The organism is Micromonospora sp. WMMC264 (assembly GCF_027497275.1).
GTDB lineage: Bacteria > Actinomycetota > Actinomycetes > Mycobacteriales > Micromonosporaceae > Micromonospora > Micromonospora chalcea.
In genome coordinates this window covers 5,407,522-5,521,435 of the sequence record NZ_CP114907.1, presented here as the reverse complement: position 1 = coordinate 5,521,435, position 113,914 = coordinate 5,407,522, and the positions used below count along the sequence as shown (strand labels likewise).

Genomic DNA, 113,914 nt, shown 5'->3' with positions numbered 1-113,914 from the left:
TCGAGGCGTCGTCCGGCTCGACGGCGGTCTCCGAGGCGTACTTCGCGCGGATGCTCGGGCTGCCGTTCATCGCGGTCATGCCCGCCTCCACCTCGCCGGAGAAGATCGCCCAGATCGAGTTCCAGGGCGGGCGCTGCCACCTCGTCCAGGACCCGGCGAAGGTGGTGGTGGAGGCGCGCTGGCTCGCCGAGGACACCGGCGGCCGGTTCATGGACCAGTTCACGTACGCCGAGCGGGCCACCGACTGGCGGGGCAACAACAACATCGCCGAGTCGATCTACGCCCAGCTCGCGCTGGAACGGCACCCGGTGCCCGCCTGGATCGTCGTCGGCGCCGGCACCGGCGGCACCAGCGCCACCATCGGCCGCTACGCCCGCTACCGGCGGCTGCCCACCAAGCTCTGCGTGGTGGACCCGGAGAACTCCGCGTTCTACCCCGCCTGGCAGGCCGGCGACTGGTCGGTGTGCACCGGCCGCGGCTCCCGGATCGAAGGCATCGGGCGGCCCACCGTCGAGGCGTCCTTCCTGCCCAGCGTGGTGGACCGGATGGTGCAGGTGCCGGACGCCGCGTCGCTCGCCGCCATGCGGGCCGGCTCGGCGGTGCTCGGCCGCCGAGTGGGCGGCTCCACCGGCACCAACCTGTGGGGCGCGTTCGGGCTGATCGCCCAGATGCTGGCGGACGGACGTACCGGCTCGGTGGTCACGCTCATCTGCGACCCGGGCGACCGGTACGGCGACACCTACTACTCCGACGAGTGGGTGGCCGGGCAGGGCCTCGACCTCGCCCCGCACCTGGCCACCATCGACCGGTTCCTGACCGACGGCGCCTGGCCAGCTTGACCGGCGCCCCGGCTTTGGCGGCGGCGGACGTCAGCGCGGGTCGACCCGCTCGGCCAGCCCCGGATAGCGCACCACGAAACCCTCCGGGTCGACCTCCAGGTCGGCCGTGAACGTGCCGCTGGCGTACCGGACCCGGCCCGGGCCGAGCGAGGTGTAGACCTGCTCGGCCGGGATCACGGCCAGGCCGGGCAGCAGCACCCAGGCCACGGTCACCGCCGTCGCCATGTCGGCGGGCAGCCGCCCCAACCCGATCCGGCGGATCGGCATCGTGTTCGTCAGCGGGGACCCGCCCAGGTCGACGTCGAGCGCGTCGTCCAGCCGGCCCGGGTCGTCGGTGCCCGGCAACCCCGCCGGTGGGTGGCCCGCCGCGCTCAGCGCCGCGTCCAGGTCACCCTCCTCGCCGGTACGCACGCGCCACCCGTCCCGGCCCCGTTCCAGGCGTACGCTTCGCGACCAGCCCGCGCCCTCTGCCTCGACCTCCAGCTGGTCGGTCGACCAGTCGGGCGCGAGCGCCAGGCGGTAACGGCAGGTGTACGGGATCGGGTCCACGGCGAGTGCCACGCCCTGCGCGGTCAGCCCCTGCCCGCCGTCGAGCACGACGTGCTCGCAGCCGGCGGTGTCGGTCCGGGCCCAGAAGAGCGACTTCGGCATGGTCCGGACGTTACGCGACCCGGCGGCCAGCGGCAGCGGATGCGCGAACGCCGCCGCCGGCCGGATGGCCACTGACTACCCCTGCTCGTCGCCCTCAGTGGGGCGCGACGGCCGGTTGTGGCGGGCCCACTCGTCGACCTCGTCCGCGTCCCAGACGTTCATGCCGATCAGCCGGGCGAGCGGCTCGGGGAACCCGGGGCGGCGGGTGATCTGCAGGACCCGCTGACGCGATACGCCGAACAGGGCGGCCAGCTCACCGGGCCCGTACAGGCGTGGTCGTCTCACCCGACGAAGGTAGTCATGGTCGTGCCTCTTCGGGCTACTCGTCGTCGTCCGCCGGCCGGGGCGGCCGGTGCTCCCGGATGTACCGCTCCACGTCCCGCTTCAGCCAGACGGCGCCGACCGACAGCTCTTGATACGGCGCGGGGAATGCGGGATGCCGCCGGATCTCGCGGAATCTCGATCTGCCCACGCCGAGCATCTTCAAGATCTCACCGGCCGCGACGAGTTCGCCCGGTCCCGTCTCCTTGGTCACGACTTCGAAGGTAGGGAACGAGCCGACCTGGCGACATCCCGTCCTCACGCCGCGCACCTAGAACGGGAGCCGAAATCACCACAGACGCACTGCCGCCGCCGAGCGGGTGCTCGGCGGCGGCTGTGGCTGCGCTCAGATCAGTGGGTACGCGCCGGCGGTCGCCCGCCGAAGCCGCGCCGGTCGTCCCGGCCCCGCCCCTCGGCCCGGAAACCGCCGCTCCGGCGCTCGGCCGGGCGCGCGTCGCCCCGGTCACCGAAACGCCGCTCGGCGTGCGGGCGGTCCTCCTGGCGACGGTCACCGAAGCCACCCGGCCGGTCGTCGTACCGCCGCTCGTCGCGGTCGTACCCGCGCCCGGCCGCCGGCCGGTGCCGGTCCCCGAACGGGCGGTCGGCGCGCTCGCCGAAACGCCTGTCGTCGCGCTGGCCGCCGAAGCGGTCGCTGCGCTGGCCACGGTCGTCGGACCGCTGCTCGCCGAAGCTCCGGCCGTCGGACCGCCGGTCGCCGAAGCTCCGGTCGTCGCGACGCTCCGGCCGCCCGAAGCGGCGCTCGCCGCCACCGGCCCGCTCGCCCGAGTAGCGCTCGCCCGCCGGCCGGTCGCCGAACCGGCGGTCACCGCCACGGTCCGCGAACCGGTCGCCGGACCGCTCGCCCGCGGGCCGGTCGCCGTAGCGGCGCTCGCCCCGGCCGTCGCGGTCGCCGAACCGGCGCTCGCCACGGTCGGAGAAGCCGCTCCGGCCACCCCGGTCGAAGCCCCGGCCGTCCCGGTCGCCGAAGCGGCGCGGGCCGCCGCGCCGCGGCTCCGGCTCGTCCCGGACGGGTACGCCGCTGGGCTCGCGCGCGCCGGTCAGCTCGGCCAGTGCCTCGTCGCCCGCCCGGACCCGGGTCTCGGCCGGCTCGACGCCCGCCTTCTCCATCATGGCCAGCGTGGTGCGGCGCTGCTTGGGCAGCACGAGCGTCGCCACCGCGCCCGACTCGCCGGCCCGAGCCGTGCGGCCGGCCCGGTGCAGGTAGTCCTTCGGGTCCTTCGGCGGGTCCACGTGCAGCACCAGCGACACGCCGTCGACGTGGATGCCGCGGGCCGCCACGTCGGTAGCGACCAGCACGGGCGTGCGGCCCTCGCGGAACTCGGCGAGCGTCTTGGTACGCATTCGCTGGGTCTTGCCGCCGTGCAGCCCACCGGCCCGCACGCCGACGGCCGCGAGCTGCTCGACCAGCCGGTCCACGCCGAGCTGCGTACGGGCGAACAGCATGGTGCGGCCCTCGCGGGCGGCGATGGACGCCGCGACCGCGAACTTGTCGTGCGGCGGGATCAGCAGCAGGTGGTGGTCCATGGTGGACACGGCAGCGGTGGCCGGCGCGGTCGAGTGGGTGACCGGGTCGGTCATGAACCGCTTGACGAGCGTGTCGACGTCGTTGTCCAGGGTGGCCGAGAACAGCAGCCGCTGCGCGTCCGCCGGGGTCTTCGACAGAAGCTGGGTGACCTCGGGCAGGAAGCCCATGTCGGCCATCTGGTCGGCCTCGTCCAGCACGGTGATCTCGACGTCGTCGAGCCGGCATACGCCGCGCTCGATCAGGTCGCCGAGCCGGCCCGGGGTGGCCACGACGATCTCCACGCCGCGGCGCAGCGCGTCGATCTGCCGGTCGTACGGCACGCCGCCGACGGCGGTCTTCAGGAAGACGCCCACCGACTTGCCGAGCGGCACGAGGGCGTCGTTCACCTGCATGGCGAGTTCACGGGTGGGGACCAGGACGAGCGCGCGGGGGTGCAGCGGCCGGGCCCGGTTGCGGTCGGCGACCCGGGCGATCACCGGCAGGCCGAAGGCGAGCGTCTTGCCCGAGCCGGTCTGGCCCCGGCCGAGTACGTCGCGGCCCGCGAGCGAGTCGGGCAGGGTGGCCCGCTGGATCTCGAACGGGGTGGTGATGCCCTGGCGGGCGAGCGCCTCGACGAGCTGCCGGGGCAGGCCGAGCGACGCGAAGTCGACGGCGTCGGAGTTCGGGTCGACGGACGGGGACGTGCTGGATTCAGCGAACGTGGTCAAGAAATGCCTCTCGAGCGGGGCGCATCTTCGCGATGGCCCGCCGCGGCCTGTCACGCCGCCGAATCGCCCGCAAGATCGCCCATGAGCGCGCAATCGGGGCGCGCCAGGTCAGTAATCGGAGACAAGTGTACGGCGCTTCGCCCACTCCGCCACGGCAGCGCGAGGCGGTAGTGGGCGGGCTCACCCCCGTCACTCGACCGGCATGGCTCCGGTCAGGCCGCTGAGCGCGTCGTTGGCCAGGAAGACCACGAGCAGGCTGATCGCGATGAGCATGGTGAGCGCGACCGCCAGCACGATGATCACCTTGGCGTTGCCGCCCCGGGCCGCCGGGCTCTCCTCGGACCAGCCCTGGGCCAGGATGTGCCCGGTCAGCGAGCCGGAGTTCTCCAGCGGATTGCCCTGCGGGAACGACACGGTGGCGAAACCGGGTCCGTCCGTCCCGCCGCCGTAGACGGCGCCGGCGAGGTCCGTGCTGCCGGACTGCTGACGTACCGGACGGGTCGCGTCGACGTCGCGGGCCGGCGTGGCCGGCGGCGGCCAGGTCGGCAGCGCCGGCGCCGGGACCGCGGGCGGCGGCGGGGCGGAGACGGGCGCGGCGGCCCACGCCGGAGGCGACTCGGCGGAGGACGCCGGAGTGCCGGTCGTGGCCGGCGGCGCGGACGGGAAGGGCGTGGTGGCCGGCGCGGGCGGCACTGCCGAGCCGGCCGACGGCGTGGCGAACGACGGCGGGCCCGCGGTGACCGGTGGCGTGACGAACGACGGCGCGCCTGGGGTGGCCGACGGCGTGCCGAACGACGGGCCTGCGGTGGCCGGTGGCGCGGGGAACAGCGGCGCGGGCAGCGGGTTCGCCGCGGCCGTCATCGCCGGTGGTGGCGGGAACGGGGGCGCGGGCATCGGACCCGGTGGGGGCGGCGGCGGGGGCACCGCGGGTCCGGGCGGCGGCACCGGCGGCCCCGGTACGGGCGGAACCGGCCCCGGTGGGGTGGGCGCCGGCGCGGGCGGCGCGGGCGGCGCGGGCGCGGGCGGCGTGGGCCGGAACGGCGGCTCCGGCTCCGGCACCGGCGGCGCGGGCGACGGCGGGGTCGGACCCGGTACCGGGGTCGGCGCCGGCTCGGGCTCCGGACCGTGCGGGGCCGGGGGCTGCGCGGGCTCCGGCGGCTGGGCGGGCTCGGGCGGCTCCGGGTTCACCGGACCCGCCCGGTAGACGGTCGCGGCGGCGGGAGCGGTCACCACCGAGGCGGCGATCTCGTCGGCGGACACCCGGCTCAGGCCGGGTACCGCGGCGCTGGCCCGGGCGTGCGCCGTCCCGCCTTGCCCGGCCGGCTTCGCGGACAGCGCGGCATTGAGCCCGGCGGGCTTCGCGGACGGCGCCGCATCGAGGTCGGCGGGCTTCGCGGAGGGCACCGCACCCGGCCCGGCCGGTTGCTCGGCGAGGGCGGGGGACGCGGTGCCGGAGTCGGCGGACCCGGCTGCCGGGGCGCCGTCCCGGGGATCGGTGGCGGTGCTTCCGGCCGCGTTCTCCGGCCCGCCCGGCGCGGCGTCGCGGTCCGGTCGATCGTCGGTCGCGACCGCATCCGCGCCGGCGGCGTCCTCACCCGGCGTCTCGCCGCCCGCCGAAGTCGACGCGCCCGCCGGAGTGGACACGCCAGCCGGAGCGGCCGGTATGGACGAGTCGGCGGGAGCGGACACGGCGGGAGCGGACACGGCAGGCGGAACGGCCGGGGCAGCCGAGTCGGTGAGGGCCGTCGTCGTGGGCACGGGGACCCGGGCGGAACCGGAGACACGGGGAGCCGGGATACCGGCCGCCGGGCCGTCCGGCGTGGCCGGGGAGGGCGTACCCGCAGCGGGTGTGCTGATGGGGGCCTCGGGCGTCGCCGGGCGTTCGGCCACGGCGAAGGCGGACCAGGTCGACGGGGGAACTGTCGCGCCGGGCTGACGCCGGTCCAGCGGCGGGGCGTCCGCCGGGGTGCCCGCGCGGTACGTGGTGGGGCTCGACGGCGCCGCCGGCGGCTCGTCGCCGGCGGGAGGCGGTACGGCTGCCCCGGCGACGGTCACCCGTGCCCGCGCGACGGCCACCGGCCCGGGGCGGGCCGCTGCCGGGCTGTCGTCGGCAGGGTCGGCGGCGTCGGGCGTCGGTCCGGGGTGGACCTTCTCCGCCGGAACCTCGTGCTCGCCCATCTCGCCCCTCCGCACCTACGCTCGCCCCCGACCGTGGCGCCGGCCGAAAGTGCCTGGATCTCACCGTGCCATATTCCGGCCCGGGCGCACAGCCGGAGTGCGGGTTGGGTCAGTCGGCGCTGCCGCTGGCGCTGGCAGAGGCGCTGGCGGACGGGCTGCGCGACGGGGCGACGCTGCTGCTGCTCGGGGCGGCGCTGGTGCTCGGCGCGGCGCTCTTGCTCTCGCTCGGCGTCGGCGTCGGCTCCTCGGGCGGGCTGGGCGGCGTGCTGGGCGTCGGGCTGGAGGTCGTCGGGTCCGGCGTGGGCGTGGTCGGCCTCGGGGTGGTCGGCGTCGGCCTGGGGGTCGTCGGCGTCGGCTTCGGCGTGGTGGGCGTCGGCTTCGGCGTCGGGGACGACGGCGGCGGGGTGGTCGGCACGGGCGGCGGGGGAGCCGGGGTGGCCGGGGCGGCGACGGCTCCGATCACCCGGGTCGCGGCGTAGAGCCGGGACCAGCGGACCACCGAGATCTTGACGACGTCGCCGGTCCGGGGCGCCTCCACCATCTTGCCGTTGCCGATGTACATGGCGACGTGGTGGATGCTCGTCCAGCTGCTGCTGGAGGCGAAGAAGAGCAGGTCGCCGGGGAGCAGCGCGTTCGGTGAGACGGTGCGGGAGCGGGTGGCGTAGTACTGGTCCTTGGCGACCCGCGGCAGGCCCTTGTAGCCGGCCGACCGGTAGGAGGCAAGCACCAGGCCGGAGCAGTCGAACCGGTCCGGGCCCTCGGCGGCCCAGAGGTACGGGTCGCCGAGCTGGGCGAGGGCGTAGCGGACCGCGGCGAGCGCCTTGGGGTCCGCCGCCAGACCGTCGATGCTCTGGTTGACGACGTACGAGCTGCCGAGCTGCTGCTCGGCGGCGTCGGCCAGGCGCTCGATCTCGAGCAGCTTGGCGGCGTTCTCCTTGCGCAGCGCGACGAGCGTCGTCTCCTGCTTGCGCAGGTCGGTCTCGGCGCGGGTGAACTCGGCGGCCTTCTCGGTCGCCCGGCGCTGGGCCGAGTCGTGCGCCTCCCGGGCGATCCGCTCGGCGTTCGTGGCCCGGAGGAGTTCGCCGGTCACCGACGTGGTGGCGCCCTCGGCCTTGTCGCCCCGGGTGATGCGCTGGAGGTTGGCGAAGTCACGCAGGCTGGCGCCGAACTCGCCCGGCGGCAGCGCCGCGTCGGCCTTGACCGCGTCGGCGGCGGCGCTCTTCGCGTTCTCCTGGGCCCGGGTGAGCGCGTCCTGGGCCTCCTTGAGCCGGGCGGCGGACTGGGTCAGCTCGGCCTGTGCGGCGTCCCGCTCGCCCTTGATCCGCAGCATTTCCTCGCCCAGCAGCCCGACCTGGGCGTCGAGCTGGTTGATCTGCGCGATCAGCGGGCCGTCGGCGGGGTTGGTGACGCCGGTGGTGCCGCCCGGCAGGCCCGGGACGGTTGCTCCGGGCACGCCCGGAACGCTGCCGGGCAGGCCGGGGACGCTGCCGGGCAGTTGCAGGGGGCCGGTGACCTGGGGGCGGGAGCCGGTGCTGGGCACGGTGTCGGGCAGCGGGTCGGCCCAGGCCGGGGTGGCGAGCGCCGCCGCCGCGACCGCACCGAGGAGGGCGGACCAGAGGGCCGGACGCAGGACCGGTGAGATCACCGGCTGCCGGCCTCGTCGCCGCCGGGCCTTGGTGCTGTCGGACATTCCGCTCCCCGTCCGGTCTGGTGCCCGCCACGCGAGGTGGGGCGTGTCAGGACAGGACGGCACTGGTGTGTGTTCCGCCCCACCCTGTCTTACCTCACCGTCGCAGCGATGTCGATGTGCGGAGAGTGACGGCGGGTGAACTGGCTCGACCACGTCGGCGGCTGGTCGGACCCGCGACGTACGCTCGATCGGGAACCCAGGGGGAAGGACGTGGCTTTCGGATGGACGCCGGACTCAAGCGCGAACTCGAAGCGAAGGTGTACGCCGGGGAGCGGTTGACCCGCGAGGACGGCATCGCCCTCTACGACAGCGACGACCTGACCTGGCTGGGCCGGCTGGCCCACCACAGGCGTACGGAGCTCAACGGCGACCGGGTGATGTTCAACGTCAACCGGCACCTGAACCTGACGAACGTCTGCTCGGCGTCGTGCGCGTACTGCTCGTTCCAGCGCAAGCCGGGCGAGAAGGACGCCTACACGATGCGGATCGACGAGGCGGTCCGTAAGGCCAAGGAGATGGAGGACGAGCAGCTCACCGAGCTGCACATCGTCAACGGCCTGCACCCGACGCTGCCCTGGCGCTACTACCCGAAGGTGCTGCGGGAGCTGAAGGCCGCGCTGCCGAACGTCAACCTCAAGGCGTTCACCGCGACCGAGGTGCAGTGGTTCGAGAAGATCAGCGGGCTCACCGCCGACGCGATCCTCGACGAGCTGATGGACGCCGGCCTGGAGTCGCTGACCGGCGGCGGCGCGGAGATCTTCGACTGGGAGATCCGCCAGCACATCGTCGACCACAACTGCCACTGGGAGGACTGGTCGCGCATCCACCGGCTGGCCCACTCCAAGGGCATGAAGACGCCGTCGACCATGCTCTACGGCCACATCGAGGAGCCCCGGCACCGGGTCGACCACGTGCTGCGGCTGCGCGAGCTGCAGGATGAGACCGGTGGCTTCCAGGTCTTCATCCCGCTGCGCTACCAGCACGACTTCGTCGACTCGGCTGACGGCAAGATCCGTAACCGGATCCAGGCCCGCACCACGATGGCCTCGCCGGCCGAGTCGCTGAAGACGTTCGCGGTCTCCCGGCTGCTGTTCGACAACGTGCCGCACGTCAAGTGCTTCTGGGTCATGCACGGCCTGTCGGTGGCTCAGCTCTCGCTGAACTTCGGCGTCGACGACCTGGACGGCTCGGTCGTGGAATACAAGATCACCCACGACGCCGACTCGTACGGCACGCCGAACACCATGCACCGAGACGACCTGCTGCACATGATCTGGGACGCCGGGTTCCGCCCGGTCGAGCGGAACACCCGCTACGAGATCGTGCGCGAGTACGACGGTCCGCCGTCGCTGGCGGAGCGCCGGTCCGAGCCGCAGCAGGTCTGGGCCTGAGCGGGCGATGAGCGGCGAGGAACAGCAGCGCGCCTTCCCCCGGCGTGACGCCGAGGGGCGCATCCTGACCCTCGGTGACCTGCTCGGCGTGAGCCTCGCCGGCCTGGTCATCGGGGTGCTGGCGCTGCTGGTCTTCGAATGGGCGTTCGCCACCATCGGCGACAGCGGCTTCGGGGGCACGAACGGCTGGCTGGCGGTGATCCTGCCGCTCTGGTTGTTCTGGGACGAGTTCCGGGCCTGGGAGTTCGGCGCCGCCCGGGTGGTGGCGGCGCTGGCCGGCATCGCGCTCGGCGTGCTCGCCGGTCTGCTGGCCGCCGGACTGGCCTCGGGGCTGCCCGCGCTGTTCACGGGAGCGTTGGCCGCGGCGGTGTTCACCGTGGTCTACGCGGTCGTCTGGTTTCATGGCGTGCACTGGCTGGCCCGGCGTACGGGCTGAGGCACGAAGAGAGTGGGAATGCGGGAATGAGCGCGGCGCTCAAGTACACGCTGGGCCGGATCGGGCTGTTCGTCGTCGTGCTGGCGGCCCTCTGGTTCGTCGACATGAACATGTTCCTGCGGCTGATGCTGGCGCTGATCTTCTCCGCCACGCTGTCGTTCTTCCTGCTCAAGGGCCTGCGGGACCAGATGGCCGGGGAGATGGCGGAGGCGGCCGAGCGGCGCCGCGTGGAGAAGGACCGGCTGCGCTCCGCGCTGGCCGGTGAGGACCAGGCCGAGCCGGACGGCGAACGCCGCGACAGCTGAGCGGACCGGCGGGGCCCGGCGCGCGACGTCGCGCCGGGCCCTTCGCCGTTCACCAGCCGGTCGAGCGGTTCACCGGATGGTCGAGCCGCTCACCAGTTGGTCGAGCCCGGGACGACCGGCCACGGCCGGTCGACCGGCTTGATCAGGTACGCGATGCCGCCCGAGCCGGAGGCCACTGTGCCGTTGGCCCGGTAGCGCTTGGTGCGCAGCCAGATCTGCTCGAACTGCTCCCGCTTGTAGACGTTGCGCACCGCCTCGTTCGAGGAGGACGCGGGGTCGTTGACGATCACGTCGCCCTCGGCGGTGAAGCCGACGATCACGAACAGGTGCCCGGCGGTGCCGTAGTTGGCCCCGTCCAATTCGCTGGCGAGGAACGACTGCGAGGTGACCACCGGGATGCCGGCCTTGATGAAGCGTTCCGCCTCGTCCAGCGAGTGCAGCCGGGTGACCCGGCCCTCCAGGCCGGGGAAGCTCGCCGCGTACGCGGTGTTGAACGGCCAGTTGCCCGCGCCGTCGTACTCGTAGTCGTAGGTCATCCGGGCGGCGTGGTCGACGGTCGGGTCGGGGTAGGCGGGGTCGACCCAGGAGGTGTCCTCGGCCGAGGGCTTGCGGCCCCAGTACTCGACCACCATCTCCGTCGAGGTGGGGGAGCACCACGCCTCGCCGCCGCCGTTGTACTCGGGGTACTCGCCGATGTGGACGTTCTGCGAGTAGCGCGGCACGGCCAACTCGGTGCCCCAGGCGATGCCGCCCCGGCTCGGGGTGACGGTGAACCGGTCGGGCACGTTCGACGCCATCGCGCCGACCATCCGCACCTGCGGCGCGGCGGCCTGGCCGGGCGCGCGGTAGAGCGTCAGCCGCAACTGGTACGAGCGCAGCAGCACTCCGGCGTCGGCGTCGTCGATCGAGAACGTGTCGGTCCAGATGCTCGACCAGGGGTCGCCCTGGCCGTCCAGCGTGGACCGCTTGATGTCCTGGTCGCCGGAGGCCCAGCGGCCCATGACGAACCACGGGGTCTGCGCCCCGGTGTTGTACGTGCCGTGCAGCTCGACCTGGATCCAGGTGCCGGCCGGGGTGGCGGCGTTCCAGGACGCGACCATCTCGCTGGCGTCGAAGCCGATCCGCCGCTCGGGCGAGGTCCAGGTGGCGTACTCCCAGGTGCGGGTCGTGCCGGTGTGCTCGTCGGTGAACTCGGTGGTGCCCACCGGGCGGTCGATGGTCAGCGCGGGGTGGCGGCCCGGTACGGCGCGGGTGCCCTGGTGGGAGCCGCTGCGCCAGTCGGGGAAGCGGGAGAACTCCTGGAACGTGATCTGTTCGTCGTGTGTGACGCCCGGCCGCGGGGCTTGTGCCTGGGCCGGTGCGGTGGTGCCGAGGAGGGTGAGCGCGGTGAGGCCGGCGAGGGCGGCCGCGCGCATGGGTCGTCCGAACATGGCAGCTCCACGGGGAGACGGCATCGTTGCCGTTCACTGTCGCGCCTGGCGGGAAGTTTCGCCAGATGTTCAGGCATGGAAAATCATTGCCGAAGTGACGATCAGGTCGGGATGACTAAAGGAAGAGACAGATATTGATATGACCATGTGTCTCCTGGTGGAGTGTGCGGACAACGGGAGCTCTCCCGTACCCCCAGGAGGTTGTCCATGGCCTTCCGCACCTCTCCGTTCCGCCGCCGGCTGGCGCTCGCCGCCGCCGTCGGCCTGACCATCGTCAGCGCGGCCGCCGCGCCCGCCGTCGCCCGGCCCGCGCCGGAAGGCTCCGGCGAGCCGGCCACCGTCGCGTACCGGGTGCTCGGCCCCCGCACCGCCGCGGACCGCACCGCGGTCGCCGGCACCGGCGCCGCCATCGACTACTCCGAACACGGTGTGTTGCACGTCACGGCCACCAAGGCCGAGGCGAACGCGATCACCCGGCTCGGGTTCCGGCTCGAGAAGGACGTCGTGCCGGAGCACGACCACGCCGACGGGGGCATGACCGCCAACGCGTTCCCGCCCGCCGACTCGAACTACCACGACTACGCCGAACTGACCGCGGTGGTGAACAAGGTGGTCGCCGACCACCCGACCATCGCGCGGAAGCTGAGCATCGGCACGTCCTACCAGGGCCGGGACCTGATGGCCGTGAAGATCTCCGACAACGTCGCCACCGACGAGGCGGAGCCGGAGATCCTGTTCAACGCCCAGCAGCACGCGCGTGAGCACCTGACCGTCGAAATGGCGATCTACCTGCTCAACCTCTTCACCGACAACTACGGCAGCGACTCCCGGATCACAAACATCGTCAACACCCGGGAGATCTGGATCGTCCCCACCGTCAACCCCGACGGCAGCGAATACGACATCGCCACCGGCTCCTACCGCTCCTGGCGCAAGAACCGGCAGCCCAACAGCGGCTCCACCGCCGTCGGCACCGACCTGAACCGCAACTGGGGCTACCAGTGGGGCTGCTGCGGCGGCTCGTCCAGCTCGAAGTCGTCGGACACCTACCGGGGCCCGTCCGCCTTCTCCGCGCCGGAGACCGCGGCGCTGCGCAACTTCGTCAACAGCCGGGTCGTCGGCGGGGTGCAGCAGATCAAGGCGAACATCGACTTCCACACCTACTCGCAGCTGGTGCTCTGGCCGTACGGGTACACGTACAACAACACCGCCACCGGGATGAACACCGACCAGTACAACACCTTCGCCACCATCGGACGGCAGATGGCGGCGACCAACAACTACACCCCGGAACAGTCGAGCGACCTCTACATCGCCGACGGCACCAGCATCGACTGGATGTGGGGCGCCCACAAGATCTGGGCGTACACCTTCGAGATGTACCCCGGCTCGGCCTCCGGCGGCGGCTTCTACCCGCCGGACGAGGTGATTCCGGCGCAGACCTCACGCAACCGGGAGGCCGTGCTGATCCTGTCCGAGTACGCCGACTGCCCGTACCGGGCGATCGGCAAGCAGAGCCAGTACTGCTGACCTCACCACCGGGTGGGAACCCCGGTTCCACCCCCGCCGGGGTTCCCACCCACCCCCACCGTCCGGACGATCTCCGCTGGTCGTGCGCTACCGTGGCACCGACCGTGCCACAGCGAAGCCGGTGCGAAACCGGCGCTGTCCCGCAACTGTGATGCCCCGTACGCGCGGCGTCGGCCTCCCGCCGGCGCCGACGGACGTGGGACGAGCCAGGTCGCCTGCGGCCCGGTCGCGACACGCGCTCTCGAGGAAGGGCGCCTCGCGGACGGGCCTCTCTTCCTGTCGGCGAAGCACCACACTCCTCGACCGACAGGAGGCTTCATGTCCCGACGTACCCCCCGGCTCTTCGCCACCGCGCTCGCGGCCGGCGTGCTGCTTCTCGGCGGTTGCGCCGAGAAGACCTCGACCGACACCCCCGCCGCCGGCGCCTCCGGCGGCGCGTTCCCGGCCACCGTCGGCAAGCTGACGCTGGAGAAGCGGCCCGAGAAGATCGTCTCGCTCTCGCCGACCTCCACCGAGATGCTCTTCGCCATCGGCGCCGGCAAGCAGGTCACCGCCGTCGACGACCAGTCGAACTACCCGGCCGACGCGCCCCGCACCGACCTGTCCGGCTACCAGCCGAACGCGGAGGCGGTCGCCTCCCGCAACCCCGACCTGGTGGTGATCTCGGACAACCTCAACAAGATCGCCGACCAGCTCGTCGCGCTGAAGATCCCGGTGCTGCAGATCCCCGCCGCGGCCACGCTCGACGACACGTACCGGCAGCTCACCGACCTGGGCACGCTCACCGGCCACCGGTCCGAGGCCGAGGCCGTGGTGCAGAAGATGAAGGACGACATCACCGCGCTGACCAAGGACCTGCCCAAGCGCACCGAGAAGCTGACCTACTTCCACGAACTGGGTCCGGAGCTGTACACCGCGACCAGCAAGACGTTCATCGGCACCATCTACGCGCTCGCCGGGCTGGAGAACATCGCCGACCCGTCCGACGCCGACGGGAAGAACGGCGGCTACCCGCAGCTCTCCCAGGAGGTCATCGTCAAGGCGAACCCCGACTTCGTCTTCCTGTCCGACACCAAGTGCTGCAAGCAGAACGCCGACACGGTGAAGGCGCGCAGCGGGTGGGCCGGCATCAACGCGGTGAAGAACAACCAGATCGTGGAGCTGGACGACGACATCGCCTCGCGCTGGGGGCCGCGCGTGGTCGACCTTCTCAAGGTCATCGTCGACGCCACCGCCAAGGTTCCGGCCTGACAGTGGCCCTACGACAGGCGGACTCCGCCCCGAACCCGGCCGGAACGCCTCGGGCGTCCCGGCCGGGCATCCGGTCGCTGTCCCGCCCCGGGCGGCGCGGGGCGCCCGGCGCGGGCGGCGCCCCGGTCCGGCCCGCCGGGCTACGCAAGCGCTGGCTGCTCGCCGGAGTCGTGGCCGTGTTCGTCGCGCTGGTGGCCGGCGTCTCACTCGGCCCGGTCAGCCTGCCGCCCGGCAGCGTCGCCGCCGAACTGCTCAACCTGCTACCCGGGGTACGCCTCGACAGCGGGCTCACCGAGCGGGAAATCGCGATCATCACCGAGCTGCGGCTGCCCCGGGTCGTGCTCGGCCTGCTCGTCGGCGCGCTCCTCGCCCTGGCCGGCGGCTGCTACCAGGGCGTCTTCCGCAACCCGCTGGCCGACCCGTACCTGCTCGGCGTGGCGGCCGGCGCCGGCTTCGCGGTCACCACGGCGATCGTGCTCGGCGCCGGAGCCGGCGGGGCGCTGACCGGGTTGCCGATCACCATCCCGCTCGCCGCGTTCGTCGGCTCGCTCGGCGCGGTCGTGCTGACGTACCTGCTCGGCGCGGCCGGCGGACGGGACCGGTCACCGGCCACGCTGATCCTGGCCGGGGTGGCGGTCTCGGCGTTCTTCGGCGCCGGGCAGACGTACCTGCTGCAACAGCACTCCGACAACATCCAGCAGGTCTACTCCTGGCTGCTCGGGCGGCTCGCCACCGCCGGCTGGCACGACGTGTGGCTGGTCCTGCCGTACTTCGTGCTCACCGCCGTGGTGGTGCTGCTGCACCGGCGTGAGCTGGACGTGCTCTCCGTCGGCGACGACGAGGCCACCGGTCTCGGCCTGCACCCGCAGCGCTCCCGCTACCTGCTGATCGCCGCCGCGTCGCTCGGTACCGCCGCCGCGGTCTCCGCGTCCGGGCTGATCGGCTTCGTCGGCATCATCGTGCCGCACACCATGCGGCTGCTCTTCGGCTCCAGCCACCGGATCATCCTGCCGCTGTCCATGCTGTTCGGCGGCGCGTTCCTCGCGCTCACCGACGTGGTCGCCCGTACCGCCGCCGCCCCCGCCGAGATCCCGATCGGCGTGGTCACCGCGCTGCTCGGCGGCCCGTTCTTCGTCCTCGTCCTGCGTACCGCCCGCCGGGTGGCGATGTGAACGCCCCCGCCGTGCGCGTGCACGACCTGCGGGTCGCCCTCGGCGGCAACCCGATCCTGGCCGGCGTCGACCTCACGGTCTCCGCCGGTGAGTGGGTCACCGTGATCGGACCCAACGGCGCCGGCAAGTCGACCCTGTTGCGCGCCGTCGGCGGCCTGCTGACCGGCCCGGGCGAGGTCGCCCTCTTCGGTACGCCGATCGGCGCGCTCCGCCGCCGCGAACGGGCCCGGGTGGTGGCCACGGTGGCCCAGTCCCCGGTGGTGCCGGCCGGCATGTCGGTCTTCGACTACACGCTGCTCGGGCGTACCCCGTACATCCCGGCGCTGGGCCGCGAGTCCGCCGCCGACCTGGCCGCCGTGCACGAGGTGCTGGACCGGCTCGACCTCGGCCCGTTCGCGCACCGTGAGCTGGCCACGCTCTCCGGCGGCGAGCGGCAGCGCGTCTTCCTGGCCCGGGCGCTGGCCCAGGGAGCCACCCTGCTGCTGCTGGACGAGCCGACGAGCGCGCTGGACATCGGGCACCAGCAGGAGGTGCTGGAACTGGTCGACCAGCTCCGCCGCGAGCACGGCCTGACCGTGCTGGCCACCATGCACGACCTCTCGATCGCCGGCGAGTACGCCGACCGTCTGGTGCTGCTGGCCGACGGCCGGGTGGCCGCCGCCGGTCCACCGGACGAGGTGCTCACCGAGGCCCTGCTGGCCCGCCACTACCGAGCCCACATCCGGGTGATCCCCGGCGACCACGGCCCCTTGGTGGTCCCCGTCCGCCCAACCTGACCCCACCCGCCCCGCCTTCGCGCCGTCGATCTTGCACTTCCGGCCCCGACAAAAGGTGCGAATGTAACGCCACGAGGGCCGCAACTGCAAGATCGGCGGACGGGGTGGCGGCTTTGCCGCTGAACAGCCCACCCTCAGGGAGCGCCGTCCCGAATCCTGGGCAGGTGTTCCGATTTCCGGGAGGGCAGATAGATCTTGGTACGAACAGGCCCTCCTGGGGGCCAACCCGTACCAAGATCTCGACCGGACCCGCCTCGCGCGCGGCGGAGGGGGTCAGCGGAGGGTGGAGATGGAGAAGAGGGCGCCGGACGGGTCGCGCAGGGCGGCGCTGCGGCCGGCCGGGTTGTCGCGCGGCGGGACCAGGATGGTGCCGCCCAGCTCGGCGGCCCGCGCGGCGGTGACGTCGGCGTCCTCCACCGCGAAGTAGACGGCCCAGTACGCGGGCAGGTCCTCCGGCATCGGCTCGGCCCGGGGCAGCATCCCGGCGACGATCCGGGCGCCGCAGCGCCACCCGGTGTACGGCACCGGCCCGGCGGGACGTTCCTCCGGGTGCCAGCCGAAGACCAGCGCGTAGAACTCCTTGGCGTTCTCCGGATCGGGGGTGACAAGCTCGTTCCAGCACATCGCGCCGGGTGCGTTGAACAGTTCGGCCCCGCGCATCGCCATCGGCTGCCAGACGCTGAACACCGCGCCCGCCGGGTCGGCGAGCACCGCCATCCGGCCCTGCGTGGCGACGTCGAACGGGGAGACCACCACCTGCCCACCGGCCGCCTCCACCCGGGTCGCGACCAGGTCGGCGTCGTCGGTGGCCACGTACATCGACCAGACCGGCACCTGGTCCGGCGTGGCCGGCGGGCCGGCCCCGGCGACGGCCTTGCCGTCCTTCTGGAAGACGGTGTAGCCGCCCGCTTCCGGCTCGGGGGAGATCTGCCCGGTCCAGCCGAACAGCTCGGGGTAGAACCGTCGCGCGTCCTCCAGCCCCGGCGTGGCCAGGTCGGTCCAGCAGGGTGTGCCGGGCTCGACGCCGTTCACGGTGACCCCTCTCGCCGGGGACGGTCCCGCTGACCCGCCCTGTCGGCATCGTGGCACCGCCGGGTCGGCCACCGGGCCGGAACCGGACAAAAGGTCAGGTGAAGCGGCGTCCCTCGTCCCGCCGGTACGCCCAGCCGGCGGCCGCGGCGAGCACCAGCACCCAGACTCCCAGCATCACCAGCGACAGGGTGCCGGGCCGGAAGTCGGTGACCGCCGCCCAGATCAGTTCCACCGCGCCCCGGGTCGGCAGGTAGGGGGCGATCGCCTTGATGAAGCCGGGCGCGTCGTCCGGCCCGGAGAGCAGGCCGCCGCCGAACGCCAGCGGGAAGAAGATCACCTGCGCCACCACGATCGCCGCCTTGCTCGGCAGCGCGTAGCCGATCGCCAGGCCGAGCAGCGTGAACGGCACCGAGATCACCGCTACCGCGCCGAGCCCGAGCAGGAACTGCAGCGCGCTGACCCGGGCCTCGGTGGCCACCGCGGCGATCACCACCACCGGGATCATCGACACGTACGTCAGCACCAGCCCGGCCAGGATCCGCCCGGTGAGTCGCGGGGCCGGTCCGGTCGGCAGGGTCCGGGTGTACGGGTTCCAGGGCTGGTCGCGGTCCTCGGCGACACCCACGCCGTACTGGAAGATGTTGGCGCTCATCACGGCGAACGTCACCATGGCGGCGGTGGCGTAGGTGGCGCCGGTGGGGTCGTCGCCGGCGAACGGCACCACGAAGAAGAGCATCGCGGCCGCGGGGAAGAAGGCGCTGCCCACCACCGCCACCGGAATCCGGATGATCTCCAGGAGGTGGTAGCGGGCGTGGACGAGGGCGAGCGGCACGACTGTCTCCTAGGCGGGGGTGGGCGCGGGCCGGTCGCCGGCCGTGATGGCGAGGAACGCCTCCTCCAGCGAGGTGGGCCGGACCTCCAGGTCGCGGAACGCCACCCCGGCGGTGACCAGGTCGCGGACGAGCTGGTCGGCGTCGGTGGTGAGCAGGTGCACCCGCCCGTCGGCGCGTTCGGTGGCGACCACCCCGGGCAGCGTCGGCAGGTCGTCGGCGACCAGGCTGACCCGGCGTACGCCGACCATCCCGCGGATCGCCGTCACCGAGTCGTCGGCCAGCACCCGCCCGTGGCCGATCACCACGACGCGCTGCGCGAGCGCCTCCACCTCCTCCAGGTAGTGGCTGCTCAGCAGCACGGCGCCGCCGTCGGCGTGGAAGCCGCGGATCGCGTCCCAGAGCGCGTGCCGCGCCTCCACGTCGAGGCCGGTGGTCGGCTCGTCCAGCACCACCAGCCGGGGACGGCCGACGAACGCCAGCGCCACCGCCAGCCGGCGACGCTGGCCGCCGGAGAGGCCGCCGGTCTGCCGGCGTACCTGGTCGGCGAGGCCGAACCGGTCGAGCAGCTCGCCCCGGGGCACCGGGTCGGGGAAGTGCGCGGAGACGAAGTCGACCACCTCGCCGACCCGCAGCGTGCCGGGCAGGCCGGTCTCCTGCGGAGTGACGCCGAGCTGCCGCCGGCTCGCCGGGTCACGCGGGTCGCCGCCGCACAGCTCGACCCGGCCGCCGCTCGGGCGGCGCAGCCCGACCAGCAGGTTGATCAGGGTGCTCTTGCCGGCGCCGTTCGGGCCGAGCAGGCCGACCAGCTCCCCGGCCCGGACGGTCAGGTCGACCCGGTCCAGGGCCAGCACGTCGCCGTAGCGGCGACTGACCTGTTCGGCGCGGGCCAGGATCATCCGGGGCTCCTCGGGCGGCGGAAGGGTGCTCGTGCACTCCCTGTCTACCGTGCCGGGGCAACCGTCGCCGCCCCCTGTGGAACTGCGCACATCCCCTAGGCTGGTGGCGCCGTCGAGGACGGTGGAAGTTCCGACCGGACACTGGGGAGGGTCCGTGACCAGTCCGAGCAGGAATCTCGCGGTGCAGCCGGAGGCGTTGACGGCGTTCGCCGCCGCCTCCCGGGACCGGGCCGGCCAGTTCCGTGAGCTGCACCGGCTGTTCCGCGACGGCCACGTGGCCCGGCACGCGTTCGGCGTGATGCCCGCGTCGTTCAGTCTCGCCGCCGCGTACGAGCAGCAGTTCGAGGCGTGCCTGGCAGGGCTGGAGGACGGCGCCGAGGTGATGGCGACGATCGCCGAAGGGCTCCGCGACACCGCCGAGGCGTACACCGGCACGGACGTGGCGAACACCGACATGTTCCAGCCGGGCGCCTGAGGGGGCGGGATGAGCACCGAGGCGCTGCAGCGCAACAAGACCTACTTCGAGCAGATCGTGTCGGGCACGCCCGACCCGTTCAAGCCGCTGTCCAACGCCGTGCTGTGGCCGTTCGAGCAGCTGCTGGAACTGGTCGCCGGCGAGCCGGACGATCTGATGCGGGCGGCCCAGCTCGCGCTGACCACCGGCGACGCGGTCCGGCGGATCGCCGGCGACCAGGTCGCCGACCGGGCCCGGCTGCGCGGCGCCTGGGACGGCGACGCGGCGGACAAGTTCCACGCCTCGATGGAGTCGATCGAGGAGGCGATGGAGGAACTGGCCAAGGGGCTGGACGGCACCAAGGAGGTGCTGGTCGACGCCGCCAATGCCGCTGTCGACGCGTTCAACCTGCTGGTCGAGCTGATCCTGGAGTTCCTGCTCTGGTTCCTGACCGAGGTCATCATCGCCGCGGTGGCGGCAGTGCTGAGCGCCGGGGTGAGCCTGGCCGCCACAGTGGTGCGGGTGCTGGCCCGGCTCGCCACCACCGTCGGCCGCATGGTCAAGATCGTGGCGCGGTTCGCGGAGATCCTCACGAAGCTCGCCACCAAGCTCCAGAAGGTCGCCGAGCTGCTCATGCGCTACCGCCAGGTGGTGCTGGAGCTCCGCAAGGCCAAGAAGGCGTACGGCGCGTTCAGTAAGGCCGGCTACACCAGGGAGGCGGTGCTGTTCAAGGCCAAACGCGCCGCCATCCTGTTCCCGGGCAAGTTCGCCATCAACCAGGCGTCACCGGTGAACATCCCCGGTATCGGCGGCGCCCTGCTCGACACCGGCATGGGGCTGCACGACATCTCCGACGGGCGCAAGGACCGCAACTACCTGGTGGACGGCACGTACCGCGAGGATCTCGGCCCGTACACAAAGGGCGTGCAGAACGTGTTCGACTCGATCGTGAACTGAGAGGCACCCATGACGTTCCCGGCCCTGGACCGGATCGAGGCGCTGGCCCGCAACCTGGACGGGTGGCAGCGCGAACTCGGCGCGCGGATGGCCGAGCTGGAGCAGAGCAGCGCCCAGGGGGTCAGCGACTCCGGCCTGGTCACCGTGGTGGCCGCCGCCGACGGCAAGATCCTCTCCACCGACATCAACGCGCGGGCCATGCGGTTCGACTCGTACACGCTGGCCGAGGAGATCACCGCCGCGGCGAACCGGGCGCAGGAGGCCGCCGCCGCCCGGGTACGCGAGATCGTCGGCGAGGTGATGGGCAACGCCCCGGCGGCGGAGCGCCGTACCGACGACGGCTACGGCGACGGCCGATACTGAGCCGATGGACGAGACCAGATACCGCGACCCGATCGACCGGCTCGTCGAGCCCGGCGAGCGCGTGCTGGCCCACGCCAAGGCCGACGTCGGCCAGGGCCTCGCCCCGGCGCCGCCGCCCGAACCGGAGTCCACTGCCGAGCCGGGTCGGCGGACGCTCGGCTCGGTGCTGCTGAACGTCCTCCTGCCGCTGGCCACCTGGGACCGCGGCGACCGGCTGGTCGATGCGATCGGCTGGGGGATCGCCGGCCGTGGCGAGCCCGGCTCGGCCGCCTCCCGCCTGCACCGCGCGCTCCGCCCGGCCCGGCCCGACCTCCAGGTCCGGGAGACGCTGCTCGCGGTCACCGACCGGCGGCTGCTGGTCTGCCGTACCGGCGGGGTCAAGCTGCTGGCCGGGCGCGAGGCCGAGGAACGCGCGCTGGCCGAGACGTCGGTGGCGTGGTCGGCCGCGCGTGCGGAGGTCGCCTCGGCCCGGGTCGGGTGGCACCGGCTCAACCCGAAGCGGCTGCGGATCGACTTCACCGACGGTTCCTGGCTGTCGTTCACCGTGCCGATCGCCGAGTCCGGCCGTCCGCTGCGCGAGGTCGCCGCCGCGCTGAGCGCCTGACGGGTCCGCCCGCCCGGGCCGCAGCCGGGCCGCAGCCGCCCGCCCGCGTCAGGCCGTCAGCGGCGCGGGCAGCGGCTCGCGGTGCAGCACGGCCAGGCGGGAGACCGCCCGGGTCAGCACCACGTAGAGGCGGTGCAGCCCACGCGGCTCGGCGGCCACGATCGCGGCCGGCTCGACGACCACCACGTGGTCGTACTCCAGGCCCTTGACCAGCGTCGCCGGGACCACGGTTACGCGCGCCGCGGCCTCGACGTCGTCGGCGGTCGCGGTCTCGACGCCCGCGTCGGCGAGCGCCGCGCGCAGCCGGTCCACCGCGTCGTCCGCGGCGATCACACCGACCGAGCCGTCGTGCGCGAGCGCCGCCCGCACCTCGGCCACCGTCGCGGCCGCCAGGTCCTCGGCGGTACGCACATCCAGCGCGCCGTCGTGGCGAAGCGAGCGGGCCGGGGGTACGTCGACGGCGAGCGCCGGCAGCAGCCGGTTCGCGAACGCCACCACTGCCGCCGGCACCCGGAAGCCCACGCTCAGCGGCACCACAGCGGCGTCCGGCTTGCCCAGGTGGGCCAGGGACTCCCGCCAGTCGGTCGCGGCCCACGGCGCGGTGCCCTGGGCGAGGTCGCCGAGAAGCGTGATCGAGCCGTGCTCGCTGCGCCGGGCGATGGCGCGGCACTGCATCGGGGAGAGGTCCTGCGCCTCGTCCACCACCACGTGCCCGAAGCCGGCGGGCCGTTCCAGCAGCCCGGCCACCTCGTCGATGAGCACCGCGTCGGCGGCGGTCCACCGGGTCGCCTTCGCGGTGCGCGCGGGCTTGCCGGACCGGAACAGCTCCTGCTCCTCGGGCGTGAGCAGGCCGTCCGCGGCGGCGGCGAGCGCGTCGGCGTCGGTGCGCAGCCGGTGCAGCAGCCCGTTCGGGGTGAGCGCCGGCCAGACCGCGTCGAGCAGGTCGGTGACCGGCTTGATCCGGCTCATCCGCCGCAGCCAGGCGTCGCTCGGCGACTCCGCCCGGCGCGCCTCCGCCTGGCGTTGCAGCAGCCCCACCACCCGCGCCCGGACCCGTTCCCGGCCGGTGGCGTAGGGCAGCCCTTCCTGGCGCGTCTCGGTGACCAGCCGGTGCAGCGGGTCGAGCCCGATCCGCCACCGGTACGAGCCGTCCGACACCATGATCGGCTCGGTGGGCGTACCGATGTGGGCCTCGACGGCCCGGCGCAGCACCTCGGCCATCCGGACGTCGTGCTTGAGCGCGGCGGCGGCCGGGTCGTCGACAGCGCGGACCGGGACCCGCGCGACCAGGTCCTCCACGGTGGCCTGCTCGACCTCGACCTCACCGAGCGCGGGGAGCACCGCCGCGATGTACGACAGGAACGCCCGGTTCGGCCCGACGATCAGCACTCCCGAGCGGCGCAGTCGTTCCCGGTGCAGGTAGAGCAGGTACGCGGCGCGGTGCAGCCCGACCGCCGTCTTGCCGGTGCCGGGCGCGCCCTGCACGCAGATCGAGTCGGCCAGGTCGGCCCGGACCAGTTCGTCCTGCTCCGGCTGGATGGTGGCGACGATGTCGCGCATCGGGCCGACGCGGGGGCGCTCGATCTCGGCGGTGAGGATGCGGCTGGCGGTGCCGAGTTCCTCGCCCCGGTCCAGGTGCTCGTCCTCGAAGCTGGTCAGCACGCCCGCGCTGAACCCGAACCGGCGGCGTACGGCGACGCCCTGCGGGTCACGCGCGCTGGCCCGGTAGAACGACCGGGACACCGGGGCCCGCCAGTCCAGCACCAGCGGCTCGCCCAGCTCGTCGGTGACGTGCCGCCGCCCGACGTGGTAGTCCCGCCCGGCGTGGTCCGGGTCCGTCTCCCCGAAGTCGAGGCGGCCGAAGAACAGCGGCGTGGTCGGGTCGTCGGCCAGCTCCTTGACCCGCCGGGCCATGTGCCGGCCGAGCTGCTCGGCGGTGTACGAGTCACCGGCCACCTTGTCGCCGGTGGCGAAGAGCGCCTCGGCGCGTTCCCGCATCCGTTTCAGCGCGGCTCGGGAGGCGTCGAGGTGGGCGCGCTCGGCGGCGAGTTCGGCGTCGAGGTCGGGCGTGGCGTCACGTTCGGGCGTGGTGTCAAGTTCGGTTGCGGGCACTGTGAACTCCGATGGCTCAACTGAGGCTCGCTCGCGTGTCCGGGGCGGTTGGCCTGCTCCCGGCGCGGGGACGTCCGCTGCGGTGCATGCTCACCGCGGCCGTCGGGCGGCCATCCACGCTACGGCCATCCAGCCGCCCGCACCACCGATTTTTCCTGCCGAGCGTGTCACTCGACCGACCCGGCTCTTAATAATATTCTTAAGTTCGGGGATGAGAAGTGGAGTGGGAGATTCTGATGACCGGGCAGGTCGAGGACTTCCTCGATGAGCTCTACGCTGCCGACCGTGAGTCGCACCGCCTGGTGAACCAGGCAATCCTGGTGCTGGAACGCAACGGTCCCATCGAGGGGCGCCCGCTGGTCGACAGCATCACCGCATCTCGCCTCAGTAACCTCAAGGAGCTGCGGCCTCCCTCTGCCGGGCGCACCGAGATCAGGATTCTCTTCGTCTTCGACCCGTGGCGCTCCGCGGTTCTGCTGGTCGCCGGCGACAAGTCGGGGCAGTGGACGCGCTGGTACCGGGATGCCATTCCGGAGGCGGAGCAGCTCTACGACACCTACCTCAAGGAGCGGCAGGAGGAGATTCGATGAGCGGCGTCAAGCGGTGGCGTGACACCTCGCACCTGGGCCGGGCGGTGGAGACCGCCGGTGGTGTGCAGGCATTCGAGGCCGCGATCGGTGGCATGCTCGACGAGGCCCGCGGGTGGCGTCTCGCGGAGCTGCGCAAGCGGCGCGAGATGACTCAGGAGCAGGTCGCGTTGAGGATGGGTGTGTCGGTCGCGCGAGTGTCGCAGATCGAGGCGGGCAGTGTCGCGACCCAGGACGTGCTCGCGCGGTACATCGCCGCTCTCGGCGGCACGCTCAAGCTGATCGCCGATTTCGGCGACGAGCAGCTCAAGGTCGCCTGAGTCGACGGGCTCCACCCTGCGTGTCCAGGTGTCGGCGGCGCGGGATCATTGGGGCATGACCGAGGCGCGGCCCGAGCAGCGCCGGGTGACGATCAGCGACCCGCAGGTGATGCGGGCGCTGGCTCACCCGGCCCGTATGGCGATCATGGAACATCTCGGCACGCTGGAGGGCGGTGCGACGGCCACCGAGTGCGCCGAGATCGCCGGGCTGTCGCCGAGCGCGACCAGCTACCACCTGCGTGAGCTGGCGAAGTTCGGGCTGATCCGGCAGGCGCCCGGCCGGGGGGACGCGCGGGAGCGGGTGTGGCAGGCGGTGAATCCGTCGTTCCACGTCGAGGTGGGGCCGGATGCCGAACCGGAGGCACGCGCCGCCGAGGCGGCCCTGGTCGAGGCGCACATGGTCCGCGACGCCCAGCGGGTCCGGGACTGGCTGCGCCGCGCGCCGGACGAGTCGCCGGAGTGGTACGCGGCGACCTGGTTCAGCGACAGCGTGCTGCTGGTGACCGCCGAGGAGTTGAGCGAGTTGAACCAGGCGATCCAGGCGCTGATGGAGCCGTACCGGCGGCGGCATCGGGCCGATCCACCCGCCGGGGTCCGTGCGGTGGCGGCTCAGTACCGGGCGATGCCCATCGATTGAGGGGTTGTGCGCACCAGGTGTGAAGGATTATTTTCGAAGTATGTCCTTCACACCTGGCTCCTCGTGCTGGCCGGACGTCTGGCTCGCGGCCACCGCGCGTGGCATCTCCAGTTGCGGGAACTTCCTGGTCACCAGCGCCCTCACGCTGGCGCTCCAGTCCGCCGGGGCCGGTGGGCTCGCCGTCTCCGGGCTGCTGCTCGCCGCGACGCTGCCGCTGGTCGCGCTCGCGCCGCTGACCGGTCGTCTCGCCGACCGGGTGGACAGCCGGGTGCTGCTGATCGCGACCGGGCTCGGTCAGGGGGCGACCTGCCTGGCGCTCGCCTACGCACCGGGTCCGGCGCTGGTGATCGCGCTGGTGGCACTTCTGGCCACCGGCCTCGCGGTCTCCCAGCCGGTGATCTCCGCGCTGGTGCCGGTGATGGTGCGGCCGGAGGACCTGCCCCGGGCCGGCGCGCTCAACCAGACCGCCGGCACACTCGGCGCGCTCGCCGGACCGGCGCTGGCCGGGCTCCTGGTCGGCCAGTTCGGCACCCGGGTACCGCTGCTCCTCGGCGCGCTCAGCTATCTCTCCCTGGTGGGGGCCGGGCTGCTCGTCCGTACCCGAAGGGGTGGCCGCCGGGTGACCGTCGGCGCCGCCGCGGCGGTCGCGCCCCCGTGGCGGTTCCGGCGCGACCCGCTGCTGACGGTGATGGTCGGCAGCGTGGCCGCGGTGATCGGCGCGGTCGGGGCGGTGAACGTGATCGAGGTCTTCTTCATCCGGGAGACGCTCGGCAGCAGCGCCACCGTGTACGGGCTGGTCACCGGCTCGTGGACGCTCGGCATCGTGCTCGGCGCGTGGCTGTTCGCCCGGGTCGCCCGCCGGCTCGCCGACGACGGCGCGCTGCTCGGCGCCGGGCTGGTGCTGCTCGGCGGATGCTGCCTGGCGGTGCTCGTGTCGGCGGCGGTGCCCTCGGCGTGGCTGCTCGTGCCGATCTGGTTGCTGGGCGGGGTCGGTAACGGCGGCGACAACGTCTTCAACAACCTCCTGCTGGCCCGGCGGGTGCCGGAGGCGGCCCGGGGCCGGGCGTTCGCGGTCTTCGGCGCGGCGGCACAGGGCGCCGCGATGGGCGGCTACCTGGTCGGGGGCCTGCTGCTGGAGGTGGCCGGCCCGCGCACGCTGATCGCCGGCTGCGGCGTGGCCGGCCTGCTGGTGGTGGCGGCGCTGGCCGGGCCGGTCCGCCGGGCGGTACGCGCCGAGCGCGCCGTCGTCCCCGCCGCAGCCGTGGCGGCGGAGCCGGTCTGACCGCTGGTTAAGAAGGGCCCCTTCCTATACCGGAGGCGTTAATAGGGGGCCCTTCCTTACCGCCGGGTGCGGGGTTCACCACTCCATCGGATCCCCCGGCGGCGGGGGAGAGGTCGCGGCGATACGGTCGGGTCATGGCCGATCGCATCGCCCGCCCCCGGGTGGGGCACATCCAGTTCCTCAACTGCCTGCCCATCTACTGGGGGCTGATGCGGTCCGGCGCGCTCATCGACGTCGACCTGCACAAGGACTCGCCGGACCGGCTCAGCGCCGACCTGGTCGCCGGTGACCTCGACATCGGCCCGATCACGCTCGTGGAGTTCCTCAAGCACGCCGACGACCTGCTGCTCCTGCCCGACCTGGCGGTCGGCAGCGACGGGCCGGTGCTCTCGGTGAACATGGTGTCCACCCGCCCGCTGGGTGAGCTGGACGGCGCCCGGGTCGCGCTCGGCTCGACGTCGCGTACCGGGGTGCTGCTGGCCCAGCTGCTGCTCGCCGAGCGGCACGGGGTGCGGCCGGAGTACTTCCGCTGCCCGCCGGACCTGACCCAGATGCTGCTGGAGGCCGACGCCGGGGTGCTGATCGGCGACGTGGCGCTGCGCGCGCTGTACGAGGCGCCCGCCAAGGGCCTCGAGGTGACCGACCTGGGTCAGGCGTGGCACGACTGGACCGGGCTGCCGATGGTCTTCGCCGTCTGGGCGGTACGCCGTGACTTCGCCGCCGCCCACCCCGGCCTGGTCAAGGAGGTGCACGAGGCGTTCCTGCGCTCGCGTGACCTGTGCCTGGCCGAGCTGGACCAGGTGGCGGAGGCGGCGGCCCGCTGGGAGACGTTCGACGCGGACACGCTCGCCACGTACTTCCGGGCGCTGGACTTCTCGCTCGGTGAGCGGCAGGTGGCCGGGCTGCGCGAGTTCGCCCGCCGGGCGGCCGCGTACGGGGAGGTGCCGGCGCTGCCGGCCGACGGTCCGGAGTTCTTCCAGGGCTGAGCGTGCGGCCCGGCTGCCGACCCCGCGGTGGGCGGCCGGGCGGATCAGGTGGCCGGGCGCAGCAGCGCCTTGGTGATCCGTTCGCAGGCGTCCATGCCGTACTCCCAGCCGCCCTCGACACCGAACGGGCTGCGGACCATCACGCCCATCGTCCACGTCTCGCCGATGGCGAGGCAGTTGACGTGGTACTCCTTTTCCTTGTCCCGGTCGATCCACCCGTTCTTGATGGCGATCTTCTTCTGCTGGGCGGCCGGGAACGCCTTGCGGATGCCGAAGTCACCGGGGGCGCGTACCTGGCGCATCTCGTTGAGCAGCCACTTGGTCCACTTCGGCCCCGCCGCGCGGCCGTCGTCGATGCAGAGCCCGAGCCGGGCGGTGTCCCGGGGGGACAGCTCGGTGCGGCTCCAGCCGCCGTCGTCGGCGACCGCGCTGTCGGTGAGCTTGCAGATCGAGATGAGGCGCTCGATCGAGTCGGAACCGCCCACGCTCTCGTAGAACTCCTGGGCGCGGGTGTTGTCGCTGTCGCGAATGATCTTCGTGGCGTCGGCCAGCTTCGCCTCGCTCGGCGTCTTGCCGTCCTCGGCGCGCAGGCGCAGGTAGTCGGCCACCACCCAGGACTTGATCAGCGAAGCGGTCGTGCTGGTCTCGTCCATGTTCGCGGAACCGATGATCTTTCCGGTGCGCTTGTCCAGCACGGACCAGGCGTACCAGCCCTTGATCTTCAGGCTGTCCAGGTTCTTCTCCTGGAACGGCAGCGGGGTGAGCGCCGGTGAGGGAGCGACGCGCGGCGCGTTGCGGTCGACGGTTTGCCGGGCGGACCGCTCGTTGGTCGGCTCGGGGTGCGAGCTTGCGGTGGCCTCCAGCGGCGAGCCGGGGATCACCCGCAGGGAGAGGCCGAGCAGTCCGAGGAGAACCACTGCCAGGGCGCTGAACGCCAGCGGGCGGCGATGGCTGCCGGGTCGACGCCGGGCGCCGGCCATCAGAGCTTCCCGGCCGGCTGTTGCGGCACCTTGAGCGCGGCGCCGGGCTGCGGCGTCACGAGCTGGGTGGCGACGCTGGCGCACATCTTCGCGCCGTACGACAGGCCGGCCCTGGCCGGGTAGCGCATCATGACCGAGAGACTCCACTTGTCGGTGAACGCCAAGCAGCTGACGTGCCAGTTGCCGTCGTAGGCGAGCCGCGTCCAGCCGTTCTTCATGTGCACCGGGCCCTGCGCCTTGATCGTCGCGGGCAGGCCGTCGATGATGCCCCACCGGCCGCCGCCGGAGCGCTCCTCCTGCTGCTTGACGCTGCCGGCCACCTTGGTCATCTCGCTGAGCAGCCACTTCGTCCACTTGGGCCCGGCGGCGCGGCCGTCGGCGATGCAGTCGCCGAGGCGAACGGCGTCCCGGGGGGACATCTCGGTGAAGCTCCACCAGCCCTCGTAGTCGGGCACGTCGCCGGGCCTGGTGTCGGTCAGGCCGCAGATCCGGATCGCGCGCGCGATGACCGGGTCCGGCTTGCCGCCCGGCTGCGGCTTGTAGGAGCCGCCGGCCGCCCGGTAGACCCGGTTGGCGCCGTCGTCGTCGCTGTCCCGGATCGCCAGGATCGCCGCCTTCTTCAGGTCGTCGCTCGGCTCCTTCTCGCCGAGCTGGCGCAGGTAGTCCGCGACGATCCAGGCCTTGAGCATCGACTCGGTGGAGCTGGTCTGGTTCATGTTCTTCGCGCCGGTGACGGTGCCCGTCTCGCGGTCCATCAGTGCCCAGGAGAAGAACTCGCCCTCGAACTTCACCGAGACCGGCGCGTTGGCGAGCGTCGGCGGTGCGGGGGCGGTCGGGCTCGGCGCCGGGACCTGTCCACCGCCGCCGATGCCGCCCTCGCCGCTGCCGCCGGCGAACTTGGCGTACGCGGCGGGCACCAGCATGACGCCACCGACGAGGACCGCCACGATGGCGAGCACCATGGTCACGCGAGGTCGCATGAGTGGTGAACTCCAGATGTATGGCCGGGGGGACCGGCGCTTCCGCAGGTTTCGCTCCGGTCGCCACAAGGCCGGGGGACGTTGGCCTGAACGGTGACGATCTTGGAGCCGAACGGCTTGCCGGGGGAAGTCTACTTCCGGACTGTCGATATGCCAGGTCTCGACACCCGCCGACTTGGTGGGAAGGGCGGGTTATTGACGTGCTTTGCCAGCCTTGGGAGGTTTCACCTTCATTGGGTGATCGACATCACAGTCACTCTCCGATTGCTGGCGATGACGGCAGGCGCTTGTCCGGTCGTGGAAGGCGGCTCGCGAATGCTGTTACACCCTCTGGTGTCAATCGTGCCGAGCTGTAACACTAGCTACATGTATGGCAATGACTTCGCTCCGCCGGAGGACGCTCCGGGCGGCGGCCTGCTCGGCGAAGTGGAGGCCGCGGAGGCGGCGCTGCGCGAAGCGGCGGCGCGGGCGCGGCGCGGCGGTCCGGCGCCGGACGAGGACGTCGAGGCGTACTTCGCCGACGTCATCGACGCGGACCAGAAGATCGAGCCCCGCGACTGGATGCCCGAGGCGTACCGCAGGACGCTGATCCGGCAGATCGCGCAGCACGCGCACTCCGAGATCATCGGCATGCAGCCGGAGGGCAACTGGATCAGCCGGGCGCCGTCGCTCAAGCGCAAGGCGATCCTGCTGGCGAAGGTGCAGGACGAGGCCGGCCACGGCCTCTACCTCTACGCGGCGGCCGAGACGCTCGGGATCAGCCGCGACGAGCTGGTGGACCTGCTGCTCGACGGGCGGCAGAAGTACAGCTCGATCTTCAACTACCCGACGCTGACCTGGGCCGACGTCGGCGCGATCGGCTGGCTCGTGGACGGCGCGGCGATCGTCAACCAGGTGCCGCTGTGCCGCTGCTCCTACGGCCCGTACGCCCGGGCGATGATCCGGGTCTGCAAGGAGGAGTCGTTCCACCAGCGGCAGGGCTACGAGATCCTGCACACGCTGGCGCACGGCACCGAAGCGCAGAAGGCGATGGCCCAGGACGCGGTGGACCGCTGGTGGTACCCGTCACTTGCCATGTTCGGCCCGCCGGACGGCGACTCGACGCACAGCGCCCAGTCGATGGCCTGGAAGATCAAGCGCTTCTCCAACGACGAGCTGCGCCAGCGCTTCGTCGACATGTGCGTCGGCCAGGCGGAGGTGCTCGGCCTCACCCTGCCCGACCCGGATCTGCGCTGGAACGACGAGCGCCAGGCGTACGACTACACCCAGCCCGACTACGACGAGCTGATGCGGGTGATCAAGGGCAACGGGCCGTGCAACAGGGAGCGCATGGCGCACCGGCGCAAGGCGCACGCCGACGGCGCGTGGGTACGGGAGGCCGCCGCGGCGTACGCCGCGAAGCGGTCAGATCGAAAGGCGGTGGCGGCATGAGCGAACGCACCGAGCGCAGCGAGGGCCGTGAGGGCATGCCCGGTCAATCCAGCATGAGCGAACGCACCGAGCGCAGCGAGGGCCGTGAGGGCATGCCCAGCGGGCACGGCATGAGCGGCGCGTCCTCTCCCCTCTGGGAGGTCTTCGTGCGGGCCCGCCGTGGCCTGTCGCACACCCACGTCGGCAGCCTGCACGCCCCCGACGCCGAGCTGGCCCTGCGCAACGCCCGGGACCTCTACACCCGCCGCCAGGAGGGCGTATCCATCTGGGTGGTGCCGGCGAGCGCGATCACCGCGTCCAGCCCGGACGAGAAGGACTCGTTCTTCGACCCGGCCGCCGACAAGGTCTACCGGCACCCCACCTTCTACGAGGTCCCCGAAGGGGCGGCGCACCTATGAGCCGGTTCGACTTCACGCTCGCCATCGGCGACGACGCGCTCATCGCGGCGCAGCGCCTCGGCGAGTGGACCTCCCGCGCGCCGGAGATGGAAGAGGACATCGCGCTCGCGAACATCGCCCTCGACCAGCTCGGCGCGGCGCGGCTGCTGCTCACGTACGCGGGCGAGCTGGAGGGCGCCGGCCGCGACGAGGACGACCTGGCCTACCTGCGCGACGACCGCGAGTTCCGCAACTGCCTGCTGGTCGAGCTGCCCAACGGCGACTTCGGCGTGACCATGGCGAAGCTGTTCTTCCTGGCCGCGTACCAGGTGCCGCTCTACACGGCGCTGGCCGGCTGCGCGGACGAACGGCTCGCGGCGGTCGGCGCGAAGGCGCGCAAGGAGTCGGCGTACCACCTGGACCACGCGGCGCTGTGGGTGAAGCGGCTCGGCGACGGCACGGAGGAGTCGCACCGACGCATGCAGGACGCGGTCGACGAGGTGTGGCCGTACGTCCACGAGCTGTTCAACCCGGATCCGGCGGCGCCGGTCGACCCGTCCACCCTTCGGGCCGACTTCGACGCCACCGTGTCCGCCGTGCTGGACGAGGCGACGCTCACCCGCCCGGAGACGGGCTGGACGCCCGGTGGTGGCCGGGACGGCCTGCACACCGAGCACCTCTCGTACCTGCTCGCCGAGATGCAGGTGCTGCACCGCGCCCACCCCGGAGCGAGCTGGTGACAAGCGCGAGGAACGCCGCGGCGGCGGTGGTGGACCCGGAGATCCGGGTCATCACCATCGACGAGCTGGGCATCCTGCGCGCCGTCGACGAGGAGCCCGGCACCGGCCGGGTCGTCGTCACCATCACCCCCACCTACACCGGCTGCCCGGCCATGGACGTGATCCGGGCGGACATCCGCCGGGCGCTGGCCGCCGCCGGGCATCCGGACGCCGAGGTCCGCACGGTCTACCACCCGGCGTGGAGCACCGACTGGATCTCCGACACCGGCCGGGCCAAGCTCGCCGCCGCCGGCATCGCCCCGCCCGCGCCGCGCGGCGACGACACCGTGGTGCCGCTGACGCTGGCCGTACGCTGCCCGCGCTGCGGGTCGCCGGAGACCACCCAGATCAGCCGTTTCGGCTCGACCGCGTGCAAGGCGCTGTGGCGCTGCCGCTCCTGTTCCGAACCCTTCGACCACCTGAAGGCGCTGTGACTGTCACCATCACGCGGCCGGTTCGCCGCCGGCCGGTCTTCCACCCGCTGCCCGTGGCCGCCGTGGACCGGCTCACCGACGACTCGGTGTCGATCACGTTCGCGGTGCCGGAGGAGCTGCGCGAGACGTTCGCGTTCTCCGCCGGGCAGCACCTCACCGTCCGCCGCCCGGCCGACGCCGACGGCGGGGAGGTGCGGCGGTCGTACTCGATCTGCTCCACCCCCGACGAGCTGGCCCGGCACGGCCGGTTGCGGGTCGGGGTGCGTGAGGTGCCGGGCGGGGCGTTCTCCGCGTACGCCTGCGGCGCGCTGCGTGGCGGCGACACCGTCGAGGTGCTGCCGCCGCTGGGCCACTTCACCTCCGCGTTCACCCCGGACCGGGCCCGCCGGTACGGCGCGGTGGTCGCCGGTTCCGGCATCACCCCGGTCCTCGGCCTGGCCGCGACCGCGCTGGCGACCGAGCCGCGCAGCACGTTCACGCTGGTGTACGGCAACCGCACGGCGAACTCGGTGATGTTCGCCGAGGAGCTGGCGGACCTGAAGGACCGCTATCCGACCCGGCTGCACCTGGTGCACGTGCTGTCCCGGGAGATGGGCGAGTCGGCGCTGCTGTCGGGGCGGATCGACGCCGACCGGCTGACTCGGCTGCTCGACACCGTCGTACCGGGGGACGAGATCGAGGAGTGGTTCCTCTGCGGCCCGTACGGGATGGTGGTGGACGCCAAGGCGGTGCTGGCCGGTCGTGGCGTGCCGGACGCGGCGGTGCACACCGAGCTGTTCCACGTCGACGCCCCGCCGGAGCCGGTCCGGCGTGAGGTCGAGCGGCCCGGCGCGGGCACCGACGTGACGATCGTGCTGGACGGGCGCTCGTCCAGTTTCACGATGGGCCGGGACGAGCGGGTGCTGGACGCGGCGCTGCGGGTGCGCGGCGAGCTGCCGTACGCCTGCAAGGGCGGGGTGTGCTCGACCTGCCGGGCCAAGGTGACGTCCGGCGAGGTGACGATGGCGCGCAACTACGCGCTGGAGCCGGACGAGGTGGCCGCCGGTTACGTACTGACCTGTCAGTCGAGTCCCGTAACCGACGAGCTGACCGTCGACTACGACGCCTAGCGGCGCCGCCGCTCAGATCACCACGGGCGGTGCCGTGGCGGCGCGGCCACGGGCCCGGCTGACGTGGCCGCGCCACCCGCCGACGAGCGCGAACAGGGTCCATCCCGCCGCGCCGAACACGAGCATGCCCCGCTTTCCGTCCGGGTCCACGTCCCGCGCGTCGGTCAGTTCCACCTCACCACGCGGGTCGACGAGCACAGTCAGCCGCTGGCCCACCCGGTAGCCGGGGGAACTGCCCCGGTAGACCAGCGGCTCGTCCAGCCGGCCGGCGTCGCCCTGGAGGGCGAACTCGTGCCGCTTGCCGGCCGTCTGCACGTCGGTGATGGTCACCTGCTGGGCGACGCCGCGCTCCCGGAGCACCGACTCGGGGGCGAGCTGGACGGCGCCCACCAGCACGAACAGGGCCGGCAGCACCGACAGGAGGGTCAGCCACCAGCCCCGGTGCAGCAGGCGCAGGCCGACCGCGAAGGCGAGGCAGCCGACCAGGCCGACGGAGATCGGCACCGCGATCGGGAGTCCCACGGTGAGGTGGCCGACCGCCGCGGTCACGACGATCACGGCGAGGCCGAAGCCGACGAGCACGGCGGTCATCGTGAGGGACCAGAGGGCGGAGCGGGCGCCGGCCACGCGTACGGGGGTGGGCGGGGGCGATACGACTGACACGCCGAGAGCGTAGACGGGCGACGCCAGCGCTCCGCTTCCCGCGGTGGCGCTTCGGGTCGACCACCATCCGTGACGGGTAGAACGTTACGTTCTACACTTGCCTGATGGAGCAGATCGCCGTCCGGGAGCTGAACCAGCACACCAGCCGGGTGCTGGCGCGGGTGCGCGCCGGTGAGACGGTCGAGGTGACCGATCGGGGTGAGCCGATCGCCCGCCTGGTCCCGGTGCTGGCCGGCGACGCGCTTCTCGGCCGGTTGGTGGCCGAGGGCCGGGCCACGGCCCCGACCACGACCGGCCCGGTCCCGATGCCGCCGGTGCTCGGGGATCCCACGGTGGACGCCGCGGCCGCGCTGGTCGAGGCACGCGACGAGGAGCGTTGGTGATCTACCTCGACTCGGCGGCGGTCATCAAGATGCTGCGGCGGGAGGCGGAGACGCCGGATCTGCTCGGCTGGCTGAACGAGCGCGCCGGCACCGCGCTGGTGTCGTCGGCTCTCGTCGAGGTGGAGGTGCCGCGGGCGTTGCGTCGTGCCGCTCCACAGGCGCTGGTGGGTGTCCCCTCGGTGCTGGGACGTCTCTACCGGGTCGAGATCGACGCCACGGTCCGTGCGACGGCGGGCGCGTATCCGGAGCCGATGCTGCGCAGCCTGGACGCCGTCCACCTCGCCACCGCCGAGGTCCTGGCCCGGCAGGCGGCGGCCGAGTTCGTCGCGTTCGTCACGTACGACAAGCGGCTGCTGGAGGCGGCCAGGGCGATCGGGCTGCCGGTGGCCAGTCCGGGGATGCCCTGACCGGGTGGGTCTCTCGTCACCGGGTGAGGAGTGGCGTTTCCCGCCGTCGGGCCCGCGACGTACGCTCGGGAGTGTGACGGCGAACCGGGAGATCGACGACATCCTGCAACGCGGCGCGGACGGCGGGCGCATCACGCCCGAGGAGGCGCTGCTGCTCTACACCGACGCGCCCTTCCACGCGCTGGGCGAGGCGGCCGACGCGGTACGGCGGCGCCGCTACCCGGACAACATCGTCACGTACCTGATCGACCGCAACATCAACTACACGAACGTCTGCGTGACGGCGTGCAAGTTCTGCGCGTTCTACCGGGCCCCCAAGCACAAGGAGGGCTGGACCCACCCGACCGAGGAGATCCTGCGCCGCTGCGGCGAGGCGGTCGAGTTGGGCGCCACCCAGGTCATGCTCCAGGGCGGCCACCACCCGGACTACGGCGTGGAGTACTACGAGGAGCTGTTCTCCTCGGTCAAGAAGGCGTACCCGCAGCTCGCGATCCACTCGATCGGCCCGAGCGAGATCCTGCACATGGCGAAGGTCTCCGGCGTGAGCCTGGACGAGGCCATCGCCCGGATCAAGGCCGCGGGCCTGGACTCGATCGCCGGCGCCGGCGCCGAGATGCTGCCGGACCGGCCGCGCAAGGCGATCGCGCCGCTTAAGGAGTCCGGCGCCCGCTGGCTGGAGGTCATGGAGCTGGCCCACCGGCAGGGCCTGGAGTCGACCGCCACCATGATGATGGGCACCGGCGAGACCAACGCCGAGCGCATCGAGCACCTGCGGATGATCCGCGACGTGCAGGACCGCACCGGCGGCTTCCGGGCCTTCATCCCGTGGACGTACCAGCCGGAGAACAACCACCTGAAGGGCCGCACCCAGGCGACCACGCTGGAATACCTGCGGCTGGTCGCGGTGGCCCGGCTGTTCTTCGAGACGGTGCCGCACCTGCAGGCGTCCTGGCTGACCACCGGTAAGGACGTCGGGCAGCTCGCGCTGCACATGGGCGTGGACGACCTCGGCTCGATCATGCTGGAGGAGAACGTCATCTCCTCCGCCGGGGCCCGGCACCGCTCCAACCTGCACGAGCTGATCGGCATGATCCGGTCGGCCGACCGGATCCCCGCCCAGCGGGACACGCTCTACAACCGGCTCGCGGTGCACCACACGCCCGCCGACGACCCGAGCGACGACCGCGTGGTCTCGCACTTCTCGTCGATCGCTCTGCCCGGCGGCGGGGCCGGGAAGTCGCTGCCGCTGGTCGAGGTCAACTGACCTCGTTCCCCCGTTCGGCCGGTCGGCTCCCGTCGTGCGGCCGGAGCTCCGCCCGTTTCCGGTGAAGCTTCCGCCAGGGGTCTTCACCTGCGTGATCACCGGCGGCTAGCCTGCCCGCGCGACACCACCGATCCGGGCCGCGAGCAGGCAGGTAACAGGTCGGCGGCGACCCGGGTGAGCACCGCCCGGCAAGCCGGCGACGCCATTACGCTGGCGGCGTCCGTCGGGGACCGTCGTCCTCCATCGGCCCATGAGGGCCGTTCACATAACGCACCGCGGCAGGGGCGGGATGGGTGACCATCCCGCCCCTGCCGTCTGTCGAATCGATGGGAATTCCCACCGTACGACGCTGGCGCGGCGATGCGTCGCTCCGGTACCGTCCCTTCGTTCCGTGCGTTGATCGGCACGTCCCTACCCCCGGGGGAACCATGACCTTCCGCTACCGGTCCACGCTGGCGCGCGCCGGCGTGGTGGCCCTGCTCTCCACCGCCGGCCTCGGCGCGGTCGCCGGCCCGGCGTACGCCGCCGACAAGGCCGACCTCCAGCTCATCCCGCTCAGCTACCAGCTCGCCAAGGGCGTCACCGAGGCGAAGGCCAAGCCGTTCAAGTTCCAGGTGAACAACGCCGCCGGGACCGTCGACGCGAAGGGCGTCCGGGTCACCGTCGAGACGAAGGACCTCAAGCCCGGCAAGGTCGGCGTGCTGGCGCCGAAGGGCTGCGACATCCGCGGCACCGCCTTCTCCTGCCTGCTGGGCGACGTGCCCGCCGGGACCACCGAGGACTTCGGCATCCCGCTGTTCTCCACCGGCGGCAAGGGCGGGGCGGGCACGCTGACGGTGTCGATCAGCGCGGCCAACGGCGCCGGCGTGCTGGACACGGTCGAGCACGACATCACCGTCACCGACCCCGGCTACGACCTCACCACCTGGGTCCAGGACGTGTACGCCGACGTGGTCGTCGACGGCGACGACGCCGGTGAGGCGAACCTGCGCCCGGTCCGGCCGGGCCAGACCGCGCCGCTGGACTGGGCCGTGTTCAACGACGGAAGCGAGAACGCCACGGGCGTCGCGTACGGCATCACGCTGCCGGCCGGTGTCACCTTCGCCGAGCTGCCCGAGGGCTGCGTCGAGCAGAACCTGGGCGGCTTCGCCAACGCGTACTGCGAGGACCTGGGCGCGGTGCTCAAGCCCGGCCAGTACTACACCGCCGACGTGCGGGTGAAGGTCGGCGCGGACGTGACCGAGAAGCTGCTCCGGCCGGGCTTCGTCTGGGCCGCCGGGCTGGAGGCGGCCTCCGGCACGCCGGAGGAGCAGCCGAAGGCCGCCACCTCGGCGCAGCGTCGCGCGTTCTCCGAGGCCGACGACGGCGACAACACCGCCCAGTTCGACGTCTTCGTCGACCAGAGCCCGCAGTCGACCCCGAGCCCGACGCCGAGCGCTGAGCCGACCTCGACGCCGACCGCCCAGCCGACCCCGACCGGCAGCGCGACCGCGGTGCCGACGCCGACCTCCGGTGGTGGCGCGGGTGGCGGCACCGGCGGCGGTGGCCTGCCGGTGACCGGTATGCAGGTCGGCCTGATCGGCGGGATCGGCGCGGCGGTGGTCGCCGCCGGTGTGGCGCTGATGATGCTGTCCCGGCGCCGCAAGGTGGTGCTCGTCACGCCGGGCGAGGAGCGCACCGAGGACTGACACCGTCACCGTGGACACGGCGAGGGCGGGGTGGGCGACCACCCCGCCCTCTCGCGTACCCGGGGCGGGGCGGAAGGGGCGCGGCTGGCAGAGTGGAGGGGTGAGCCGTACCCCGCAGGGCCAGCGCGCCAGCCTGGACAAGCAGCCGCACGAGGTAGCCGCGATGTTCGACGGTGTCGCGGCCCGCTACGACCTGACCAACACCGTGCTCTCCTTCGGGCAGGACCGGTCCTGGCGGCGGGCCACCCGGGCGGCGCTCGGGTTGGCGCCGGGCGAGCGGGTGCTCGACGTGGGCGCCGGCACCGGTGTCTCGACCGAGGAGCTGGCCCATTCCGGGGCGTACGCGGTCGGCGCCGACCTGTCGCTGGGCATGCTGTACGCGGGCAAGCGCACCCGCCCGTCGGTGCCGCTGCTGGCCGGAGACGCGCTCCGGCTGCCGTTCGCCGACGCCAGCTTCGACGCGGTGACCATCTCCTTCGCGTTGCGCAACGTCAACGACACCGACGCGGCGCTGCGCGAGCTGGCCCGGGTGACCCGGCCGGGCGGGCGGCTGGTGGTCTGCGAGTTCAGCACCCCGGTCAACCCGGCGTTCCGCACCGTCTACCTGTCGTACCTGATGCGGTCGTTGCCGGCCGTGGCGCGCGCGGTGTCCAGCAACCCCGACGCCTACGTCTATCTGGCGGAGTCGATCCGGGCCTGGCCGGACCAGCCGGCGCTGGCCGCGCGGATCGGCGCGGCCGGCTGGGGCCGGGTGGCGTGGCGCAACCTGACCGGGGGCGTGGTGGCCCTGCACCGGGCCGTCCGAAACTGACCGGCCGACCAGGCGCTAGCCGGTCATTTCGTGAATATCCGGTTCTGGTCTACTTTGTCCCCGTAGGCTCGCCTGCATGACGGGACCAGACCAGGCCGCCACCGACGACGACGCCGCCGAGCTGATCGCCCAGCTCCGCGAGTTGGCCGGCGCGGATCCCGCTGATGTCCGGCAGGTCGTCGCCGAGGTGCTGGCGGCGCTCGACCGTGCGGCAGGTGGCGCGTTGCGTGACCACCTGCCCGAGGCGATCCGGCTCGACGCCGGGCTCGGACCGGCCGCGCCGGCTCGCCCCTGACCGGTTTCGGCCCGCCTACCGGCCCGTTTCCGCGAAGTTAGGCCCCCCTCAACGCGTCCTGGTGTAACAGCGGTCATAGACTCCATCCGGATGGGCTTGTGAAGCATTTCACGAGCATGCGGGAGGAGGCGCGGATGACCGCGGTGGAGAACGACGCCGACGTCATCGTCGTGGGCGCCGGTCCCGGAGGATCGGCCACGGCGTACCACCTGGCGCGGCACGGCGTACGCGTGCTGCTGCTGGAGAAGACGGAGTTTCCCCGGGAGAAGGTCTGCGGCGACGGGCTCACGCCCCGGGCCGTGCGCCAGCTCATCCGGATGGGCGTGGACACCTCGCCCGAGGCCGGCTGGCTGCACAACAAGGGCCTGCGGGTGATCGGCGGCGGGGTGCGCCTGGAGCTGGACTGGCCCGACCTGGCGAGCTTCCCCAACTACGGCCTCGTGCGGACCCGGCTCGACTTCGACGACCTGCTCGCGCAGCGGGCCGTCGCCGCCGGGGCGAAGCTGCGCACCAGCGTCAACGTCCTCGGCCCGGTGCTCGGCGCCGACGACCGGGTGATCGGCGTGCAGGCCGAGGTCGGCCCGGACAAGGAGCCCGCCACCTTCCACGCGCCGCTCGTGGTCGCCGCCGACGGCGTCTCCGGCCGCTTCCCGCTCGCCCTCGGGCTGGCCAAGCGGGAGGACCGCCCGATCGGCGTGGCGGTCCGCCGCTACTACCGCTCGCCCGCCAAGCACGACGACGACTACCTGGAGTCGTGGCTGGAGCTGCGGGCCAAGGGCAGCGACGCGCTGCTGCCCGGCTACGGCTGGATCTTCGGCCTCGGCGACGGCCGGGTGAACGTCGGCCTCGGCGTGCTGAACTCGTCCTCGGCGTTCGGCAAGACGAACTACCGCAAGCTGCTCACCGACTGGCTCGCGAACACCCCCGAGGAGTGGGGGATGACCGACGAGTCCAACGCGGAGGGTCCCACCCTCGGGGCCGCGCTGCCGATGGGCTTCAACCGGGTCCCGCACTACACCCGCGGGGTCCTGCTGGTCGGCGACTCCGGCGGCATGGTCAACCCGTTCAACGGCGAGGGCATCGCGTACGCGATGGAGTCCGGCGAGATGGCCGCGGAGGTCGTGGTGCAGGCGCTGGCCCGCCCGGCCGGCGCGGAGCGGGAGCGGGCGCTGATGGCGTACCCGCAGGAGCTGAAGGCCCGCTTCGGCGGCTACTACCGGCTCGGCGGCGTGTTCGTGAAGCTCATCGGCCGCCCCGAGATCATGCGGATGGCGACCAAGCACGGCATGCCGCACCCGATGCTCATGCGCTTCGTGCTCAAGCTGCTGGCCAACCTGACCGACCCGCGCGGCGGGGACGCGATGGACCGGGTCATCAACGCGATGACGAAGGTGGCCCCGGCCGTGTAGAAGACGACCGACCACGAGCCGGACAGAGATCGACCCCCCGACGACCGAGGTCTCAGGGACGTGAATAGTGTGATTTTGGCCAACCACCGAGGTCAGGGAAGGACGAGCAGGGGACAACGATGACGCTCTCTCCTTACGCACCCATCATCGGGCTGTTCGCCCTCGCTGCGGCGTTCGCGCTGTTCTCCGTGGCCGCTGCCCGACTCGCCGGCCCGCGGCGTCTGAACAAGGCCAAGCTCGAGGCGTACGAGTGTGGCATCGAGCCGAGCCCGCAGCCGGTCGGCGGCGGCCGGTTCCCGATCAAGTTCTACCTGACGGCGATGCTCTTCATCGTCTTCGACATCGAGATCATCTTCCTCTACCCCTGGGCGGTCTCCTTCGACGCTCTGCCGATCTTCGGCTTCGTGGAGATGGTCCTGTTCATCGTCGCGGTCTTCGTCGCCTACGCCTATGTCTGGCGTCGCGGCGGCCTGGACTGGGACTGAGGAGGTAGCAGATGGGCATCGAGGAGAAACTCCCCTCCGGCGTCCTGCTCACCAGCGTCGAGAAGCTGGTCAACTGGACGCGGAAGACCTCGGTCTGGGGCGCGACGTTCGGTCTGGCCTGCTGCGCCATCGAGATGATGGCGGCGGGCGGCCCGCACTACGACATGGGCCGCTGGGGCATGGAGGTCTTCCGGGCCTCGCCCCGCCAGGCGGACCTGATGATCGTGGCCGGCCGGGTGAGCCAGAAGATGGCCCCGGTGCTGCGCCAGATCTACGACCAGATGGCCGAGCCCCGCTGGGTCATCTCGATGGGCGTCTGCGCCAGCAGCGGCGGCATGTTCAACAACTACGCCATCGTGCAGGGCGTCGACCACGTCGTCCCGGTCGACATGTACCTGCCCGGCTGCCCGCCCCGGCCGGAGATGCTCATCGACGCCGTGCTCAAGCTGCGCGAGAAGATCATGCACGAGCCGCTGGGCCCGAACGGCCGCAAGATGCTGGAGGCCCGCCAGGCGCGCGGTGACGTGCCGGTCGTGCCGTACGGCTCGATGCCCTCGTCGTACCGCAGTGACAAGGCCCGCCGTGCCGAGTGGACGAAGGCCGTCCGCGAGGGGCGCGAGGAGCAGCTGCGGATCGAGAACTGGATGAAGGCGCAGAACCACCTTCAGGCGTCGCATAGGGGCCCGAAATGAGCAACGACAAGACCAACGACGGCGGGGTGCCGGTGCCGACCACCCCGGTCGGCGCCAGCTCCACCGCTCCGGCCGAGTACCCGCCGGCCAGCCCGGCCGGCCGGGGGATGTTCGGCAACCAGGGCACCGGTGACGTCTCCGGCTACGGCGGGCTGGTCCGCCAGCGCAAGCCGATCGAGGAGGCGACCCGCCCGTACGGGAGCTACTTCGACGAGGTGCGGGACGCGCTGGAGGAGGCGTACCCGGACTTCAACGACGCGATCGAGAAGGTCGTGGTCGACCGGGGCGAACTGACGCTGCACGTACGCCCGGAGCGCATCGCCGAGGTCTGCCAGGTGATGCGCGACGACCTGTCGCTGCGCTTCGAGCTGCTCTCGTCGCTGTCCGGCGTGGACTACCTGGGCGCGGAACGGCGCCTGCACGTGGTCTACCAGCTGACCTCGATGACCTACCGCCGCATCGTCCGGCTGGAGGTGGCGGTCTCCGCCGAGCAGCCGCACGTACCGAGCGTCACCGCCGTCTACCCGACCGCCGACTGGCAGGAGCGGGAGACGTACGACATGTTCGGCGTCGTCTTCGACGGCCACCCCGCCCTGACCCGGATCCTCATGCCGGACGACTGGGAGGGTCACCCGCAGCGCAAGGACTACCCGCTCGGCGGCGTACCGGTCGAGTACAAGGGTGCGGAAATCCCGCCGCCGGACCGTAGGAGGTCGTACCAGTGACCACGTCTAACTACGCGACCGAGCGCGAGACCACCGAGGGCAAGGTCTTCACCGTCACCGGCGGGGACTGGGACGAGGTCGTCTCCGGCACGGACCCGATCAACGACGAGCGGATCGTCGTCAACATGGGCCCGCAGCACCCGTCCACCCACGGCGTGCTCCGGCTGGTCCTGGAGCTGGAGGGCGAGACGGTCCGCGAGGCCCGCTCGGTCGTCGGCTACCTGCACACCGGCATCGAGAAGAACCTGGAGTACCGCAACTGGGTCCAGGGCTCGACGTTCGTGACCCGGATGGACTACCTCTCCCCGCTGTTCAACGAGACGGCGTACGCGCTCGCGGTGGAGAAGCTGCTCGGGATCACCGACGACATCACCGAGCGCGCGAACACCATCCGCGTGCTGATGATGGAGCTCAACCGGATCTCGTCGCACCTGGTCTGGCTGGCGACCACCGCCATGGAGCTGGGCGCGATCAACATGATGCTGTACGGCTTCCGCGAGCGGGAGTACGTCCTCGACATCTTCGAGACCATCACCGGCCTGCGGATGAACCACGCGTACGTGCGGCCGGGCGGCGTGGCGCAGGACGTGCCGGACGACGCGATCCGCAAGATCCGCGACTTCCTCCAGCTGATGCCGAAGCGGCTCAAGGAGTACGAGAACCTGCTCTCCGGTCAGCCGATCTGGCTGGAGCGGACGCAGAACGTGGCGGTCCTCGACGTGACCGGCTGCATGGCGCTCGGCGTCACCGGCCCGGTGCTGCGCTCCGCCGGCCTCGCCTGGGACCTGCGCAAGACCATGCCGTACTGCGGCTACGAGACGTACGAGTTCGACGTGCCGACCCACACCGACGGTGACGTGTGGGGCCGCTACCTGGTCCGGGTCGCGGAGATCCGGGAGTCGCTGAAGCTCGTCGAGCAGGCGCTGGACCGTCTGAAGCCGGGCCCGGTGATGGTCTCCGACAAGAAGATCGCCTGGCCGGCGCAGCTCGCCATCGGCGTCGACGGCATGGGCAACTCCCTGGAGCACGTCGCGAAGATCATGGGTCAGTCGATGGAGTCGCTGATCCACCACTTCAAGCTCGTCACCGAGGGCTTCCGGGTCCCGCCGGGCCAGGTGTACGTCGCCGTCGAGTCGCCCCGCGGCGAACTCGGCGTGCACGCGGTGTCCGACGGCGGCACCCGGCCCTACCGGGTGCACTACCGGGAGCCGAGCTTCGTCAACCTCCAGGCCCTCCCGGCGATGGCCGAGGGCGGCCTGATCGCCGACGTGATCGCCGGCGGCGCCTCGCTGGACCCCGTGATGGGTGGTTGTGACCGATGAGCACGTTCACTGAAGAGACCCGGCTCCGGGCGCGGGAGATCATCGCCCGGTACCCGGCCGACCGGTCCCGCTCGGCGCTGCTGCCGCTGCTGCACCTGGTCCAGTCCGAGGAGGGGTACGTCTCCCCGGCCGGTGTCGAGTTCTGCGCCGAGGTGCTCGGGCTGAACAAGGCCCAGGTCGGCGCCGTCGCCACCTTCTACACCATGTACAAGCGCAAGCCCACCGGTGAATACCTGGTCAGCGTCTGCACCAACACCATGTGCGACGTGCTCGGCGGGCAGAAGGTCTACGACGCCCTGGCCGAGCACCTCGGCGTCGGGCACGAGGAAACCACCGCCGACGGGAAGATCACCCTGGAGCACGCCGAGTGCCTGGCGGCGTGCGACTACGGCCCGGTCATGACCGTGAACTACGACTTCTTCGACAACGTGGAGCCGCAGGGCGCGCTCGACGTGGTCGAGGAGCTGCGGGCCGGCGGCCGGCCGATGCCGACCCGGGGCGCGCGCCTGTGCACGCTCAAGGAGATGGCGGTCCAGCTCGCCGGTTTCGCCGACGAGCGCGACGGCGCGGTGGCCGACGGCGGGCCGGGCGAGCCCAGCCTGCGCGGCCTGCGCCTGGCCGAGCAGCACGGCGTCTCGGTGCCGGGCTTCGACCCGAAGACCCCGATCCGCAGCAAGGCCGAGGCCGACCGGGCCGCCGCCGAGGCGAAGGCGAAGGCCGAGGCCGCGAAGCCGGCCCCCGCGCCCGAGCCGGCCAAGGCCGCCGAGCCGGTCAAGCCGGAGGCGGCCACCGGCAGCACCGCGCCGGACGTGAAGGCGCCGGACGCCAAGTCGCCGCAGGTGCGTACCGCCGAGACCCGGCAGCCGGACGCGGCCACCGCCGTACCGGACGCGCCGGGCACCAAGATCCCGGTGGACGGCCCGCCGCCGGTGCCGCGCGACGCGCAGGCGGCGGAGGCGGCCGGCACGGCGGCGAACCCGCCGGCCGGCGACGGCAAGCCCGCCGGCGACGCGGCCGGCGCGCAGGAGCGCAACCTCAAGGAAGCGGAGGCCGGTACGGGCGCGGACGGCGCCGACCCGGCGGACGCCAACGGATCGGGGGTCCGCAAGTGACCACGCCTCGGCCGGAGACGCTGGCCAAGCTCACGCCGGTGCTCACCAAGCGCTGGCTGTCGCCGGACGCCTGGCGGATCGGCACCTACGAGAACCTGGACGGCTACGCCGCCCTGCGCAAGGCGCTCAAGGCGCACCCGGACGACCTGATCCAGCTGGTCAAGGACTCCGGGCTGCGCGGCCGTGGCGGCGCGGGCTTCCCGACCGGCCTGAAGTGGGGCTTCATCCCGCAGGGCGACGGCAAGCCGCACTACCTGGTGGTGAACGCCGACGAGGGCGAGCCGGGCACCTGCAAGGACCTGCCGCTGATGACCTACGACCCGCACTCGCTGGTCGAGGGCGTCATCATCGCCTCGTACGCGATCCGGGCCAACCGGGCGTACATCTACATCCGCGGTGAGGCGGTGCACGCCGCCCGGCGGCTGCGCAGCGCGGTCGCCGAGGCGTACGCCAAGGGCTACCTCGGCCGGAACATCCTCGGCTCCGGGTTCGACCTGGACCTGGTGGTGCACTCCGGCGCCGGGGCGTACATCTGCGGTGAGGAGACCGCGCTGCTGGACTCGCTGGAGGGCTTCCGCGGCCAGCCCCGGCTGCGCCCGCCGTTCCCGGCGACCCACGGCCTGTACGCCAGCCCGACCGTGGTCAACAACGTCGGCACCATCGCCAGCGTGCCGTACATCGTGCTCGGTGGCGCGGACTGGTGGAAGACGATGGGCACGGAGAAGTCGTCCGGCCCGATGATCTACTCGCTGTCCGGCCGGATCGCGAACCCGGGCCAGTACGAGTGCTCGATGGGCATCACGCTGCGCGAGCTGATCGAGCTGGCCGGCGGGATGAAGCCGGGGCACAACCTGAAGTTCTGGACCCCGGGTGGTTCGTCGACGCCGCTGCTGACCGCCGAGCACCTGGACGTGCCGCTGGACTTCGAGGGGGTGGCGGGGGCCGGCTCGATCCTGGGCACCACCGCCACGCAGATCTTCTCCGACCAGGACTGCCCGGTGTACGCGACCTACCGGTGGCTGGAGTTCTACCACCACGAGTCGTGTGGCAAGTGCACCCCGTGCCGGGAGGGCAACTACTGGATGGTCCGGGTCTACCGGCGCATCCTGTCCGGCCAGGGCACCCACGAGGACCTGGACACCCTGCTCGACACCTGCGACAACATCCTCGGCCGCTCGTTCTGCGGTCTGGGTGACGGCGCGACCAGCTCGGTCACCTCGTCGCTGAAGTACTTCAAGCAGGACTACCTCGACTACATCGAGGGACGTACCGCTCCGAAGCTGTCGGAGAAGACCCTGGTAGGGGCGCACTGATGACCGACGTAGCCAAGCAGACCGAGACCGTCACGCTGACCATCGACGGCGTCGAGGTCACCGCCCCCAAGGGGGCGCTGCTGATCCGGGTCGCCGAGCAGCTGGGCACCGAGATCCCCCGCTTCTGCGACCACCCGCTGCTGGCCCCGGCCGGCGCCTGCCGGCAGTGCCTGGTGGAGGTGGAGGGCCAGCGCAAGCCGGTCGCCTCCTGCACCCAGACCGTCGCCGACGGCATGGTGGTGCGGACCCAGCTCACCTCCCCGGTCGCCAAGAAGGCCCAGGAGGGGGTGATGGAGCTGCTGCTCCTCAACCACCCCCTGGACTGCCCGATGTGTGACAAGGGCGGCGAGTGCCCGCTGCAGAACCAGGCGATGTCCACCGGCCGGACGGACTCGCGGTTCCACGAGCACAAGCGGGAGTACCCGAAGCCGCTGCCGATCAGCACCCAGGTGCTGCTCGACCGCGAGCGCTGCGTGCTCTGCCAGCGGTGCACCCGGTTCTCCGAGGAGATCGCCGGGGACAAGTTCATCGACCTGATGGGCCGCTCCTCGCACGAGGAGATCAACATCTACCGGGACGAGGAGTACGGCGAGGAGGGCGACGAGGGGGACGTCCCGTTCAACTCGTACTTCTCCGGCAACACCGTGCAGATCTGCCCGGTGGGCGCGCTGACCGGCGCGCAGTACCGGTTCCGGGCCCGCCCGTTCGACCTGGTCTCCACGCCGAGCGTCTGCGAGCACTGCTCGGCCGGTTGCGCCCAGCGCACCGACTGGCGGCGCGGCAAGGTGCTGCGCCGGCTGGCCGGCGACGACCCGGCGGTGAACGAGGAGTGGAACTGCGACAAGGGCCGCTGGGGCTTCCAGTACACCCGCGCGTTCGACCGGCTCAGCACCCCGATGGTGCGCGACGAGAAGACCGGTGAGCTGCGCGAGGCGTCCTGGAGCGAGGCGCTGACCCGGGCCGCCGAGGGGCTGCGCGAGGCCCGTGACGGCGCGACCGGCACGGCGGTGCTGACCGGCGGCCGGCTCACCGTCGAGGACGCCTACGCGTACGCGAAGTTCTCCCGGATCGCACTGCACACGAACGACATCGACTTCCGGGCCCGCCCGGTCTCCCGCGAGGAGGCCGACTTCCTGGCCAGCAGCGTCGCCGGGGTCACCGACGTGACCTACACGGACGTGGAGAACGCGCCCGCCGTGGTGCTGGTCGGCCTGGAGCCGGAGGAGGAGTGCCCGATCCTCTTCCTGCGGCTGCGCAAGGCGTACCTGAAGAAGAAGCTCACGGTGTACGCGATCGCGCCGTTCGCGACGCGCGGCCTGGAGAAGCTCGGGGCGAAGCTCGCCCGGGTGGTGCCGGGCGAGGAGGCCGGCGTGCTGGCCGAGCACGCCACCGTGGCGGAGGCGCTGGGTAAGCCCGGCGCGATCCTGATCGTCGGCGAGCGGCTGGCCGAGGTGCCGGGCGGGCTGTCGGCGGCGGCGGACGTCGCCCGGCGTACCGGTGCCCGGCTGGTCTGGGTGCCGCGGCGCGCGGGTGACCGCGGCGCTGTCGACGCGGGCTGCCTGCCCAACCTGCTCCCCGGCGGCCGTGTGGTCACCGAGCCGGCCGCCCGCGCGGAGCTCGGCGAGGCGTGGGACATCCCGGCCGGGGTGATCCCGAGCCAGGCCGGCCGCGACACCGACGGCATCCTCACCGCCGCCGCGAACGGTCAGCTCGGTGCCCTGGTGGTGGCCGGTGTCGACCCGGCCGACCTGGCCGACCCGCGGCTGGCCGAGAAGGCCCTGGACGCGGTGCCGTTCCTGGTCAGCCTGGAACTGCGGATGAGCGCTGTGTCGCGCCGGGCCGACGTGGTCCTGCCGGTCGCGCCGGTGGTCGAGAAGGCCGGCAGCTTCCTGGACTGGGAGGGCCGGCTGCGCACGTTCGAGAAGGTGCTGGACACCGGCGCGATGACCGACGCCCGGATCCTGGACGCGATCGCCGCGCAGCTCGACGTGCGGCTGGGCACCGGCGACGTGCCGAGCATCCGCCGCGAGCTGGGCACGCTGCCGCGTACCCGGGTCGAGCGGCCGTCGGCGCCCTCGGTCGAGCCGGCCGCCGTCCGGCAGCCGGGCGCGGGCGAGGCCGTGCTGTCCACCTGGCACCAGCTCATCGACCTGGGCAGCCTCACCGACGGCGACGAGCACCTCGCCGGCACCGCCCGCCCGCCGGTGGTCCGGCTGGGCAAGGGCACCGCCGAGTCCCTCGGCGTGGCCGACGGCGACGCGGTCACCGTCGGCACCGACCGTGGCGCGGTCACGCTGCCGGCGGCGATCACCGAGATGCCGGACGGCGTCGTCTGGCTGCCGACCAACTCGCCCGGCTCCACCGTGCGGCGCAGCCTCGGCGCGACGTCCGGTTCGCTGGTGAAGGTCTCCGTCGGCGTCGCCGGCGGTTCGGCCGTCCCGGCGGGGCGGGTCGCGGCGGACGCCGCGGACCGGCCGGGCCCGCTGCTGAACACCGGGAGTGCACAGTGAGCGCGCGCAGGCAACGAGCGGAGCGAGTACGCCTCGCGGTCGCGAACGAAAGGTCGGTGCAGTGAATCTCTACCTCGCGGCGCAGGACCCGACGCTTGCCGACTTCGGCAAGGACCCGTGGTGGCTGGTCCTCGGCAAGATCCTCTTCGCGTTCGTCGTCGCCGTGGCGGCCACGCTGCTGGGCGTCTGGTTCGAGCGCCGGGTCGTGGGCCGGATGGCGGTGCGACCCGGCCCCAACCAGGCCGGACCGTTCGGTCTGCTCCAGACGCTCGCCGACGGCGTGAAGCTGGCCTTCAAGGAGGACATCCTCCCGCGCAAGGCCGACAAGGTGGTCTACTTCTTCGCCCCGGTGATCTCCGTGGTCTGCGCGGTCACCGCGCTGTCGGTGATCCCGTTCGGGCCGATGGTGAGCATCTTCGGGCACCGCACGCCGCTGCAGGTCACCGACGTGTCGGTGGCGGTGCTGGTGGTGCTGGCCTTCTCCTCGCTGGCCGTGTACGGCATCGTGCTCGGCGGCTGGGCCAGCGGCTCCACCTACCCGCTGCTCGGTGGTCTGCGCTCCGCCGCCCAGCTGGTGTCCTACGAGGTCACCATGGGCCTGAGTGTGGTCGCGGTCTTCATGACCGCCGGCACCATGTCGACCAGCGGGATCGTCGCCGCGCAGGGCGACGGCACCCGGCTGAGCATCGGCGGCTTCGACCTCGCCGCGCCCGGCTGGTACGCGATCCTGCTGCTGCCCAGCTTCATCATGTTCTTCATCGCCATCGTCGGTGAGACCAACCGGGCGCCGTTCGACCTGCCCGAGGCGGAGTCGGAGCTGGTGGCCGGCTTCCAGACCGAGTACAGCTCGCTGAAGTTCGCGCTGTTCATGCTCAGCGAGTACGTCGCGATGGTGACCATGTCGGCGTTCACCGTGACGCTCTTCCTCGGCGGCTGGCACGCGCCGTGGCCGATCACGATCTGGTCGGGCGCCAACGAGGGCTGGTGGCCGATGCTGTGGTTCTTCGGCAAGGTCATCCTGCTGGTGTTCGTCTTCGTCTGGCTGCGCGGCACGCTGCCCCGGCTCCGCTACGACCAGTTCATGCGCTTCGGCTGGAAGGTGCTGCTGCCGCTGAACCTGGTCTGGATCATGGTGCTCGCCGGGCTGCGCTCGATCGAGGACTGGCAGGCCCGGGACCGGCTGCTCGTCACCGCCGTCGGCGCGGGCGTGCTGCTGCTGGTCACGCTCTTCTGGCCGAGCCGGAAGAAGGAGCTGAAGCAGTCGCCCCAGGAGCAGGCGGACAGCCGGCCGTACGGCAGCTTCCCGCTGCCGCCGATGGATCTTCAGGTTCCGCCGAGCCCGCGTACCAAGCGCGTGCTCGCCGAGCGGGAGCCGGCCAACGTGGTCGCCGGCCCGGACTCCAGGGAGGTGTGACGTGGGCGCGATCACCGGAACGTTCAAGGGCTTCGGTGTCACCTTCTCGCACATGTTCAAGAAGGTCGTCACCACCGACTACCCGTTCAAGCCGCCGGTCTCGGCGCCGCGCTACCACGGGCGGCACATCCTCAACCGGCACCCGGACGGGCTGGAGAAGTGCATCGGCTGCGAGCTGTGCGCCTGGGCCTGCCCGGCCGACGCGATCTACGTGGAGGGTGGCGACAACACCGAGGAGCAGCGCTTCTCCCCGGGTGAGCGGTACGCCAGCATCTACCAGATCAACTACGCCCGGTGCATCTTCTGCGGGCTCTGCATCGAGGCCTGCCCGACCCGTTCGCTCACCATGAGCAACGAGTACGAGCTGGCCCGGGACAACCGGCAGGACCTGATCTTCACCAAGGAGCAGCTGCTCGCGCCGCTGCTCGAAGGCATGGAGCAGCCGCCGCACCCGATGCGGCTGGGCGACAGCGAGAAGGACTACTACGTCGGCGCGCTGACCAACCCGGGCACCTCGGCCGGCGCCGAGCGCTCGCCGATGGGCCCCGGCCGGTACCAGGTGGAGGAGCACCCCGGCGTGACCTTCCCCGGCGCCGAGCAGGCCGAGCAGCGGTCCGCCGCCGCGGCGGGCAAGGGAGGCAAGGCATGACCTCGGCAACGGTGCTCGCCGCTGCGGGCCAGGTGTCCGGGGGTGAGGAGGTCACCTTCTGGATCCTCGCCCCGCTGGCCCTGCTCGGGGCGGTCGGCATGGTGTGGGCCCGCAACGCGGTGCACTCCGCGCTCTGGCTCGTGCTGACCATGCTCTGCCTGGGCGTGTTCTACGTGCTCCAGGCGGGGCCGTTCATCGGCATGGTGCAGATCATCGTCTACACCGGCGCGATCATGATGCTGTTCCTGTTCGTGCTGATGCTCGTCGGCCGGGACGCCTCCGACTCGCTCATCGAGACGCTGCGCGGCCAGCGGGTCGCCGCCGTCGTCCTCGGGCTCGGCTTCGCCGGCCTGGTGGGCAGCGGCTTGTACCGCGCGCTCGACGGCGTGCCGGCGGCCGGGCTCGACGAGGCGAACGCCGAGGGCAACGTGCAGGGCATCGCCCGGCTGCTGTTCACCAAGTACGTCTTCGCCTTCGAGCTGACCTCGGCGCTGCTGATCACCGCCGCGGTGGGCGCGATGGTGCTGGCGCACGTCGAGCGGCGCAAGGCGGACCGGATGGACCAGATCGCCACCATGAAGGCGCGGTTCCGCCCCGGCAACTACCCCGGCCCGAAGCCCGGCCCGGGTGTCTACGCCACCTCCTCCTCGGTGGCCACCCCGGCCCGCCTGCCCGACGGCCGGCTGACCGACCGCAGCATCCCGGAGATCCTGCCGGTGCGCGAGCTGACGGCCGAGGAGACCGCACCGAAGGGGACGGACAAATGACCCCGGACTACTACCTGATCCTCGCGGCGGTGCTGTTCACCATCGGCGCCGTCGGCGTGCTGGTCCGGCGCAACGCGATCGTGCTGTTCATGTGCATCGAGCTGATGCTCAACGCGGCCAACCTGACCCTGGTCACGTTCAGCCGGATCAACGGCGACCTGAACGGCCAGATCATGGCGTTCTTCGTGATGGTGGTCGCGGCGGCCGAGGTCGTGGTCGGTCTCGCGATCATCATGGCGATCTTCCGTACCCGGCGCTCGGCGAGCGTCGACGACGCCAACCTGCTGAAGTACTGAGGGGCTCGTGGTGGAACAGATTCTGACGATCGCCCAGTCTGAGCCAGCCGAGGCCGTCACCTTCGCCACGGCGGACGGGATGCTGGGCTCGGTCTGGCTGCTGGTGGCGATCCCGCTGGTCAGCGCGGCGATCCTGCTGCTGCTCGGCAAGCGGGCCGACCGCTGGGGCCACTGGCTCGGCGTGGGCGCCATCGGCGCCGCCTTCCTGCTCGGTCTCACCTACTTCTTCCAGCTTCGCGGCCTGGAGAACAAGCAGGTCGAGCTGAGCCTCTGGGACTTCATGGCGGTCGGCAACCTGAGGGTGGACTTCGGTCTGCTCTTCGACCCGCTGGCCGCGGTCTTCGTCCTGCTGATCACCGGGGTGGGTTTCCTGATCCACCTCTACGCCGTGGAGTACATGGCGCACGACGCGGGCCGGCGACTGTTCTTCGCGTACTTCAACCTGTTCGTCGCCGCGATGTTGCTGCTGGTGCTCGGCAACAACTACGTGATGCTCTACTTCGGCTGGGAGGGCGTCGGTCTGGCGTCGTACCTGCTGATCTCCTTCTGGTACGGCCGGCCGAGCGCGGCCACCGCCGGCAAGAAGGCGTTCCTGATGAACCGGGTCGGCGACGCCGGCCTGGCCATCGGCATCTTCATCATGTTCGCCATGCTCGGCACCACCCAGTACGACGAGGTGTTCAACGGGGTCGGCTCGATGACCTCGACCACGGTGCTGGTGCTCGGCCTGCTCCTGCTGCTCGGCGCGGCCGGCAAGTCCGGCCAGTTCCCGCTGCAGGCGTGGTTGCCGGACGCGATGGAGGGCCCGACCCCGGTGTCCGCGCTCATCCACGCGGCCACCATGGTCACCGCGGGCGTCTACCTGATCGCCCGCTCCAACGCGATCTTCTCGGCCAACGAGACGCTCCAGCTCGTGGTGGTCAGCGTCGGCGCGCTCACGCTGCTGATGGGCTGCATCATCGGCGCGGCCAAGGACGACATCAAGCGGGTGCTGGCCTGGTCGACGGTCAGCCAGATCGGCTACATGTTCCTCGGCGTCGGGCTCGGCGGCGGCGCGTACGCGCTGGCCATCGTGCACCTGCTGGCGCACGGCTTCTTCAAGGCCAACATGTTCCTCGGCGCCGGCTCGGTCATGCACGGCATGAACGACCAGGTGGACATCCGCCGCTTCGGCGGGCTGTCGAAGTACATGAAGGTCACCTGGCTGACGTTCATGATGGGCTGGCTCGCCATCATCGGCATGTTCCCGTTCTCCGGCTACTTCTCCAAGGAGCCGATCATCGTGGCCGCGTTCGAGCGGGAGGGCTGGACGGCCTGGCTGTTCGGCCTGGCCGCGCTGCTCGGCGCCGGGCTCACCGCGTTCTACATGACGCGGCTGTTCGTGCTCACGTTCCACGGCCCGAAGCGCTGGACCGAGGACATCGAGCACCCGCACGAGTCGCCGAAGCTGATGACGATCCCGCTGATCCTGCTGGCGATCGGCTCGGTCGGCGCGGGCTTCCTGCTCGCCACCTCCGTGCCGGACTGGCTCACCGCCACCAACGGGCTCGGCGGCGAGAGCGGGGAGCACGCGCCGGTGCTGGCGCACTGGCTGCTCACCGCGCTGTCGCTGCTGGTCACCGTGCTGGGCGCCGGGCTGGCCTGGTTCCTGTTCCGGGGCGGTACGGCCACCGAGCCGCAGCCGGCCGGCGTGGTGGTCACCGCCGCGCGCCGGAACCTCTACACGGACGCCTTCAACGAGGCGGTCTTCGAGAAGCCGGGCATCTTCCTCACCCGGGCGCTGGTGTTCCTCGACAACCGGGGCGTGGACGGGCTGGTCAACGGCCTGGCCGCCGCCGTGGGCGGGGGCTCGGGCCGGCTCCGGCGGCTGCAGACCGGCTTCGTGCGGTCGTACGCGACCTCGATCCTGACCGGCGCGCTCCTCGTGGTCGCGGCGTTCCTGGCGGTGCAGGCGGGGTGGCTGGCGTGATCGACCTCAACGCGGCCGCCCCCGCCGGCGGGCCACGCAGTCACGACGGAGGTAAGGCCGAATAATGTCCAACTTCCCGTTCCTCTCGGTGCTGACCGTGGCGCCGCTGGTCGGCGCCCTGGTGGTGGCGCTGCTGCCACGCAGCCGTCCGGACCTGGCCAAGCTGGTGGCGTTCGGCTGGTCGCTGCTGGTGCTGGTGCTCTCGGTGGTGATGTGGTTCGCCTTCTCCGCCGGTGGTGACCGGTTCCAGTTCCGCGAGTCGTACCCGTGGATCCCGAACTGGGGCGTGAACTTCACCTTCGAGGTGGACGGCATCGCGCTGGTCATGCTGATGCTGATCGCGATCCTGGTGCCGCTGGTGATCCTGGCGTCCTGGCACGACGCCGAGGCGTCGAAGCGCTCGGTGCCCGCCTACTTCGCGCTGCTGCTCGTCCTCGAGTGCACGATGATCGGCGTCTTCGCCGCCGCCGACGTCTTCCTGTTCTACGTGTTCTTCGAGGTCATGCTGGTGCCGATGTACTTCCTGATCGGCAGCTACGGCGGCCACCAGCGGCAGTACGCGGCGGTGAAGTTCTTCCTCTACTCGCTGGTCGGCGGTCTGTTCATGCTGGCCGCGGTGATCGGCCTCTGGGTGGTCGGCGGGAAGACCTTCGACTGGCAGGCGCTGAGCCAGGCGGAGTTCGCCACCGACACGGCCCGCTGGCTGTTCCTCGGCTTCTTCGTCGCCTTCGCGATCAAGGCGCCGTTCTTCCCGTTCCACACCTGGCTGCCGGACGCCGGTGGCGCGGCCCCGGCCGGCGCCGCCGCGCTGCTGGTCGGCGTGCTGGACAAGGTCGGAACGTTCGGCATCCTGCGCTACTGCCTCCCGCTGTTCCCGGAGGCGTCGCGGTGGTTCGCGCCGTGGGCGCTGGCGCTGGGTGTCATCGGCATCATCTACGCCGCGCTGCTGGCGGTCGGCCAGAACGACCTGAAGCGGCTGGTGTCGTACACCTCGATCGCGCACTTCGGGTTCATCGGCATCGGCATCTTCGCCTTCACCACCCAGGCCGGCACCGGCGCGGTGCTCTACATGCTCAACCACGGCCTGGCCACCGGCCTGCTGTTCCTGGTGGTCGGCATGCTGATCGCCCGGCGCGGCTCGGCCCTGATCAGCGACTTCGGCGGCGCGGGCAAGCTCGTGCCGGTGCTGGCCGGCGTGCTGTTCTTCGCCGGTCTGGCCTCGCTGGCGCTGCCCGGCACGGCGCCGTTCGTCTCCGAGTTCCTGGTGCTGATCGGCACGTTCACCGTCAACAAGCCGGTCGCGGTGATCGCCACGCTCGGCATCATCCTGGCGGCGGCGTACGTGCTGTGGATGGTGCAGCGCACCACGCAGGGCACGCTGAACCCGGCGCTGACCGAGGTCGAGGGCATGCGCCGGGACCTCACGCTGCGCGAGAAGGTCGTCGTCGCGCCGCTGATCGCGCTGATCGTGCTGCTCGGCTTCTACCCGAAGCCGGTCACCGATGTCATCAACCCCGCCGTCCAGGCGACCATGCAGGACGTCGGCAAGTCCGATCCCGCCCCTGAGGTCGGCAGCGTCCAGGAGGCCGCGAAGTGAGTGAACTGAAGCTGCCGTCGATCGACTACGCGGCGCTCGCTCCGATCCTGATCATGCTGGGCGCGGCCCTGGTCGGGATCCTGGTCGAGGCGTTCGTGCCGCGCCGGCTGCGCAACGCGGTGCAGCTCGGGCTCGCCCTGGTGGCGATGCTCGCGGCGATCGTGATGGTGATCCTGAACGCGGACGCCCGGCTGATCACCATCGGCGGGGCCATCGCGGTCGACGGGCCCACGCTGTTCCTCCAGGGCGCGATCCTGGTCCTGGCCGTCATGGCGCTGCTGCTCGTCGGCGAGCGCACGGTGGAGCGGGGCGGCGCGTTCGTGGCGCACGCCGCGGTCACCGCCGAGTCGGCCGAGGACCGCCGGCAGGCCGAGGGCGTCGGTGGCGCCACCGAGGTCTACCCGCTGATGTCGTTCGCGATCGCCGGCATGCTGATCTTCGTGGCGGCGAACGACCTGCTGACCATGTTCATCGCGCTCGAGGTCTTCTCGCTGCCGCTCTACCTGCTCTGCGCGCTGGCCCGCCGCCGGCGTCTGCTGAGCCAGGAGGCGGCGCTGAAGTACTTCATGCTCGGCGCGTACGCCTCGGCGTTCTTCCTGTTCGGTGTCGCCCTGATCTACGGCTTCACCTCCGGCATCCCGGGCCGTGGGGCCGGCGTCGACTTCGCCACCGTGCACGCGGCGGTCACCGACTCCTCGTCCAGCCCGGTGCTGCTCTTCGCCGGCATGGCGCTGCTCGCCATCGGCCTGCTGTTCAAGGCCGCCGCCGCGCCGTTCCACGTCTGGACGCCGGACGTCTACCAGGGCGCGCCGACCCCGGTCACCGGCTTCATGGCCGCCTGCACCAAGGTCGCCGCGTTCGGCGCGCTGCTGCGCGTCTTCCACGTGGCGTTCGCCGGGGCGTCCTGGGACTTCACCCCGGTGCTCGGCGCGATCGCGGTGCTGACCATGCTGGTCGGCGCGGTGCTCGCGGTCACCCAGACGGACATCAAGCGCCTGCTGGCGTACTCGTCCATCGCGAACGCCGGTTACCTGCTGGTCGGTGTGCTGGCGCCGAGCCGCGAAGGGCTCTCCGGCACGATGTTCTACCTGGCCGCGTACGGCTTCTCGGTGCTCGCCGCGTTCGCCGTGGTGACGCTGGTGCGCGACGCCGACGGGGAGGCCACCCACCTGTCCCGCTGGGCCGGGCTGGGCCGCCGCTCGCCGTTCTTCGCGGCGATCTTCACGTTCATCCTGCTGGCCTTCGCCGGCATCCCGCTGACCAGCGGCTTCACCAGCAAGTTCGCGGTCTTCGGCCCGGCCCTGGAGGCGAACCAGGCGTGGCTGGTGATCGCCGGTGTGCTGACCAGCATGGTGCTGGCCTTCCCGTACCTGCGGGTCGTGGTGATGATGTGGCTGTCCGAGCCGGGCGAGTCCACCCCGACGGTGACCGTGCCGGGCGCGCTCACCTCGGCGGCGCTGGTCATCGGCGTGGTGGCCACGCTGGCGTTGGGTGTGGTCCCCGGTCCGCTGCTCGACCTGACCACCGGTGCTGCCGAATTCGTCAGATGACCGACGTGATCCCACCGGGGGCCGGTACGCCGTGGCGTGCCGGCCCCCGGCCCGTATCCCCCTCGACGAGCAGGTCGAACGGGTGTGGCATGGTTGAGGACGTGGCGAATCCGGCTGGCGAGCGTTCAGGTCAGTTCGGCGCGCTCGGCCTGCACCTCGCGGACCCGCGCGTCGAAGCCTCGGTGCTGGGCGTGCTCGACCGGGTCGAGACGAGCCTGCGGGCGAGCGTGGCGAGCGCTGACCCGCTGGTGACCGAGGCGTCCCGGCACCTGGTCGAGGCCGGCGGCAAGCGGTTCCGCCCGCTGCTGGTGGCGCTGAGCGCCCAGTTCGGCGACCCGGAGGCCGCGCAGGTCGTCCCGGCCGCCGTGGTGATGGAACTCACCCACCTGGCGACGCTCTACCACGACGACGTGATGGACGAGGCCGCCGTGCGGCGGGGCGCGCCGAGCGCCAACTCCCGCTGGACCAACTCGGTGGCCATCCTGGTCGGCGACTACCTCTTCGCCCGGGCCGCGGACATCGCCGCCGAACTGGGCACGGAGGCGGTACGCCTGCAGGCGCGCACGTTCGCTCGGCTGGTGCACGGCCAGATCGCCGAGACGGTCGGCCCACGCGACGACGACCCGGTCGCGCACTACCTGCACGTGATCGCCGAGAAGACCGGTTCGCTGATCGCCACGTCGGCCCGCTTCGGCGGCATGTTCGGCGGCGCGTCGCCCGAGCACATCGAGGCGCTCGCCGGGTACGGCGAGATCATCGGCGTCGCGTTCCAGCTCTCCGACGACCTGCTGGACATCTCCAGCGAGTCGATCCAGTCCGGCAAGACGCCCGGCACCGACCTGCGCGAGGGCGTGCCCACCCTGCCGGTGCTCTACGCGCTGGCCTCGGACGACGCGGACGCGGCGAGCGTACGGCTGCGGGAGATCCTGGCCACCGGCCCGCTGGTGGACGACGCGCTGCACGCCGAGGCGCTCGGCCTGCTGCGGGAGTCCCCGGCGCTCAAGCGGGCCCGGGAGACGGTACGCAGCTACGCCGAGGACGCGCGGGCCCGGCTGGCCCCGCTGCCCGAGAGCCCGGCGCGCCGCGCGCTGGAGTCCCTCTGCGACTACATCGCCGACCGCACCAGCTGACCCCCGCACCCAGGGCGAGGGCGGTCAGCCGAGCGCGGGGGCGCGGCGGAGCAGGCGGGCGCCGAGCAGCATCAGCACGGCGGCCACGAGCATGGCTGCCGCCGCCGTCAGCCACATCGCCGGGTAGCCGGCCGCGCCGGCCAGCGCGCCCAGGCCGAGCGGGCCCAGGCAGCCGCCCGCGTACACGCCGGTCTGGGTGATCGAGGTGGCGGCGGCCGGGGCCTGCGGGTGCAGCCGGACCACCGCGAAGTTCATCAGCCCGGGCCAGGCCCAGCCGAGCCCGAAGCCGAGCACCACGCCCGCGACCAGCGGCGCGGAGCCGGCCACCGCGAGCAGGATCAGGCCGACCGACCCGGTCAGCAGCATCCCGGCGATCAGCCCGACGTGCCCGTCGGCGCGCCGGTCGGCGAGCCAGCCGACGCCCACCCGGGCCAGCACGCACACCGCGCTGCCGAGCGTGAGCGTCAGGCCGGCCAGGCCGGGGGAGAGACCCCGCGTCGCCGCCGAGTCGACCAGGAACGTGCCCAGCGCGTTCGCCGCGGCTGCCGCCAGCGTCGCGGCCAGCCCGATGACCACGAGCGGGGCGGTGCCGCCGTAGCGGCCCCCGGAGGCGGCCCGGGCGTGCCGGTCCCGTCCGGTCCGGGGTACGGCCGGCAGCGCGGCCAGCGCCGCCCCGGCGGCGACCACGAAGGCCCAGCGCCAGCCGGCGGTGAGCGCGACGGTGGGGACCGCCACGCCGGCCAGCAGCGTCGCGACCGGGACGGCGGCCTGCTTCACGCCGAACGAGAGCCCCTGCCGGTGGGCGGGCACGTGCTCGGCGAGCGCGGCGTTGCTGGCGAGCTGTCCGAGGGCGTTGGCGGCGGCGCTGAGCGCCAGCAGCGTCACCAGCATCGGGTACGACCGGGCCAGCCCGGCCACGGCGAGCAGGGAGGCGGCGGAGAGCAGGATGCCGGCGCGGGCGACGGTGGCCGGGCCGTACCGCTCGACCAGGGCCCCGGAGGGCACCGAGGCGAGCGCGCTCACGCCGAAGTAGATCGAGACGGCCAGGCCCAGGCCGGCCGGGCTGAACCGGAGTTCGTCGCCGAGCTGCACGGCGAGCCCGCCGACGAGGAAGACGGGCAGGACGCACACGATCGTGGTGACGGTGGCGCCGGCGCCCGCCCGGACCGCCCGCCGGGCCGACGCGGGTGCGTCTTGCGAAACTGTTTCAGTCATTGCGAGCACACCCTACGCCCGCACGTTTTGGCTGCTCATCGTGTCCGTCGACCTACCGTCTGTGTCCGGTGATCTGGCATCCTCCATCCGAACAGGCATTTCGCACTCGGCCGGTTTTTCATATGGTGTAAGTCCCCGGCGGCGGAGGTGGTTGTGCGCGACCCCTTGGCGGAACCCTCGGACCTGATCCGCAGCGTGTCCCGCGCGCTTCGAGTGCTCGAGTCGGTCGGCCGTGCGCCGAGAGGGCTCACCGTGAAGCAGATCGCCCGGCGTTGCGAGTTGACAGTCGCCACGACCTACCACCTTGTCCGCACGCTCGCGTACGAGGGCTACGTGATCCGGCGCGAGGACGGGACGTACATCGTGGGGTTGGAGGTGGCCGACCGCTACCGCGAGCTGGTCACCGCGTTCCGCGGGCCGCCCGCGGTCGGCGAGGCGCTGCGCCGCGCGGCGTCGGACACCGGCTGGAGCCACTACCTCGGCCGTTTCATCGGCGGGCAGGTGGCGGTGACCGCCTCCGCCGAGGGGCCACGCTCGCCCTTCCTGGAAGACCTGGTGCCGGGCTTCGACGAGGGCGCCCACGCCACCGCGCTCGGCAAGAGCCTGCTCGCCACGCTCACCACCGAACAGCGCTTCCGCTACCTGCGCGAGTACGGCATGCGCCCGTTCACCACCGCCACCCTCACCACCGTGGAGGCGTTCGAGGCCGACCTGGCCGCCGGTGACCGGCGCGGCATGCAACTGGAACTCGGGCAGTTCCGGCAGGGCGTGGCGTGCGCGGCGGTGCTCGTCGCCCCGGACAAGGACATCGAGCGCCGGGTGGTGCTGGCGTGCGCGCTGCCGGCCGGCGAGATGATGACCTCGGCCCGGGTGGTCCGCGCGAAGCTGCTCACCGCCGCCAGGTCGATCGCCGACGGCATCGCCTCCGAGAACTGACGAAGGGCCGCCGACCTGGTGGGTCGACGGCCCCTCGCGGAGCGGACCAGCGCCGGACCGCTCCCGGGGTGGGTCAGCTGCCGACCGGGCCGCCGTCGAGGCGCCAGGTGACCACCACGCCGGGCTTGGCGAAGTCGCCGTCCGGCCAGGTGGAGGCCGGGTTCTCCACCGACGCGCCGGTCACCTCGCCCGGGTGCTGCACCGCCACGAAGACCGAGCGGTTGTCACCGGTGATGAACGGGCCGCAGGTCTCCGCGCCGAGCGGCACGGTGAGGAACTGCTTCAGGTGGCCCCGCTCCGGGCCCTCCACGGCGGTGGCGAACAGGCCGTCGTTGCTGCCCAGCGCGTTGCCGTCGGTCGAGATCCACAGGTTGCCGGTGGCGTCGAAGGCGACGTTGTCCGGGCAGGAGATCGGCGAGACCCTGGTCTTGTCGTACCCGGCGAAGTACGTCGAGGCGTCGGCCGGGTCGCCGCAGACGATCGGCAGCGACCAGGCGAAGGTCTCGGCCGTGTTGTCGCCGCGGTCCTCGACCAGCTCCAGGATCTGCCCGTGCCGGTTGCTGTTGCGCGGGTTCGCCTCGTCGGCCGGGGCCTTGCCCGCCTTGCCGCGGTCGCTGTTGTTCGTCAGCGCCACGTACACCTTGCCGGTGAGCAGGCTCGGCTCGACGTCCTCGGGGCGGTCCATCTTCGTCGCGCCGACCTTGTCCCCGGCCAGCCGGGTGAACGTGAGCACGTCGGCGGCGGTCATGCCGTCGACGTACGAGCGGTTGCCGCTGACCAGCTTGATCCAGCGGCCCCGGCCGCCGAAACCGCCGTCGGCCGGGAGCTTGCCGGAACCGTCGATCTCGGCGGCCGGGCTGTCCCCCTCGATCCTGGCGACGTAGAGCGTGCCCGACTCCAGCAGCGTCAGGTTGTGCCGCCGGGCCACCGAGGACTTGCCCGGCATGAACTTCTTGTCCGACACGAACTTGTAGAGGTAGTCGAAGCGCTCGTCGTCGCCCATGTACGCGACCACGCGGCCGTCGCGCGCCACGATGACGTTCGCGCCCTCGTGCTTGAACCGGCCCAGCGCGGTGTGCTTGCGCGGCTTGGACTGCGGGTCGAACGGGTCGATCTCGACGACCCAGCCGAACCGGTTCGCCTCGTTGGGGTGCCGGGCCAGGTCGAAGCGCTCGTCCGCCCGGTCCCACTTGCGGCTGCCGCTCGGGTAGCGCACGTCGGTCGGGATGCCGTAGCGGGTCAGCTTCGCCTTCTGCTCCTCGGCCACCGCGTCGCCGCCGACGAAGTACTGGTTGAAGTTCTCCTCGCCGGAGAGCACAGTGCCCCACGGGGTGACGCCGCCGGCGCAGTTGTTGAGCGTGCCGACGACGGTCCGGCCCTTCGGGTCGGCGGCGGTACGCAGCCACGCCGACCCGGCCGCCGGGCCGGTCATCTCGAACTTCGTCGCCAGCGCCGTGACCCGGCGGTTGTACTCGCGCCGACCGCGCCGGACCGGCTGCCACTGCCCGGTGTTCTCCACCCGCTCCAGCTCGACCACTGACATGCCGTGCGCGGCCATCGCCACCCGCACCTGCTCCACGGTCAGCGCGTCCTGGCTGGTGAAGCCGGGGAACATGAGGTCCTCGTTTGTGTACTCGTGGTTCACCACGAGCAGCGCGCGCCGACGGTCGATCGGCAGCACGCCGACGAAGTCGTTGTTGTAGCCGAACTGCTTGGACTGGGCGGCGGCGGTCTGCCGGCCCAGGTTGAACGCGGGCGCGCCGGGCACGACCTCGTCACCCCAGCGGATCACCACCGAGTGGTCGTACCCGTTCGGCACCACGAGCGTGTCGAGCTTGTTCGGCGGGATCGGCTTGAACGTCAGCGCGCCGCTGCCGGGACGCCCCGCGCCGGTGGCGGCCACCCCGCCCTCGCCGGGCACCGGCGGAGCGGCGGGGGCGGCGGCCGCCGGGGACCCGGCCAGCGCGCCCGCCGCGGCGCCGCCGAAGCCGAGCACCAGCGCGCCGACCGCGCCGGCCCGGACCACGCCGCGCCGGGAGATCTCGGTGTCGACCACGTCCCCGAAGTACGGGTTGTCGGTCGGGTTGGGCACCGGGTGGTCGCAGGCGTTGCCGCACCGGTACAGACAGGTCATCGCGTCGCGGCTGCCGTGGCGGGTGCCACCGAGCAGCGGAAGCAGGCGAGGCCGGTCGCTCATGAGGTGGAGCCTCCAGATCGGACGAGGGGGAAGGCGCACGGGCGAGGGAGCCCGCGCTCACCCGCCGGACGCTGCCAGGGCGCCGTGAGCGGCGGTCGGCCCGCAGCTGAACCGGACGTGAACAGCTCCGTCGTGACCTGCGGCTGAACCGTTCGGCGACACGGCACGTATGGAAGGGCGTACACATCGCCGGTCTCCCCGCCGCCGGAAGCGAGGTACCGCCATCAGCGACCACGACGCCCAACTGCTGCGCGCGCTGCACGACGAGCATGCCGACGCGCTGTACGCGCACGCCCTGCGGCTGGTCAACGGCGATCGGCCCCGCGCCGAGGACCTGGTGCAGGAGACGCTGCTGCGCGCCTGGCGGCACCCCGAGTCGCTGGACCCGCGACGCGGCTCGGTACGCGCCTGGCTGTTCACCACGGCGCGGAACCTGGCCATCGACGCCTGGCGGCGGCGCTCGGCCCGGGTCGGCGAGGTGTACACGGACGAACTGCCGGAGACCGCCGAGACGGTCGACGAGACGGAGCGCGCGGTGGAGGCGTGGACCGTGGCCGAGGCGCTCAACCGGCTCAGCCCGACCCATCGGGAAGTGCTCGTCGAGTGCTTCTACCAGGGGCGTTCGGTGGCGGAGGCGGCGGCGCGGCTGGGCGTACCGCCCGGCACGGTGAAGTCGCGTACCCACTACGCGCTGCGCTCACTACGGTTGGCGCTGGCCGAGATGGGGGTGACCGGATGACACGCTGCGAGTTCGCTCACGACGACGGGGCGTACGTGCTCGGTGCCCTCGCCCCGGCGGACCGGGTCGCCTACGAGCGGCACCTGGCCGGCTGCGCCCAGTGCCGGGAGGCGGTGGCCGAGATCGCCGTGCTGCCCGGCCTGCTGGGCCGGCTCGACCCGGCCGGCCTGGAGCAGTTCCTGGAGGTCGGGCCGGAGACGTCGCGGGTGCCCGCGCTGCTCGACGCCGCGCGGGAGCGCAAGCGCCGCGAGCGGTCCCGCTCCCGCCGCCGGTACGCGCTGACCGCGCTCGCCGCCGCCGCGCTCGCGGTGCTGGCCGGCGTCGGGGTGGCGCTGGTCCAGCCGCCGGCCGAGCCGTCCACGCCGCAGGTGGCGTTGACCTCCATGCGGCCGGTGGCCGGGACGGTGCCGGTGCACGCCGAGGTGGGGCTGACCGAGACGCCGTGGGGCACCGAGGTCACCATGCACTGCGGCTACGACAGGCGGGCCGGGCACCGGGAGGCGTACACGTTCCGGCTGGTGGCGCACGGCCCGGACGGCGCGACGGAGCAGATCGGCTCCTGGCTCGCCGCCCCCGGCGACGACCTGCGGTTCTCCGGGGTAACCCGGTTCACCAGGGGTGAACTGGTCCGTCTGGAACTCCTCCGAGGCGCCAATTCCCCAGTCCTGGCTTACGACTTCCGCTGACCGCCGTCCCCTCCCCGTTGATCTTGCAGTTGCGGCCCTCGGCGCGGGTGATTGGTCCCTTTCGCGGGGGCGGTAAGTGCAAGATCAACGGGACGGGGTGGGTGCGGCGGCCGGGGTGGGGGTGCGGGTGGCCTGGCGGGTGCGGTGGGAGTGGCGCAGGGCGTCGGCGGTGAAGACCATCAGGGCCAGCCACACCAGCGCGAAGCCGGCCAGCCGGACCGGGGGCATCGGCTCGTGGAAGATCAGCACGCCGCAGCCGAGCTGGAGGATCGGGGCCAGATATTGCAGCATGCCGACAGTGGACAGCGGCAGCCGGTTCGCCGCCCCGGCGAACAGCAGCAGCGGGATCGCGGTGGCAGCGCCGGCCAGCACCAGCAGCGCGGTGTGCCCGGCCGAGACGTGCCCGAACGTCGAGTCGCCGCGCGCCGACAGCCAGCCCAGGTACGCCAGCGCGGGCAGCGCCAGCACCGCCGACTCCACGAACAGCCCTTCCGTGGCGGGCAGCGCGAGGCGCTTCTTGACCAGGCCGTACCCGGCGAAGCTGAACGCCAGGGTGAGCGCCAGCCAGGGCAGCCGGCCGTAGTCGACGGCGAGCACCGCCACCGCGAGCCCGCCGACGCCGAGCGCCGCCCACTGCGCCGGGCGCAGCCGTTCGCGCAGCAGGAAGACGCCGAACAGCACCGACACCAGCGGGTTGATGAAGTACCCGAGCGCCGTCTCCACCACCCGGTCGGAGTTCACGCCGTAGATGTACGTGCCCCAGTTGACGGCGATCAGCGCGGCGGCGAGCCCGATGCCGGCGAGCGCCCGCGGCCGCCCGGCCAGCCTGCGCAGGAAACCGGCGTGCCGCGTGGCGGCCAGCAGCAACGCCACGAACGCCACCGACCAGAGGATCCGGTGCGCGAGGATCTCCATCGGCCCGGCCGGGCGCAGCAGCTTCAGGTAGATCGGGAAGAAACCCCAGATCAGGTACGCGCCGACGCCGTACAGGTAGCCGAGCCGGAGCTGGTTCACCGCTCCACCGTAAGTGGTGGATCTGTCTGTTGATCCTTATCGGTGACCGGCGTCACCCGCTGATCCAGCTCCATCCACCGATCCGGCGCGACCGGGCGGAAGCCGAGCTTCGCGTAGACCCCGTGCGCGTCGAGCGTCGCCAGCAGGATCCGGCGTACGCCCAGCTCGGCCAAGTGGTCGCGGACCGCGCCGGCCAGCCAGGTGCCCAGTCCGCGACCGCGCTCGGCCGGGTCGACGTAGACGTCGCAGAGCCAGGCGAACGTGGCCCGGTCGGTGACCACCCGGGCGACAGCGACCTGCCGGCCGTCACCGGCGCGGTAGACGCCGAAGCCGATCGAGCCGGCGAACGAGCGCGCGACCGTCTCCCGCTCCCGCCCCCGCGCCCAGTAGGCGTCGCCGGCGAGCCAGGCGTGCACCCGGTCCAGGTCGATCCGGTCCGGGTCGGTGCTGATCTGGTAGCCGTCCGAGCGGGTCACAGTGAACACCCGCCGACGCTAGCGCCGTCACAGGGGCCGCTCGCCAGCCAATTCCCTCCTGGTGGCCCCGGCCGGTCGCCGTCGCGCCCGGCCGGGGCCGGGGGTGTCAGTCGCGGTCGAGGACGGCGCCCAGGATCCAGGTGACGATGCCGACGAACAGCGCGCCCAGCACCGCCTCCGGCCAGAACCCGTCCACGTGGAAGGGCAACCCCGCCTCACCGGCGATCCAACTGGTGAGCAGGAAGAGCAGGCCGTTCACCACGAGCGCGATCAAACCGAGGGTGAGCAGGTAGAAGCCGCAACCCACGGTCTTGATGATCGGCTGAAGCACCGCGTTGACCACTCCGAAGATCACCGCGACGAGAACCAGCGTGATCACCGTCTCGGTGGCCGACCCGGAGTCCAGCGAGATGCCGGGGATGAGCAGCGTGGCGAGCCAGAACGCCACTGCCGTCGAGCCCACACGAATCAGAAGACCCTTCAGGAAATCCATGGCCGGGATCGTGCCACGGACGTACCACCAGGGAAAGCAGCGTGACGCCCCCGCGCGCCTCAGCGTCGCGCCGGGCGACCGACCAGTTGCGACTCCACAGGCGTCGGTGAGAGCAGCGCCCACCGCAGGGCCCGCCGGTTGACCACCGCCACCATGTCGTCGCGGATGCGGGTCAACCAGTCGGCGGATCCGCCGAGCCCGAGCGCCGCTCCGGCCAGCGCCGCCTCGTCCGGGTCGAGTGGCTGAAGGATCGCCAGGTCGGCGCGGGCCAGCGTCGCCGTGTCGGCCGCGGTCAGCTCGTCGCGGACCACGAGCACGGACTGCCAGGCCGCGTCCGGCCCGGCCTCCGGCGGCACCGGGCCGACGTCGACCACCACCAGCAGCGGGCACAGCGGTGAGGCGGGCGCGCCGCCGGGCGGACGCCCCGGCGGAAGCAGCGGTACGCCGCCACCGAGCGTCCCGACGCCGCGGACGAACGGCTCCCAGGCCCGGGGACGGCCGGTCTGCACCGCCACCCGGGCGCCCAGCGCCAGCGCCCGCAGCACGAGCAGTTGAGCGGCCGGCACACCGCCGATCAGCAGCACCCGTGTCGGGGCGGGCCGGAACAGGCGCACGGTGAGCGCGGCGCCGTGGCGGTTGGCGCCCACCATCAGGCCGGCGGTGGCCGGGGGCAGTTCCAGTGCGGGCGGCGGCGACCCGGACCCACCGGTCACCCCGAGCGGCAGCGTGGCGGCGAGCCCGGCCAGGTGCTCCCCGTCGAGCCGGCGCAGCTCCCCGCCGACGTCACCGGCGACGCGCCGAAGCGTCCGATCCACCGCCGACAACTCGTCCGCGCTGCCGGCGGCGACCCGCACCGCCAACTCGGCCGGGGCCGGATTCGTCCCGGCGCGGGGTCCGACCGTCAGCGCGACGGTGGTGGCGGTGGCCGGCACCGCGAGCAGCCGGGTGACCAGCCCCGGGGAGGGCTCGCCCCGCGGATCGGGCCACCGGCGCAGTCGCCAGGTGGCCTGCGCCAGCCCGCCCACGGTGAGCAGCGGCCACGTCTCCCGGACCGGGGCGCCGGGCTCGTGATGGGCCAGCTCGGCGATCACCCGCAGCGCCGCGTCCCCGCCGAGCGGCCGGGCGGTGAGCGGCCCGAGCCGGCGGACGATCCGCCGCAGCGTGCCGGAGAGCGCCCGCAGCAACTCCTCGTCCGGCCAGCCGTCCGCCCGCAACACCTGGACGGCCAGGACCGCGCGCGTCCGCCCCGGCACCCGGCCGTCGGTGAGCTGACGGTAGGACGTCCCGGCGGGACCGCCCGCGACGGCCGGCACGGGCGCGGGGGAGGACGAGAAGACGAGCTGCAACCGGACCGCTGGGGCGTCCGGGCCGCTCGGCGGGAGCAGGTCGGACGGTACGGGCAGCCGGCGCGCGTGGTCACCGAGCAGGTCGTCCGGGTCGCCGAGTTCCAGCAGCGCGGTCAGGCCGGCGGCGTCGTGCAGCACCGCGGCCGGACCGCCGGCCAGCTCGGTGGAGCCGGCCACCGCCCCCGGCCGGACCAGTTCCAGCAGCGCCGCCGGATCGGCGGCCGACGGCAGGGCGCGGCGCCGGGTCAGGTACGCGACGGCGGTGACGAGCCATTCGTGCAGCCAGCGGCCGCGTACCCGGATCCACGCGGCCGGCAGCATCAGCGCGGCGGTGAGCAGCGCGGCGGCGGTCGCCACGAAGCCCCGCCCGGCGGCGGCCACCAGCACGGCCGCCGCGACCTGTGTCGCCACGACCTGACCGGCCCGCTGCCGCGCGCCCGGCCGCCGTGTCCACAGTGGGGCGGACGCGGCCGGCCGGGTCGTTGTCGTCGCGGCCACCGCACCTCCTCGCCCGGGTCCCGCTGTGACGTCACCGTGGCACATCGTAATGGCCGAGTTGTCCACAGGGGAGCCCGAGGGGGTAGCAGAACCGGAGTGGGGCGGCTACCGTCAGCGACGAAATCGTCGAGTCGCGTGTCCCGCCGCCGCCTGGTCTTCCCCTCCACCGGCCCCGGGCGCCCCCGGCGAGTCCACGGTGGTCACCGGGGTGACCAGCCACGACCGAGGAGACGAGGTGACGTCCGGGATGTCCCAGACCCAGGCAGAAGCCGCGGTGATGCAGCAGACCGCCGCGAAGTTCGAGCAGGTCGACCAGTCGCTGCAGACCATGCTCAGCGGCCTGATGGCCGAGCTGGAGGTGCTGCAGCAGGCCTGGCGGGGCGCCGGAGGGCGCTCGTTCGCGCAGGTCAAGCAGCAGTGGGCGCAGGACCAGGCGGCCCTGCAGCGGGCGCTGCGGGAGACCGCCACCGCGATCCGCACCGCCGGCCGGCAGTACGACCTGTCCGACACCGAGGCCGCCGGCCGGGTGGCGGGCACCAACCGCGGCATCCAGTTGCCGCTCTGACAACCGGAAGGATCGAACTCATGGAGCACGGTGTGCTGGTCGTCAACTTCGCCGCCCTGCAACAGGCCGGCGCCGACATCCAACGGGCGCTGTCCACCCTGGAGAGCCAGCTCGGCCAGTTGGAACGCGATGCCGCCCCGCTGGTGGCGAGCTGGAACGGCGCCGCCCGCGAGGCGTACGAGGTGCGGCAGTCCCGGTGGCGGGCCGCCTCGCAGGACCTGCAGGCGATGCTGCGCGACATCAAGCTCGCGGTGGAGGATTCCGCGGCCGACTACCTCGACACCGAGAAGCGCAACACCAACCTGTTCCAGTGAAGCGTCCCGTGCGGCCCGGGTCTGCCGATCCGGGCCGCACGGCGGTTCAGGCCGGGTCGGCCGCCCGCCAGCGGCGCCGTGCTCCGCGCGGCAGCACCAGGGCGAGCGCCGCCACGAGTGCCACGGTCCCGCCCACGACGGCGGCGGTCAGCAGCGCCCGGTCCCGGGCCGTCCCGCGGCGAGCCTCGCGGGCCAGCGCGGCCGGATCCGGCCGGTCGGCGGGCAGCGCGGCGCCCGGCCGGGGCCGGGAGTCCACCACGCCCGCCGACTCGGTCACCGCCCGGTACGGGTTGAGCACCCCCGCGCCGTAGCCGGTCTCCCGTCCCGGGGCCGGGTCGGCGGCGGCCACGATCCGGGCGGCCACCTCGTCCGCGCTCAGCCGGGGCCGGTACTGACGCAGCAGCGCCGCGGTGCCGGCCACGAACGGAGTGGCGTAGCTGGTGCCCTCCGCCCGGTGGTGTCCCTGGCGGGGCGCCGCCATCAGCACCTCGCTGCCCGGGGCGACCACGTCGACGTACGGGCCGGTCTGGGAGAACGCCGAGCGGGTGCCGTCCGGGCCGATCGCGCCCACCCCCAGCACGCCGTCGTACGCGGCCGGGTAGGGCCGGGGATCGCCGTTGTCGTGCAGGTTCCCGGCGGCGGCCACCACCACCACGTCCTGTCGCAGCGCGTACGCGACGGCGGCGCGCACGTCGGGGTCGTCCGCGTACAGCACGACCGACAGGTTGAGCACGTCGGCGTCGTGGTCCACCGCCCACCGGATCGCCCGGGCGAAACCGGCCGCGTCGACGGTACGCCCCGACTCCCGCCCCTCGACCACCTGCTGCTCGCTCACCCGTACCGGGAGGATGCGCGCGTCCGGCGCGAGGCCGCGGAACGCGACGCCGGGCTGCGGGGCGGCGGCGACGATGCTCGCGACACCGGTGCCGTGCCCGGCGCAGTCCCGGGTGCCGTCCCCGCCCGGGTCGAGGAAGTCGGCGCCGGACAGGACGCGCCCGGCGAGCTGCGGATGGGACCGGTCCACGCCCGAGTCGATCACCGCGACCACGACTCCGGCGCCGGTGGCGAGCGGGGCGAGCCGGTCCGGGGCGTACCGTTGCTGCGGCCACGGCTGTTGCGCGACCGGCCGCGCCGGGGCGGGTGGCGAGGCGCAGCCGGCCGGCGCGCGAGCCGCCGCGGGGGCGACCGGAGACCCGACGGCGAGGAGCGTCGCCAGGGCGGCCACGGCCGGGTGCGCGACAGGCCGATACATCGACGACCTCCGTAACGTGTCGGCTCCGGGACGGGATGTTATCGCCTCGTGGACATCGGGGCGGACCGTCGATGGCCAGAAGTCCTGATCTTGCTGTCACCTTGTAGGTTGTAGGCGATGCCTGTGGCCTGTTCGCGGAAGGAGAGGTGGCCGTGACCGGATGGGAGCCGGCCACCGAGGCCGAGGTGGCGATGCGGGACGCGCTGCGCGCCCAGGACCAGCAGCAGTACTTTCGGGTGCTGACGCGCGTCGATCTGTTCCTGCCGGTCACGGGCGGCCCGGCCGGCGGATGGGGCACCTGGACCTCCGGCGGCCGCACGCACGTGCTCGCCTTCACCTCCGCCGCCGCGCTGCGGGCCAGCCTGGGGGAGAACGCCGGCACGGCCCGCCGTGTCCCCTACCCGGAACTGGCGGACGGCTGGCCCAACCCGGAGTGGTGGCTGGCGGTCAACCCCGGGCTGCCGATCGAGGGCTACCTGCCCGCCTGGTACGTGGCTCAGCTCTCCCGGGGCGACGTCCGGCTGCCCGGGCGGACCATGGGCGCTCGGGCCCGGCTGGAGCGGGTGGAGGGCGCGGCCCGGAGCGCTCGCAACGGCGTACCCGATTCCGCGCCCCGCCCGTCCGCCGTACCCGTCCCGCCGGCCGCCGTCCCGCCCCCTGTCGTTCCGGCTCCCGCGGTTCCGCCCGCAGCCGTTCCGCCTCCCGCGGTGCCGCCTCCGGCGGTGCCGGGCGACCGGGGCGGACGGCGGACTGCGGACGACGAGCCGCCGACGGTGCCGGTACGCGGCGGTTCGGTGCTGGGGCGGCGGCTGCCGACCGTGCCGCCCCGCCGCCGGGAGCCGGACCGGGACAGCCCGGGCCGCGCCGACCCGGGCGACGAACCGGGTACGGACGCCCTGGACGGCTGGCTCACCGACCTGCGCCGCCGCCCCGACGAGCCGGACCCCTTCGCCGCCGAGCCCGCGTCGACCGACGAGCCGCCGTCGACCCCCACGCCACCGCCACCGTCGCGGTCCTTCTTCGAGCCCGCCTCCGGTCGCTCGGCCCGGCGCCCGTCACCGCTGGACGCGCCACGGCGGGCCGCCGACCGGGCCACCCCGCCGACCCGGTTCGCCGGTGGCCAGCCGTTTCCGCGTCGCCGTCCGCTGAACGAGCCGGTACGGGAGGACCCCACCCAGGCGTTCGCGGCACAGGCGGACGAGCCGCCTCCGGCGCTCCGGACCGACGAGGCGACCCAGGCGTTCCGGCCGAGCCGCCCACCCGAGGACGCCATCGGGACGCTGCCCCGGCGTCACTCCGGCCCTGCCACCCCCGCGACGGACACGTGGGCCGACCCGGTCGGCGCCGACCGGGAGGCCCCGCCCTGGGACGCTGCCGAGGACCCGACGGAGGCGCTGTCGCCCTCGATCGCCGAGCCGGTGTCGAGTCCGCCCGCGCCGCGCCGGGACTTCACCCCCATCGTCATCGAGGGCACGGTCATCGAGGCCCGCGACCTGACCGAGCCCGATCAGCCCTGGTCCGCGCAGTACGCCGACCCGGTGCGTGCCGCGCCGGCCGATCACGCGGCGGCACCCTGGGCCGGTGACCCGACCGCGCCGCTCCCGGCCGACCCGCTGCTGACGACCGGCGACGAGACGATGAACCTCACCGAGGCCGCCCACACCGTTGCGCCGGCCGAGACGGCGCCGTTCGACCGGGCCGGGCGGCTCGACGATCCGACGGTGTCGTTCACCTCGACGGCCGAACCCACGGTTTCCCTGTTCGAGGCGCACACGCCGGCTGCCGAGCCGACTACCTCGCTGTTCGCGCCGACGCCGCCCGAGCAGACGGCGGCCCTGTTCGCGCCGGCCACCGCCGGGGAACAGGCCACCGTGTCGCTCTTCGAGCCGGCCGCCGACGCCGAGCCGGCCACGCAGCCGGCCCCCGAGGCCGAACCGGCCGCCTTCGACGATTCCGTCACCACGTCGCTGTTCGCGCCGGGTGAGCCGACCGTCGCGCTGTCCACCCCGCACGAGACGCCGGACACCTCGGAGCCGCCCGCGCCCCTGGCGGAGCCGGCGCCGATCGACGGCGACCCGGTGAGCGCCGCCGCTCCGGCCGACTTCGTGCCGGCGAACAACGTGGAGGAGGAGTTGCTGGCCGCCGCGGGCAGCGGGAGCACCGACGGCTTCCTCACCACCCTGCTGCTGGCCCGGGTGCTGCTGCCGGCCGCGCCCGACTCGGCCGCGGGCAGCCGGCCGGGTGAGCCGGGGTTCGTCTGGCACACCGAGCCGGTGGACGGCGAGACGTCCGTCTCGGTCTACACCTCCCCGGAACGCCTCGCCGAGCACGCCGGAGACGCGGTCGAGACGGTACGGGTCAAGTTCGTCCAGCTCATTCGCAAGTGGCCGGACGTGTCCTGGTCGTTCCGGGTGAACCCGGGCAGCCCGGTCGGCGCGACGTACCCGGGGGAGCAGGTTCTCGCGCTCGCCAACTGGGCGGCCGAGGTGGGCCTCGGCGACGACCCGGAGCCGGCCGCCGCGCCGCAGCCGGCGGAACGACAGCGCCCGGAGGCGCCGACGATCGCCGCGAACCAGCCGGTGACCATGCAGAAGGCGATCGCGGCGAGCCAGCTCGCGTACTACCTGGAGCGTGGCTACGACCGGGTCTCCGGCTTCGTGCACCGGGCCGGGGAACTGGCGCACCTGAACAGCCCGGCGGAGCTGTACCGGGCGCTCGGGCTCGGCCACCCGGGTTCGCCGTTCTCCCCGGACGACGAGGAGATCTACCTGCTGCGCTGGCCGGCCTACCGGCCGAGCCTCTACCGGATTCCCTACGGCGGGCCGAACGAGGCCGCGATGCGGGCGATGGAGGGCTGGGTGATCGAGCGACCGCCGTTCCGCGGCAACGGCTTCGCCCCCGGGGAGAGCAGCGACGTGATCGCCGAGTTCAAGGTGGACAGCGCCCGCCTGCCGCACGGCGCCGAGCTGTGGCGGCTCGGCGCGGACGGCGCCACGCGGCTGGTCGCGGTCCTGGACACCGACGCGCTGGTCTGGCGGAAGGCGGACGAGGCGTGACCCGCGACGGCTACGTGGCCCGCTGGCGGGGGCGGGAGTACCAGGCCAGCCCCGACGGCGACGACATCCGCCTCTACCAGCCCGGCCCGGACGAGGGGTTCACCGAGGTACGCCCCGGCCGGTACGTCCGGGTGGTTCCGGCGGCCGAGGTCGACGATCTCGCGTACGTGCGGACCACCTGCACCTGGCAGGGACAGCCGTTCATCGTGCTGGCCGAGCACGAGGGCTGGCTGCGGCTGGAGTACACGGGTGGGCGCTGGCCGGTGGCCGAGGCGATGGGGCTGGAGGCGTTCGACTTCGGCGTCTACCAGGGCTGGGCGCCCGCGACCGAGGTGGCCGACCTGGGCGAGCAGCGGGTCTGAGTCAGGACTTCGCCCAGCGCAGGATCTCGCCGAGCACCAGGTCACGGGCCTCCACGTGGGGGAAGTGCCCCACGTCGTCGAGCAGCCGCCACTCGTACGGCGCGCTGACGTAGCGGCCGGAGCCCTGGGCGGTACGGGGAAGCGACGCGCGGTCCAGCGCGCCGTGCAGTTGCAGGGTCGGCGTGACGAGCGGCTTCTGCATCAGCTTCACGAAGCGGTAGCCGTGCAGCCGCAGCACCGAGCGGAACGCCCAGCGGTAGCCCTCCATCGCGCAGAACGCGGCCTGCGGGATCTGCATCGCGACCCGGCAGCAGTGGGCGTAGGCGGCGAAGTCGGGGCTGTCCGCCCAACGTGGGCCGCCCCACCGGCGCAGAATCTCCTCCACCTCGGCGGCGTCGTCCCGGGTCAGGACGTGCTCGTAGCGGGGGAACTGGAACTTGAGCGTCGCGGTGGCCGAGGCGAACTGGCCGCGCGGGTCGGCGAAGATGGCGGCCCGCAGCCGCAGCGGGTGCGGCGCGCCGAGCACCACGAGCCGCCGGACCAGGGTCGGGTGGAAGGAGGCGGCGGTCCAGCCGATGAGCCCGCCCGCGCCGGTGCCGACCACCGTGGCCGATCGCTCGCCGAGCGCGCGGATCAGGCCGGCGACGTCGGCGGCGAGCGTGTAGCCGTCGTACCCCCGGGGTGGTTTGTCGCTCGCGCCGTAGCCGCGCAGGTCGACGGCGACCGCCCGGAAGCCCGCGTCCGCGACCGCCGGCAGCATCTCGTGCCAGGCGTACCAGTACTCGGGGAAGCCGTGGAGGAAGAGCACCATCGGACCGGCGCCCGCCTCGACGACGTGGAACCGGCTGCCGTTGGCGCCGACGAACCGGTGCGTCCACGGCCCCTCGGGCAGGACGCAGGACTCGTCGACGGGTCCGCCGCGCTGGTCGGTCATGGGGCACAGCCTAGGGCCGCCGATCGCGCATCGGGCTCGCAGGTGACCAGGATCAGGGATTTCTCCGGGAGGTGACCCATGCGGCCCGGCGACCGCTTGCGGGGTCAGGATTCGGCGACGCGCATGGGGATGCCGGGCCCGCAGTCCACCGAGCGGTCCCGTGCGGTGAGCCGCAGCGAGACGAAGTCGCCCTTGCGCAACTCCCCGGCGTCCGGGCCGTACACGGCGTACTCCGTGCCGTTCTCGTCCATCAGGCCGTAGCAGGGTCCGGAGCCGCCCCGGGTGATCCATCCGGCGACGACGCCGGCCGGGCGGTTGTCGGTCGGCTTCCTCGGCGGGCCGGCGGGACGCCGCAGCGTCGGCAGTTCGGTGGCGGACAGCGGCGCGGGCCGGTCGGCGGGCGTGCCCGCGCCGCTCGCGGCCGGCTGGTGGTCGTCGGACACGGATCCTCCGTCTCGGCCGCGCCGTCGATCAGCGCCATCGTGGGGCGGCCGGCAGCGTGGGGCGGGTGTCGAACGGATGGGACGCGGGCGGGGTACGCCGGGTTCCCGGAAAGGGCGATGCCCGGGCGGTGAGCCCGCCCGGGCATCGCGTGGCGCGTCGATCAGTGGATCAGGAGAAGCGGACCTTCAGCGAGGTGCCGTTCTGCTCCAGGACCTTGATCTTGGTGCCGGTGGCCGGGAGCTTGACGCCGTGGTTCGGCAGCTCCGGGTACCAGTACTGCTTGGTGTCGTCGAACAGCGGCTGCGCGTCCTGACCGCGGATGTACTGCGGCTGGCTGTTGATGTGCAGCGTGAACGAGTCGGCCTTCTTCAGGCTGAACGGCGCGTCGTAGACCTGGACACGGGCCCGCCAGGGCTGGCCGGTCAGGTTGTAGATCGGCCGCGGGTGCGCGTCGATGATCATGTTCCGACCCTCACCCGGGTGCGCGAACGTGTCGTTGTCCGCGAACCGCAGGTTCCAGTAGGAGATCAGCAGACCCTCCTGGTACGCGTAGTGGTCCACGTAGTCCGGGCGGGTGTTCGCGTAGCCGAAGAAGTACGGGCCGGTCTTGAGGTACTTGTCGTACGAGACGTACGACCGGTGACCGGCGATGTAGTAGTTGTCGAACTTACGGGTGTAGGTCTCCTCGACGATGCTGAAGCCGCTGAGGGTCCAGCCGTTGGCACCGGCCTCGGCGCCGTCGGTGAGGAGGGTCTGACCGTCGGCGGTCACGGTGATCGCGTCACCGTAGAAGCCGCCCTCGGACACACCGCCGTCCGTCTGGTAGCGGAGCCGGAACTGCACGACCTTGCCGGCGACCGCGTCCATCGGGATGTTGACGTCGACCCACTGGTCGTTGCTGGAGCCGTCCAGGGCGTAGCGCCCGGGGGAGATCTCCTTCAGCGGGGTGCCGTTGGCCGTACCGGGCAGCGAGGTCCAGGTCTGGCCACCGTCGGTGGACGCCTCGAAGAACAGGTAGTCGTAGTCCGCCTCGATGCTGTAGCGACCCTTCATCGACAGCGCGGCGCTGGTCTTCCCGGTGAGGTCGACAGTGCGCGTCATCGTGTTGTTCAGGTCGTCGTCGTTGCCCGAGAAGAACTGCTTCGTACCCTCGAACGGCTTGCCGTTCTGGAACGTGTACTCCCGCTGCGGCAGCACCACCACGGCGCCCTGGGCCTTGTTGGAGTTGTACTCCTGCGGCCCGAGTTCCAGGGTGCGCTTCTGGCCGGCCACGATCACCTCGTAGTCGAGCCAGCCGAGCTGGAGCTTGTTCCAGGCGCCGAGGTCGCCACCGCGCTCGCCGATGCCGCCGTCGTTCTTGGCGCCGAGCCGGCTCTGGGCCATCAGGGTCCAGTGCTCGTTGTTGTTGTCCCCACCGCTGACCACGTTGTAGTCGTCCGGCAGACCGAGGTCGTGGCCGTACTCGTGGTAGAAGACGCTCCGGCCACCGTTCTCCGGCTGGATCGTGTAGTCACCGATCCAGACGCCGGTGTTGCCGATCTGGGTGCCGCCGGCCGGGAAGTTCTCCGGGCCGGTGTTGCCCTGGTCGCTGGCGAAGGCGTACCACCGGTGGCTCCAGATGGCGTCCTCACCCTGGTACGGGTCACCGTCGGCCTCGTCGCCGCCGGCGTGGACGATCTGGAAGTGGTCGATGTAGCCGTCCGGCTCGTTGAAGTCGCCGTCGCCGTCGAAGTCGTACCGGTCCCACTGGTCCATCGCCTTGACGTCCGCGGCGATCTCCGCGTCGGAGCGGCCCTGCGCCTTCTGGTCGGCGACCCACTGGTTGGCGGCGTCGCGGACCAGGGCCCAGGTGTTGGTGCAGACGTTCGAGGCACACGGGTAGCCGCCGGAGCGGCCGTAGCGAGCCTCGTTGTACCGCACCTTCACCCAGTTGGTGACCTCGCCGTCGACGCTGTACCGACCCGAGGACTGGGCCTCGTAGTACTGCTTCAGCGACTCGTCGCCCGGGTTGGTGCCGAAGTACAGCTGCCGGTAGTAGTCGGCGCTGTAGTCCGCCTGCCAGACCGTGGAGTTGTCCACCGCGCGGTTGGGCTGGGGGATCTGGTTGCGGAGCGGACCGTCGAACCGGGTCGGGCCCGGGGTGTCCGGGTCGGTGTCCTGGTCCGGGTAGTTCGGGTGCCGCTCGTCGCCGAACTCCGCGAGGATGACGAAGATCCTGTCGGTCCGCTCGCGGGAGAGTTCGACGTACTGGTCCTTGGTCGGGCCCTTGCCGGCCTTGGTGCTCTTGGCTGCCTTGCCCGCCGCGGGACCGGCGGCGGCCCGCTCGCCGACCTTGACGACCGTGCTGCCGTTGATCTTCTGGGCCTTCGCCCTGCCGGACAGGACCTCGCTGAGGCCTTCCTGGCGCAGCGCGCGCCGCTTCTCCTCGAGCGGGTTGGGCAGGTCGTGCTCAGCCTGCGCAGGCTCGGCCACCGACGGAGCGGCGGCCGGCAGCTTCGGCGTCGGCGCGGCGCTGGCGGCCGTGCCTGCCACCAGCCCCGTCGCGGTCAGCGAAAGCCCGAGCAGACCCACTGCGACTTTGCGCACGTGGTACCTCCGGTGTGAGGGAACCGGCCCAACTGGGGGTACGGGCCGGTGGAACGGTCCACTGGTGGGACCAAGGGTGAACATAGACACTGCTGCGACTGGTGGGAAGACGCGTGCGTCGATTTGTTGCAACTTTTTGTTGAGAACGCTTTTCACCGTCACACACCTGCCCGTCACCGAGCCGTTGACCAGCGACGATGCGCGGAGCGGCGATTGCAGAGACATGCATGGATTAATGGGTTACGCGGAAGGGCCGGGAGCGCTCACGCTCCCGGCCCTTCCCCCATCGAGCTAGATCAGATCATTTTTCGGTCATTCCGGTTCCGCTTTGACCGCGCCCGTTTCAGGGACGCGGCGGGACCACGTACACCTGGGCGTACGAGTTGTCCTTGGCGGCCCGCTTGATGATGATCGAGACGCCGTACTGGACGCCCGCGTCACCCGGGTTGCCGGTGCCGAGCACGATCGCCCCGCCACCCAGCGTCGAACCGTAGTAGTCCGTCGCCGGAGTGCCGTCCGGGTTCACCACCCGGGTCGTGTACTGCTGGTTGCCCCGCGACGGGACGACCACCGAGGCGTCGTTGTCCCGCGCGTACGCGGCGCCGTCACGGATCTCGATGCCCGGGTACCAGCCCTTGGCGTCGGTGAAGCCCTTCACCGGCGCCTGCGGGCCGAACTTCGTGCAGTACTCGCTGTACGGCTCGTCCGCCGCCTCCAGGCACTCCTTGAACGGGTACGTGGGCTTGAGGCCGAACGCGGCGTTGGAGGACTGCGGCCGGCTGGGCAGGTTCTTCAGCACCGACGGGTCCTTCTCGGCCGCGGTGCCCTTGCGGCGCAGCGGGTCGTTGTGCGAGTCGACGATCAGCAGACCGCCCTTGGCGCCGTAGCTGGGCAGCGCGGTCATCTGCGCGGTGACGTGGTTGACGTCGCCGAGCTGGGTGTCCCGGTACCAGACCAGCATGCCCGGCGCGTTGTACGCGATCCGGTCGACCTTCCAGGCCTCGTGCGAGTAGACGGTGTCGTAGGTGTACTTCAGGCCGTTGTCGAAGCCGTCGAAGTTACGCCACTCGGCCAGGTAGTAGTGCGACTTGACCTGCGTGCCCGAGTCGATGTACCAACCCGCGCCGCTGGTGTCGGTGAAGGTGCCGCCGGTCTGGGTCCAGCCCGCCGCGCCGCTCTCCACGTCGTCGCTCCACGTGGTCGCGCCGCCGCCGGTCACCGAGAAGTCGTCGGCGAACCAGCCGCGCTCGACGAACGCCTCGTCGGTGGCGTACCGGAGCCGCACCTGCACGGTCTGCCCCGCGAACGACGACAGGTCGACGTAGTCGTGCCGCCAGCCGCCGGTGCTGCCGCTCAGGCCGTACTTCTTGTTGCCGAAGTCGACCATCCGGCCGTTCGGGTCGGCGTAGCCGTCGTTTGTGGAGACGAGCGCGCCGCCCTCGGCGTACACCTTCTGCTCGTTCCAGGTGGCGCCGCCGTCGGTGGAGACCTCGACGAAGCCGAAGTCCCAGTCCGCCTCGATGACGTAGTTGTTCCACATCCAGAACTTCGCGTCGGCGGCGTTCGGGACGGTCACCGTGCGGCTGAGCTTGACGTCGGCCCAGTTCTGGTCCGCGCCGGAGTACCACATGTTGCCGCCGCTGTGCGGCGTCGCCAGTGAGATCACCTTGTCCGGCAGGTCGATCTTGATGCCGTCCTCGGTGCCGACCGGAGTACGCGACGTCTGCCCGAGCTTGACCAGTTTGGACCGGTCACCCGGCCCGAACGTCTTCGGCTCGGCCCAGCCCAGCACCCACTTGTCCCACAGGCCCATGTGGGTGGGCAGCGCCTGGAAGATCTCGCCGGAGTGCGAGCCGGACGCCATCAGGTCCCAGAAGTCCACGTCCGAGTCGGCGTTGCCGGAGGTGTCGTAGAGGTCCGGCAGGCCCAGGTCGTGGCCGAACTCGTGGGCGAAGACGCCGACGCCGGCGTCCTCCGGCTGCACGATGTAGTTCGACACCTTCAGGTTGGTGCCGGGGATCGTGTAGCCGCCGGCCACCGTCGAGGAGTGCGCCCAGACCGAGTAGATGCCGATGTCGCCGCCGCCACGGGACTTGCCCTGGTTGGCGTGCACCAGCACCAGGTGGTCGATCACGCCGTCCGGCTCGTGGTAGTTGCCGTCGCCGTCGCGGTCGCTCTGGTCCTCGATGTCGTAGTCGGCCCAGGGGAAGTTCGGGTCGGCCGCGGCCAGCGCGTCGATCGCGTCGGTGGCGAGGCGGCCGGCGCCCTGCGGGTTGTCCGGGTGGCCGTTCATCGACTGCTCACGCCCGGCGACCCAGTTGCCGTTCTCGTCCTGGAAACAGCGCGACGCGGCGTACCAGCCCTCCGAGTGCGGCACCGTGATCCACGGGGTGGCCTGCCCGTCCACCGTGTACGCGCCCTTGGACATCTCCAGGTACATGTTGTGCATGGTCCGCCCGGCGAGGCTGATGCCCGGCTTGCCGTCCGGCCCCTTGAGGTCCTTGCGGACCCGCTCGGTGATGCCCTTCTTGCTGTAGAGCATCTTGTCGTAGTGGGCCGGCGAGAAGTCCGGCACCCACATCGAGTTGTTGTCCTTGTGCGGCAGCGTGGCCGGGTTCGGGATGGTGTTGTGCCGCGGCCCGTTCTGCACCGTGCCGGGAACGCAGGTGCGGTCCTCGAACACCGTCTTCGGGACCATCACGCCTGTGAAGTCGTCGTTGGCGTTGTCGTTGAACTCGACGAGCAGCGTCAGCAGCTTGGCGGTCTGCGTACTCTTGGCCTGCTTGATCTTGCGAGGGCTCTTGCCGGTCCGGATGGACTTGGCCTCCAGCTTGGCCAGCTCACGGGCCGCGATCGGGTTGCCCCCGGCGTACTTGCGGTCGTAGGCGCGGGCCTCGTCCGCGGGCGAGGTGAAGACGCCGTCACGGCCCTTGATCTCCTTGCCGCCGGTGTCCGGCTGCACCTCGGGCTCGGCGTAGTTGATGTAGTGCTCGTCCGCCCCGATCGTGACCGGTGCGGACCGGGACGGCTGGGCCGCCGCGCTGCCCGTCACGGTCAGCGACGTGGCCGCGAGCGCGATGACGGGCAGCGCGACGAGTAAGCGTCGCCGTGCCCTGTGCTGCGACATGGGGAGCATGCCACTCCGTTCGTAGGGAATGGTGGGGAACCGGCCGTCTCACTGACGCTCGTCGAAATCCGCCGGTGCGGCTGAACGTAACCGACAACAAGCGACATCGACAGTGGTGGAAAAGTGCTCTGGCCGATCAGGTCAGATCGGGTCCCCCGATCGACCGGCGCGGATCCCGGATACGACGAAGGGGGCGGACCGCGCCGCGGTCCGCCCCCTGGTCGGCTGTCGTCAGTCCTCGTCGGACTTGCCGCCACTCATCCCCGACGAGATCAACTCCATCACCGAGGAGTCCTGGAGCGTGGTCACGTCGCCGAGCGACCGGTTCTCCGCCACGTCCCGCAGCAACCGGCGCATGATCTTGCCGGAGCGGGTCTTCGGCAGCTCCGGCACCAGCATGATCTGCCGCGGCTTCGCGATCGGGCCGAGCGTCTTCGCCACGTGGTTGCGCAGCTCGGCGATGAGCTGCTCGCCCGCGTCGCCGGCGGTCTCCGCGGTGCCGCGCGGGATGGCGAACGCGACGATCGCCTGCCCGGTGGTCGGGTCGGTCGCGCCGACCACCGCCGCCTCCGCCACCGACGGGTGGCTGACCAGCGCCGACTCCACCTCCGTGGTGGAGATGTTGTGGCCGGACACCAGCATCACGTCGTCCACCCGGCCGAGCAGCCAGATGTGCCCGTCGTCGTCCTTCTTCGCGCCGTCACCGGCGAAGTAGACCCACTCGTCGCCGGTGTTGGCGCCCGCGCCGAACCGCGACCAGTACGTCTCCAGGAAGCGGTTGTCGTCGCCCCACACCGTCCGCAGCATCGACGGCCACGGCTCCTTCAGCACCAGGTAACCGCCGCCGCCGTTCGGCACCGACTCACCCTGGTCGTCCACCACGTCGGCGACGATGCCGGGCAGCGGGCCCATCGCCGAGCCGGGCTTCGCCTCGGTCACACCGGGCAGCGGCGAGATCATGATGGCGCCGGTCTCGGTCTGCCACCAGGTGTCCACCACCGGCAGCTCACCGCGGCCGACGTGCTGCCGGTACCAGATCCACGCCTCCGGGTTGATCGGCTCACCGACGCTGCCGAGCAGACGCAGCGACGACAGGTCGTAGCCGGCCGGGATGTCCTCGCCCCACTTCATCATGGTGCGGATCAGCGTCGGCGCCGTGTACAGGATGGTCACCTTGTACTTGTCGACGATCTCCCAGAACCGGCCCTTGTGCGGGGTGTCCGGCGTGCCCTCGTACATGACCTGGGTGGCGCCGTTGGAGAGCGGGCCGTACACGATGTAGGAGTGCCCGGTCACCCAGCCGATGTCGGCCGTGCACCAGTAGACGTCCGACTCCGGCTTCAGGTCGAACACCGCGTGCGTGGTGTACGACGCCTGGGTCAGGTAGCCGCCGGTGGTGTGCAGGATGCCCTTCGGCCGGGCCGTCGTGCCGCTGGTGTAGAGGATGAACAGCGGGTGCTCGGCGTCGAACGGCTGCGCCTCGTGCTCCGGCGCCGCCGTCTCCACCGTCTCGTGCCACCAGTGGTCCCTGCCCGACCAGGCGACCTCCTCACCGGTACGCCGCACCACCAGCACGTGCTCCACCGACGGGCACTTCGCCACCGCCTCGTCCACGGTCGGCTTGAGCGCCGACGGCTTGCCCCGCCGGTACCCGCCGTCCGCGGTGATCACCACCTTGGCGCTGGCGTCCTGGATCCGGTTGGTGAGCGCGTCGGCGGAGAAGCCGCCGAACACCACGCTGTGCGTGGCGCCGATCCGGGCGCAGGCGAGCATCGCCACCGCCGCCTCCGGGATCATCGGCATGTAGATCGCCACCCGGTCACCGGCGGTCACGCCCAGCTCGGTCAGCGCGTTCGCCGCCTGGCAGGTGAGCCGGTGCAGGTCGGCGTAGGTGACGGTGCGGGTGTCGCCCGGCTCGCCCTCCCAGTGGATCGCCACCTTGTCGCCGAGGCCCGCCTCGACGTGCCGGTCCAGGCAGTTGTACGCCACGTTCAGCGTGCCCCCGGTGAACCACTTCGCGAACGGGGCGTTCGACCAGTCGAGCACCTGCTCCCACGGCTGGGCCCAGGCCAGCCGGCCGGCCTGACGCGCCCAGAAGGCCAGCCGGTCACCGGCCGCCTCCTCGTACGCCTCGGCGGTCACGTTGGCGTTCGCGGCGAGTTCAGCCGGCGGCGGGAACTGGCGCGTCTCGTTCAGCAAGTTGGCCAATGCCTCGCTCATGCGGTGACTCCTTCGTCGCGTGACCTGCGTCTCCTACTCCGGGGAAGGTTAGTCCCGCCGTACCCCGGTCGCGACCGCCCGGCCCCGCACCGCGCGCCCAGCGGCCCTCCCCTCGCGCCGAGGTGTAAGGAAGGGCCCCTTGTTAACGCCTCCGGTAGAGGAAGGGACCCTTATTAACAACCCCGGGCATGGGGGGAGCCCGGCGGTCGCTAGCGTGACGGGGTGACCACCGATCCGCTCGCCCCGCTGCTCGCGCTCGCCGACGTCGCCCCCGCCGTCGAGCAGGCCCGCGAGCGGGTCGACCTGGCCCACCGGCACCGCGCGCTGCGCCGCCAGGGCGGCCAGGTCGCCGCCGAGGTCAGCCTCCGCTCCGCCGTGGCCAGCGCCGCGCTGGAGGGCCGCGTCCACGACCGCGAGGAGGTACGCGCCGGCACCGTCACCGACCCGGTGATGCAGGGCGCGCTGCGGGTGGCCGGAGCGCTGCCCGGGCTCAGCGACCTCTGGCCCAAGGCGCCCCGGCAGGTGCTGGCCCGGCTGCACGTGCTCGCCGCCCGCGACGTGGTGACCGAGGAGGAGTTGGGCCGGCCGGTCGCCGACCCGGTGGTCGCGGCCCGCCTCGACGGCCTGGCCGCCCTGGTCGCCGGCGGCACCAAGGTGCCACCGCTGGTGCTGGCCGCCGTCGTACACGGCGAGCTGCTGAACCTGCGCCCGTTCCCCGGCCCGTCCGGGGTGGTGGCCCGCGCCGCCGCCCGGCTGGTGCTGATCTCCACCGGGTTCGACCCCCGCGGGCTGGTCGCTGTCGACGTCGGTCACCGCGAGCGCGAACCGGAGTACGTGGGCGCGGCCGGCGCGTTCGCCACCGGCACGCCCGACGGCCTGCGCTCCTGGCTGCGGCACTACATGACGGCTGTCGAGGTCGGCGCCGACCAGATCACGCTCATCGGCGACGAGATCCTCGCCGCGTCCTGAGGTCGCGGGTGTCAGGCGGTCGGCGCGGCGGTGCGGGTGCGGCGGTGCCGGCCGTACCAGGCGATGCCGATGGCCACGCCGACTCCGACACCGAGCGCCGCGGCCGCGACCGGCACGGCCGGCCGCTCACGCAGGCGGCGGCCCAGCGGAATCGGGTGCCGGAACTCCAGCACCGGCCACGAGTTCTCCACCGCCAGCTTGCGCAGCGCCCGGTCCGGGTTGACCACCGTCGGGTGCCCCACGCACTCCAGCAGCGGCCGATCCGAGTACGAGTCGGAGTACGCGTACGAGTCGCTGAGGTCGTAGTCGCGTTCCAGAGCCAGCTCGCTGACCGCCTCGACCTTGCTCGGACCGGCGGCGTAGAACTCGACCTCACCGCTGTAGCGGCCGTCCACCACACCCATCCGGGTGGCGATCACGTCGGTGATCCCGAGCAGCTCACCGATCGGCCGGACCATCTCGTCACCCGACGCGGAAACCAGCACCACGTCCCGGCCGGCGGCCTGGTGCTCCTCGATGAGGGCGGCCGCCTCGGCGTACACATAGGGGTTGATCAGTTCGTGCAGCGTCTCCGCGACGATCTGGCGGACCTGTTCCACCGGCCAGCCCTTGCAGAGTGTGGCCAGGTAGTCCCGCGTGCGGGCCATGGTCTGCTCGTCGGTGCCGCCCAGCCGGAACATCAACTGCGCGTACGCCGACTTGACCACGTCACGCCGAGTGATCAGCCCGTCCCGGTAGAACGGCCGACCGAATGCCAGTGCGCTTGACTTGGCGATGACGGTCTTGTCGAGATCGAAGAAAGCGGCGCTGCGGCCCACGGCGCGAAAGTCTAGCCCGACAGCGGCGCGGAGGCGTCCGCCCAGGGTCATGGAAGTGGATGAGCACCCGCAGGAGTGACGGCGGTCACATCTGATGTGCAAGAAATTAGCTTTGCGTGGACTGAACACCACTCGACGTATAAGGGTCGGCTGCGGCATGCTTGTCCTCGCGACGGGAGTTCACATTCCCGACGCCGCAGGCCTCGGCGGTTGCACCCCCCGTAACCGCTGAGTCGGTTCGGCTCGACCCCCCCGGAGCCGAACCACAAGACGACCCCCGTCTCCCCCCGACGGGGGTCGTCCCTTTGCGCCGTGAGCGTTCCGCCGCAGGTCACAGCCCCTCCCCGTCGCCTACGGGCGGCGTCCCCGGCATCGGGCGGGCTGAACCGTACGGCTTCCCGCGATGCCCGGACTCCGGCCTGGTTGCAGATCGGTCTCAAGGCCCTGTCGCAGAACCAGCAGGCCGACATGATCGTCCGAGGTGGCTTTCTGCGGTACGGGGAGGAACGGCGTGGGCGCGAAGACGGCACTGCTGGCGTTTACTGACGGCGACATTCGTCCGGCGCTGCGTGGCGCCGGGCGATCGGCGCGAGCCGAAGTCGAGGCGTTGATACGTCGAGTCCACCCCGGCCACGTCGTCGAACCAGCCGACGACGACACCCTGCTCGACGGCGTCTACCCGCCGGACGGTGTCACGTACGCCACCGTGCTGGCCGGGGCGGAGCTGTACTGCGACCGACGGGTCATGCTCGACCGCCCGTCCGAGCTGCCGGAGCACCTTCGCCTGGCCGGAGCAGGCCGGCGAATCATCATGCACGGGATGCACTCTGCCGTGGACTGGCTCGGCTTCGCGGAGTGGGAGGACGGCGTACTGGTCAGATCGCTGAGCCTGTCGCCCGGCGGCAGCATCCAGGAGAACATCGGCGAGCCGTACGACTTCGAGCTGCCGTACTGGGCCGGTGAGCATCGCGTCGAGCCGGGCCCGTACCCGTTGCCGTTTCATCCCCTCGACCTCGGCGAGGAAGCGTTGCGTGCGCTGTTCGGCTTCGTCGTCGAGGGCCGTCCGTCCCCCGACGACATCGACCCCGACGATGTTCATCTGCACGGCTTCCGCGTGAGCGACCCGTCCGGCGAGGAACAGGCCGCCCGTCAGGCCGCATATGCGGAGGCACTGCGAGCCATGGGACCGCCGCGGAGGTACCGCATGGGACCGGACGGAACGATGCACGAGATCAGCTCCTGACCCGCCGACGGGCGGACCAGCAGGCGCGTGCCCGGTCAGGTGGGGCCGAGCGCCGTGAGGAGTTGCGTGAACCTGGGCGCCACCAGCCGCCAGGAGCATCGGGTGGGGTCGGTCCAGAAGTCACTGGCGACGACCCTCGGGTCGGCGACGTCGGTGCGGTAGTCGAGCGCGAGGGCTACATCGTCTCCAGGGTCCCGGTTGACCGCGATGAACACCGCGCGATCGGCATCGAGCCACGGCAGGGCGACCGGACGATTCATGCGGCTGCCGCGGGTCACTCGAAACAGCTGCGACAACGGGGCGTCGTCGGCGAAGAGGTCCAGGGCATTGTTCTCGAACCGCATTCCGTCAAGACTGGTGGGGAACATCAGTGGGTATTCGAACCACGGCATGACGCTCCGGAGCACGTGGTCTCCGGGGTGCCGCCAACGGTCCTGTTCCAGCAAGGTGGCCAGCGTGGTGGGCAGGGGGAGACCTCGGACCGTCCAATCCTGTGGACGAGGGCTCTTGTGCACGTCACCTCGCAACGTCAGATGTCGGCAGGGCGGCCAGAGTAGCTGTTCACGGCGCGTAGGCGGGGTCGGCGACGGCCTCGGCGATGCGGGTGAGCCAATGCAGGTCGTTGGCCCGGGACTCCGGACTGGCCCCGGGCCTCAGGATGCTGCGAAGGAACTCGGCGGCATCGTCGAGGTGTCGCTCGCCGCGGTAGTAACTCAGCAACCTCTGATCCGGCTCGACCGGGCCGTAGCCCCGCCGGAATAGATCGGCCCGGCGCGCGTCGGCCGGGTGGTCGCCGAAGTCCCGGCTGTAGACGAACATCAGGTCCCGCTCGCGCGGCGCGAGCATCGGCGCGTCCCAGTCCACGACGTGTAGCGGACCGTCGCCGTCGGCGATCAGGTTGCCCGGGTGGATGTCGGCGTGGGCGATGACGTGCCGAGCGCGCGTGACACCGGACGCAAGCTCATCCACCGTGTCCGCCAATCGGTGCAGCGCGGTGCCGTACCGTTTCCAGAACGCGCCGAGGGCGTCGCTCGCCGCGGCCTGATCGCCGAGCGTTCGCAGCCGCTCGCCCGCGGTCGACCGATAGGTCTCCACCGGCAGGACGGCGGCGAGTTCGGCGCTCGGCGTGACCTGGTGCAGCCGGCCCAGGAACTCGCCGTACCCGATCCACTGGCGGTCGGTGAGACCGCGAGCCCACAGACTGCCGCCCTCATGGAACGGGTAGAGCAGCAGCCGGTAGCCCTCGAAGCCGTGTACGGCGCCGCCGTCCGGCAGGTCGATCGGCGCGACGACCTGCCGGAGGCCTCGCGCGCGGAGGAATCCGGGCAGCGCGACGGCGGCCCCTGTGAACTCGCCGCGGCGCAGCTTCAGGAAGTACCGCGCACCGCCGGTCGTGTCCACCCGGTACGCCCAGGCGTTCCCGTCGAGCCCCACCGGCAGGAACACGAGGTCGGCGACGCTCAGGGCCCAGGCGGCGGCCACCTCGGCGGCCAGCAGCGGCTCGTCGACGCCAGGTCTGTCGATCACAGCCGGAGCGTCGCAGCCGGGGTCCCGGCCGGCAAGCGAGTTGTGGTCGGGTCAGCGAATCACCGCGCGCGAGGTGTGCCTGGCCGGCTCGAAACACACCAGCGCTCCGCCGCGCTCGTCGGTGACCACCCAGGGATGACCGACGTACGTCTGCTGCCGGTAGGACTGCCCAGGCTCGAGCAGCGCGTACCGCTGGCGCCGGCCCTCGTAGTTGAGCCAGTAGACGGCGACGCGCTCCCGCCGGGTGTTGACGAAGTCGATGAACGTCTCCGGTCCGCCGCCGTGTGAACGCAGCCTCCGTTCGTGTGTCGGCGACAACGATCTGAGCTCGTCGGGCCCGGCGACAGGCGGTTTCGAAGGTCTGGAACGGGAGGGCTTCGGCGACGCCGGCTGACTGGTCGGAGCGGCCGCCCGGCTCGGCTCGGCCGTCCGGGTGGGCAGGACGGAGCGGCTGGAGAGCGACACCGGCGGCGGCGACCAGGACGCCTCCGGTGGTTCCGCGGCCCCCTTGGACAGCGCCGGGGATGCCAGGATCGCCTGCCCCTCGATCGGCGGTGGAAGGTCGGGGCGGCGGGGCGTCGCGAAGGCGCTGACGATGCTGGCGAGCACCACTACCACGAGCCCGACCGCGATCGCGGCGAGCGCTGCCGGTGACGGATCGCGCAGCCAGGCCTCGCCGCCGGTCGGTCCGTCGGGCAGCGCGTGGCGCGGAGGTGGGGGAATCGCGAGGGGATGCGATGAATCGGTCATGGCCTCGAATCCGCAAAGCCGGTGCCGTCCATGGAGCGGCGAGGGGTCCCCGATTATCCGTTACTGATCATCCCCGTAGTCAATGGCTGACCGTGCGTTCGCTGCTAAACCCTCGCGCCACATAGCAGATCCACTCCTCCGCCGAGGTCTGTCCACATCGCATTCCGCCGTCCACAGGGGAGTCCGCATCTCCCGCATTCGGCTCATCGGCCGGGCAGGCTGCCGGGCACGTCCGAGTCCGACCGAGGGAGACAGCCATGCCGCCCCGCACTCCGCTCCCGCCGTACCGTCGCCTGCCTCTGCTCGTCACCTCCGACGGCGACCTTCTCGACGAGCTGTTGCGACTCGCGGCCGCCGGTGGCACCGAGGTCGAACTGGCCGCCGACCCGGCGGCCGCCCGGGCCCGCTGGGCGCCGGCGCCGCTGGTCCTCATCGGCGCCGACCAGGCGGCGGCCTGCCTGCGGGCACGCCTTCCCCGCCGCGCCCGCACGGTCCTGGTCGGTCGCTCCGGAGAACTCGATCCGGGTACGGAGTTGGCCGAGCTGATCGGCGCGGAGCACGTCGCGACACTGCCGGCGGCCGAGCCCTGGCTGATCGACCGGTTCGCCGAATGCGGGGCCGGCCCGGCGGGTCCGCCGTCGGGGCGGGTGGTGGCGGTGCTCGGCGGGCGGGGCGGCGCCGGGGCCAGCGTGCTCGCCGGCGGGCTCGCCGTCACCGCGGCCCGGTCACGCCTGCGCACGCTGCTTGTGGACGCCGACCCGCTCGGCGGCGGCCTCGATCTCGTACTCGGGTGGGAGCAGCTCGACGGGTTGCGCTGGCCCGAGTTGGCCGGCACGGACGGGCGCGTCGACCCGCCGTCGCTGGTCCGCGCGCTGCCCAGCCGAGGCGACCTGGTGGTGCTCTCCTGGGATCGCGGGGACCTGCGGCACCTGCCGGCCGAGGCGATGGCCGCCACTGTCGACGCCGGCCGTCGCGGGCGGGACCTGGTTGTGCTAGACCTGCCTCGGCACCTCGACGACGCGGCGGTGATCGCGCTCCAGGCCGCCGACCGCGCGCTGCTCGTCGTACCGGCCGAGCTGCGGGCGGCAGCCGCGGCGGCCCGGGTCGCCGCCCTCGCCGCGCCACACTGCGTCGACCTGTCGGTGATCGTGCGCGGCCCGGCGCCCGGCCGGCTCCGCGCGGCCGAGGTGTCCCGGGCGCTGGGCCTGCCGCTCGCCGGCACGCTGCGGCCCGAGCCGGGGCTGTGCCGAGGGCTGGAGCGGGGCGAGGCGCCGGGCGCGAGCGGCAAGGGCCCACTCGCCGTCCTGTGTCAGCGGCTCGTGGACGAGCTGGTCGGGTCGTCGGCGGCGGGTGCGGCATGACCGGGCCGGCCGACCCCGGGGAACTGGCCGTCCGGGTCCGGCACCGGTTCGCCGCCGAGGCGACGCCGGTCACCCCGGCGGCGATCGTCTCGGCCGTACGCGCCGAACCGGCGACCGCGGTGCTCGGCGACACCACGTTGCTGCGGATCGCCGACCGGGTCCACGACGACCTGATCGGCGCCGGTCCGCTCGCGCCGCTGCTCGCCGACCCGCAGGTCACCGACGTGCTGGTGAACGGGGTACGGGTCTGGGTCGACAGGGGGCAGGGGCTGCGTCAGGTGGCGGTGCCGCTGGGCACGCTCGACGACGTACGCCGGTTGGCGCAGCGCCTCACCGCCGCTGCCGGACGCAGGCTGGACGACGCCGCGCCGTACGCCGACGCGCGGCTGCCCGACGGCACCCGGTTGCACGCCGTGCTGCCGCCGGTGGCGACCGACGGGCCGTACCTGTCGCTGCGTACCTTCCGGCAGCGGCCGTTCACCCTCGACGAGCTGGTGGATCGGGGCACGGTTGCCCGGCCGGTCGCCCCGCTGCTCGCCGCAGTGGTGGCCGGCCGCCTCGCGTACCTGGTCAGCGGCGGCACCGGCTCCGGCAAGACGACGCTGCTCAACACGCTGCTCGGGCTGGTGCCCGGCACCGAGCGGATCGTGCTGGTGGAGGACGCCGCCGAGCTGCGGCCGGTGCACCCGCACGTGATCGGGTTGCAGGCGCGCACCGCGAACGTCGAGGGCGCCGGGGCGGTAGGGCTCGGTGACCTGGTCCGGCAGGCACTGCGGATGCGGCCGGACCGGCTGGTCGTGGGCGAGTGCCGGGGCGCCGAGGTGGTGGACCTGCTCGCCGCGTTGAACACCGGCCACGACGGCGGGGCGGGGACGCTGCACGCGAACGCTCCGGCCGACGTCCCGGCCCGGCTGGAAGCGCTCGGGATGCTCGGCGGTCTGCCGCGCCTCGCACTGCACGCGCAGGTCGCCGCCGCGCTGCAGGTCGTCCTCCAGCTCCGCCGGACCGGCGAGGGACGGGTGCTGGACTCCATCGGCCTGCTGCTGCCCGACGGCCCCGACCGCGTGGTGACAGTGGTTCCGGCCTGGGTACGAGGACGGGGTCCCGGTCCGGCGGCCCGTGCGCTCGGCGCCCTGCTGCGGCAGCGGGGTGTGCCGGTGCCGCCGGTCCTCCGGGTGCCCGGGGCGGAACCGTCGTGACCGCGCAGCTCGGGCTGGTGGCGCTGCTTCTCGCGGTCGCGGCAGCGGCCGTCGCCTGGCCGGTACGCGCGGGTCGCGCCCGGCGACTGGCGGTCCTGGGCGGCGGTCCGGCCCAGCGGGCAGGCGGTTCGGGCCGTCCGCTCGACGCCGGGCCGCAGTCGTCCGGCCAGCCACCGGGCCGCGCTCGGGAACCAAGTCGGCCCGGAGCCGGGCACCCGGCACATCAGTGGATCAGCCCCGGCCCTGCCGCCGACCGGGCAGGGCAGTGGACCGGCGGCGGGCCTGCTCCCGAGCCGGCGCAACGGGCAGGGGAGTGGGCCGGCCTCGGGCCTGTGTCCGCGCTGGCGCATCGGGCACGGCGGTGGGTCGGCCTTGGCCCGGGGACGCTCGCGGCGGACGGCGACCGGGCCGCCGGTCCGCCGGTCCTGTTCACGCCTCGACGCGCGCTACCCGTGGCGGCGCTGCTCGGCGCCGTGTCCGGGGCGCTGCTCGGCGGTCCGGTGGCGGCCCTGGCGCTGGCCACCTACGGCGTCCTCGCGGCCCGGGCGGTGCTGCGTCGGCGTACCCGAAGGGCGGCCGCGCTCGCGCACCGCCGCGACCTCGACCGGCTCGCCGCCGTCGCCGCCGACCTGCGGGCCGGGCTGCCGGCCGACCTGGACGACGGGCCGGGCCGGGTCGCGCGCCTGGCCCGGGCCGCCGGGAAGCTGGCCGACCGCACCGGAGCGCCCCTGGCCGACCTGCTGGAACGGATCGAGGCCGACGCCCGCGCCGCCGACCGGGGGCTCGCCGCTGCCGCCGCCCAGGCCGCCGGGGCCCGGGCGACCGCCTGGCTGCTCGCCGCGCTGCCCCTGGGCGGGATCGGCCTGGGCTACGGCATCGGGGTGGACCCGGTGGCGGTGCTCCTGCACACGCCGGTAGGTGGCGGCAGCGCGCTGGCGGCCGTTGCGTTGCAGGTCGGCGGGCTGCTCTGGGCGGAGCGGCTCGGCGTCACACCCGGGCGGGCCTCTTGATGTCCCGCCAGATGCTGGCCGCCGTGTGCCTCGGTGGCGCCGCGTCGCTCCTGCTCGTCGCCGTTCCGGCGGCCCGCCCGGCCCGGCGGTTGCGCCGGCTCGCCCCGGCGCCCCGGCGGCCCCGCCCGGCGTGGTGGCCGGATCGGGTACGGCTGGGCGCGGCGCTGGCCGGGCTGGCCGTGCCGGTGGTGGTCGGCGGCTGGACCGGTCTGTTCCTCGGGCTGCTGGCCGGTGTCGCCGCCGATCGCCTGCTCCGGCGGATCGAGCCGCGCGCCCTCCGGGAGCGACGGCTGCGGGAGACGGCCGATCTGCCGCTGGCCGCGGACCTGCTGGCCGCCGCGCTGCGGGCGGGCGCGCCGGTCGACCGTTCGGCGCTGGCGGTCGCCGAGGCGCTCGGCGGTCCGCTCGCTGACCGGCTCGGCCGGGTGGGCCGCACGCTGGGCCTGGGCGGTACGGCAACCGAGGCATGGGCGCACCTGAGCTGCGTGGCCGGGGCCGAACCCGTGGTCGCGGCGGCGGTCCGGTCGTCGAACAGTGGTGCCGCGTTGGCTCGCGCGTTGACCCGGCTCGCCGACGACCTCCGCGCCGAACGGTCGACCGCCGCGGAGGCGGCCGCCCGGCGCGCGGGCGTGCTCATCGTGCTGCCGCTCGGGCTCTGCTTCCTGCCCGCCTTCATTCTCGCCGGTCTGGTGCCGGTGATCGTCGCCGTTCTCGGCGACGTGCTGTGAACCATCGAGAAGGGACGAACGACATGCGCAAACTCCTCACCCGCCTGCGGGGTGACGCCGGCATGAACACCGCCGAGTACGCCGTGGGCACGCTCGCCGCGGTCGCCTTCGCCGGCATCCTGTTGAAGGTGCTGACCTCCGGCAACGTGCAGTCCGCGCTGACCGCCGTCATCGACCGGGCCCTGAAGTGATCCGGCGCCGGTGGGCCGACCGCTGGTTTCCCGCTCCGGCGCACCCGCTGGGCGTCCCGGCCGAAGCGGGCCCGATCCGCGGCGCTGCCGGCATCCGGGCCGGGGCGGTCGGGCGTGCCCTCGTCCGCCTGCTCCGCCGGGGACGTTCGTGGGCAGCGTGCGAGCGGGGCTCCTTCACCGCCGAACTGGCGGCCGGCCTGCCGGCGCTCATGCTGCTGCTCGTCGCGGGGCTGACGGCGGTGAACGCGGTCGGTACCCGGGTCGGCTGCGTCGACGCAGCCCGGGAGGCGGCGCTCGCTGCGGCCCGGGGCGAGTCCGGCGAGGTCGCCGGCCAGCGGTACGCCCCCGACGGCGCCGAGGTGTCGGTGACTGTGGCAGGCGACCGGGTCACGGCGACGGTTCGGGCGCCGGTCCGGACGTTCGGCGCGCTGCTGCCGCGACTGAGCGTGTCGGGGCAGGCGGCAGCGGCTGTGGAACCCGGCGCGCCGGGGCCGGTGCCGTGACGGCCGTCCGGGCGTCGTGCCGAACCGCCGCCGAGCGGGGCGGAGCCACTGTGTGCCTGCTCGCGATCGGGCTGGTGTTCGTGCTGGTCGGGATGTTCGGCGCCGCGCTCGCGGCAGCCCGATGCGCTCGGCACCAGGCCCGCAACGCGGCGGACTTCGGGGCGCTCGCCGGTGCCGGGCGGGTGCTCGACGGCGTCGAGGGCGCGTGCGCTCGCGCGGCCGAGCTGGTGGCGGCCAACGGCGGCCGGATGACCGGCTGCCGGATCGACGGGCTTGATCTGATCGTCACGGCGCGGGTACGTGTCGAGCCGTTGCCCGGGCTGACCCGGGACGCCACCGCGACGTCCCGGGCCGGGCCGGCCCGGGACACCGACGGTTGAGGCGGCCGAGCCGGGGGCGTCGATCGCTGGCGCTCCGGGCTCGGCCGGCGGGTGGAAAAGGTGGCGCGGGGTCAGCGGGACTGGAGCGCGTCCAACCCGACGGCCATCGCGATGACCAGGCGCCGGTCGATCTGCGGGTGGGGGATGTCGACGACGTACCGGTCGCGCAGGCCCCACTTCTTGTCGACCGAGAACACCGGCTGGCCACCGGCCACGAAGTCGAAGTGGTACGGCAGCCAGGAGAGCGAGTCGACGAACCGGCGCAGCAGCGCGACCGGCAGGCTGCGCTCCTGCCCGGTGGCCGGCGGCAGCCCGGGCTGCTCGACGTGCCACGTCGAGCGCAGCAGCGACTGCGCGAAGTCCTTGCGGAACAGCCCGATCGGGTTGCCGGCGTGGTCGGTCACGTCGTATGTGGCGCCGAGGTCGAGCCGCTGCCGGGCCTTGAACCCGAGAAGGGGGTACTGCTTGGAGTCGTCGGTGTAGATGGTCACCTGCTCCTTAAAGGCGAGCCGCTTCTGCTGCGCGAACGCGAGCAGCCCGGCCTCGGAGCCGTCGGGTGCCGCGGCGTGCACCTCGTACTGGTTGACCATCATCCGGATCCGCTGTCGGACGATGAACCGGTTATGGGCCTGCAGGTTGTCGAGCGACATCAGATCTCCTTCGAGGGGTCGCCGGAGTCTCGCACAGCAGGCCCGCCGCCGCTTGCCCCCGCTCGCGCCAGGATCACCGCTCGCGAGGGCCTCCGGCTTCCGGGCACCCACCCACCCCACAAGGCGAACGACGACGAAAGGTCAACGACCGCCGTCGACCGTGGCCTTCATCGCCCAACTGTTCAGCACCTGGTGAATGCCGCGCAGGCGCTCGTTGATCTGCTCCAGCCGCTCCGCCTGGGCGAGCGTGGCCAGCGCGGTGCCCAGCGCGATCTGCTGGTCGGGGGTTAGGTTTTCCTGGTCGATGGTGTAGAGCAATTCGACGGTCTCGGCGATCGTGTCGGCCACGGCGGCACCTCCGGCGGGACGGGTCTGGGGTCACCTGCGCTACCGGAAATGATGCATGGAAGCGCTCCCATACATCAATGCCCCGAGGGCCCTGCCCTCATGCACCCGTCCCACCAACCAGACTCCCGGGGCACGGCCCACCTTGATCGACACCAGTTCGGCGAAGTGTCGGGGTCCAGCAGCCGCCGATACAGCAACCTCCCCGAACTGGCGGGAGGCCCCACCCGACGGGCGCGGACCAGGTCAGGCGGGTGGGCCACCGGCCGTCTGAGCTGGGCGGGCCACCCGGTCGCCCTGCCGGGGCAACACCTCGCCGCTCCCCGGGCCGCCCGCGTCCGGGCCGGCACCCGCCTCCGGGCCGTCCGCCTCCGGGCCAGAGGTGGGCGGGTCCGGGTCGGCACCCGCGTCCGGGCCGCCGACCGTGGCGAGATTCACCAGCACCACGTCGAGGACCTTCACCGCCTCTGCCTTCGCCAGCGGATTGTTGCCGTTTCCGCACTTCGGGGACTGGACGCACGACGGGCACCCGGTCTCGCACCCGCACTCGGCGATCGCGTCCCGGGTGGCGCGCAGCCAGGCGGCGGCGGTGCCGTACGCCCGCTCGGCGAAACCCGCCCCGCCGGGATGCCCGTCGTAGACGAAGACCGTGGGCGCCTCGGTGTCCGGGTGCAGGGCGGTGGACAGCCCACCGATGTCCCAGCGATCGCAGGTCGCCATCAGCGGCAGCAGGCCGATGGCGGCGTGCTCGGCGGCGTGCAGCGCGCCCGGCACGTCGGCCGCCTCGACACCGGCGGCGGTCAGCGACTCGGGGGAGAGCGTGAACCACACCGCGACGGTGCGCAGCTCCCGGGCCGGCAGGTCGAGCGGGCGGGTGTCGATCACCTCGCCGGTGGCGATGCGCCGCCGCTGGTACGACACCACCTGGCTGGTCACGTCCACCTCGCCGAGGAAGAGACCGACCGGGCCGGCGTCCACGTACGAGCGGACCGACACCACCGACAGTGAGGTGACGTCGCGGGCGTGGGTGGACCAGTCCGGCTCCTCGGCGTGCACGAGCGCGCACCCGTCGGCCAGGTCGAGCGAGTCGACCACGTACGAGACGCCCTGGTGCAGGTAGACCGCGCCGGTGTGCAGCAGGAAGTGCGACGATCCGCCGTCGACGGTGCCGAGCAGCCGGCCGGTGGACTCCTCCACCACGCAGACCGGGGCGCCGCCCTCGCCGCGCAGGTCGACCTCGGGGCGTTCCCGGTGCCGCCAGTACCAGCCGGTGGGCCGCTGCCGCAGCGCCCCCGCCTCGACCAGCGAGTCCACCGCTTCCTTCGCGCCCTCACCGAACAGGTCAAGGTCGGCGGGGGTGAGCGGGGACTCGTGGGCAGCGCAGGCGAGCTGCGGCGCGAGGACGTACGGGTTGGCCGGGTCGAGCACCGTCGCCTCGACCGGCCGCCCGAACAGCGCCTCCGGGTGGTGCACCAGGTAGGTGTCGAGCGGGTCGTCCCGGGCCACCAGCACGGCGAGCGCCTCGTCGCCGGAACGCCCGGCCCGCCCGGCCTGCTGCCACAGCGACGCGCGGGTGCCGGGCCAGCCGCAGATCAGCACCGCGTCCAGCCCGACCAGGTCGACGCCGAGTTCGAGCGCGTTCGTGGAGGCGAGCCCGAGCAGGTCGCCGTGCAGCAGCGCCCGTTCCAGCTCGCGGCGTTCCTCGCGCAGGTAGCCGGCCCGGTAGGCGGCCACCCGCTCGCCGAGGCCGGGGACCGCCTCGTCCAGCGACCGCCGGGCGTTCGCGGCGACCACCTCGGCGCCCCGGCGGGACCGCACGAACGCGAGCGTGCGTACCCCCTCGACCACGCTGTCGGCGAGCAGGTCGGCGGTCTCCCGCAGCGCGGAGCGCCGGACCTGGACGAGGTCGGCGTCGGGAGCCGAGTCGGAGGGCGGCAGCAGCGGCGGCTCCCAGAGCGCGAACGTCACGCCGCCGCGCGGCGACGTGTCCTCGGTGACGGCGGTGACTGCTAGACCGGTGAGCCGCCCGGCCGCCGTCGCCGGGTCACCCGACGTGGCCGAGGCCAGCAGAAACACGGGGGTACGCCCGAAGCGCGCGCACTGCCGCCGCAACCGCCGCAGCACGTGCGCGACGTGTGAGCCGAAGACGCCCCGGTAGGTGTGGCACTCGTCGACCACCACGTACGCGAGGCGGCGCAGGAACCCGGACCAGTGGGCGTGACCGGGCAGGATGCCGTGGTGCAGCATGTCCGGGTTGGTCAGCACGAACCGGGAGTGTCGCCGAATCCACTCCCGCTCGGCGCGCGGCGTGTCCCCGTCGTAGGTGGCGGGGCGTACCCCGTCGAGGTCGAGACCGGCGACGGCGCGGAGCTGGTCGGCGGCGAGCGCCTTGGTCGGCGCCAGGTAGAGCACAGTGGCGCGCGGGTCGGCGAGCAGCGTGCTCAGCGCGGGCAGCTGGTACGCCAGGGACTTGCCGGACGCCGTGCCGGTGGCCACCACGACGTGATTGCCGGCGTACGCCAGCTCGGCGGCCTCGGCCTGGTGCCGCCACGGGGCGGTGACGCCGCGCCGCGCGAACGCCGCCCGCAGTTCCTCCGGCGCCCAGCCGGGCCACCCGACCGGCTCGCCGGCCCGCGCCGGGACGCGCTCGACGTGGGTGACCGGGTCGGTGGGGTGCCGCAGCCGCAGCCGGCGCAGCAGCTCACCCGGAGCACGCCGCGGGCCGGGGCTGTGGTCGGTCACGTCCTGCACTCTCGCACTGGTGTTCGGAATTGGGAACCGCAGGGTGGGGGTAAGGGAGGGGCGTGGCCGGTGATCCGAGAGGGCCGCACGGGGGATGGTTAGATGCCCTGGAGAGTTTACCGAGGAGGGGCCGATGGAGCTGTCGCTGGCGACCCGCGCCGTGGGGGAGCACACGGTGCTCGAGGTCGGTGGTGAGGTGGACGTCTACACCGCCCCCCGCCTGCGGGAACGGCTTCTTGAGCTGATCGACGGCGGGGCCCGCCACGTGGTGGTCGACCTGGGCCGGGTGGACTTCCTCGACTCGACCGGACTGGGCGTGCTGGTCGGCGCGCTCAAGCGGCTGCGCTCGGCCGGCGGCTCGTTCGCCCTGGTCTGCGACAAGGAGCCGCTGCTCAAGATTTTCCGGATCACCGCCCTGGACCAGGTCTTCCCGCTGCATCCGACGGTCGACGCGGCCATCGCCGCCGACTCCACCGGCGCGTGATGGCCACCGTCAAGCTTTCCTTCTCTCCGGCCCCGGTGCACGTGCGTACCGCACGCCTGGTCGGCGTCGCGGTGGCCCGGCGGGCCGGCGTACGCGAGGATCTGCTGGACGAGGTGCGCCTGGCCATCGGTGAGGCGTGCACGCGGGCGGTCGCGCTGCACCGGCAGTACGGCCTGGCGGATCCGGTGTACGTGGAGATGTCCGACACCGGCGGCTACACGGTCCGGGTGGTGGACCGGGCGCCGATCGAGGCGGGCCTCGGCCTGGCCGCGCTCGGGCCGGACGAGCTGGCCAAGGAGTCGCTGAGCGAGGACGCGCTCACCACCGGGGTGGGCTTCGCGCTGCTCGCCGGTTTCGTGGAGGACCTCCAGGTCCGCCCGGTCGACGAGGGCGTCGGCACCGAGGTCCGGATGACCTGGCCGGCCGGACGCGCCTGACCTTCCCGTTCACGTAGGCCGCGTTCCCCGCACGGGGAGCGCGGCCTCGTCGTGTTGACCGGGCCATATATCAGATTTCTTCGTATAACACAGTTACGAAGATCATCGAGACACGGTGCCCCCTGCCTGTGACCCTCGCCACGCCGGAGGGCTACAGTACCCGGGTTGTCAGCAAGTGATCCCGTCCCGTAGCCAGCGGGAACGGTCCGCCGGAGTGGTTGGCGCGCGCTTGCGAGTCCGCATCCAGGCGTCGGCCCGTGCGTCTCCACCGGCCGGCGCGAGTTGTTCGGTACAGGAGGACATAGATGTCCGGGACCTTGGCCGCTGACGGCGGCGCACTGTCCCTTACCGGAGCCAACGTGACGTACGTCGTCATCGCCGCGGTCATCGCGCTGGTGGCGCTCGTCTTCGCGGCCGCCCTCACCAGGGCGGTCCTGGCGGCCGGTAAGGGAACCACAAACATGCAGGAGATCTCCGGCGCGGTGCAGGAGGGCGCGTCGGCGTACCTGCTGCGGCAGTTCCGCACGCTGGCGATCTTCGTCGTGATCGCCGTCGTGCTGCTGTTCCTGCTGCCGGTGCACGACACCGACGGCAACGAAACGCTGGTGAAGCTCGGCCGCTCGGCGTTCTTCGTGGTGGGTGCGCTGTTCAGCGCGTTCATCGGCGGCGCCGGCATGTGGCTGGCCACCCGCGCCAACCTGCGGGTGGCAGCGGCCGCGCGGGAGCGCGAAGGCGGACGCGAAGGCGCCATGAAGATCGCCTTCCGCACCGGCGGCGTGGTCGGCTTCCTCACCGTCGGCCTCGGTCTGTTCGGCGCGGCGCTCGTCGTGCTGATCTACCGGGGTGACGCCCCGACCGTGCTGGAGGGCTTCGGTTTCGGCGCCGCGCTGCTCGCCATGTTCATGCGGGTCGGCGGCGGCATCTTCACCAAGGCCGCCGACGTCGGCGCCGACCTGGTCGGCAAGGTCGAGCAGGGCATCCCGGAGGACGACCCGCGCAACGCCGCCACCATCGCCGACAACGTGGGCGACAACGTCGGCGACTGCGCCGGCATGGCCGCCGACCTGTTCGAGTCGTACGCGGTCACGCTCGTCGCGGCGCTGATCCTGGGCCGGGCCGCGTTCGGTGAGACCGGCCTGGTCTTCCCGCTGATCATCTCCACCATCGGCGTGCTCGTCGCGATCGTCGGCGTCTTCATCACCCGGCTGCGCGCCAGCGACCGCAACGGCCTGACCGCCATCAACCGGGCCTTCTACCTCTCCGCGCTCATCGCCGCGGTGCTCGTCGCGATCGCCGCGTTCGCGTACCTGCCGGCCACCTTCGCCGAGCTGGAGGGCGGGCTGACCGACGTCGACCGCAACCCGCGGCTGGTGGCCATCGGCGCGGTCGTGATCGGTATCGTGCTGGCCGCCGCGATCCAGGCGCTGACCGGCTACTTCACCGAGACCAACAGGCGCCCGGTGCAGGACATCGGCAAGAGCTCGCAGACCGGCCCGGCCACCGTCATCCTCGCCGGCATCAGCGTCGGCCTGGAGTCGGCCGTCTACTCGGCGCTGCTGATCGGCGCCGGCGTGTTCGGCGCGTTCCTGCTCGGCGGCAGCTCGATCACGCTGTCGCTGTTCGCCGTCGCGCTGGCCGGCACCGGCCTGCTCACCACCGTCGGCGTCATCGTCGCCATGGACACGTTCGGCCCGATCTCCGACAACGCGCAGGGCGTGGCCGAGATGTCCGGCGACATCGACGAGCACGGCGCGCGGACGCTCACCGAGCTGGACGCCGTCGGCAACACCACCAAGGCGATCACCAAGGGCATCGCGATCGCCACCGCCGTGCTGGCCGCCACCGCGCTGTTCGGCTCGTACACCGACACGCTGCGCTCCTCGTACGAGGACGCGGGCGTGAACGACGTCGGCAACGAGATCCTCAACTCGCTCAACGTCGCCAACCCCCGCAACCTGGTCGGCCTCATCATCGGCGCCGCGGTGGTCTTCCTCTTCTCCGGCCTGGCCATCAACGCGGTGTCCCGCTCGGCCGGCGCCGTGGTGATGGAGGTACGCCGCCAGTTCCGTGAGCTGCCCGGCATCATGGACCGCACCCAGCGGCCCGAGTACGGCAAGGTCGTGGACATCTGCACCCGGGACGCCCAGCGCGAGCTGCTGACCCCCGGCCTGCTGGCCATCCTGGCCCCGATCGCTGTCGGCTTCGGCCTCGGCCCGGGCGCGCTGGCCGCGTACCTGGCCGGCGCGATCGGCGCGGGCACGCTGATGGCGGTGTTCCTGGCCAACTCCGGTGGCGCCTGGGACAACGCCAAGAAGCTGGTGGAGGACGGCGCGTACGGCGGCAAGGGCTCCGACGCGCACGCCGCCACCGTCATCGGCGACACCGTCGGCGACCCGTTCAAGGACACCGCCGGCCCGGCGATCAACCCGCTGATCAAGGTGATGAACCTGGTCTCGCTGCTGATCGCGCCGGCCGTGGTGGCCTGGAGCGTGGGCAACGACCAGAACAACCCGCTGCGCATCACGATCGCCGTGGTCGCCGCGCTGATCATCGCGGGGGCCGTGGTGTTCAGCAAGCGCAAGGGCGTGGCGATGACCGACTCGGACAGCGACGCCGGCAAGCCGGACCAGCGCCCGGAGACGGTCAACGCCTGAGGTCCACGCGACGGCTCCCGGCCGGTCCCGGCCGGCCGGGAGCCCCGTGCCCGGCAAACCTGAGCGGTGGCGGTTCCGCCCGGAGGTCGTACGCTGCAACGCATGCGTACGCGCCGGGCGGCAACCGCCGGAAAGCTCACGGTGGTCCTGGCCACGCTGGTCCTCGTCGTCGCCGGGTGCGGCGGCGGCCCGAGCCCCCGGGTCTGGGCCGCGTCGGTGTGCCAGGCGCTCACCCCGTGGCGCGCGGAGATCTCCAAGCTGACCAGCAGCACCCAGCAGCAGATGACCGCGCAGACCACTCCGGCGCAGGCCAAGGAGAACCTGGTCCGGCTCTTCGCCGGCGCCGAGCAGGCCAGCGAGACGGCCCGGCGCAAGGTCGAGGAGGCGGGCGTGCCCGAGGCCGAGCGCGGCGCCGAGGTGTCCGCCGGGTTCCTGGGGTCGCTGAGCAAGATGCGCGACGCGTACGGCCGGGCCCGGTCCGCCATCGACGGGCTCGACACCGCCCAGGCCGGCCCGTTCTACGACGGCGTGCGCGCCGCCGTGGACACGCTCAACAAGGAGTACGACGCGAGCGCGCTGGACACCAGCAAGCTCAACTCGACCGAGCTGAAAGAGGCCTTCGACGAGGTCCCGGAGTGTCGCTGACCCCTCCCACCCCGAAACCGGCCCGCCAGCCCTCGCTGTTCTCCACCGAGGCGGCCGATCCCGTGCTGGCGGATCTCGCCGGCCTGCTCGCCGGGCCGGGAGAGGTGGGGCGGATGGGCGGCACGGCCCGGATCTCCGTGGTGGTGGACGCCGCCTGGCGGGTGCACGTGCTGGTGGCGGAGCTGGGCGCCCGGGGCGTGCCGGCGAGCTGGGAGCCGACCGAGGACGGGCGGCACCGGGTGCGCACCGCGTACACGAGCATGCTGGCGCCGCTCGCGCGGGCCTGGCTGCGCGGGGCGGTGAAGCGGCCACCGGCCCGATTCCACCTGGACGGGCGGCGGCTGCGGCTCTGGGCGGCCGCGGCCGGGACGGCCGAGCCGGCCGGGTTCCGGCTGCGGCTCGGACCGGCCGACGAGCCGTGCTGGCCGGTGGTCCGCGCCGCGCTGGCGGCGGTCGGCCTGCCGGCCGCGTTCGTGGAGCCGGACGAGGGCGGGCCCGCGTTCCGGATCGGCGGGCGGCGCATGTCGCGGCTCGCCGAGTTGGTGGGGGAACGGCCGGTCACGGCGCCGGCGGCGGAGTGGCCGGGCGCGCCCGGCTGACCGTCCGGTGTCCGAACCCGGACACCCGGAGACGGCTCCGCCGGGTGTACGCGATCGTCACAGTGACACGCCTGCCGCCCTACCCACGGTGTACCGTGACGCCGTCCGGCAGGGTGCGGCCGGCGGTCGCCGGGAGAGCGGCCCGTTTGCCGCCCACGAAACCCGGAACGCGGACGGCGCGTTACGTTGGACATCCGGACCGCCCGTGGTCCGGGTGGCGCAACACGGCCCGAAGCGGGCATGGCGTAGGAGTGAGGTCGGGGAGAGACGTGCCGAGCAACGCTGGAACCACCCGTCTGGTCATCGTCGAGTCTCCGGCGAAGGCCAAGACGATCTCGGGCTACCTCGGCCCGGGGTACGTCGTGGAGGCCAGCTTCGGCCACGTCCGGGACCTGCCCCGCAACGCCGCCGACGTCCCGGCGAAGTACAAGGGTGAGCCCTGGGCGCGTCTCGGCGTCGACGTCGACAACGGCTTCCACGCGCTCTACGTGGTGTCGCCCGACCGTAAGCAGCAGATCAGCAAGCTGGTGAAGCTGGCCAAGGAGGTCGACGAGATCTTCCTGGCGACGGATGAGGACCGCGAGGGCGAGGCCATCGCCTGGCACCTGGTGGAGACGCTCAAGCCCAAGGTGCCGGTCAAGCGGATGGTCTTCCACGAGATCACCAAGCCGGCCATCCAGGCCGCGGTGGCCAACCCCCGGGAGATCGACCGCGACCTGGTCGACGCCCAGGAGGCACGGCGCATCCTCGACCGGCTCTACGGGTACGAGGTCTCGCCGGTGCTGTGGAAGAAGGTCATGCCGAAGCTGTCGGCGGGCCGGGTGCAGTCCGTGGCGACCCGGATCGTGGTCGAGCGGGAGCGCCAGCGGATGGCGTTCCGCACCGCCGAGTACTGGGACATCCTGGCCACGCTCGCGGTGGCGAAGCCGGGCGAGGGCCCGCGTACGTTCAACGCCACGCTCGTCGCGCTGAACGGTGACCGGATCGCCACCGGCAAGGACTTCGAGCCGACCACGGGTCGTGTTCGCGCCGGAGCGGGTGTCGTCCACCTCGACGAGGGCGGGGCCCGGGGACTGGCCGCCCGCCTGGCCGACCGGCCGTTCACCGTCACCCGGGTCGAGGAGAAGCCCTACCGCCGCCGCCCGTACGCGCCGTTCATCACCTCCACGCTCCAGCAGGAGGCGGCCCGCAAGCTGCGGTTCTCGTCGCAGCAGACGATGCGCACCGCGCAGCGCCTGTACGAGAACGGCTACATCACCTACATGCGTACCGACTCGGTGAACCTGTCCGAGACCGCCATCGCGGCGGCCCGCCGGCAGATCGTCGAGCTGTACGGCGAGCGCAGCGTGCCGCCGGAGCCGCGCCGCTACACCGGCAAGGTGAAGAACGCGCAGGAGGCGCACGAGGCGATCCGCCCGGCGGGCGACAACTTCCGCACCCCGGGCGAGGTGGCCAAGGAACTGTCCGCCGAGGAGTACAAGCTCTACGAGCTGATCTGGCGGCGCACCATCGCCTCGCAGATGACCGACGCGGTCGGCTCCAGCGTCTCGGTGCGCATCCGTGCCGTCTCCTCCGCCCAGGAGGAGGCCGACTTCGGGGCGACCGGCAAGACCATCACCGACCCGGGCTTCCTGCGCGCGTACGTCGAGTCCAGCGACGACGAGAACGCCGAGGCCGAGGACGCCGAGCGGCGGCTGCCCACGCTGGTCAAGGATCAGCCGCTGACCGCCGACGAGCTGGCCGCGCAGGGCCACCACACCCAGCCGCCGTCGCGCTACACCGAGGCGTCGCTGGTGAAGGCCCTGGAGGAGCTGGGCATCGGCCGCCCCTCCACGTACGCGTCGATCATGCAGACGATCCAGGACCGCGGGTACGTGACCAAGCGCGGCCAGGCCATGATCCCCACGTTCCTGGCGTTCGCGGTGATCGGGCTGATGGAGCGGCACTACCCGCGCCTGATCGACTACGACTTCACGGCCAGCATGGAGAACGAGCTGGACGAGATCGCCGGTGGCGACCACGCCGCCGTCGACTTCCTCACCTCCTTCTACTTCGGCAGCACCAACGGCACCGGCGACCAGGCCATCGCGCACGCCGGTGGCCTGAAGAAACTGGTCACCGAGAACCTCAGCGAGATCGACGCGCGCAGCGTCAACTCGATCCCGCTGTTCACCGACGACGAGGGCCGCGAGGTCGTCGTCCGGGTCGGCCGGTACGGGCCGTACCTGCAGCGGGCGCTCCCCGGCTCGGTTTCGGGCACGGCCTCGGTTTCGGGCTCGGCCTCGGGTGAGGGCGAGGGCGAGGAGGGCGGCTCGCAGGGTGACCGGGCGCCGATCCCGGAGGGCCTCGCGCCGGACGAGCTGACCCCGGAGAAGGTGCACGAGCTGTTCCTCGGCGGCGGCGGTGAGCGCAAGCTCGGCGACGACCCGTCGACCGGCGAGCCGATCCTGCTCAAGTCCGGCCGGTTCGGCCCGTACGTGGCCAGCGGTGAGCGCAAGTCGTCGCTGCTGCGCTCGCAGTCGCCGGACAGCCTCACCCTGGAGCAGGCGTTGCAGCTGCTGCGCCTGCCCCGGCTCATCGGCGTGGCCCCGGACGGCACCGAGGTGTTCGCCAACAACGGCCGCTACGGCCCGTACGTCAAGCGCGGTGACGAGTTCCGCTCGCTGGACTCGGAAGACAAGATGTTCACCGTCACGCTGGACGAGGCGCTGGCGTTGCTGGCCGCCCCGAAGACGCGCCAGCGCCGGGCCGCCGCGCCGCCGCTGCGGGAGATGGGCAACGACCCGCTCACCGAGAAGCCGCTGGTGATCAAGGACGGGCGCTTCGGGCCGTACGTCACGGACGGCGAGTTCAACGCGTCGCTGCGGCGCGGGCAGACGCCGGAGGAGCTGACGCTGGAGCAGGCGTCGGAGATGCTCGCCGAGAAGCGCGCGAAGGGCCCGGCCCCGAAGAAGAAGGCCGCAAAGAAGGCCGCCCCGGCCAAGAAGGCAACGGCGGCCAAGAAGACGACGGCCGCCAAGAAGACGACCGCGGCGAAGAAGGCCCCCGCGAAGAAGGCGGCCCCCAAGAAGGCGACCTCAACCCCGAACGAGTGATCTTGGTACGGAGTCGCCCCTGGAAGGGCGTTTCCGTACCAAGATCTCAGCCGGGCCAGCCTGCGGATCGCAGGGCGGCACGCAACTGGGTGATCACGCGGGTGGGGTCGTTGCGGACGGCCCAGGCGGGGAAGCGGAGCACCCGGTCACCGGTGGACCAGACGTCGTTCTGCCGCTGCATGTCCGCCCAGGCGGTCCTCGGGTCGAAGTGCTGCCCGCCGTCGATCTCGACGTGCACACGCCACCGCTCGAACCAGACGTCGAGGTAGCGGCGCCGCCCGGTGGCGTCTCGCCGCACGACCTGGAGAGACGGTTCGGGTAGCCCGGCCCGCCGGACTAGATCGAGGAAGTCGAGTTCGGCGAGGGAGTGGGCGCCGCCCGCCGCGTCGGTGGCGGTCGTCAGGATCAGGCGGTGGCGACGCGCCCGGGGAAGCCGTTCCAGCACCCGGTGCAGGTCGTCGCCCCAGACCAGGCGTTGCTGGAAGCCCGCCGCGATGACGGCCCGTGCCTCCTCGTCGGTCGCTGCCCACTGCGCCGCGTCGACGAGCGAGCGGGCCGGCATGGTCCGGCGGGGCCGGCCGATCGCGAGCACGTCCTCCGGCGGTAGCACTGTGGTGCGGTGGACCCGTACGCCAGGTGGTATCGCCCGGGTCTGGTGCCGGGCCGGCAGCAGCAGATGGATGAGTCGGCTCTCGTAGCGCCTGAGCCCCCAGCACTGGGCTGCGGTCAGCCCGCCCAATGTCGCGGCCGGTCCAGCCGCCAGCACCGCGATCCAGCGCCGCTCATCCGGGCCGACGGGACCGTCGTGCGTGACGTAGACCCGGGGGTGCACCTGCCGCCAGCGCCCGCTGGCGATGCGGTGCCGAATCGTCTTCTCGGACAGGAACCGCCGAGCCTGCGCCGCACCCAGCACTCGCGCCTGACGGAAGAGCAACCAGCTCAGTTCCCCCGCGTCGTCCCCCGGCATCTCCACACCGGCAACCCCACCCGAACAGCACCCGTCACGCTGCCCCTGTGGACAACCGCCGAGATCTTGGTACGAAGACGCCCCTCGATGGGCGTCTTCGTACCAAGATCTTCAGGAGCCCAGGACCTGGGTCAAGTACGGGTTCTGGAAAAGGTTGTGGGGGTCCAGGCGGGTGCGGACGGATCGGAAGTCTTCGAATCTCGGGTAGGCGGTGGCCAGCGACTCCGCATCGCGCCAGTGCAGCTTGCCCCAGTGCGGGCGGCCACCCAGCTCCGTCGCCACCTGCTCGAACGCGCGAAAATAAGGCTCGTACGGCATGCCCACGTACTGGTGCACGGCGATGTACGCGGAGTCCCGCCCGTACGAGTGGGACAGCCAGATGTCGTCGGCGGCGGTGAACCGCACCTCGACCGGGAACAGCACCTTGAACGGCAGCCGGTCCACGATCCGGCGCAGCTCGGCCAGCGCCGTGGGCAGCGCCTCGCGCGGCAGGCCGTACTCCATCTCCACGAAGCGGACCCGGCGCGGTGTGCAGAAGACCTGGTCGGAACGGCCGGTGTAGGTGCGTTCGGTGAGCGCGCGGGCGGAGACGGCACTGATCGTGGGGGCGAGGGCGGGTACGGCGCGGCCGAGGCGGCAGGCGCCGGCGAAGACGGTGTTGGAGAGGAACTCGTCGTCGAGCCAGCCGCGCCAGCCGGGCAGCGGCTGGTCGTCGGCGGGTACCCGGTCGTTGGTCTTGACCTGCACCCGGTCGGTGTACGGGAACCAGTAGAACTCGGCGTGGTCGTGCGCCTCGTACAGGCCGGGCAGGTCGCCGAGCACCTCGGCGAGCGGGGCGGGGCGTTCGTGCGCGCGCAGCACGAAGGCGTCGACGCAGCGCAGCGTGACCTCGACCAGTACGCCGACCGCGCCGAGCCCGACCCGGGCGGCGTCGAAGACGTCGCGGTTCTCCTCGGCCGAGCAGCGCAGCACCTCGCCGGTGCCGGTGACGAGCGTCAGCCCAGCCACGAAGGTGGACAGGCAGCCCAGTTTCGCCCCGGTGCCGTGGGTGCCGGTGGAGAGCGCGCCGGCGATGGTCTGGGCGTCGATGTCGCCGAGATTCGGCATCGCCAGGCCGTGCCCGGCGAGCAGTTCGTTGAGCGTGTGCAACGTCATTCCAGCCGGTACGGTGACCAGGCGGCGCGCCACATCGACGGTGACGTCTGTCTCCAGTTCGGCGAGGTCGATGCGGTGCCCGTCGGCCACAGCCGTGGCGGTGAAGGAGTGGCCGCTGCCGGTGGCCCGGACGGTCCGGCCGGCCGCGGCGGCCTGACGGACCGCCTCGACGACGTCGGAGACGCTACGCGGGCGCACGGTGAGGAGCGCGGAGCTGTGCTGGTTGCCGGCCCAGTTGGACCAGGTGGCGGTGGTACCGGTCATCGCGGCCACTCCTCGACATGAATATGAACTGAATTCATATCAGGAACGTTGTGCCTGGTAAATACCGCAATCGAGCCCGGCTCGTTGTACCGGTAGTCACAGACTCGTGACGTGCAGATATGTTCATCCGTCGAAGGGGGGTGGCGCCGAGTGTCCACACCAGCCGCCACGACCGGGCCGCTGCGTCGGGTACCGGTGCAGGGTCGAAGTGTCGCGCGGGTCCAGCGGATGCTGGACGCCTGCGCCGAGCTCGTCGACGAGGTGGGGTACGAAGGGCTGACCACGACCCTGCTCGCCGAGCGCGCCGAGGTGGCGATCGGGTCGGTGTACCAGTTCTTTCCGGACAAGCGGGCCATCGTGCAGGCGCTGACGCTGCGGACCATGGAGTCCTACCTCCAGCGGCTCGACGAGCGGTTCGCGTCGGACGATCTGACGCACTGGTGGGACGGCGTCGACGCGGCGATCGACGAGTACATCTCGATGCACCGCACCGTCCCCGGTTTCCGTACCCTGCACTTCGGCGACGTGGTCGACCTGCACCTGCTGGACGACCAGCGGGACAACAACGGGGTCATCGCGGAGCAGCTCGCCCGCGTGCTCACCGAGCGTTTCGGCCTGGCCGGGGTGCCCGACCTGCGGTTCCACCTGGAGGTCGCGGTCGAGGCGGCCGATGCCCTGATCAAGCTGGCCTTCCGCCGCCGCACCGACGGCGACGAGCGGGTGCTGGTCGAGGCGAAGGCGCTCATCCGGGAGTACCTGCACCGGCAGGTCAACGCCCCGGCCGAGGCCGTGTCCCAGGGCTGAGCGGCACGCCGAGCGGCGGGTTCCCGGGTGCGCCGGGGCCCGCCGTCGTCACGCCGGCGGCGGGTCAGAGGAAGGCGTGGCCCTCGCCCCGGTAGGTGGGCACCGTCGCGACCACCGCGTCCCCGTCGACCAGGTGCACCTCGTTGACGTGCTCGCACATCTCGCCGGCCTTGGCGTGGCGGAACCACACCCGGTCACCGACCCGCAGGTCATCCGCGGCGTCCCCGGCCAGCGGCGTCTGCACCTCACCGGCGCCCTCCGCGCCGAGCAGCTTCAGGCCGTCCGGCAGCCAGGGCCGGGGCAGCCGACTGCTCGCCGCCTGGCCGGAGGCGATCCAGCCGCCGCCGAGCACCGTCGCCAGCCCGGGCGCCGGGCGGCGGACCACCGCGCAGGCGAAGAACGCCGCCGGGGTCGGCCGCCAGGCACGGTACGCGTCGAACAGCGTCGGCCCGTACAGGCCGGAGCCCGCGGTGACCTCGGTGACCGCGGGGTCGGCGCTGGTGGCGGCCACGCTGCCGGTGCCGCCGCCGTTGACGAACTCCAGGTCGGCGTGTTCGCGTACCGCGGCGACCGCGTCCGAGCGGCGGGCCAGCAGTTCCCGGTACGACCCGCGCTGCGCGACCCGGATCGCCGAGCCGAGCACCGCCTGCCCGGGTGGCGCGTCGCCCAGACCGGCGATCTGCGCCTCGTACGACATCAGGCCGACCAGCCGGAAGCCCGGCCGGGCGGCGACGGCGGCGGCGAGCGCGCCGGCCGCCGTGGCGCTGTGCACCGGGGAGCGGCGCACGCCGACGTGCACCCGGCCCCGCAGCGGCCGCCAGGAGGCGTCCAGGTCGAGGCAGACCCGCAGCGCGGGGCGGCGCGCGGGCGGGCAGACCTGGTCGATCAGGTCGAGCTGGGCGGGGTCGTCGACCATCAGCGTCACCGCGTCGGCGAGCGCCGGGTCGGCGGCCAGTTCGGCGAGGCCGGCCCGGTGCGCCGTCGGGTACGCCACCAGCACGTCGTCGCTGACGCCGGAGCGGGCGAGCCAGACCGCCTCGGGCAGGGTGAAGGCCATCACGCCCTGCCAGCCGGGGCGGCCGAGCACGCGGGTGAGCAGCTCGCGGACCCGTACCGACTTGCTCGCCACGCGCAGCGGCTTGCCGTCGGCCCGGCCGGTCAGCGCGCCGGCGTTGGCGTCGAACGCGGAGAGGTCGACCACCGCGTACGGCGGGTCGAGGTGAGCGGTCGCCCGGTCGAGACGCTCGCGAAGTTTGTCACGGTCGATGGCCACGTCTGCACGCTAACTGTCTGGGCGAGAATGCGAAATACCCTCGCGTCTGTCCGGGCTGCGGGCGGTGGTCCCGGCGGCCTAGGCTCAGCGAGCAGGTGAATGTCGCGCAGGCCTGCTCCTCCCGCGCGACTAGAGTGTTCCACCGGGGATGCCCAAACCTGGGCCGGCACGTGGAGGTACGGCCATCGAAAGCCAGAACAACGGCGAGTCGCCCGGCGTGTCGTCGCCCGGGACAGCCGCCGACCACTCCGGCGTCGCCGCCATCCGCTCGGTGCTGCGCATCCGGCCGTTCCGCAGGCTGTGGATCGTCCTCAGCGCCGCCTCCTTCGGCGACTGGCTCGGTCTGCTCGCCACCGCGCTGTTCGCCGCCTCCCAGGTCTCCGGCAGCACCGCCCAGGGCGCCGCGTTCGGCGGTGTGACAGCGATCCGGCTGCTCCCGGCGCTGGTGCTCGGCCCGGTGGCGGGCGTGTTCGCCGACCGGTTCGACCGCCGGTGGACGATGGTCATCTGCGACCTGCTGCGCTTCGTGCTGTTCGCCTCGATCCCGCTCTACGCGCTGACCGGTGCCGCCGGCGGGCTGGTGGTCGGCTGGGCGCTGATCGCCACGTTCCTGATCGAGTCGATCACGCTGATGTGGATCCCGGCCAAGGAAGCGGCGGTTCCCAACCTCATCCCGCGTACCCGGCTGGAAGCGGCGAACCAGCTCACGCTGATCACCACGTACGGCCTCACGCCGGTGGCCGCGGCCATCGCGCTGGCCGTGCTGGACCGCGGCGTCCGCGGCGCGGTCGGCGGCGACCTGCCGAACTGGGCCGAGCCGGCCCAGCTCGCGCTCTGGTTCAACGCGTTCTCCCGGCTGGCCACCGCGCTCGTGGTGGCGTTCGGGATCAAGGAGATCAGCCACGCCCAGCGCGGCGAGGCCGAGCGCTCCGAGCAGAGCATGTTCCGGCAGTTCTCCGAGGGCTGGAAGTACATCGGCCAGACCCCGCTCGTCCGCGGCCTGGTGCTGGGCATCTTCGGCGCGTTCGCCGGCGGCGGCATCGTGGTCGGCACGGCCAAGTTCTTCGCCAACTCGCTCGGCGCCGGTGACGCCGCGTTCTCGCTGCTCTTCGGCGCGATCTTCGTCGGCCTGGCGCTCGGCATCGGCCTCGGTCCGATGATCGTGCGGGACATGTCCCGCCGCCGCTGGTTCGGCATGAGCATCGTGCTCGCCAGCGCCTCGGTGCTGGTGCTCGCGTTCGCCATCCACCTGTCGATGGCCATCCTCGGCGCGATCCTGGTCGGCGCGGGCGCCGGCATGGCGTTCCTGGCCGGCACCACGCTGCTCGGCGGCGAGGTCGCCGACGAGGTACGCGGCCGGGTCTTCGCGGTGGTGCAGATCGGCACCCGGCTGGTGCTGATCCTCGCCATCGCGCTCAGCAGCCTCCTGGTCGGCGTCGGCGGCTCCCGCCAGCTCACCATCGCCGACCTGGGCATCTCCATCTCCTCGACGCGCCTGCTGCTGCTCGCCGCCGGCGCGGCCGGCATCATCGCCGGCATCAGCGCGTTCGGCCAGATGGACGACAAGAAGGGCGTGCCGGTCCTCGCCGACCTGTGGGGCTCGATCCGGGGCCGCCCGCTGATGCCGGCCGAGCCGTTCGTCTCCAGCGGTCTCTTCGTGGTCTTCGAGGGCGGCGAGGGCGCCGGCAAGTCCACCCAGCTCGCCGTGCTCGCCGAGCGCCTGCGCGCGCAGGGGCGGGACGTGGTGGTCACCCGCGAGCCGGGCGCCACACCGGTCGGTGAGCGGATCCGCTCGCTGGTGCTGGACACCGGCACGGACGAGGCGCCGTCGCCGCGCGCCGAGGCGCTGCTCTACGCCGCCGACCGGGCGCACCACGTCGCGACCGTCGTCCGCCCGGCGCTCGTGCGTGGCGCGGTGGTGATCAGCGACAGGTACGTCGACTCGTCGCTCGCCTACCAGGGCGCCGGCCGGACGCTTCCGGTGGACGAGGTCTCCTGGCTCTCGTCCTGGGCCACCGGTGGGCTCAAGCCCGATCTGGTGGTGCTGCTCGACGTCGAGCCGCGTACCGGCCTGAGCCGGGTGGAGACGCGCAACGAGGGGGCCGACCGGCTGGAGGCCGAGTCGCTGACGTTCCACGAGCGCGTCCGGTACGCCTTCCTCGACCTGGCCGCCGGTGACCCGAAGCGTTACCTCGTGCTCGACGCGTCCCGGCCGGTGGACGAGATCGCCGACGCGGTGGCCCGCCGGGTGGGTGAGCTCCTCGCCGACCCGGGCGGGATCGTGCACCCGCGTCCGGCGCAGGGCCCGGACACCTCGGTCCAGCCCGAGTTATCCGACGCGGAGCTGGTGACGATGGAGCAACCCCGAAGATGACCGACGTCTTCGGCGATCTGGTCGGGCAGGACGAGGCGGTGGACACGCTGCGGCGGGCCGCCGCCTCGGCCGCCGCGCTGCTGCGCGCCGCCGTGCCCGTCGCGGCCGGCGCGCCGGCGGGCGGGTACGACGACCTCGACGCGCTCGCCGAGGAGCTCGACGGCACCGACGCCGACCCGCCTCCGGCACCCGCCGCTGAAGCCGATCCCGGCGCCGGGATGACCCACGCCTGGATCTTCACCGGGCCGCCCGGATCCGGCCGGTCGGTGGCCGCCCGCGCGTTCGCCGCCGCCCTGCAGTGCGTGCACGGCACCGGATGCGGCAGCTGCCCCGGCTGCCACACCACGCTCACCGGCACGCACGCCGACGTACGCCTCGTCGTCCCGGACGGGCTCTCCATCGGTGTCGGCGAGATGCGCGCGCTGGTGCTCAGGGCGGCGAGCACCCCGTCCGGCGGCCGGTGGCAGGTAGTGATCATCGAGGACGCCGACCGGCTCACCGAGGCCGCCGGCAACGCGCTGCTCAAGGCGATCGAGGAGCCGCCGCCGCGTACCGTCTTCCTGCTCTGCGCCCCGTCCACCCACCCCGACGACATCTCCGTGACCATCCGGTCGCGCTGCCGCGTCGTACCGTTGCGCCAGCCGCCACCGGCCGCGGTGGCCGAGGTGCTGGTCCGCCGGGACGGCATCGCGCCGGACGTGGCCGAGTGGGCCGCGGCGGCCGCGCAGGGGCACGTGGGCCGGGCCCGGCGGCTGGCCCGCGACCCGGAGGCCCGGCAGCGGCGCGACGCGGTGCTGGCCGTGCCGCGCCGGCTGACCGGCGTGGGCGCGGCGTTCGACGCCGCCTCGGCGCTGATCGAGGCCGCCGAGGCGGAGGCCGCCGCCTCGGTCGTCGAGATCGACGAGGCGGAGCGTACGGCGTTGCAGACCGCGCTCGGCGCGGGCGGCACCGGCCGGGGCGCGGCCGGCGCCATGCGCGGCGCGGCCGGCCAGCTCAAGGACCTGGAAAAACGGCAGAAGTCGCGGGCCACCCGTGCCCAGCGGGACGCGCTCGACCGGGCGCTGGTCGACCTGGCCGGGTTCTACCGCGACGCGCTCACCATGGCGTTGCGGGCGCCGGTCGCCCCGGTGCACACCGACACCGCGGCGCTGGCCGGCGCGGGCGCGCAGAAGTGGGACGCCGAGGGCTCGCTGCGCCGCCTGGAGGCGGTGCTGGAGTGCCGGGCGGCGATCGAGGCGAACGTCAAGCCGCGAATCGCGGTGGAGGCGATGATGCTCGCCCTCTGGCGCGGCTGACCCACGCCCGCTCCACGCTGTCCACAGGGCATCGACACGCGCGATTGGCGTGCGGTACGGTCCCCGGTGATGCCGCCGTGATCGAGGCGGCACGCTCAGTGATGTTGGGGCCGACCGGCCGGGAGGAGTCCGCCGATGCCGCGGGGCGAGATCGACGAGGCCTGGATCGAGGAGGCGGTGCGGCGCTACCGCCGCATCGAGAACCTGCAGGCCGAGTTCGACCAGGCGGTGGCCACTGTCGAGGTCACCGTCCGCTCGCCCGACGGCCTTGTCGAGGTGGTGGTGACAGCCGGTGGGCGCATCACCGACGTGCGTTTCCTCGGGCCGCTGCACCACCGCAGCCCACGTGACGTGGCCGGGTCGGTGCAGGCGGCGGTCACCGCCGCCGCCGACGCGGCGCAGTGGGCGCGGGAGAAGCTGCACAACGAGACGTTCGCGGCCTACCGGCCGCTGGCGGGAGCCTGACATGGAGACGCTGCGCGCCCTGGCCGCCCGCCTCGACGAGGCCGGCGCGACCCTCGCCACGCTGGCCCGCACGGTCACCGCCACCGACCCGCCGCACCCCGCGTTCGGCGCGCACGCCGCCGGCCGGCCCGGTGAGGTGGGCCGCGCGCTGCACCGGCAGTGGACCGCCGCCACCGCCGACCGGGCGCGCGAGGCACAGGCTGCCGCCGTCCGGCTGGCCGCCGCCGCGGCCGCGCTGCGCAGCGCCGCCGACCGCTATGCCGCCGCCGACGACGGCGTGGCCCGGCGGCTGGCCCGGGAGGCCTGATGGACGCGCTCGACCGCCTCGCGGAGCCGGGGCTCGACCTGCTCGCCCGCGTCGACACGCTGCTCGCCGCCGGCGCACCCGAGGGCCACCGCCTCTGGCCGCTGCTGCGCCGCATGCAGGTGCTCCCCGGCGCGGCCGTGCGCGAGTTCCTCGACCTGCACCCCGCGCCGCTGACCGACGCCGGCCACGCCGTGCGCCGGCTCGTCCGGGGGTACGACGACACCTGCGCCCTGCTCGGCGACCAGGTCGCCTGGTCCGGCGCCGCCGCGTCGGCGTACGACGAGGCGCGCGCAACACTGCTCCGGCACCTGGACGAGGGGCCGGAGAGCCTGGTCGGGCGGCTGGAGTCGACGGCGAGTTACGCGGACGCGCTGGCCGGCTGGGTGGAGGGCA

Annotated in this window: 107 protein-coding genes, 1 pseudogene and 1 riboswitch (2 of these 109 running past the window's edge); of the genes and pseudogenes, 72 read left to right on the top strand and 36 right to left on the bottom strand. The window is 72.6% G+C overall.

The genetic code is table 11. From position 1 onward, the window contains the following. Positions 1–839, top strand: partial view of a PLP-dependent cysteine synthase family protein gene (locus O7542_RS24335; protein WP_281605252.1) — the 3' portion only. Its footprint begins 253 nt before the window's first position; 839 of the gene's 1,092 nt are visible here — the last part of the coding sequence; its start codon lies off the left edge, out of view; the stop codon is at positions 837–839. Positions 840–869: 30 nt separating this feature from the next. Here the strand turns inward: O7542_RS24335 and O7542_RS24330 are convergent, their stop codons facing one another. The 6 genes from O7542_RS24330 to O7542_RS24305 all read right to left on the bottom strand — a co-directional run bounded on the left by O7542_RS24330 (position 870) and on the right by O7542_RS24305 (position 7,932). Then, positions 870–1,490 (bottom strand): putative glycolipid-binding domain-containing protein, encoded by a 621-nt coding sequence (locus O7542_RS24330; protein WP_210884426.1) that lies wholly within the window; start codon positions 1,488–1,490, stop codon positions 870–872. Positions 1,491–1,565: 75 nt separating this feature from the next. Next, on the bottom strand, positions 1,566–1,775 hold the full coding sequence (locus tag O7542_RS24325) for a hypothetical protein (RefSeq protein ID WP_064448409.1): 210 nt from the start codon (positions 1,773–1,775) through the stop codon (positions 1,566–1,568). Between the two features lie 34 nt (positions 1,776–1,809). Beyond that, positions 1,810–2,025, bottom strand: coding sequence for a hypothetical protein (locus O7542_RS24320; protein ID WP_036311366.1), 216 nt, complete (start codon positions 2,023–2,025; stop codon positions 1,810–1,812). A 137-nt stretch (positions 2,026–2,162) separates the two neighbouring features. Continuing rightward, a complete protein-coding gene (locus O7542_RS24315; RefSeq protein WP_281605251.1) occupies positions 2,163–4,064 on the bottom strand; it encodes a DEAD/DEAH box helicase in 1,902 nt (633 codons plus the stop codon). Between the two features lie 189 nt (positions 4,065–4,253). Next, the gene (locus tag O7542_RS24310; RefSeq protein WP_281605250.1) at positions 4,254–6,242 is read right to left on the bottom strand and encodes a hypothetical protein; all 1,989 of its coding nucleotides are present in this window, start codon (positions 6,240–6,242) and stop codon (positions 4,254–4,256) included. Positions 6,243–6,351: 109 nt separating this feature from the next. Next, the gene (locus tag O7542_RS24305; RefSeq protein ID WP_281605249.1) at positions 6,352–7,932 is read right to left on the bottom strand and encodes a C40 family peptidase; all 1,581 of its coding nucleotides are present in this window, start codon (positions 7,930–7,932) and stop codon (positions 6,352–6,354) included. A 221-nt stretch (positions 7,933–8,153) separates the two neighbouring features. Between O7542_RS24305 and mqnE the strand changes: the two genes are divergently transcribed. The 3 genes from mqnE to O7542_RS24290 are packed head-to-tail and all read left to right on the top strand — an operon-like array spanning position 8,154 to position 10,064. Beyond that, positions 8,154–9,323, top strand: coding sequence for an aminofutalosine synthase MqnE (gene mqnE, locus O7542_RS24300; protein WP_043327375.1), 1,170 nt, complete (start codon positions 8,154–8,156; stop codon positions 9,321–9,323). A 7-nt stretch (positions 9,324–9,330) separates the two neighbouring features. Further along, the gene (locus O7542_RS24295) at positions 9,331–9,759 is read left to right on the top strand and encodes a hypothetical protein (RefSeq protein WP_043327373.1); all 429 of its coding nucleotides are present in this window, start codon (positions 9,331–9,333) and stop codon (positions 9,757–9,759) included. A 26-nt stretch (positions 9,760–9,785) separates the two neighbouring features. Continuing rightward, positions 9,786–10,064, top strand: a complete 279-nt coding sequence (locus O7542_RS24290) for a DUF4229 domain-containing protein (protein ID WP_069088699.1) — start codon at positions 9,786–9,788, stop codon at positions 10,062–10,064. 89 nt (positions 10,065–10,153) lie between these two features. Here O7542_RS24290 and O7542_RS24285 read toward each other — a convergent pair whose 3' ends face one another. Continuing rightward, on the bottom strand, positions 10,154–11,494 hold the full coding sequence (locus tag O7542_RS24285) for a C39 family peptidase (RefSeq protein ID WP_069088698.1): 1,341 nt from the start codon (positions 11,492–11,494) through the stop codon (positions 10,154–10,156). A 207-nt stretch (positions 11,495–11,701) separates the two neighbouring features. Between O7542_RS24285 and O7542_RS24280 the strand changes: the two are divergent. From O7542_RS24280 to O7542_RS24265, 4 genes and pseudogenes are all read left to right on the top strand, one after another. After that, positions 11,702–13,021: pseudogene (locus O7542_RS24280) on the top strand (M14 family metallopeptidase); the annotation flags it as partial. A 120-nt stretch (positions 13,022–13,141) separates the two neighbouring features. Further along, positions 13,142–13,235: riboswitch (cobalamin riboswitch) on the top strand. A 107-nt stretch (positions 13,236–13,342) separates the two neighbouring features. After that, positions 13,343–14,275, top strand: coding sequence for an ABC transporter substrate-binding protein (locus tag O7542_RS24275; RefSeq protein WP_043327365.1), 933 nt, complete (start codon positions 13,343–13,345; stop codon positions 14,273–14,275). A gap of 77 nt (positions 14,276–14,352) precedes the next feature. Further along, a complete protein-coding gene (locus tag O7542_RS24270) occupies positions 14,353–15,447 on the top strand; it encodes an iron ABC transporter permease (RefSeq protein ID WP_069088714.1) in 1,095 nt (364 codons plus the stop codon). Beyond that, positions 15,444–16,223, top strand: coding sequence for an ABC transporter ATP-binding protein (locus O7542_RS24265; RefSeq protein WP_043327362.1), 780 nt, complete (start codon positions 15,444–15,446; stop codon positions 16,221–16,223). Before O7542_RS24270 ends, O7542_RS24265 begins: the two co-directional genes overlap by 4 nt. Before the next feature lie 273 nt (positions 16,224–16,496). Here O7542_RS24265 and O7542_RS24260 read toward each other — a convergent pair whose 3' ends face one another. From O7542_RS24260 to O7542_RS24250, 3 genes are all read right to left on the bottom strand, one after another. After that, complete coding sequence (locus O7542_RS24260) at positions 16,497–17,255, bottom strand: VOC family protein (protein ID WP_064448418.1); 759 nt, start codon at positions 17,253–17,255, stop codon at positions 16,497–16,499. 94 nt (positions 17,256–17,349) lie between these two features. Then, positions 17,350–18,087 (bottom strand): ABC transporter permease, encoded by a 738-nt coding sequence (locus tag O7542_RS24255; protein ID WP_043327358.1) that lies wholly within the window; start codon positions 18,085–18,087, stop codon positions 17,350–17,352. Positions 18,088–18,096: 9 nt separating this feature from the next. Continuing rightward, complete coding sequence (locus tag O7542_RS24250; protein WP_064448419.1) at positions 18,097–18,984, bottom strand: ABC transporter ATP-binding protein; 888 nt, start codon at positions 18,982–18,984, stop codon at positions 18,097–18,099. Positions 18,985–19,138: 154 nt separating this feature from the next. Between O7542_RS24250 and O7542_RS24245 the strand changes: the two genes are divergently transcribed. Genes O7542_RS24245 through O7542_RS24230 form a run of 4 tightly spaced genes read left to right on the top strand, consistent with a single transcriptional unit; the run spans position 19,139 to position 21,362 of the window. Further along, the gene (locus O7542_RS24245) at positions 19,139–19,459 is read left to right on the top strand and encodes a type VII secretion target (RefSeq protein ID WP_064448420.1); all 321 of its coding nucleotides are present in this window, start codon (positions 19,139–19,141) and stop codon (positions 19,457–19,459) included. A 9-nt stretch (positions 19,460–19,468) separates the two neighbouring features. Beyond that, on the top strand, positions 19,469–20,395 hold the full coding sequence (locus tag O7542_RS24240; protein WP_043327351.1) for a WXG100 family type VII secretion target: 927 nt from the start codon (positions 19,469–19,471) through the stop codon (positions 20,393–20,395). A gap of 9 nt (positions 20,396–20,404) precedes the next feature. After that, positions 20,405–20,758 carry a YbaB/EbfC family nucleoid-associated protein gene (locus tag O7542_RS24235; protein ID WP_043327350.1) on the top strand — a complete coding sequence of 118 codons (354 nt, stop codon included), beginning with the start codon at positions 20,405–20,407 and terminating at the stop codon, positions 20,756–20,758. Positions 20,759–20,762: 4 nt separating this feature from the next. Next, complete coding sequence (locus O7542_RS24230) at positions 20,763–21,362, top strand: hypothetical protein (RefSeq protein WP_043327348.1); 600 nt, start codon at positions 20,763–20,765, stop codon at positions 21,360–21,362. Positions 21,363–21,410: 48 nt separating this feature from the next. Here O7542_RS24230 and O7542_RS24225 read toward each other — a convergent pair whose 3' ends face one another. Then, entirely contained in the window at positions 21,411–23,474 is a 2,064-nt protein-coding gene (locus O7542_RS24225) for an AAA family ATPase (RefSeq protein WP_281605248.1), read from the bottom strand. A gap of 236 nt (positions 23,475–23,710) precedes the next feature. Between O7542_RS24225 and O7542_RS24220 the strand changes: the two genes are divergently transcribed. The 5 genes from O7542_RS24220 (at position 23,711) to O7542_RS24200 (ending at position 27,286) form a co-directional block, all read left to right on the top strand. Further along, entirely contained in the window at positions 23,711–24,064 is a 354-nt protein-coding gene (locus O7542_RS24220) for a type II toxin-antitoxin system RelE/ParE family toxin (RefSeq protein WP_043330725.1), read from the top strand. After that, entirely contained in the window at positions 24,061–24,381 is a 321-nt protein-coding gene (locus O7542_RS24215) for a helix-turn-helix transcriptional regulator (protein ID WP_043327344.1), read from the top strand. The genes O7542_RS24220 and O7542_RS24215 overlap by 4 nt, the downstream gene beginning before the upstream one ends. 55 nt (positions 24,382–24,436) lie before the next feature. Next, complete coding sequence (locus tag O7542_RS24210; RefSeq protein ID WP_043327342.1) at positions 24,437–25,018, top strand: winged helix-turn-helix domain-containing protein; 582 nt, start codon at positions 24,437–24,439, stop codon at positions 25,016–25,018. Positions 25,019–25,058: 40 nt separating this feature from the next. Then, positions 25,059–26,300 (top strand): MFS transporter, encoded by a 1,242-nt coding sequence (locus tag O7542_RS24205; RefSeq protein WP_281605247.1) that lies wholly within the window; start codon positions 25,059–25,061, stop codon positions 26,298–26,300. Between the two features lie 134 nt (positions 26,301–26,434). Further along, positions 26,435–27,286: a menaquinone biosynthesis protein gene (locus O7542_RS24200; protein WP_030500756.1), complete on the top strand. Its 852-nt coding sequence runs from the start codon at positions 26,435–26,437 to the stop codon at positions 27,284–27,286. Between the two features lie 44 nt (positions 27,287–27,330). On the opposite strand, the gene O7542_RS24195 is transcribed toward O7542_RS24200, so the two are convergent. Together O7542_RS24195 and O7542_RS24190 are read right to left on the bottom strand one after the other, a co-directional pair. Next, positions 27,331–28,266, bottom strand: a complete 936-nt coding sequence (locus tag O7542_RS24195; RefSeq protein ID WP_104114446.1) for a hypothetical protein — start codon at positions 28,264–28,266, stop codon at positions 27,331–27,333. After that, a complete protein-coding gene (locus O7542_RS24190) occupies positions 28,266–29,246 on the bottom strand; it encodes a hypothetical protein (RefSeq protein WP_069088833.1) in 981 nt (326 codons plus the stop codon). The genes O7542_RS24195 and O7542_RS24190 overlap by 1 nt, the downstream gene beginning before the upstream one ends. A 366-nt stretch (positions 29,247–29,612) precedes the next feature. Here O7542_RS24190 and paaA point away from each other — a divergent pair, with 366 nt between their 5' ends. From paaA to paaE, 5 genes are all read left to right on the top strand, one after another. Continuing rightward, a complete protein-coding gene (gene paaA, locus O7542_RS24185; RefSeq protein WP_281605246.1) occupies positions 29,613–30,677 on the top strand; it encodes a 1,2-phenylacetyl-CoA epoxidase subunit PaaA in 1,065 nt (354 codons plus the stop codon). A gap of 110 nt (positions 30,678–30,787) precedes the next feature. Beyond that, a complete protein-coding gene (paaB, locus tag O7542_RS24180; RefSeq protein WP_174535023.1) occupies positions 30,788–31,075 on the top strand; it encodes a 1,2-phenylacetyl-CoA epoxidase subunit PaaB in 288 nt (95 codons plus the stop codon). Next, positions 31,072–31,794 carry a 1,2-phenylacetyl-CoA epoxidase subunit PaaC gene (gene paaC, locus O7542_RS24175; protein WP_064448427.1) on the top strand — a complete coding sequence of 241 codons (723 nt, stop codon included), beginning with the start codon at positions 31,072–31,074 and terminating at the stop codon, positions 31,792–31,794. The genes paaB and paaC overlap by 4 nt, the downstream gene beginning before the upstream one ends. Next, positions 31,791–32,267, top strand: coding sequence for a 1,2-phenylacetyl-CoA epoxidase subunit PaaD (gene paaD / locus O7542_RS24170; protein WP_113972200.1), 477 nt, complete (start codon positions 31,791–31,793; stop codon positions 32,265–32,267). Before paaC ends, paaD begins: the two co-directional genes overlap by 4 nt. Then, positions 32,264–33,376: a 1,2-phenylacetyl-CoA epoxidase subunit PaaE gene (paaE, locus tag O7542_RS24165; protein WP_113972199.1), complete on the top strand. Its 1,113-nt coding sequence runs from the start codon at positions 32,264–32,266 to the stop codon at positions 33,374–33,376. Before paaD ends, paaE begins: the two co-directional genes overlap by 4 nt. Positions 33,377–33,388: 12 nt before the next feature. Here paaE and O7542_RS24160 read toward each other — a convergent pair whose 3' ends face one another. Continuing rightward, complete coding sequence (locus O7542_RS24160; protein ID WP_233514599.1) at positions 33,389–34,039, bottom strand: hypothetical protein; 651 nt, start codon at positions 34,037–34,039, stop codon at positions 33,389–33,391. 104 nt (positions 34,040–34,143) lie between these two features. Between O7542_RS24160 and O7542_RS24155 the strand changes: the two genes are divergently transcribed. From O7542_RS24155 to O7542_RS24050, 22 genes are all read left to right on the top strand, one after another. Next, entirely contained in the window at positions 34,144–34,422 is a 279-nt protein-coding gene (locus O7542_RS24155; protein ID WP_013283593.1) for a type II toxin-antitoxin system prevent-host-death family antitoxin, read from the top strand. Then, a complete protein-coding gene (locus O7542_RS24150; RefSeq protein WP_043327321.1) occupies positions 34,419–34,829 on the top strand; it encodes a type II toxin-antitoxin system VapC family toxin in 411 nt (136 codons plus the stop codon). Before O7542_RS24155 ends, O7542_RS24150 begins: the two co-directional genes overlap by 4 nt. A gap of 73 nt (positions 34,830–34,902) precedes the next feature. Then, positions 34,903–36,093, top strand: a complete 1,191-nt coding sequence (mqnC, locus tag O7542_RS24145) for a cyclic dehypoxanthinyl futalosine synthase (RefSeq protein WP_030500766.1) — start codon at positions 34,903–34,905, stop codon at positions 36,091–36,093. A 428-nt stretch (positions 36,094–36,521) separates the two neighbouring features. Continuing rightward, positions 36,522–37,781: a cell wall anchor protein gene (locus O7542_RS24140; protein ID WP_281605245.1), complete on the top strand. Its 1,260-nt coding sequence runs from the start codon at positions 36,522–36,524 to the stop codon at positions 37,779–37,781. Positions 37,782–37,881: 100 nt separating this feature from the next. After that, positions 37,882–38,592: a demethylmenaquinone methyltransferase gene (locus tag O7542_RS24135; protein ID WP_064448431.1), complete on the top strand. Its 711-nt coding sequence runs from the start codon at positions 37,882–37,884 to the stop codon at positions 38,590–38,592. A 76-nt stretch (positions 38,593–38,668) separates the two neighbouring features. After that, positions 38,669–38,887 carry a hypothetical protein gene (locus tag O7542_RS24130; protein ID WP_030500769.1) on the top strand — a complete coding sequence of 73 codons (219 nt, stop codon included), beginning with the start codon at positions 38,669–38,671 and terminating at the stop codon, positions 38,885–38,887. A gap of 134 nt (positions 38,888–39,021) precedes the next feature. Beyond that, entirely contained in the window at positions 39,022–40,296 is a 1,275-nt protein-coding gene (locus O7542_RS24125) for a geranylgeranyl reductase family protein (protein WP_281605244.1), read from the top strand. Positions 40,297–40,415: 119 nt separating this feature from the next. After that, complete coding sequence (locus O7542_RS24120; protein ID WP_013283601.1) at positions 40,416–40,781, top strand: NADH-quinone oxidoreductase subunit A; 366 nt, start codon at positions 40,416–40,418, stop codon at positions 40,779–40,781. 11 nt (positions 40,782–40,792) lie between these two features. Further along, positions 40,793–41,473, top strand: coding sequence for an NADH-quinone oxidoreductase subunit B (locus tag O7542_RS24115; protein WP_013283602.1), 681 nt, complete (start codon positions 40,793–40,795; stop codon positions 41,471–41,473). After that, positions 41,470–42,198, top strand: coding sequence for an NADH-quinone oxidoreductase subunit C (locus tag O7542_RS24110; RefSeq protein ID WP_043327315.1), 729 nt, complete (start codon positions 41,470–41,472; stop codon positions 42,196–42,198). Before O7542_RS24115 ends, O7542_RS24110 begins: the two co-directional genes overlap by 4 nt. Then, on the top strand, positions 42,195–43,520 hold the full coding sequence (locus O7542_RS24105; RefSeq protein WP_043327313.1) for an NADH-quinone oxidoreductase subunit D: 1,326 nt from the start codon (positions 42,195–42,197) through the stop codon (positions 43,518–43,520). The genes O7542_RS24110 and O7542_RS24105 overlap by 4 nt, the downstream gene beginning before the upstream one ends. Further along, complete coding sequence (gene nuoE, locus O7542_RS24100; protein WP_166455703.1) at positions 43,517–44,632, top strand: NADH-quinone oxidoreductase subunit NuoE; 1,116 nt, start codon at positions 43,517–43,519, stop codon at positions 44,630–44,632. Before O7542_RS24105 ends, nuoE begins: the two co-directional genes overlap by 4 nt. Continuing rightward, positions 44,629–45,945: an NADH-quinone oxidoreductase subunit NuoF gene (nuoF, locus tag O7542_RS24095; protein ID WP_043327309.1), complete on the top strand. Its 1,317-nt coding sequence runs from the start codon at positions 44,629–44,631 to the stop codon at positions 45,943–45,945. The genes nuoE and nuoF overlap by 4 nt, the downstream gene beginning before the upstream one ends. Beyond that, positions 45,945–48,455 carry an NADH-quinone oxidoreductase subunit G gene (locus O7542_RS24090; protein WP_281605243.1) on the top strand — a complete coding sequence of 837 codons (2,511 nt, stop codon included), beginning with the start codon at positions 45,945–45,947 and terminating at the stop codon, positions 48,453–48,455. Before nuoF ends, O7542_RS24090 begins: the two co-directional genes overlap by 1 nt. Positions 48,456–48,516: 61 nt before the next feature. After that, positions 48,517–49,869, top strand: a complete 1,353-nt coding sequence (gene nuoH / locus O7542_RS24085) for an NADH-quinone oxidoreductase subunit NuoH (protein ID WP_043327305.1) — start codon at positions 48,517–48,519, stop codon at positions 49,867–49,869. 1 nt (position 49,870) lies between these two features. Further along, on the top strand, positions 49,871–50,518 hold the full coding sequence (nuoI, locus tag O7542_RS24080; protein ID WP_030500778.1) for an NADH-quinone oxidoreductase subunit NuoI: 648 nt from the start codon (positions 49,871–49,873) through the stop codon (positions 50,516–50,518). Next, positions 50,515–51,285, top strand: a complete 771-nt coding sequence (locus O7542_RS24075; RefSeq protein WP_043327303.1) for an NADH-quinone oxidoreductase subunit J — start codon at positions 50,515–50,517, stop codon at positions 51,283–51,285. The genes nuoI and O7542_RS24075 overlap by 4 nt, the downstream gene beginning before the upstream one ends. Beyond that, positions 51,282–51,581, top strand: coding sequence for an NADH-quinone oxidoreductase subunit NuoK (gene nuoK, locus O7542_RS24070; protein WP_013283611.1), 300 nt, complete (start codon positions 51,282–51,284; stop codon positions 51,579–51,581). Before O7542_RS24075 ends, nuoK begins: the two co-directional genes overlap by 4 nt. A 79-nt stretch (positions 51,582–51,660) precedes the next feature. Next, on the top strand, positions 51,661–53,550 hold the full coding sequence (nuoL, locus tag O7542_RS24065; protein WP_223201451.1) for an NADH-quinone oxidoreductase subunit L: 1,890 nt from the start codon (positions 51,661–51,663) through the stop codon (positions 53,548–53,550). Positions 53,551–53,614: 64 nt separating this feature from the next. Beyond that, the gene (locus O7542_RS24060) at positions 53,615–55,147 is read left to right on the top strand and encodes an NADH-quinone oxidoreductase subunit M (protein WP_030500781.1); all 1,533 of its coding nucleotides are present in this window, start codon (positions 53,615–53,617) and stop codon (positions 55,145–55,147) included. Continuing rightward, positions 55,144–56,697: an NADH-quinone oxidoreductase subunit NuoN gene (nuoN, locus tag O7542_RS24055; RefSeq protein WP_043327299.1), complete on the top strand. Its 1,554-nt coding sequence runs from the start codon at positions 55,144–55,146 to the stop codon at positions 56,695–56,697. Before O7542_RS24060 ends, nuoN begins: the two co-directional genes overlap by 4 nt. An 89-nt stretch (positions 56,698–56,786) precedes the next feature. Then, on the top strand, positions 56,787–57,827 hold the full coding sequence (locus O7542_RS24050; protein ID WP_043327297.1) for a polyprenyl synthetase family protein: 1,041 nt from the start codon (positions 56,787–56,789) through the stop codon (positions 57,825–57,827). Between the two features lie 24 nt (positions 57,828–57,851). On the opposite strand, the gene O7542_RS24045 is transcribed toward O7542_RS24050, so the two are convergent. Next, positions 57,852–59,042: an MFS transporter gene (locus O7542_RS24045; RefSeq protein WP_043327295.1), complete on the bottom strand. Its 1,191-nt coding sequence runs from the start codon at positions 59,040–59,042 to the stop codon at positions 57,852–57,854. Positions 59,043–59,195: 153 nt separating this feature from the next. Between O7542_RS24045 and O7542_RS24040 the strand changes: the two genes are divergently transcribed. After that, entirely contained in the window at positions 59,196–59,978 is a 783-nt protein-coding gene (locus O7542_RS24040; RefSeq protein ID WP_030503712.1) for a helix-turn-helix domain-containing protein, read from the top strand. A 73-nt stretch (positions 59,979–60,051) separates the two neighbouring features. Here O7542_RS24040 and O7542_RS24035 read toward each other — a convergent pair whose 3' ends face one another. After that, positions 60,052–62,175, bottom strand: coding sequence for a PhoX family phosphatase (locus O7542_RS24035; protein ID WP_064448436.1), 2,124 nt, complete (start codon positions 62,173–62,175; stop codon positions 60,052–60,054). Positions 62,176–62,344: 169 nt separating this feature from the next. On the opposite strand from O7542_RS24035, the gene O7542_RS24030 reads away from it, so the two are divergent. After that, positions 62,345–62,914 (top strand): sigma-70 family RNA polymerase sigma factor, encoded by a 570-nt coding sequence (locus tag O7542_RS24030; RefSeq protein ID WP_036343884.1) that lies wholly within the window; start codon positions 62,345–62,347, stop codon positions 62,912–62,914. Then, the gene (locus O7542_RS24025) at positions 62,911–63,600 is read left to right on the top strand and encodes a zf-HC2 domain-containing protein (RefSeq protein WP_069088820.1); all 690 of its coding nucleotides are present in this window, start codon (positions 62,911–62,913) and stop codon (positions 63,598–63,600) included. The genes O7542_RS24030 and O7542_RS24025 overlap by 4 nt, the downstream gene beginning before the upstream one ends. Positions 63,601–63,684: 84 nt before the next feature. Here the strand turns inward: O7542_RS24025 and rarD are convergent, their stop codons facing one another. The 4 genes from rarD to eccE form a co-directional block, all read right to left on the bottom strand. Then, positions 63,685–64,614 carry an EamA family transporter RarD gene (gene rarD, locus O7542_RS24020; RefSeq protein WP_209959682.1) on the bottom strand — a complete coding sequence of 310 codons (930 nt, stop codon included), beginning with the start codon at positions 64,612–64,614 and terminating at the stop codon, positions 63,685–63,687. Beyond that, the gene (locus O7542_RS24015) at positions 64,611–65,099 is read right to left on the bottom strand and encodes a GNAT family N-acetyltransferase (protein ID WP_281605242.1); all 489 of its coding nucleotides are present in this window, start codon (positions 65,097–65,099) and stop codon (positions 64,611–64,613) included. The genes rarD and O7542_RS24015 overlap by 4 nt, the downstream gene beginning before the upstream one ends. A gap of 97 nt (positions 65,100–65,196) precedes the next feature. Then, positions 65,197–65,583 (bottom strand): phage holin family protein, encoded by a 387-nt coding sequence (locus tag O7542_RS24010; RefSeq protein ID WP_030503717.1) that lies wholly within the window; start codon positions 65,581–65,583, stop codon positions 65,197–65,199. A gap of 59 nt (positions 65,584–65,642) precedes the next feature. Next, a complete protein-coding gene (eccE, locus tag O7542_RS24005) occupies positions 65,643–67,427 on the bottom strand; it encodes a type VII secretion protein EccE (RefSeq protein ID WP_069088822.1) in 1,785 nt (594 codons plus the stop codon). A gap of 247 nt (positions 67,428–67,674) precedes the next feature. Here eccE and O7542_RS24000 point away from each other — a divergent pair, with 247 nt between their 5' ends. Next, positions 67,675–67,992: a WXG100 family type VII secretion target gene (locus O7542_RS24000; RefSeq protein WP_030503719.1), complete on the top strand. Its 318-nt coding sequence runs from the start codon at positions 67,675–67,677 to the stop codon at positions 67,990–67,992. 20 nt (positions 67,993–68,012) lie between these two features. After that, positions 68,013–68,306 (top strand): WXG100 family type VII secretion target, encoded by a 294-nt coding sequence (locus O7542_RS23995; protein ID WP_043327280.1) that lies wholly within the window; start codon positions 68,013–68,015, stop codon positions 68,304–68,306. Between the two features lie 46 nt (positions 68,307–68,352). Here the strand turns inward: O7542_RS23995 and mycP are convergent, their stop codons facing one another. After that, complete coding sequence (mycP, locus tag O7542_RS23990; RefSeq protein WP_043327278.1) at positions 68,353–69,558, bottom strand: type VII secretion-associated serine protease mycosin; 1,206 nt, start codon at positions 69,556–69,558, stop codon at positions 68,353–68,355. Positions 69,559–69,710: 152 nt separating this feature from the next. On the opposite strand from mycP, the gene O7542_RS23985 reads away from it, so the two are divergent. Both O7542_RS23985 and O7542_RS23980 read left to right on the top strand, forming a co-directional pair. Then, on the top strand, positions 69,711–72,614 hold the full coding sequence (locus O7542_RS23985) for an SseB family protein (protein ID WP_281605241.1): 2,904 nt from the start codon (positions 69,711–69,713) through the stop codon (positions 72,612–72,614). Then, on the top strand, positions 72,611–72,976 hold the full coding sequence (locus O7542_RS23980) for a hypothetical protein (protein WP_187693912.1): 366 nt from the start codon (positions 72,611–72,613) through the stop codon (positions 72,974–72,976). Before O7542_RS23985 ends, O7542_RS23980 begins: the two co-directional genes overlap by 4 nt. Before the next feature lies 1 nt (position 72,977). On the opposite strand, the gene O7542_RS23975 is transcribed toward O7542_RS23980, so the two are convergent. From O7542_RS23975 to acs, 5 genes are all read right to left on the bottom strand, one after another. Further along, positions 72,978–73,910, bottom strand: a complete 933-nt coding sequence (locus O7542_RS23975) for an alpha/beta hydrolase (protein WP_281605240.1) — start codon at positions 73,908–73,910, stop codon at positions 72,978–72,980. A gap of 104 nt (positions 73,911–74,014) precedes the next feature. Further along, a complete protein-coding gene (locus tag O7542_RS23970) occupies positions 74,015–74,353 on the bottom strand; it encodes a hypothetical protein (RefSeq protein ID WP_210868821.1) in 339 nt (112 codons plus the stop codon). A 169-nt stretch (positions 74,354–74,522) separates the two neighbouring features. Then, positions 74,523–76,925 carry an immune inhibitor A domain-containing protein gene (locus O7542_RS23965; RefSeq protein ID WP_043327268.1) on the bottom strand — a complete coding sequence of 801 codons (2,403 nt, stop codon included), beginning with the start codon at positions 76,923–76,925 and terminating at the stop codon, positions 74,523–74,525. A 358-nt stretch (positions 76,926–77,283) separates the two neighbouring features. After that, positions 77,284–80,067, bottom strand: a complete 2,784-nt coding sequence (locus O7542_RS23960) for an immune inhibitor A domain-containing protein (RefSeq protein ID WP_231915639.1) — start codon at positions 80,065–80,067, stop codon at positions 77,284–77,286. Positions 80,068–80,298: 231 nt separating this feature from the next. After that, positions 80,299–82,287, bottom strand: a complete 1,989-nt coding sequence (gene acs, locus O7542_RS23955) for an acetate--CoA ligase (RefSeq protein ID WP_281605239.1) — start codon at positions 82,285–82,287, stop codon at positions 80,299–80,301. Positions 82,288–82,509: 222 nt separating this feature from the next. Here acs and O7542_RS23950 point away from each other — a divergent pair, with 222 nt between their 5' ends. Continuing rightward, entirely contained in the window at positions 82,510–83,256 is a 747-nt protein-coding gene (locus tag O7542_RS23950) for an oxidoreductase (protein ID WP_043327263.1), read from the top strand. Between the two features lie 11 nt (positions 83,257–83,267). Here O7542_RS23950 and O7542_RS23945 read toward each other — a convergent pair whose 3' ends face one another. Continuing rightward, positions 83,268–84,074, bottom strand: a complete 807-nt coding sequence (locus O7542_RS23945) for an HAD-IB family hydrolase (RefSeq protein ID WP_064448445.1) — start codon at positions 84,072–84,074, stop codon at positions 83,268–83,270. Between the two features lie 511 nt (positions 84,075–84,585). On the opposite strand from O7542_RS23945, the gene O7542_RS23940 reads away from it, so the two are divergent. Beyond that, on the top strand, positions 84,586–85,317 hold the full coding sequence (locus O7542_RS23940) for a hypothetical protein (RefSeq protein ID WP_043327259.1): 732 nt from the start codon (positions 84,586–84,588) through the stop codon (positions 85,315–85,317). Positions 85,318–85,352: 35 nt separating this feature from the next. Here O7542_RS23940 and O7542_RS23935 read toward each other — a convergent pair whose 3' ends face one another. The 3 genes from O7542_RS23935 to O7542_RS23925 form a co-directional block, all read right to left on the bottom strand. Then, positions 85,353–85,763 (bottom strand): hypothetical protein, encoded by a 411-nt coding sequence (locus O7542_RS23935; protein WP_140946281.1) that lies wholly within the window; start codon positions 85,761–85,763, stop codon positions 85,353–85,355. 115 nt (positions 85,764–85,878) lie between these two features. Further along, positions 85,879–86,844: an aminoglycoside phosphotransferase family protein gene (locus tag O7542_RS23930; RefSeq protein WP_281605238.1), complete on the bottom strand. Its 966-nt coding sequence runs from the start codon at positions 86,842–86,844 to the stop codon at positions 85,879–85,881. A 51-nt stretch (positions 86,845–86,895) separates the two neighbouring features. Next, entirely contained in the window at positions 86,896–87,594 is a 699-nt protein-coding gene (locus O7542_RS23925) for a hypothetical protein (protein WP_166455711.1), read from the bottom strand. A 257-nt stretch (positions 87,595–87,851) separates the two neighbouring features. On the opposite strand from O7542_RS23925, the gene ssd reads away from it, so the two are divergent. From ssd to O7542_RS23890, 7 genes are all read left to right on the top strand, one after another. Continuing rightward, positions 87,852–88,955, top strand: a complete 1,104-nt coding sequence (gene ssd, locus O7542_RS23920; protein ID WP_064448448.1) for a septum site-determining protein Ssd — start codon at positions 87,852–87,854, stop codon at positions 88,953–88,955. Beyond that, positions 88,952–90,154: a TadA family conjugal transfer-associated ATPase gene (locus O7542_RS23915; RefSeq protein WP_064448449.1), complete on the top strand. Its 1,203-nt coding sequence runs from the start codon at positions 88,952–88,954 to the stop codon at positions 90,152–90,154. Before ssd ends, O7542_RS23915 begins: the two co-directional genes overlap by 4 nt. Further along, entirely contained in the window at positions 90,151–91,164 is a 1,014-nt protein-coding gene (locus O7542_RS23910; RefSeq protein WP_348651582.1) for a hypothetical protein, read from the top strand. Before O7542_RS23915 ends, O7542_RS23910 begins: the two co-directional genes overlap by 4 nt. Further along, positions 91,164–91,892 (top strand): type II secretion system F family protein, encoded by a 729-nt coding sequence (locus O7542_RS23905; protein ID WP_281605236.1) that lies wholly within the window; start codon positions 91,164–91,166, stop codon positions 91,890–91,892. The genes O7542_RS23910 and O7542_RS23905 overlap by 1 nt, the downstream gene beginning before the upstream one ends. Before the next feature lie 23 nt (positions 91,893–91,915). After that, the gene (locus tag O7542_RS23900; protein ID WP_013283643.1) at positions 91,916–92,083 is read left to right on the top strand and encodes a DUF4244 domain-containing protein; all 168 of its coding nucleotides are present in this window, start codon (positions 91,916–91,918) and stop codon (positions 92,081–92,083) included. A 128-nt stretch (positions 92,084–92,211) separates the two neighbouring features. Next, positions 92,212–92,586: a TadE family type IV pilus minor pilin gene (locus O7542_RS23895; protein WP_064448478.1), complete on the top strand. Its 375-nt coding sequence runs from the start codon at positions 92,212–92,214 to the stop codon at positions 92,584–92,586. Further along, on the top strand, positions 92,583–92,966 hold the full coding sequence (locus tag O7542_RS23890; RefSeq protein WP_281605235.1) for an Rv3654c family TadE-like protein: 384 nt from the start codon (positions 92,583–92,585) through the stop codon (positions 92,964–92,966). The genes O7542_RS23895 and O7542_RS23890 overlap by 4 nt, the downstream gene beginning before the upstream one ends. A gap of 71 nt (positions 92,967–93,037) precedes the next feature. Here O7542_RS23890 and O7542_RS23885 read toward each other — a convergent pair whose 3' ends face one another. The 3 genes from O7542_RS23885 to O7542_RS23875 all read right to left on the bottom strand — a co-directional run bounded on the left by O7542_RS23885 (position 93,038) and on the right by O7542_RS23875 (position 96,703). Further along, complete coding sequence (locus O7542_RS23885) at positions 93,038–93,616, bottom strand: hypothetical protein (protein WP_043327247.1); 579 nt, start codon at positions 93,614–93,616, stop codon at positions 93,038–93,040. 141 nt (positions 93,617–93,757) lie between these two features. Beyond that, a complete protein-coding gene (locus O7542_RS23880) occupies positions 93,758–93,964 on the bottom strand; it encodes a hypothetical protein (RefSeq protein WP_043327245.1) in 207 nt (68 codons plus the stop codon). 243 nt (positions 93,965–94,207) lie between these two features. Continuing rightward, on the bottom strand, positions 94,208–96,703 hold the full coding sequence (locus O7542_RS23875; RefSeq protein ID WP_281605234.1) for a DEAD/DEAH box helicase: 2,496 nt from the start codon (positions 96,701–96,703) through the stop codon (positions 94,208–94,210). A gap of 133 nt (positions 96,704–96,836) precedes the next feature. Between O7542_RS23875 and O7542_RS23870 the strand changes: the two genes are divergently transcribed. The 6 genes from O7542_RS23870 (at position 96,837) to topA (ending at position 104,617) form a co-directional block, all read left to right on the top strand. Beyond that, the gene (locus O7542_RS23870; RefSeq protein ID WP_013283649.1) at positions 96,837–97,187 is read left to right on the top strand and encodes an STAS domain-containing protein; all 351 of its coding nucleotides are present in this window, start codon (positions 96,837–96,839) and stop codon (positions 97,185–97,187) included. Next, entirely contained in the window at positions 97,187–97,624 is a 438-nt protein-coding gene (locus O7542_RS23865; RefSeq protein ID WP_043327241.1) for an ATP-binding protein, read from the top strand. The genes O7542_RS23870 and O7542_RS23865 overlap by 1 nt, the downstream gene beginning before the upstream one ends. A gap of 305 nt (positions 97,625–97,929) precedes the next feature. Further along, the gene (locus O7542_RS23860; RefSeq protein WP_043327240.1) at positions 97,930–100,278 is read left to right on the top strand and encodes a sodium-translocating pyrophosphatase; all 2,349 of its coding nucleotides are present in this window, start codon (positions 97,930–97,932) and stop codon (positions 100,276–100,278) included. A 102-nt stretch (positions 100,279–100,380) separates the two neighbouring features. Further along, positions 100,381–100,923: a hypothetical protein gene (locus tag O7542_RS23855; protein WP_043327238.1), complete on the top strand. Its 543-nt coding sequence runs from the start codon at positions 100,381–100,383 to the stop codon at positions 100,921–100,923. Next, positions 100,914–101,522, top strand: coding sequence for a hypothetical protein (locus O7542_RS23850; protein ID WP_166455717.1), 609 nt, complete (start codon positions 100,914–100,916; stop codon positions 101,520–101,522). Before O7542_RS23855 ends, O7542_RS23850 begins: the two co-directional genes overlap by 10 nt. Positions 101,523–101,791: 269 nt before the next feature. Further along, positions 101,792–104,617 carry a type I DNA topoisomerase gene (gene topA, locus O7542_RS23845; protein ID WP_166455718.1) on the top strand — a complete coding sequence of 942 codons (2,826 nt, stop codon included), beginning with the start codon at positions 101,792–101,794 and terminating at the stop codon, positions 104,615–104,617. A gap of 46 nt (positions 104,618–104,663) precedes the next feature. On the opposite strand, the gene O7542_RS23840 is transcribed toward topA, so the two are convergent. Then, positions 104,664–105,584, bottom strand: coding sequence for a DUF559 domain-containing protein (locus tag O7542_RS23840; RefSeq protein WP_069088098.1), 921 nt, complete (start codon positions 105,582–105,584; stop codon positions 104,664–104,666). Between the two features lie 111 nt (positions 105,585–105,695). Beyond that, a complete protein-coding gene (locus tag O7542_RS23835; protein ID WP_281605233.1) occupies positions 105,696–107,012 on the bottom strand; it encodes a D-arabinono-1,4-lactone oxidase in 1,317 nt (438 codons plus the stop codon). 219 nt (positions 107,013–107,231) lie between these two features. Between O7542_RS23835 and O7542_RS23830 the strand changes: the two genes are divergently transcribed. Further along, entirely contained in the window at positions 107,232–107,807 is a 576-nt protein-coding gene (locus O7542_RS23830) for a TetR family transcriptional regulator (protein ID WP_073826205.1), read from the top strand. A 64-nt stretch (positions 107,808–107,871) separates the two neighbouring features. Here O7542_RS23830 and O7542_RS23825 read toward each other — a convergent pair whose 3' ends face one another. Continuing rightward, positions 107,872–109,080: an amino acid deaminase/aldolase gene (locus O7542_RS23825; RefSeq protein ID WP_210884349.1), complete on the bottom strand. Its 1,209-nt coding sequence runs from the start codon at positions 109,078–109,080 to the stop codon at positions 107,872–107,874. Between the two features lie 217 nt (positions 109,081–109,297). Between O7542_RS23825 and tmk the strand changes: the two genes are divergently transcribed. The 5 genes from tmk to O7542_RS23800 all read left to right on the top strand — a co-directional run. Continuing rightward, a complete protein-coding gene (gene tmk, locus O7542_RS23820) occupies positions 109,298–111,454 on the top strand; it encodes a dTMP kinase (RefSeq protein WP_233514596.1) in 2,157 nt (718 codons plus the stop codon). Further along, complete coding sequence (locus tag O7542_RS23815) at positions 111,451–112,749, top strand: DNA polymerase III subunit delta' (RefSeq protein WP_064448456.1); 1,299 nt, start codon at positions 111,451–111,453, stop codon at positions 112,747–112,749. Before tmk ends, O7542_RS23815 begins: the two co-directional genes overlap by 4 nt. Positions 112,750–112,884: 135 nt before the next feature. Continuing rightward, a complete protein-coding gene (locus O7542_RS23810) occupies positions 112,885–113,214 on the top strand; it encodes a YbaB/EbfC family nucleoid-associated protein (RefSeq protein ID WP_013473591.1) in 330 nt (109 codons plus the stop codon). 1 nt (position 113,215) lies between these two features. Beyond that, on the top strand, positions 113,216–113,521 hold the full coding sequence (locus O7542_RS23805; protein ID WP_030503764.1) for a hypothetical protein: 306 nt from the start codon (positions 113,216–113,218) through the stop codon (positions 113,519–113,521). Beyond that, a protein-coding gene (locus O7542_RS23800; RefSeq protein ID WP_064448457.1) for a hypothetical protein crosses the window boundary here: on the top strand, positions 113,521–113,914 show its 5' portion. Its footprint extends 275 nt past the window's final position; 394 of the gene's 669 nt are visible here — the first part of the coding sequence; its start codon is at positions 113,521–113,523; its stop codon lies off the right edge, out of view. Before O7542_RS23805 ends, O7542_RS23800 begins: the two co-directional genes overlap by 1 nt.

Coding starts and splice junctions, on each gene's coding strand:
- O7542_RS24330 (WP_210884426.1), bottom strand. CDS start 1,490: ATGCCGAAGTCGCTCTTCTGGGCCCGGACCGACACCGCCGGCTGCGAG.
- O7542_RS24310 (WP_281605250.1), bottom strand. CDS start 6,242: ATGGGCGAGCACGAGGTTCCGGCGGAGAAGGTCCACCCCGGACCGACG.
- O7542_RS24305 (WP_281605249.1), bottom strand. CDS start 7,932: ATGTCCGACAGCACCAAGGCCCGGCGGCGACGAGGCCGGCAGCCGGTG.
- mqnE (WP_043327375.1), top strand. CDS start 8,154: ATGGACGCCGGACTCAAGCGCGAACTCGAAGCGAAGGTGTACGCCGGG.
- O7542_RS24295 (WP_043327373.1), top strand. CDS start 9,331: ATGAGCGGCGAGGAACAGCAGCGCGCCTTCCCCCGGCGTGACGCCGAG.
- O7542_RS24290 (WP_069088699.1), top strand. CDS start 9,786: ATGAGCGCGGCGCTCAAGTACACGCTGGGCCGGATCGGGCTGTTCGTC.
- O7542_RS24285 (WP_069088698.1), bottom strand. CDS start 11,494: ATGTTCGGACGACCCATGCGCGCGGCCGCCCTCGCCGGCCTCACCGCG.
- O7542_RS24275 (WP_043327365.1), top strand. CDS start 13,343: ATGTCCCGACGTACCCCCCGGCTCTTCGCCACCGCGCTCGCGGCCGGC.
- O7542_RS24250 (WP_064448419.1), bottom strand. CDS start 18,984: ATGATCCTGGCCCGCGCCGAACAGGTCAGTCGCCGCTACGGCGACGTG.
- O7542_RS24240 (WP_043327351.1), top strand. CDS start 19,469: ATGAGCACCGAGGCGCTGCAGCGCAACAAGACCTACTTCGAGCAGATC.
- O7542_RS24235 (WP_043327350.1), top strand. CDS start 20,405: ATGACGTTCCCGGCCCTGGACCGGATCGAGGCGCTGGCCCGCAACCTG.
- O7542_RS24230 (WP_043327348.1), top strand. CDS start 20,763: ATGGACGAGACCAGATACCGCGACCCGATCGACCGGCTCGTCGAGCCC.
- O7542_RS24220 (WP_043330725.1), top strand. CDS start 23,711: ATGACCGGGCAGGTCGAGGACTTCCTCGATGAGCTCTACGCTGCCGAC.
- O7542_RS24215 (WP_043327344.1), top strand. CDS start 24,061: ATGAGCGGCGTCAAGCGGTGGCGTGACACCTCGCACCTGGGCCGGGCG.
- O7542_RS24210 (WP_043327342.1), top strand. CDS start 24,437: ATGACCGAGGCGCGGCCCGAGCAGCGCCGGGTGACGATCAGCGACCCG.
- O7542_RS24205 (WP_281605247.1), top strand. CDS start 25,059: ATGTCCTTCACACCTGGCTCCTCGTGCTGGCCGGACGTCTGGCTCGCG.
- O7542_RS24200 (WP_030500756.1), top strand. CDS start 26,435: ATGGCCGATCGCATCGCCCGCCCCCGGGTGGGGCACATCCAGTTCCTC.
- O7542_RS24195 (WP_104114446.1), bottom strand. CDS start 28,266: ATGGCCGGCGCCCGGCGTCGACCCGGCAGCCATCGCCGCCCGCTGGCG.
- O7542_RS24190 (WP_069088833.1), bottom strand. CDS start 29,246: ATGCGACCTCGCGTGACCATGGTGCTCGCCATCGTGGCGGTCCTCGTC.
- paaA (WP_281605246.1), top strand. CDS start 29,613: ATGTATGGCAATGACTTCGCTCCGCCGGAGGACGCTCCGGGCGGCGGC.
- paaB (WP_174535023.1), top strand. CDS start 30,788: ATGAGCGGCGCGTCCTCTCCCCTCTGGGAGGTCTTCGTGCGGGCCCGC.
- paaC (WP_064448427.1), top strand. CDS start 31,072: ATGAGCCGGTTCGACTTCACGCTCGCCATCGGCGACGACGCGCTCATC.
- O7542_RS24155 (WP_013283593.1), top strand. CDS start 34,144: ATGGAGCAGATCGCCGTCCGGGAGCTGAACCAGCACACCAGCCGGGTG.
- O7542_RS24140 (WP_281605245.1), top strand. CDS start 36,522: ATGACCTTCCGCTACCGGTCCACGCTGGCGCGCGCCGGCGTGGTGGCC.
- O7542_RS24130 (WP_030500769.1), top strand. CDS start 38,669: ATGACGGGACCAGACCAGGCCGCCACCGACGACGACGCCGCCGAGCTG.
- O7542_RS24125 (WP_281605244.1), top strand. CDS start 39,022: ATGACCGCGGTGGAGAACGACGCCGACGTCATCGTCGTGGGCGCCGGT.
- O7542_RS24120 (WP_013283601.1), top strand. CDS start 40,416: ATGACGCTCTCTCCTTACGCACCCATCATCGGGCTGTTCGCCCTCGCT.
- O7542_RS24115 (WP_013283602.1), top strand. CDS start 40,793: ATGGGCATCGAGGAGAAACTCCCCTCCGGCGTCCTGCTCACCAGCGTC.
- O7542_RS24110 (WP_043327315.1), top strand. CDS start 41,470: ATGAGCAACGACAAGACCAACGACGGCGGGGTGCCGGTGCCGACCACC.
- nuoE (WP_166455703.1), top strand. CDS start 43,517: ATGAGCACGTTCACTGAAGAGACCCGGCTCCGGGCGCGGGAGATCATC.
- O7542_RS24090 (WP_281605243.1), top strand. CDS start 45,945: ATGACCGACGTAGCCAAGCAGACCGAGACCGTCACGCTGACCATCGAC.
- O7542_RS24075 (WP_043327303.1), top strand. CDS start 50,515: ATGACCTCGGCAACGGTGCTCGCCGCTGCGGGCCAGGTGTCCGGGGGT.
- nuoK (WP_013283611.1), top strand. CDS start 51,282: ATGACCCCGGACTACTACCTGATCCTCGCGGCGGTGCTGTTCACCATC.
- nuoL (WP_223201451.1), top strand. CDS start 51,661: ATGCTGGGCTCGGTCTGGCTGCTGGTGGCGATCCCGCTGGTCAGCGCG.
- O7542_RS24060 (WP_030500781.1), top strand. CDS start 53,615: ATGTCCAACTTCCCGTTCCTCTCGGTGCTGACCGTGGCGCCGCTGGTC.
- O7542_RS24050 (WP_043327297.1), top strand. CDS start 56,787: ATGGTTGAGGACGTGGCGAATCCGGCTGGCGAGCGTTCAGGTCAGTTC.
- O7542_RS24045 (WP_043327295.1), bottom strand. CDS start 59,042: ATGACTGAAACAGTTTCGCAAGACGCACCCGCGTCGGCCCGGCGGGCG.
- O7542_RS24035 (WP_064448436.1), bottom strand. CDS start 62,175: ATGAGCGACCGGCCTCGCCTGCTTCCGCTGCTCGGTGGCACCCGCCAC.
- O7542_RS24030 (WP_036343884.1), top strand. CDS start 62,345: ATGGAAGGGCGTACACATCGCCGGTCTCCCCGCCGCCGGAAGCGAGGT.
- O7542_RS24025 (WP_069088820.1), top strand. CDS start 62,911: ATGACACGCTGCGAGTTCGCTCACGACGACGGGGCGTACGTGCTCGGT.
- O7542_RS24010 (WP_030503717.1), bottom strand. CDS start 65,583: ATGGATTTCCTGAAGGGTCTTCTGATTCGTGTGGGCTCGACGGCAGTG.
- O7542_RS24000 (WP_030503719.1), top strand. CDS start 67,675: ATGTCCCAGACCCAGGCAGAAGCCGCGGTGATGCAGCAGACCGCCGCG.
- O7542_RS23995 (WP_043327280.1), top strand. CDS start 68,013: ATGGAGCACGGTGTGCTGGTCGTCAACTTCGCCGCCCTGCAACAGGCC.
- mycP (WP_043327278.1), bottom strand. CDS start 69,558: ATGTATCGGCCTGTCGCGCACCCGGCCGTGGCCGCCCTGGCGACGCTC.
- O7542_RS23975 (WP_281605240.1), bottom strand. CDS start 73,910: ATGACCGACCAGCGCGGCGGACCCGTCGACGAGTCCTGCGTCCTGCCC.
- O7542_RS23960 (WP_231915639.1), bottom strand. CDS start 80,067: ATGTCGCAGCACAGGGCACGGCGACGCTTACTCGTCGCGCTGCCCGTC.
- acs (WP_281605239.1), bottom strand. CDS start 82,287: ATGAGCGAGGCATTGGCCAACTTGCTGAACGAGACGCGCCAGTTCCCG.
- O7542_RS23925 (WP_166455711.1), bottom strand. CDS start 87,594: ATGACCGATTCATCGCATCCCCTCGCGATTCCCCCACCTCCGCGCCAC.
- ssd (WP_064448448.1), top strand. CDS start 87,852: ATGCCGCCCCGCACTCCGCTCCCGCCGTACCGTCGCCTGCCTCTGCTC.
- O7542_RS23915 (WP_064448449.1), top strand. CDS start 88,952: ATGACCGGGCCGGCCGACCCCGGGGAACTGGCCGTCCGGGTCCGGCAC.
- O7542_RS23905 (WP_281605236.1), top strand. CDS start 91,164: ATGTCCCGCCAGATGCTGGCCGCCGTGTGCCTCGGTGGCGCCGCGTCG.
- O7542_RS23900 (WP_013283643.1), top strand. CDS start 91,916: ATGCGCAAACTCCTCACCCGCCTGCGGGGTGACGCCGGCATGAACACC.
- O7542_RS23885 (WP_043327247.1), bottom strand. CDS start 93,616: ATGTCGCTCGACAACCTGCAGGCCCATAACCGGTTCATCGTCCGACAG.
- O7542_RS23870 (WP_013283649.1), top strand. CDS start 96,837: ATGGAGCTGTCGCTGGCGACCCGCGCCGTGGGGGAGCACACGGTGCTC.
- O7542_RS23865 (WP_043327241.1), top strand. CDS start 97,187: ATGGCCACCGTCAAGCTTTCCTTCTCTCCGGCCCCGGTGCACGTGCGT.
- O7542_RS23860 (WP_043327240.1), top strand. CDS start 97,930: ATGTCCGGGACCTTGGCCGCTGACGGCGGCGCACTGTCCCTTACCGGA.
- O7542_RS23855 (WP_043327238.1), top strand. CDS start 100,381: ATGCGTACGCGCCGGGCGGCAACCGCCGGAAAGCTCACGGTGGTCCTG.
- O7542_RS23840 (WP_069088098.1), bottom strand. CDS start 105,584: ATGCCGGGGGACGACGCGGGGGAACTGAGCTGGTTGCTCTTCCGTCAG.
- O7542_RS23830 (WP_073826205.1), top strand. CDS start 107,232: ATGCTGGACGCCTGCGCCGAGCTCGTCGACGAGGTGGGGTACGAAGGG.
- O7542_RS23815 (WP_064448456.1), top strand. CDS start 111,451: ATGACCGACGTCTTCGGCGATCTGGTCGGGCAGGACGAGGCGGTGGAC.
- O7542_RS23810 (WP_013473591.1), top strand. CDS start 112,885: ATGCCGCGGGGCGAGATCGACGAGGCCTGGATCGAGGAGGCGGTGCGG.
- O7542_RS23805 (WP_030503764.1), top strand. CDS start 113,216: ATGGAGACGCTGCGCGCCCTGGCCGCCCGCCTCGACGAGGCCGGCGCG.